This window comes from Streptomyces sp. NBC_00457 (assembly GCF_036014015.1).
Lineage (GTDB): Bacteria > Actinomycetota > Actinomycetes > Streptomycetales > Streptomycetaceae > Streptomyces.
The window spans coordinates 7,323,863-7,438,311 of record NZ_CP107905.1 but is presented as its reverse complement, the minus strand read 5'-3'; the positions used below and the strand labels follow the sequence as shown (position 1 = coordinate 7,438,311).

Sequence of the window (114,449 nt, the reverse complement as noted above, 5' to 3'; positions counted from 1 at the left end):
AAGCATGGGCATCCGAGCATTCTGAACCAGCCCCGAGCGCTCCTGATCACCGAAGCGCGTAATGAACACGGCCGCGCCTTGTCACCGCCGGCGAAGTCGGGTGCCATGTGATCGAACCGTTGACATGCTCGTACGTCCGTATGGGTTATCGTGCCTCGTCGACCCCGACTGTTCACGAACGGGAAGCGGAGAAGGTGACGATCTCGGTGTCCGATCTTGGGCGACTCGTCGCCGGCCGTTACCTGTTGGTGGAGCGGGTGGGCAGTGGCGGTATGGGCACCGTGTGGCGGGCCGAGGACAGGCTGCTCGGCCGTCATGTCGCCGTGAAGAAGCTGCACATCCCGCCGCACCTGCACGACGACGAGGTCCGCACGCTCCATGAGCGCACCCGTCGCGAGGCCCGGAGCGCGGCCCGGATCGCGCACCCCAATGTGATCGTGGTGCATGACGTCGTCGACGACGAGGGCCTGCCGTGCATCGTCATGGAGTACATACCGTCGGCGACGCTCAGTGACGTGCTGAAGCAGCGGGGTGCGCTGCCTCCCGAGGAAGCGGCCCGGATCGGGCTGGCCATGGCCGCCGCCCTGCGCGCCGCCCACGACGCCGGGGTCCTGCACCGGGACGTCAAGCCCGCCAACGTTCTGCTCGGGGACGGCGGCCGGATCGTCCTCACCGACTTCGGGATCGCCATGGAGTCGGGAACGTCCTCCCTCACCAAGCCCGGTGAGCTGATCGGCTCCATCCGCTATCTGTCGCCCGAACGCCTCCGGGGCGCCGAGCCCGGTCCCGCCAGTGACCTGTGGGCCCTGGGGGCGACGCTGTACCAGGCGGTCGAGGGGCAGCACCCGTTCGCCCGCGACACCCCGATCGAGACCGCGTACGCCATCGCAACGGATCCGTACGAGCCCTTGCGCAACGCCGGGGACCTGGCGCCGGTCATCGAGGGTCTGCTCGTCAAGGAACCCGGGCAGCGCATGGACGTGCACGAGGTCGAACGCCGCCTGGTCGATGTGACCGCCACACGGACCGCTCGCCTCGATCCGCCCACGCGGTCGGAACGGACCGACGCCCCCTCGCCTCCCGCGAGGAAGAGCAGCGGCAACCGCCGCCGTACGGTGGTGCGGTCGATCGTGGCAGTGGCGCTTGCCGCCGCTGTGGCGGGCGGCGGTGCACTGTGGTGGCTCAAGGGCCCTGGCGATGAGCCGAGTTCACACGCGTCCGGGTCCGGTGCCTCCGCCTCTCCCAGTCCCAGTCCCAGCGCCACCCTGCCGCCGCCGGTGCCCGACGGATATCAGCTCCAGAAGGCGGGCAGCGGCTTCTCCGTACCCGTACCGGACGGCTGGACCCGTAAGACGCTGGACGGCGGCGAAGTCGCCTTCATCGACCCGTCCGGTCTGGTCGGGCTCAGGGTCAACGCCATCGAGTTCGCGGGCACCGATCCGCTACGGCACTGGCGCGAGACGGAAGAGGAACAGACCGCCCGCGACAACCCCGGCTATGAACGCGTGCGGATGGCCGAGACGACCTTCCGCGGACGACCCGCCGGGTACTGGGAGTTCACCTTCGACGGCAGGGCACGGCAGTACCGGGCGGCGGAGCTGGCGTTCTCCAGCACCGACGGCACCCAGTACGTGGTCTATCTCTCCGCGCCGAACGCGCAATGGCACACGTACCGGAAGGTCTTCGACACCGCCGCCAACGGAGTCCGCGTGAGCGAGACCGGCTGAGGAAATCGTCCCGCCGTCAACTTCCTCACTTCCGCGCTGAACTCGACCGCGAACTGCGCCGCCCGGTCACCGGTCGGCGAAGCGGCGTGCTCGCCGTCGTCCAGGTCGCCGAAATGGCCACGCTGGAGGAGCGGTTCGGGCCGCGCATCCGGCGGGAGGTCGCCGAGCGGCTCGCGCAGGTCGTCGAGCGGCTCGGCGGCGGCTGCGACCGGCTGGGCCGGGACGAGGACGGGCGGCTGCTCGTGCTGATGCCGGGCCTCGACGAGGAGACGGCCCGGCGTCGGCTGCACCAGTTCGCGACCACGAACCCCGTGCCGCGTAGCGGCACAGCAACGATCGAGAAGGCCAGAATCCTCGGGCTTCAGCCCGAGGTGCAAGTCAAAGCCTCTACATCTGGCACGAGCCGGTCATGCTCCTCCTCTACGACACCGGCCTGCTCCCCTCCGAGGGATCCAGGTCTGGCTTCGCCCTGGCCGTCGCGATCGTCACGGCGACGGCGGTTCTCGCCGCGACGGTGAGCTACTGGGCGGTGGAGTACCCGGGCAGCCTGCTCGCCCGGGCGAGGGACCGGCGCGGACGCCCCCGGGACTTCTACTCGCCCTGAACCGCCGTCCACTCCCCGGCCCGGACGACGTCGGCGACCACACAGCTGACGTTGTCCGGGCCGCCGGCGTCGTTGGCGGCGTCGACCAGGGCTCGTACCGCGGTGTCCGGGTCCGGGACGGAGAGGAGGAGGTGCCGGATGCGGTCTTCGGGGACGACGCCGTACAGCCCGTCCGAGCACAGGAGATACCGATCACCGGCACGGGTCTCGTGCAGACGCAGGTCAGGGGCAGCGGGTGGGCCGCTCCCCAGGGACTTGAGCAGGAGCATCCGCTGCGGATGGGACCCGGCCTCCTCCGGCGTCAACCGGCCCTCGTCGATCATCGACTGGACGACGGTGTGATCGTGGGTGATCCGGAAGAGGCCGCCGTCCCGCAGCAGATACGCGCGGCTGTCGCCGATGTGGACGAGGGCCAGCTGGGAGCCCGTCCACAGTACGGCGGTGAGGGTGGTACCAGCCTCCTCGCCGTCGGCTGCGACATCCCGAACAGCCTCGGTCGCCCCCTGCACGGCATCCTCCAGCAGCCCGAGGACGCCACCGGCCGGCACCTCCTCCCCGTCCAGGAACTTCAGCGCCTGCACGGCGGCGCTGCTCGCGGGCGCACCCGCCGGCCCGTACCCGTCGGCCACGGCGAGCAGCCGCGCGCCCGCGTACGCGGTGTCCTGGTTGGCGGGGCGTACCCGTCCGATGTCCGAGTGGGCGGAGTAACGCAGTTCCAGCATGTTGGTGCCCCTTCCCGATATGCCCGGTCCATCCGCTACGGCGGACAGCTGATCGACGAGGAACGCGGCGAGGTCACGCCGGGCCGCCGTCTCGGCCTCGACGCCGGCCCAGTAGGCACGGATCTCCCGAGCGGCGGCAGCGCGCTCAAGACCGCACACCGCACGGATCCGCGCCAACGGCATCCCCAGCCGCCGCAGCCACGCCACCAGCCGGGCCCGCTCCAACTGGCCGGGCGCGTAGTAGCGGTAGCCGGTGTCGGGGTCGACGTGGGCGGGCCGCAGCAGGTCCAGTTCGTCGTACAGCCGCAGTGCTTTGGGCGTGAGCCGGGACACGTTCGAGAAGGCGCCGATCGTGAGCAGATCCACTCGCAGATCCATCCGTAGATCCATCCGTGAGCTCCCCCCTGTTCCGCCACCGATGCTGGGGCTTCACCAAGGGTGAAGGTCAAATGGGTTGTCGCGGTTGCGGGCGCGACGGTTAGCCTGCGGGGACGCCGTACGAGAATGGAGTCCCGCAGTGCCCCGAGTCGCCCTCGTCACCTACGACCCCCGACCGGAGCCCAGCAAGGACGCCGACCTCCCCGTGCTCCTGCGGGCGCTGCGCGAGGCCGGGGCCGAGGCGGAGGCGGTGCATTGGGACGACCCCGACGCCGACTGGGCCGCGTACGACCTGGCCGTCATCCGCTCCACCTGGGACTACAGCTGGCGGGCGGACGAATTTCTGGCGTGGACGCAGAAGTGCGCGAGCCTGACGCGCTTGGCGAATCCGGCCGAGGTCGTGCGGTGGAACACCGACAAGCGGTACCTCGGGGATCTTGCGAGGGCGGGAGTGCCGGTCGTGTCGACCAGCTACATAGCGCCCGGGGAGTCGGTCAGCCTCCCCGACACCCACGAGTACGTCGTCAAGCCCACCTCCGGAGCCGGCTCCCGGTACGCGGCCCGCTACACGCCTGACGACCACGACACGGCCGTACGGCATCTTGCGCGGATGCACGACGAGGGGCTGACCGCGATGGTCCAGCCGTACATGCGCGGCATCGACGTCTCCGGCGAGCGCGCGTTGCAGTTCTTCGGCGGAGGGTTGCTGCACGCCAGCCGCAAGCGGGCGGTGCTGACCCCCGGCACGGCATACGACGCGCCCAAGGTGGCCCACCCGGACCTTGAGCCCTGGACCCCCAGTCCGTCCGAACTCGCCGTCGCCGAACAGGCGTTGGCCGCTGTGCCGGACGCGACGGACCTGCTCTACGCCCGCGTGGACCTCGTGGACGGCCCCGACGGCGAACCACGCGTGATGGAACTGGAACTGGTCGAGCCGAACCTGTTCCTGTTCCTGCATCCGGTTTCGGTGTCGGCGGTCAGTGACGCGATCCTGGCGGTGGCTGCGCGGTAGCCCCTAGGGTCGTGTCCCCGACCTCATTCCGGGATGTTCCCGATGTAGGGGGATGGGGTACCTTGGTCAACTTTTCTCATGAGCCGTCAACAGTCCTCTCGTGGACTCCCCATCGCCCTTGCCGTCGCAGCCGTCGCCGTGGGAACGCTCGCCGCTGCCACCGCCGCACCGGCCGGGCCACCCCACCATGATCCGCCCCGATTACACGCGAAGACCCAGGCCGTACTGAACGAGATCGTCGCGCAAGGCACCCCCGGCGTCATCGCCCGGGTACGGGACGCGCGCGGTGTGTGGGACGGCCGGGCCGGTGTCGGTGACCTGGTCGCCGAGCGGCCGAGGAGCACCAGCGAGAAGTTCCGTATCGCCAGCGTGACCAAGACCTTCACCGCCACGGTGCTGCTCCGGCTCGAAGCCGAGGGCAGGCTTTCGCTGGACGACAGCGTGGAGGAATGGCTGCCCGGGGTGGTGCGCGGCAAGGGCTACCGGCCCGGGGACATCACCGTGCGGCACCTGCTCAACCACACGAGCGGCATCTTCGACTACAACATGGACGACGGCTTCCGCGCCCTGTACGCGGGGGACGAGTTCGACCGGAACCGCCACACCAGGTGGTCCCCGGAAGAGCTGGTGGACATCGCGCTCGCCCACCCGGCCAACTTCCAGCCGGAACAGGGCAGCAGGCCCGGCAGGCCAGGCAGGTGGGACTATTCCGACACCAACTACATCGTCGCCGGCATGGTCATCGAGAAGGCCACCGGCGGCACCTACGCGCAGGCGGTCGAGCGTCTTGTCATCCGGCCGCTCGGCCTGCGCGGCACGAGCGTGCCGGGCACCTCGCCCCGACTGCCCGCACCCCACGCGCGGCACTACTCCACGCTGTTCGAGGACGGGCCGGAGGCGAAAGTGCGCGACGTCACCGAGTTCAGCCCCACCGTCGCCTTCTCCGCCGGGCAGATGATCTCGACCGTCGCAGACGTGAACACCTTCCTGTCCAAGCTCCTGGCCGGTGTGCTGCTGCCGCCCGCCCAGCAGCGGCAGCTGCTCGACGCGGTCCACGTCGACGGGGACAAGGGACACGGTGGTCCACAGGACCGCTACGGCCTCGGCATACGGCACTTCAAGCTCAAGCAGGGCTGCTGGGCATGGGGCCACGGCGGCATGATCCCCGGCTCCGCGACCCGAACGCTCGCCTCGGCGGACGGCCGGCACGTCATGACCATGAACCGCAACGGCGACTGGGGCGAACAGCAACTGGAGGACGCGGCCGTCGAGACCGAGTTCTGCGAGCCCTGACGAGTTCCCGTAGCCGCGCCTCGAAGGTCGGGGCTACTGTCCCGACACTTCGGGCCGGGACAGAAGCCGCACGGCTACGGCTCGAGGCCGCTGGCCTTGGCGATCGCCTCTACCTCGCGGCGGAGTCGTTCACGATCGGTGGCGCTCTGATCGGGATCCGGGCCCGCGGCGCCGAAGTCGACGAAGGTCTGCGCGCCGAGTGGGCCCAGGAGGGTCAGGAGTTGGTGGAGCTGCTTGCCGAACTCCGGGGTGAACAGTTCCTGTTCGCGTGGGGACAGGGCGATGTCGATGTCGGTGTTGCGGTGGATCAGGGCGTCGTTGGTGCCCTTGAGGATGCGTAGCAGCAGGTCGTACGACTCGGAGTCGAGGCTGTTCTGTAGCTCGGACAGATAGAGGGCGAACTGCTTGGTGCTCTCCAGGAATCCGTGTTCGTTCATTGGGGCATCGTGGCGGATCACTGGCTGCGATATGGGCTGTTTCTGGGGATTGACTGTCTTTCCGCTGCCTGGCTTGACAAGACAAGGATGCAGGGCAGGGAGTTCGGGGGGTTCGGACAGGATGGGTCCCATGACTTCCTCGTCCTCGCTGTCCGCCACGGTGATCACCTCGGACCGACTCCGGCTGCGCAAGGCCCACGACGCCGACCGCGACGAAATCATCGAGCTTCAGACCGATCCACGGGTCCGGATGTACCTCGGCGGACCGAGGCCCCGGGGTGCTGTCGAGCAGTATCTCGATGCGGCCGGTATCGCCGACGTGGCCAACAAGCCCGGCACGTACGTCATCGCCGACAAGACGACCGACCGGCTCATCGGAACGCACGTACTCGACCGACGCTCCCCCGGCCTCCCCGGGCATGTCACCGAGGACGGTGGGGAGCTGGAACTGACCTACCTGCTACGACGCGACGCTTGGGGCGCGGGCCTGGCGTTCGAGGCCGCCACGGCCGCGTTGCGCGCCGCCGCCGACGAACTGCCCGACCAGCCGGTCCTGGTCGTGACCCAGACAGCCAACGAGCGTTCACTCAAACTCGCCACCCGCCTCGGCTTCCAGCGCATCAGCACGTTCGAGGCGTACGACGCGGAGCAAACCCTCGCCGCAGCCAACCTGCATTCATTCAAGGCCTGACCGGCACCCATGTGCCGGTGCGGTTTTCCGCAGGGTCGGTCATGCGGAAACCCGCACCGGACCGGACGGCAACCCTCATACCGGCGTTGAGCTGCGGTTTCTAAGTTGGAGGGCGGTCGAGGGCGTTGCCCCGACGACCCTGAACCTGACCCTCCGCGGGGAGATCGTATGCAGCTCACGTCCTTGGCTCTGACCGATCAGCCGGCCGGCGGTATCGCCGGCTGGGCTGCCGATCTTGTGGAGACGTTGGGGGGTCCGGGGGCCGGTCTGGCCATTGCGTTGGAGAATCTTTTTCCGCCGCTGCCGAGTGAGGTGATTCTGCCGTTGACCGGGTTCGCGGCGGGGCAGGGCGCGATGAGTCTCGCCTCGGCGTTGTTCTGGACCACCCTCGGGTCGGTTGTGGGGGCCGTGGTGCTGTATTGGATCGGCATGCTTTTCGGGCGTGAACGGATGCACGCGATCTGGGCGAAGCTGCCGCTGGTGAAGGCTTCCGATCTGGAGCGTACGGAGCGGTGGTTCGTGAAGCACGGCACGAAGGCGGTGTTCCTCGGCCGTATGGTGCCGATCTTCCGGAGTCTGGTCTCCGTGCCCGCCGGGGTGGAGCGTATGCCGTTGCCCGTGTTCGTCATGCTGACGACGTTGGGCAGCCTGATCTGGAACTCGGTTCTGGTGCTGGCCGGTTACTGGCTGGGCGACCAGTGGTCGTCCGTGGAGAGGTATGTCGGGGTCCTCTCCAAGGGTGTGCTGATCCTGGTGTTCGTCGCCCTCGCGGCCTACGTCGGCGTACGGCTGCGCGGCCCCAACCGGGCCCAGCACCGCCGTACTTCATGACCCACCGGATAGGCTCGGCGCCCATGCAGGGGGATTCCGCAGGTGTCAGCGGCCAGGACTCCGCAATCGTCACCGGCCAGAACCTGTCGGCCTCCTGGCCGCGTCGTTGTGCCGGTACGCTCCTCGGCTGCGTCACGGCACTGTTCGACTTCCTTCTCTTCCTCGTCGTAGGCACCGCCCTCGGCCCCTTCCTGCTGTGGCCGCTCACCCGCCCCAATGCCCTCGGCATCCTCGTGGCCGGGGCTCGTCGGCTGATGGCCCTGGAGCGGAGGCGGCGGGCCGTCTTCTTCGGTGATGCCTTTCCCGGGCGCTATCAGGCGTCCGATGAGAAGGTTCTGCGCTATGTGGCGATGCGCAGTTACGCCGGCCTGCTGTGCGGTGTCGTGATCGCGCTGCTGGGGATCGGCATCGTCCTGGCGGGGCTGCTCGTCGCGGGAGTGGTGCAAGGGAGCGTCCGCTGGGACGAGTTGCTGATGCAGGTGCTCTTGGGCGGTGTGCTGCTCTTCCTCGATCTCCAGGGGCTCCACTCGCTCGCCGCCCTGGACGCGCGTCTCGCCCGCGAGTACTTCGGCCCCTCCGAGCGGGAACTGCTGGAGCGCCGCATCCATGAACTCGCCGCCAGCCGGGCTGCGGTCGTGCGGGCTGTCGACGCCGAACGCCGCCGTATCGAGCGGGATATGCACGACGGGATCCAGCAACGCATGGTGGCGCTGGCCATGCTGCTGGGCCGGGCACGTCGGGGGCGCAGTCCCGACCAGGCGGACGCCATGCTGCGCCAGGCGCACCAGGAGTCCCAGGAAATGCTGGCGGAGCTGCGCGACGTGACCTGGCGGGTCTATCCCTCGGCGCTGGACAGTCTGGGGCTCGAAGAGGCGCTGAGCGGGGTGTCCGAGCGGTGCGGCATTCCCGTACGGACGGAGTTCGACGTCGGGGGGCCACTGCCTCAACCCGTGGCTACCGCCGCGTACTTCGTGGTGTCGGAGTCCGTGACCAACGCGGCCAAGCACTCGCGCGCCACGGCCGTCTCCGTGCGGGTCGGGCTCCGCAGCGGAATGCTCGCCGTGCAGGTCCAGGACGACGGCAAGGGCGGCGCGAATCCGGCGGGCGGCGGGCTGAGCGGGCTGCGCAGCCGGGTGGCCGCGCTCGACGGCGTCCTGCGTGTCGACAGCCCCGAAGGGGGACCCACCACCATCACCGCGGAGCTGCCATGCGCCTGATGATCGCCGAGGACTCGACCCTGCTGCGCGAAGGGCTGGTCCGGCTCCTGGTGGAGGAGGGGCACGAGGTCCTGGGCGCGTACGGCGACGCCGGTCCGTTGCTGGAGGAGATCGCCGTACGGCGGCCCGACGTCGTCGTTCTCGACATCCGGATGCCGCCTACGCACACCGACGAGGGGCTGCGTGCCGCGCTGGAGATCCGCGAACGGTGGCCGGAGACCGGCGTCATGGTGCTGTCCCAGCACATCGAACGCAACTACGCCGTCCAGCTCCTGGCCTCCAGCGCGGAACGAGTCGGCTACCTCCTCAAGGACCGCGTCGCACAAGTAGAGGAGTTCCTGGACGCGTTGGAGCGCATTCAGGCCGGGGGTGCTGCGATCGACCCGGAGGTGGTACGGCAGTTGGTGGTCCGGACGACGCACGCCGATCTCCTGATCCGCCTCACCCCTCGCGAGCGCAGCGTCCTTGAGACCCTGGCCCAGGGGCACACCAACACGGCGATCGCTCAGCAGCTGCATATCTCGCTGAGCGCGGTGGAGAAGAACCTCAACGCGATCTTCGACAAGCTGGAGCTGTCGCGCACCACCGGTTACAACCGGCGGATCCTGGCGGTGCTGAGGTATCTGGAGGCGTAGCGCACGCCCGTCACGCGCCTCGCGGCTACGCCCCCTCCCCCGGGTCCCAGTCCAGCAGCCGTACCTTCGCGACCGTCCGGACATGGCGGCGCATCGCCGCGGCGGCCGCTGCGGGGCGGCGGTGGGTGATCGCGTCGAGGATGGCCTCGTGCTGGGCGTAGGAACGGGTGGGGCGGCCGGGCTGGCGGAGGGACTCGGTGCGGCTCTCGGCGATCTGCTCGGAGATGGAGCGCATGAACTCGGCGAGGATGCTGCTGTGCGCGGCAGCCGTGACCGCCGCGTGGAACAGGCGGTCGCCGTCGACGCCGGGCCGGCCGTGCTCGATCTCCTCGGCCATGTGCGCGAGCGCCTGGCGCATCGCGGTCAGGTCGTCCTCCGTACGGCGCTCGGCGGCCAGTTCGGCGAGTTTCGTCTCCAGGGCCTCGCGGGCGTCGAGGACGTCGGGGAGGCGTCGGCGGCGCTCGACCAGCTTCTCCACGGGCTCCACGTCGAGGCTGTCCCGGACGAGGTAGGTGCCGCCGCCGTGCCGCGCCTCCACCAGGCCCTGGACCTCCAGCACCACGATGGCCTGTTTCACCGAGGCCCGGCTGACGCCGAGGCGCTGGGCGAGGTCGCGCTCGGGCGGGAGACGGTCGCCGGCCTTGAGGTCACCCTCGGCGACGTACTGGCGCAGCCGGTCCAGCACCTGCTCGTAGAGGCGCTGCTTGCTCATGGGGCGCAGGGCGTCGGTCACAGGGTCCCCCTCTCGTGGGGAGGGTAACACTGGGTGGTCGAGTGGTTCATTGGTGCAGTGGCTGAGCCAATTTTTGCGTGACCCCTTGACGCGCCGAACAGACGGGCCCACGCTAACCAGCCAACCAGGCAAAGTGGCTCAGCCACTCGTCCACTCACCCAGCCGTCCACTCACCCAGCCAGTCATCCCTCACCGCTCCGGGACCCAAAGGCGGGAGCCCGTATGTCATCCGAACTCATCTCGATCCTCGTCCTCGTCGTGGTGTTCGTCATCGCCACCACGCGCTCCATCAACATGGGCGCGCTCGCCTTCGCCGCCGCCTTCGCGGTGGGCGAGCTCGTCGCCGACCTCGACGCGGACGGCATCTTCGCCGGCTTCCCCGGGGACCTCTTCGTCGTCCTCGTCGGCGTCACGTATCTGTTCGCGATCGCGCGGGCCAACGGCACCACCGACTGGCTGGTGCATGCGGCCATCCGGCTCGTACGGGGGCGGGTGGCCCTGATCCCGTGGGTGATGTTCGCGATCACCGGCGCGCTCACGGCGATCGGCGCGGTCAGTCCGGCCGCGGTCGCGATCGTCGCGCCCGTCGCGCTGAGCTTCGCCTCCCGTTACGGGATCAGCCCGCTGCTGATGGGCGCGATGGTGGTGCACGGCGCCCAGGCCGGCGGGTTCTCGCCGATCAGCATCTACGGTTCGATCGTCAACGGGATCGTGGAGCGCGAGAAGCTCCCCGGCAACGAACTCGCCCTCTTCCTCGCCTCGCTCCTCGTCAACCTGGTCATCGCGGGCGTGGTGTTCGTCCTCTTCGGCGGGCTGAAGCTGTGGACGCAGGGCGCGGTGGCGACGGAGACAGGGCCGGGGACAGGGACGGAGACGGAAGGCGGTGACTCCGGCAGCAGCGGCGGTACGGGGAAGCCGCGCCCGGAGCCGAACGGCACCGGCTCCGGTACCGGCACCTCCCCCGCTCCGACCACGATAGCCACAGTCACAGCCACCCAACCCGACACAGTCCCCGACATCCGCCTCACCCCCGCCCGTATCACCACCCTCGTCGCCCTGGTCGCCCTCGTCGTCGCCGTGCTCGCCTTCGATCTCGACGCCGGGCTCACCGCGATCACGCTCGCCGTGGTCCTCAGCGCCGCCTGGCCGGAGGACAGCAAGAAGGCGGTCGGGCAGATCGCGTGGCCGACGGTGCTGGTGATCTGCGGTGTGCTCACGTACGTCGGCGTTCTGGAGGAGATGGGCACGATCACCTGGGCGGGCGAAGGCGTCAGCGACATCGGTGTGCCGCTGCTGTCCGCCGTGCTGCTGTGCTACATCGGCGCGCTCGTCTCGGCGTTCGCGTCGTCCGTGGGAATCATGGGCGCGCTGATTCCGCTGGCGGTGCCGTTCCTCGCGGAGGGGGATGTGGGCGCGGTCGGCATGGTGGCGGCGTTCGCGGTGTCGGCGACGGTGGTGGACGTCAGCCCGTTCTCGACGAACGGCGCGCTGGTCCTGGCCGCCGCGCCGGACGTCGACCGCGAGCGATTCTTCAAGCAGCTGATGGTGTACGGAGGGATCGTGGTGGCGGCGGTACCCGCGGTGGTGTGGCTGGTGCTGGTGGTGCCCGGCTGGGGGTAGATCCCCGGTCTCCGGCCCCCGGTCGCCCCTCCCCGGTCCCCGGTCGCCTTCGCAGCAGCGAGACAACAGTTAAGGAGTACGACGCGTGTCCTCTCTCTTTCCCGCCCTGACCGAGGGCCCGACCGACCGGCCCGCGCTGCGGTTCGGCGACCGCTCCCTGACCTACGGGCAGCTCGCCGCCGCGGCCGGCGCGACGGCCGGGAGAATCCGGGGCGCGGGGCGGGTGGCCGTCTGGGCGACCCCGGCACTGGAGACGGCCGTCGCCGTGGTGGCGGCGCTGGAGGCCGGGGTGGCCGTCGTACCGCTGAACCCGAAGTCGGGCGAGAAGGAGCTGGGGCACATCCTGGCCGACAGCGCCCCGTCGGCCGTACTGACCGCACCCGGCACCGAACTCCCCTCCCCCCTGTGCGACTTGCGGCGCATCGACGTAGACCCGCAGGCACCCGGCGCCGCCACCCACGAAGCCTCCGTGTCCTCCGAAGATCCCGCCCTCGTCGTCTACACCTCCGGCACCACCGGCCCGCCCAAGGGCGCCGTCCTCCCGCGCCGCGCGATCGCCACCACCCTCGACGCGCTCGCCGACGCCTGGCAGTGGACCGGCGACGACATCCTCGTCCACGGCCTCCCCCTGTTCCATGTGCACGGTCTCGTCCTGGGCGTCCTCGGCCCGCTGCGGCGCGGTGGGGCCGTCCGCCACCTCGGCCGGTTCAGCACGGAGGGCGTGACACGCGAGCTGAACGACGGCGCGACCATGCTGTTCGGCGTGCCGACGATGTACCACCGCATCGCCCAAGCCCTGCCCGAGGAGCCGCAGTTGGCGAAGGCTCTCGCCCATGCCCGGCTGCTCGTCTCCGGGTCGGCCGCGTTGCCCGTGCACGACCACGAGCGGATCGCGGCGGCGACCGGGCGGCGGGTGATCGAGCGGTACGGCATGACGGAGACGCTGATGAACACCAGCGTGCGGGCCGACGGGGAGCCGCGGGCGGGGACGGTGGGCGTACCGCTGCCGGGCGTGGAGCTGCGGCTCGTCGAGGAGGACGGGGCGGCCATCACGTCGTACGACGGCGAGACCGTGGGCGAGATCCAGGTGCGCGGGCCGAACCTGTTCACCGAGTACCTGAACCGGCCGGACGCGACGGCCGCCGCGTTCACCGCCGACGGCTGGTTCCGTACCGGTGACATGGCGGTGCGGGACCCCGACGGCTATGTCCGGATCGTCGGTCGCAAGGCCACCGATCTGATCAAGAGCGGGGGGTACAAGATCGGGGCGGGCGAGATCGAGAACGCGCTGCTGGAGCACCCGGGTGTGCGGGAGGCCGCGGTCACCGGTGAGCCCGACCCGGATCTGGGTGAGCGGATCGTCGCCTGGATCGTTCCCGCGGATCCGCAGTCCCCGCCCGCCGACGACGAGTTGGCCGATCATGTGGCCCGTCGCCTCGCCCCGCACAAGCGGCCCCGCGTCGTCCGTCACCTCGACGCGCTGCCCCGCAACGACATGGGGAAGATCATGAAGCGGGCTCTGAGCACCGATGGCTGACCGTCTCACCGCCCGCGAGACGATCGCCCTCGTCGCCGACGACTTCTCCGAACTCCCGCCCCCGCCGGGGCAGTACGCCCCCGACGGCCCTCTCGGCTGGCAGGGTTACGACGCCTCGCGCGCCCGCGCCGCCGAACGCACCGGCGAGCAGGAGTCCGTCGTCTGCGGCACGGCTCGTATCGAGGGCACGGGCGCGCTGCTGATCGCCTTCGAATTCGGCTTCCTGGGCGGCTCGTTGGGCGAACGGACCGGCGACCGCATAGAGGCCGCCTACGCTCACGCCCGCGTCCACCGTCTCCCCGTCGTCCCGCTCGTCGCCACCGGCGGCAGCCGCATGCAGGAGGGCATGTTCGCGCTCACCCAACTCCAGCGCGTGGCCCGCCAGTCCGCCCTCACCCGCGAGGCGGGCCTGCCTCAGATCGCCGTACTCCGCGACCCGACGACCGGCGGCGGCTGGGCCACGCTCGGCGCGGGCGCGGATGTCGTCCTCGCCCTCCCCGGCGCCCAGGTCGGCTTCGCGGGCTCCCGGGTCCGCCCCCTGGACGCGGACCCTGCCGCGTACACGGCGGAGGCGCAGGTGGCGGCGGGCGCGGCGGACGCGATCGTACGGCCGGAGGAACTGCGGGAGACGCTGGGACTGTGGCTGAGGCTCCTGACTGGCCCGTCGGCACAGGAGGCACCGGTCCCCCGGGCGCTGAGCACCGCGGCGGAGGTCCCCGCAGCGGGAGCCGACACCACGACGGAACCCGCCGTCACAGGCAACGCGCCCGAAACCGGAACCGACCGCTCACCGGCACCCCCCGTCCACGGCACCGCGGCGGAGCCCCCCGCAGCCGCAGCCGACACCACGACCCAGCCCGCCGTCACAGGCAACGCCCCTGACACCGGCCCCGGCCGCACACCGCCACCCCCCGTCCACGCCGGCGCCCCGAGCCTCCCGCCGACAGGCTGGGACGCCGTCCAGCGTGCCCGCTCGCCTCAACGTCCGCGTGCCGAGGCCTACTTGGATGCCTACTTCAGGCACCGGGTCGCCCTCAGCGGCGACCGTTGCGGTGGCACCGACGCGGGGATGCTCTGTGGGTTCGGCGAGCACGGCGGTCGTACGGTCGCGTACGCGGCGCAGGCCGGGACGGCGACGCGGCCCGCGGGTTACCGTACGGCCGCCCGGCTGATCCGGCTGGCGGACCGGCTCGGGATTCCCGTGCTGACGTTGGTGGACACGCCGGGTGCGGCCAATGACGCCGAGGCGGAGCGGCAGGGGGTGGGCGCGGCGATCGCGGACGTGTTCGCCGCGGTGGCCGCCGCCCGTACGCCGATCACCACGCTCCTGATCGGCGAGGGCGGCTCGGGCGGCGCGCTGGCGCTCGCCGCTCCCGGCAACACCTGGGCCACACCGGACAGTTACTTCTCGGTGATCGCACCGGAGTTGGCGGCGGCGATCCTGAAGCGGCCGGCGGAGGAGGTCGAGGCGACGGCGGATCAGCTCCGTATCCGGCCGCAGGACCTGGCGGAGCTGGGGGTGATCCGGGGCGTGGCCGCCCACTGACTCCCGGCGGAATCCGGTGACATCTCCAAGCACGGTCCGTAACAATGGAGTTCGTACAGGTCACATTCATCACGGGGGAGCGGGCGACGCCATGGACGGGTTGATGGAGTTCCGGACCGAGGGCGGCGCCATGGTGGTCGTGGAGGGTGTCGAGGACGAGTCGGGCGCCCGGCTGGTCTCGCGCAGCGACGGGCCCGCGCGGGCGGCGCGCACGTTCGAGGGCGCGCTGGACGGGGTCCGGGCGGCGGCCGAGTCCGCGTTGCGGGTCTTCCGGGACGGCTCGCTGCGGCCGGAGTCGGTGGAGCTGGAGTTCGGCGTGAAGCTGACCGCCGAGTCCGGGGCGGTCATCGCCAAGGGGTCGGCGGAGGGCCATCTGGTGGTGAAGCTCAGCTGGTCCCCGGGACAGACCCCGGCGGCACCGGAGGCCGCCGACCGGTCATGAGCGGCGCTGCCTGGCACGCCCGGATCTCCTGCGGGAACGAGATCGGCGCGGGCTTCCTGGTCTCTCCCCGCCGTGTCCTCACCTGCGCCCACGTCGTGCGCCGGCGCGACACGTCGGCGGTGACGGTGACCTTCCCCGGCGCCAGGGACCTCGGTCCGCTGCCCGCCACGGTGATCGTGCACGGCGGCTGGTCGAGCGGCGCGTCCGACCACGGTGATCTGGCCGTCCTCGAACTGGACCGCGAAGTCCCGCTGACGCCGGCCGAGTTCGCACCGCCGGGCGCCGAACTGGGCGACCCCGCACCGACACTCGTCGCATACGGCTTTCCCAAGGGGTACGACGAGGGCATGCTCGCCCAGTACCAGGCCGTGCGCGGCGCACTGGTCGCGGACGAGTGGCGCCAGCTGGAGGCCGTGACGGCCCATGGGCAGCCCTTGGCGGCCGGCTTCAGCGGCGCGGCGATGACACTCCCGGACGGCAGGGTCGTCGGCATGGTGGCGTCGATCGCGGGTTCGCGAGAGGTCCGGGTCGGGCGGATGCTGCCCACCCAGGTCATGGCCCGCTACTGGCCCGAGCTGGGCGAGCGGGTCCCCACTCCCGACCACCACCCCGAGTTGGGCGAACGGGTCCCCACTCCCGACCACCACCCGGATGCCGTACGGCGGTTGTACACGCTGGCGCGAAGGGCGGTGGCGCACGACGTCGACTGCGATCCGAACCGGCTGTACGTCGATGCGGTGGGCCTGTTCGGACCGCCGTTGCCGGAGGGCGGGTTCGCGTCGCTCGGGGCGGCTGCCGAGTATGTGCAGCGGGAGGTGCCGGGCGCGGAGGCGGTGGGCCGGTTCGCCGACCGGCTGCAGGAGCTGCTGGACGCGCCGCCCGCCCGGCCCACCGCCGCGCACGCGTGGTCGCCGATCCTGGTCGAGATCGAGCACAGCGGTGCAGGCGTCGACCAGGTCACCGTCGAGGTGTCCGCCTACCGCGACGGGCACCGGCGGCGCATCGGGTCGCGCAGGCTGCCGCGCACCGCCGTACGGGCGTACGTCCAGGAGCGCATCGACGAGGCGTTCAGCCAGCTCGCTCCGGACGCGGACGAGCTGATCACGTTCGTGCTGCCCCGCGAGTGGCTGAACGAGCCGGTGGCGCACTGGGAGTGCGGTGAGGACGACTCCACCCCGCTGGGCTGTGCCTATCCGCTGGTCGTGGTGGACCGGTCCCGGCACCGCAGCGGGCGGCTGCGGCACCGGCTGGCCAAGCGGTGGCAGCAGCTGGACGCCTGTCCCGGCGCGCGGCTGCACCGCGTGGAGTGCGGTGCCCCGGAGCGGCCGCCGAGCCTGCGCAAGCGGCTGCGCGACCACTCGGCCGACCTGGCGGGCTTCGCCTTCCCGCCGTCCACCGCACAGCCGCACTTCGAGGTCGGCCTCAACACTCCGGTGCCGGTGCTGCTGTGGTCGCGCACGGGCTGTGCCGATCTGCGGCACGACGGTCCCTGTTCCGGGGCCGCGTTCCTCGACGAGCTCGCCGCCTCCGTCGCCGATGTCCCGCCCATCGAACTCCCGCGTCACGTCATGGAGTTGAGAGAGGCGGCGGACGCGGACGACGATCCGGAGAGCCACTGGGCGAAGGACGTCCAGCTGCTCTGGGACGACCCGCGCTGCTTCCCCGAGCCCGCCGCCTGCATGCACTCACCCGTCGTCTGAGCTGCCCACCGACCACGACACGAACCACCCATGGAGAGAAGATCCATGCCCCTGTGGCCCGTCTACACCGGTACGACCGAGCCGCACGACGGCATCGACCGGCTGCCGCCGCCCCCGCCCTGGCGGGCCTTCGACGGTGGCCCGGTGCTCGACGCCCCGGACGGGGCCGCCGACGCGTCGGCCGTCTCCCCGGACCGCACTCATCGCGCCGCGACCTACCGGGCCACCCCGCAGACGGTCCAACTGGTCAACGCCGCCCTGTACTTGCGGCGCCCGCTCCTGGTGACCGGTCCGCCCGGCACCGGCAAGTCCTCCCTGGTGTACGCGGTCGCGCGCGAGCTGCGCCTCGGCCCGGTCCTGCGCTGGAACATCACCAGCCGCAGCACCCTGCACGACGGCCTCTACCAGTACGACCCGCTGTCCCGCCTGTACGCGGCCCGGCACACCCCGGCGGCGGGGACCGACGGCGCGGGCGGCATCGAGGACCACCTCCGGCTGGGCCCGCTGGGCACCGCCCTCCTCCCCTACGCCCGCCCGCGCGCCCTGCTCATCGACGAGATCGACAAGAGCGACCTCGACCTGCCCAACGACCTGCTGAACGTGCTGGAGGAGGGCCAGTACGAGATCCCCGAACTGATCCGGGGCTCCCGCACGGCCGAGGTGATGATCGACGGCGCCGACCAGCGGGTGCCGGTGCGGCGCGGCCGGGTGCGCTGCCGGGCCTTCCCCTTCGTCGTCCTCACCAGCAACGGCGAGCGCGAGTTCCCGCCAGCCTTTCTGCGCCGCTGTGTGACCTTGCGCCTGCGGCAACCCGACGACGGCCAGCTCGCCGACATCGTCCGCGCCCACTTCGACGAGGATCCCGACGCCTACGCGCAGACCCTGATCGACCGTTTCCTGTCCCGGGTGGGCGGCGGCGACCTCGCCACCGACCAGCTCCTGAACGCCATCTACCTGGCCCGCTCCTCCGACCTGGCCGCCGAGTCCCTCGACGAGCTGGCCGAGCAGCTGATGCCGTATCTGAGCGAGGCACCGCAGACCGATGCCTTCTGAGCGCCCCGGACCGCGCACGCCGCTGCTCCGCCTGGCCGACATGCTGGCCGAGGCGTCCGGCGGCCCGCACCCGACCCCGCTCGAACTGGCCGAACTCCTATGGCTGGCCCGCCACATGGAGCCCCCGGCCGAACCCCCGGCCGCCCCTGCCGCGCAGGCCCCCGCCGATGCCGTACGACCTCCCGAAGCCGCGACGCAGACACCTCCGCCACCCCCAGCCGGGCAACAGAACATCAGCGAACAGTCCCCGCCGCCAGCCCCTCGCGCCCCGCTGCACCTGCCCGCGCCTGAACCCGCGCCGGCGCCCACCACCGAACTCCACACCACCCTCCTGGCCCCCGCGCCCCCGATGCTGCGCCACCCTCTGGCCCTGCAACGCTCCCTGCGCCCGCTCAAGCGCCGCAGCGACGCCCCCGACCGGCTCGAACTGGACGAGCGGGCCACGGCCGACCGCATCGCCCGCCTCGGGGCCGCCCCCGAATGGTGGCTGCCGGTGCTGCGGCCCGCGCGGGAGCGCTGGCTGCGGCTGAATCTGGTGTACGACACGGGCCCGACCATGCCGGTCTGGCGCCCCCTGATCCGCGAACTGCACACCGCGCTCGTCCAGTCCGGGATCTTCCGCACGGTCACCCTGCACCGCGCCCACCCGGACGGCACCGTGCGTTCCCTCCCCCTCCCCGGCGACGGCCGCACGGTCACCCTGCTGGTCAGCGACTGCATGGGCCCGCAATGGCGGCAGGGTCCGGCCGGCGCCCGCTGGTTCGGCACGCTGGCCCGCTGGGCGCACCGGATGCCGCTGGCCGTCGTACAGCCCCTCCCGGAACACCTGTGGCGGGACACGGCTCTGCCGTCGGCGCCGGGCCGCCTGTCGGCACCACATCCGGCGGCACCGGCGGCCTCGCTCGCGTTCACGCCGTACGACGACGCCCTCGACGCGCCGGACGGCAACGGCACCGTCCCGCTGCCCGTGCTGGAGCCGGGGCCGCGCTGGCTGGCGAACTGGGCGGCGCTGGTCGCGGCGCCGGGAGGGCAGGAGTTTCCCGGTTCGGCGGCCCGGCTGGGCGGACCGCTGCCGGCCGCCTCCGACAACCGTACGGACATCACCGGCCTGTCCGCCGAGGAGCTGGTCCTCCGCTTCCGCGCGACGGCCTCGACGGAGGCGTTCCGGCTGGCCGGCCATCTCGCGCTCGGCCGCCCTGACCTGCCGGTCATGCGCCTCGTCCAGGCCGCCGTCGAGCCACGCCCGCGCCCCCAGCATCTCGCCGAGGTGATCCTCAGCGGCATGCTCACCACGGTCCCCGGCCCGGCCGGGTCGTACGCCTTCCGGCCCGGCGTGGGCGAACTGCTGCTGCGCAGCCTGCCGCGGACCGCGCGGGGGCGTACGGCCGAACTGCTCACCCGGGTGGGCGGGTTGATCGACGAGCGGGCGGGAGCGGCGCCGGGTGAGTTCCGGGCGTCCACACCGGCGGCGGGCGGTACGCCGACCGTTGTGGAAGGGGAGGCCTTCGCGACGGTCACCACGGAGAGCGTGCGGCAGTTGACGGGCAGCCGGGGCGCGGGGACGTCGGGGTCCGTGCCGCCGGTTCTCGCGGGCCGCTACCGGATGCTGGGCCTGCTCAGGCCGGACGGCACGCTGCGGTGGGCCCATGACACCGAGGCGGACCGGACCGTCGTGATCCGGCGGCAGCGGCCGGTCACCGATCCGGAGAGGCGGGAGGCCTTCCTGCGGGAGGCGCGGATGCTCCAGGGCATCGAGGAGCCGGGTGTGGTGACCGTCCACGACTTCGGCATCGAGGACGACATCCCGTACGTGGTGATGGAGCATCTGGACGGCATTCCGCTCAACGCGATGGCCGAGGTGGGCGGTTACGAGCTTCCGTATCCGCTGCTGGTGTCGATCGGGACGCAGCTCGCGGGGGCCCTGCGGGCCTGCCACCTGTCCGGCATCTTCCACAAAGGGCTCGAAGCAGGGCAGGTCGTCCTCCTGCCGGACGGCACGGTGAAGATCACCCTCTTCACACCGGGCCGCACCGCCGGCCCTGATCTGCGGGCCCTGGCCGAGGTGCTGCTCGAACTGGCGGCGGTGACCGCGTGGCTGCGGGGGCCGGTGCACCCGGACCAGCTGATCCATCTGCCGAGCAGCTTGCGACCGCGGTTCGCGGAGGCCATAAACCGGCTGCTGTCCCCGGTCCCGGACACGCAGATGGAGGGCCTGGAACAGCTCACCGACCCGGATCTCCTGCGGGCGGCCAGGGAGGCCTACGAGCGGCGCTCCTACTACGTCCTGGGTCCCCTGCGTGTAGAAGGCCCGACCGGCGACATCCCCATCCCCCCGGACCTGCGGCCCATGCTCGCCATGCTGCTGCTCAGACACGGCCGCAAGGTGACCCACGACGAGCTGGCCGCCGGCGTGTGGGGCCCGGGCGAGGCGCCCCAGGACACCGTGGCCGCGCTGCGCCGGCAGGCTTCCGCACTGCGCACCCTGCTGGGTCCCGGCACCCTCGCCGTCCAGCCCGACGGCTACGCCCTGCACACGAGCGCCGACTTCGTCGACCTGATCGCGTGCGAACGGCTCGTGGCCCGCACGCCCCGCCACGGCTCGCACTACGACCGGGCCCTGGAGCTTTGGCGCGGCGACGAACCCCTCGCCGACGTCCCCGGCCCCGCCGCGCACACCGCCTGCGTCCGGCTCCAGCAGCTCCGCCTCGGCCTCTACCGTTCCCGCGCCGAACTCGGCCTGGAGCGCGGCGAGTTGGAGCGCGCCGAGACCGACCTCGCCGAGCTGCTCCGCGCCCATCCCGACCGTGAGGACTTCCGCCGCCTGTACATCATCGCGCTCCGCCGCCAGGGCCGTAGCGAGGAGGCTCTGGAGGCGTACGAGGAGTACGAGGTGTCCGGCGGGCAGAATCCGGAACTGCGGACCCTGGGACACGAACTGCGTGACGAGCTGGAGAGGTTCGACGACGCTCCGGAGGGTGGGGGCGAGGAGCCCGCCGCCGACAGTACCGTCACCGACTACCTGCTCGGTTACGCCGTGGCGGCCGAGGAGCTGGCGTCGGAGGAGCCGCTTCCCCAGGAGGACGTGCCGGTCGATCCGCGCGACGAGCTTCCGCCGGAGGCGTTCGACAACGAGCCGGACATCGACCAACGCGACTGCGCCCGCTTCGAGTTCGCGGATGGCCGGCCGACCGACGAGGCGCTGGAGAACCTCCGTCGGCTGGTCTCGATCCTGGTCGCGGTGAGTGGTCTCGCTCCCTCCGATTACCAACGGCTCGACGACGAAGACGGCTTCACGGTGCGGATGGCGCCGTACCTGGACGGAGCTCCGCTCTTCCGAGCGACGATGACCGGGCTGCGGGAACTGCTGGAGCGCCTCGACGGCCGCCGTCTCCGCGTGGAGTTCTGGCAGGCGTGGTTCCGGCCGGACGGCAGCGAGGAGGACGGCGACCGTCCGGGCTCCGAGTCGGTCAAGGCCGCCCTGGACGCCTCGGGTGCGCAGGCGGTCATCGCCTTCTCGGACTTCTGGCACCAGGTCGAGGTGGAGGAGAATCCCCACGCCGACCCGGAGCTGTTCGTGCAGTTGGGTGATGCGACGGGGTGGTATGAAGCAGTCCGGCCCGACGGTGCGCGCGAAGCGACTGCGGCGGTCGTGGTCGCCTCCTTCGGCGCGGCCCACGACACGGTCACGTCGTCGCCCGCCACCGCGGTGCGCGGCCCCTTCCCCATGTCCGACGGGGAGCTCGTGCCTGCCGAGGAAGCGTCCGAGGCCCTCGTCGTCTCCCTCCCCGGCGGCGAACTCGTCCCCATGGACTCTTCGTTGACCCGCTGGGCACCCAGCCGCGTCCGTGTGGCCTGGCAGTACTTCAAGGTCGACCTGACGGAGCGCGGTCTCACACCCGACACCGTTCCCGGCGTCGAGGTGAGATGGCGCGTCAACGACCCCGTGAAGGCCGCGAGCAGCCCCGGTCTCGACCTGCCCGGCCTGCTGACCGAAACGCTGCTCGGCGCGCTGGGCCTGTACGGCGACGAACTGAGCGAGACCCTGACCCGGACGAAGGTGCCCGGCTATGTCATCCGCTGGATCCTGCCCGCCGAGCTCCAGACCACGACGCTCGGCACCCGGCCCGACCAGTCACGCCCGACCAATGCCTCGTCTGCCCTCATCGCCGACGCCGACGCGGTCATCCTGGCCTTCGACGACGTGCTGGCCCGCATGTTCCCTGCGAGCGCCGAGCGGGAGGTGCTGCGGGACGTGGCGCGGCTCATCGCGGAGGAACGTGATCCCGAGGACGCGCTGAGCGGGCAGCCGCTACTGCCGGGGGGCGGGCCGGTTCCGCCGCTGGAGGGGCATGCCAACTCCCTCGATCTGCTCAGGGCGTTCGCCGGGCACGGCCTCGCGCAGGAGGTGCGGCGCCGGATGGATTCGCACGAGGCGCGGGCGGCGGCGACCGCGCGGCCCACCCCGCTGTCCGACCAGCTGGTGAGCACCCTGTCCGCGGCGAAGGTCCCCCTGGCCGTGGTGACCGACCGGGCGACCGAGCCGGTCAGGAAACACCTCGACCGACGGGGCCTGACCCGGCACGTGACGGGTGGCGTGCACGGCCGCGGCACCGAACTCGCCCTCCTCATGCCGCACCCGCACGTCCTCCATCGGGCCCTCGACCGGCTCGGCGTGCCCGCCGCCCGCGCCGTATTGATCGGCTCCACCGTCGCCGAGCAGACCGCCGCCCGCGCCATCGGCCTGCCGTTCATCGGCTTCAGCACGGACGACCGGACCCTGCGGCGACTGCGCGCGGCGGACGCCGAGACGCACCTCGTCACGAGTCTCCGTACGCTCATGACCGCCGCCCGATACCGCTGAGCTGACAGGACAGGACGGCGACGCGCCGCGCGAAGATCAGGAATCACCCGTCCAGTCGCACCCCACCCGGCCCCCCAGAACAGGCGGGCCCCGTCACGCCCCCCGCACGATGCGAGGGAGAGGCCCGCCGCCCGGCGGCCCGCGAAACGAGGCCGGCCGGCGCGCGTCCGGCGGCCCGCCACGCTCTGCACTCGGGAGGATCTGCCGTGACCGACAGTCTGAACCAGTTGCGCCGTTGCCATTTCGCCGTCGACCTGGGGGCGGCGCGGACCCGGGTCTATCTGAAGGGGGCCGGGCTCGTCGTCGACCAACCGTCGGCGGCGGCCGTGAACACCAGGACCGGTGCGCTGATCGCGGTCGGGGAGTCCGCGGAGCGGATGACGGGCCGTACGCCGCCGTACATCCGGGTCGTCAGGCCCGTATCGGGGGGCAGTGTCGTCGACATCGACATGGCACAGCGGATGCTGCGGCATCTGCTCGGTGACAAGATCCGCCGCTCGTTGCGCCGCAAACCGTTCCTGCGGGCCGCCGCCTGCACACCGCACGACGCGGACCCGCTGGCCCAGCGGGCGACGATCGAGACGCTCGTCGGGCTGGGTGCGCGCCGGGTCGAGCTCGTCGACACGCTGATCGCCGCCGCCGTCGGCTGCGGGCTGCCCGTCGAGCAGCCGGAGGCCACGATGGTGCTGGTGTGCGGGGCCGCCGCCACGCAGATCGCCGTGCTGTCGCTGGGCGCGATCGTGACCGCCGAGCGCATCTCCGTGGGCGGCGAGGCCGTCGACCGCGCGATCGTGCAGCACCTGCGGCACCAGCACGAACTGATGCTGCCGAGCCAGTCCGTACGACCCCTGCAGCTCGCCCTCTCCGGCAACGGACTCACGCCCCACGGGCCCGCCTCCACCGAGATCCACGGCCGGGACGTCGCCACCGGTCTCGCCCGTTCCGTGCACGTCGACACCGCCGCCGTACGCGACGTCATCCAGACCCCGCTCACCGCCGTCCTCGACGGCATCGGCAAGGTGCTGCGGGACTGCCCGCCCGACCTGGTGGCCGACCTGTCCGACCGGGGGGTCATGATGGTCGGCGGGAGCGCCCTGATCCCCGGCCTCGACCAGATGGTGCGCCAGGCGACCGGCATGCCGGTACACATCGCGGAACGGCCCGACGTGTGTGCCGTACAGGGCCTCGGCTGCATGCTGGAGGGCGAGATCGAGCCGATCGCGCTGGATACGAGCAGCGCCCCGTAGGGGCGCGGGGAACTGCGCGACCAGCCACAACGAACCCGCAGACGACCACGGCCCGTCCCGGCACCGCACCGCACCGCACCACCAGCGGAGCGCCTACGTACGGGTGACCGTCCCGCACTCCTCCTCGCGGTCCGGGTTCGGAGTGCGACTGCGGTCGTACGGGTCCACCGCCGAACCGGAGGGCGAGGGGCCGGAGGGGACGTCCGAGTCGAAACCGGGGTGGAGGAAGCCGTCGTAGACGTCGCAGGCGGAGTTGCCGATCTCCTGGTCGTAGCGCTGGACGGCGATCTTTCCCGGCGTGACCTGGTAGCGGCCGGGATCGTCGAGGCGGAGGTCGAGCACGCGGCGTACGACGGTCCGGGCCACCTCAGTCGCACCGTCGCCCGCCTTCACCAGCGGGTAGACGAAGGTGTAGTCGGCGTGCACGGCGAGCGAGCCGTCCTCGCCGGCCCCGAAGGTCATCCGCCCGCGTGTCTTGACGACGTCACCGGCGAGGCGGACTTCGTCGGGGTCGAAGCGGCTGAACATGGTCAGGGGGTCGTGGTCCTTGTCGGGCTTGCGCAACGACGTGTCGAGCAACTCCACAAGCTCCGTCTGCTCCGGCTCGATCACGTCGAACGCGGTCTCGGGCCGGCCGCCGCGCAGCGTGACCGGGTCGAGGTTCGCGTCGACCAGCAACTCCCGGGTCTGCCGCAGGGCTTGGCCCACCTGCGCCGCGGAGAACGCGCCGACCGCGGTCGCCTTCGGCAGTACGATCCCGGCCGCGCCGTCGGCGTAGTCCTTGGCCGGTGACCCGGCGAACGGGTCGGCGAGGGTGGCGGTGTCCGGGGCCACCGAGGACGGCGGTGCGGTGGGGCGGGCGGTTTCGGCGGGCAGCGGGGAGGCGGCGCCGGCATCGTCCGAGGCGCCGGATCCGAAGGGGTCCCCGGGGAGCAGCGACGGCTTCACCGCCACCAGTGCGACGACGATCGCGACGGGAACGCCGAGGATCGCCCACAGCCGCCGGCGCCGTGCCCCGCGCCGCTCCGTCACCCGCCGGTCGGGCCCGGCACGCCACGCTTCGGGCGCCTGCCCCCGCGCGTCCTGCTCCCGCAATCGTGCGGTGACCATACGGGCCCGCGCGGACGGTTCCTTCGGAGCCGAGGCCGGGGTCTCCCGCTCCGCTTCCTTGAGGAAGCGCTCCCACTCGTCGTCGGAAATGGGCGTCTCGTCGGACGGCTGTCCGGCCATGCTGCTACTCCCCCTCGTCCACGGTCACCCCCGGGGCAGCGTCGCCCCTGCTGGGCGGGGCTGACGCGCCGGCGCAAGTCTAAATGGGCGATGGGCGGGGGCCGGTAGTCGGTCGGCTGCGGCGCCGTCGTGGCTTGTCGCGCAGTTCCCCGCGCCCCTTCGGGGGCGCTGCCGAACCGTCGGCCGACTTCCACTCGACCCGCTTAAGCTGGCTGTATGGGTAGCGGCGTAGTCACGCTGTTCCTGTGCGGCGACGTGATGCTCGGACGAGGTGTCGACCAGATCCTCCCGCACCCGGGCGATCCGGCCCTGCGGGAGACGTGGGTCGCGGACGCCCGTTCCTACGTCGACCTGGCCGAGGCGGCGCACGGGCCCGTCCCCGCACCCGTACCCCCGTCCTGGCCGTGGGGCGAGGCGCTGCGCGTGCTGGACGAGGCCGGGCCGGACGTGCGGATTCTGAACCTGGAGACGTCCGTCACGCGCAGCGACGCGTTCGCGCCCGGCAAGGAGGTGCACTACCGGATGCACCCGGCCAACCTGCCCGCCCTGACCGTGGCCCGCCCCGACGTGTGTGTCCTGGCCAACAACCACGTCCTCGACTTCGGCCGCCCCGGACTCGACGAAACCCTCGGCTCGGTCGCCGGCGCGGGCCTGCGGACGGCGGGAGCGGGACGGAACGCCGACGAGGCGTACGCGCCGGCGGTCGTCCCGCTCGGGCACGGCCACCGGGTCCTGGTGTTCGCCCTGGGGGCGTGGTCCAGCGGCATCCCGCCCGACTGGGCCGCGACGACGGGCCGGTCCGGTGTCGCCTACGTGCCCGAACTCTCCGCCGCCGAGGCCGCCGCGACGGTCGTACGCATACGACAGGTCAGACGCGCGGGCGACCTCGTCGTCGTCTCCGTGCACTGGGGTTCCAACTGGGGCTACCGCGTCCCGCACGACCAGACCGCCTTCGCGCACGCCTTGGTCGACGGCGGCGCCGACGTCGTCCACGGGCATTCCTCGCACCATCCCCGCCCGCTGGAGGTGTACCGCGACCGGCTGATCCTGCACGGCTGCGGCGACTTCATCGACGACTACGAAGGCATCTCCGGCTACGAGCAGTACCGCGACGACCTGCGCCTCGCCCACCTCGTCTCGCTGGACGCGGAGACGGGACGGCTGACCGGGCTGCGCCTGATGCCCTTGCGGGCGCGGCGGATGCGGCTGGAGTCCGCGCCGCCGGATGACCGCGCGTGGCTCGCGGAGACGCTGGGCCGGATCAGCGGCGGGCCGCGGATCGCGGTGGAGCGCGACGGCACGCTTCGGCTGATGCTTGCCGATATGCCGGGGTGACCGTCAGCCAGCCTCGGCTTCGGCCCCGATGAGCACGAACGAAAGAGATCCCGCCGCCGCACGTCCGCACCCCGGACACCACCGACCCCAACTCGCTCACAGGCACCGCCTAATATCAACGCGATGAAGAGCCGGGCGCAGGACGCGACCCGCGGCACGCGGCGGACCGCGCGGATCGCGGCGCTCAGCCCTGCCACCGCCGCACTGCTCTCCGTACTGCTCTCCGCGCTGGTGCTCTGCCTGGGCCTCGTGACGCCCGGTCAGAGCGCCCCGGCCGACGCCGCCGCCACGATCTCCGTGTCCACCGCCGCGACGGTCCCCCCTGCCGAGCAACCCCTCGCGGCGCCCGTCGCGCACGCCTCCGACTGCCCCTACGGCGACATGTGCTGCCACCGGGCCGTCGACGCCGTACGAGCCGTGCTCGCCGCTCCCGTCCATCCCCTCCCGGCGATCCTCCCCCGCTCGCCGGACCTGCCCCGGCCGCCGGACACCGCCCCGCGCATCGCCGGGCCCACGCCGGCCTGTCGCGCTCCCGATCTCCACGTCCTCCAGGTGCAGCGGACGTAGACGAACTCCCAGGGCCCGTTACGCACGTGTGCGCACCGGCCCGGCGGCGTACGTCCAACCACCCCTGCATGCACCGCCGTTCGGCGGGGACGAGGAACACACAGCCATGAGCAGAACCAGCAAGAAGGCCGCCGCCCAGGCACGGCGGGCGCGAATAGAGGAGATGCGCCGCGCCGACCAGGCCCGCGAGCGCCGCAACCGGATCATCACCATCACGCTCAGCACGGTCATCGTCGCCGGACTGGTCGGCTGGGGCGGGTACGCCCTCAACAAGGCCGACGAGAAGGACGAGCAGCAGGCCGCCGCGGCGAAGAAGCCCGTACGCGGCGAGCGGACCTGGGCGAAGAAGGAGCTCAAGCAGAACCACGTCGAGGGCACCGTCGACTACCCGATGGACCCACCCGTCGGCGGCGACCACCACCAGGCCTGGATGACCTGCGACGGAACGGTCTACACCAAGCCCGTCCCGAACGAGAACGCCGTGCACTCCCTGGAGCACGGCGCGGTCTGGGTGACGTACAACGACAAAGCCGCCGACGCCGACATCAAGACGCTCGGCGACAAGGTCTCCCGGACGCCTTACACCCTGATGAGCCCGAACGACGACCAGTCCGGGTCCATCATGCTGTCGGCCTGGGGCCGCCAGCTCAGTGTGGACAAGGCGTCCGACCCGAGGGTGGAGCAGTTCTTCACCAAGTACGTCCAGGGTGCGCAGACTCCTGAGCCGGGCGCCGCCTGCTCCGGGGGCCTGACCGGGGCGTGAGTGGCTGATCGTGGCCCAGTCCGTGCCGGTTCGTAGACGTGCCCCCGTCTACGGACCGGCAGTCGGCCCCGTGCCCCGCAGTTCCCGGACGGTCCCGCCGATCTTGTCCCGGAACCGCTCCAGCATCTCCGGCTTCGCACTGACGACCCAGCGCTCGCCGACCAGGTACTTGCCGCCGTAGACCGCGGCGAAGTCCAGCCAGACCTGGGTGTACTTCTCCTCGGGGAAGGTGGTGATGACGTACTCGGCCTCCTTCGTGCGGCACACCCCCTCGCGCAGCTGCTCCGCCTCGACGCGGATCTTGGGCTTGCACCCGGTCAGGGAGGCGATCACCTCGACCTTCGCCGACGCCTCGACACCGGCCGCCGGAGCGGCCGACATCTCCGACGGCTTGATGTCCGCCGACGCGGCAGCGCGCAACAGGCGGACGGCGGGCGGCCCGTGCCCGGTACGTCCTCGCGCGGGCCGCCGTGACTCCTCGGGTAGCTGGAGCGCACCCAGGAGGCGTGCAGCGCGACCCCGAAGCGGCGCTGAGTTCCGTCAGCGCCGCGGAACCCGACACAACCTGCCTGAACCTGAAAGACCGATCAGCTCCTGCTTGTGCTTGCCGGGGCGCCGTGTTCGTGCAGTGTCTGCATGACCTCCTCGTCGCTGACCTGGTCGAAGTCGTCGTACCACTGCCCGACCGCGTAGAAGTCCGACGGGTGGTGCAGACAGAGGACGTCATCGGCTTCCGCTTCCGAGCGCATCGCCGCGGCGGTGTCGGGAGCGCAGACGGGGACGGCGAGGACCAGCCGAGCCGGGCCCCGGCGGCGCAGGTGGCGCAGGGCGGCGCGTGCGGTGGCGCCGGTGGCGAGCCCGTCGTCGATGAGGATCACAGCCCGGTCCTTGAGCGGGGGCATGGGGCGCTCGCCTCGGTACCGCTGTTCCCGGCGGCGCAGTTCGGTGCGCTCGCGGGCTACGTCCGGGGCGAGCCGGTCCTCGGTCAGGCCGAGCATCTCCAGTGAGCGCCGGTCGAACAGTGGAGGATCGTCACCCGCGATCGCGCCGATGCCGGTCTCCGGGTGACCCGGGACGCCGATCTTCCGCACGACCAGCACATCCAGCGGTGCCTCGAGGGCTCGGGCCACCTCGGCCGCCACCGGAACGCCGCCGCGCGGCAGCGCCAGTACGACGGGGTCGACCAGCTCGACCTCGGCTGCCCACTCCATGAGCCGGACCGCGAGTTCCCGGCCGGCGTGGCGACGATCGCGGAAGCGCATGATCGCGGCCCTCTCAGTGCTTGGTGTGCCTTCGGACTTGGTGTGCCATTGCCTCCGCGGACGGTCCCGGCGATCCGGCGGTCGTGGCCGCTCCGGTGCCGGCGGCCTCGCCGAGGCCCGGGGCGACCGACCCCTGGTCCGAGACTCCGAGGGCCACCTTCGTCCAGCCCGCTTCCCGCCGGTCGAATCGGCGGTACGCCTCGACCGCGTCCTGGGTGTCGCCCCAGCGAGTGACCAGAGGCGTGGGGTCGAGGCGCCCGTCCGCGACGAGTGAGACGAGCGTCGGCACGTAGCGGCGGTGGTTGCAGTTGCCGGACTTGAGGGTGAGGTTCTTCATGAACGCCTCACCGAACGGATAGTGCTGGACCTGCGGCGGATAGACGCCGACCGTGCCGATGGTGCCCGCCTTGGCCACCATCTGCACCGACCACCGGGCCGCCAGCGACGGCGCGTCACCCGGCACCCAGGGGTCCCCGTCCGGATTCTTGTCCGGATTCTTGTCCGGGTTCTTGTCCGGGTTCTGCTGAGGGGCCGCCTCCGCGCGCTCGTGATCGAACTGCTCGGCCTGCTCGCGCAGCGCCTCCGCGGCCGGCCCGCGCCGCGGCCGCTCCGCGTCCACGCCTACGGCCTCGATCACGCGGTCGACACCGATACCGCCGGTCAGCTCCCGCACCGCCTCGACCGGATCCTCGGTGTTGAAGTCGACGGTCTCGGCGTGCTGGCTGCGCGCCACCTCCAGCCGGTCGGCCACGCCGTCGACGAGGATGATCCGCCCGGCGCCCTGGAGGCGGGCACAGGCGATGGCGGCCTGCCCGACGGGACCGGCTCCCATGACGGCCACGGTGTCGCCGTCGCCGATCTCGGCCAGCCGGGCGCCGAACCATGCGGTGGGGTAGATGTCGGAGAGCAGGATCGCCTGGGCGTCGTCGACGGTGTCAGGCAGCGGAACCAGTCCGACATGCGCGAAGGGAACGCGGGCGTATTCGGCCTGCAGCCCGTCCAGGCCGCCTGCGGCCTCCGGTCCGCCGAAGAACGTGGTGCCCGCCAGCCGCCCTTGGGGATTGGCGTTGTCGCACTGCGCGTAATACCCCGCACGGCAGTAACTGCATGTCCCGCACGCCACCGTGGACGGCACCACCACCCGGTCACCGGGGCGGAGGTTGCGCACACCGGAACCGACCTCTTCCACCACACCGACAGCCTCGTGGCCCAGGATCCGGCCCTCCTGCAGGCCCGGCATGGTGCCGCGGACGAAATGCAGGTCGGTGCCGCAGATGGCGGAGGTGGTGATGCGTACGATCGCGTCGTACGGATCCTTGATCGTCGGTTCCGGCACGTCGTCCAGGCGTATGTCGCCGAGTCCGTGCCACACCACGGCCTTCATGCGAATGCTCCCTCCATCCCTCTTCAGATCAGCGTGAACGGGCTGCGCGCGTCTTGGAGCGGTTGGCCTTGCGGATAGCGTCGAGCAGCTCCTCCTTCGACATCCGTGACCGGCCTTCGATGTCCAGGTCTCGAGCGATGTCGTACAGGTGCTGCTTGGAGGCCTTCTCGTCGACGCCCTCGCCGCTGCGGCCTCCCCGTCCGCGGGGCCGGCCGGACTGAGGGTCCGAGGGCCCCTTGCGGCCGCCCTCTTTGCGCTGCCAGTGGTCGCCTACCTTCTCGTACTTGTGCTTCAGCGCGCCGTACGCCACCCGGTGCGCCCGCTCACCCTCGCCGTACTGCTCGACGGCGGAGTCGTGCGCCTTGATCCACGTGCGCTGCGCGTCCTCGGCGGACCGTTCCAGGGTCGACGGCATCTCCTGTCGTCCGGGCATATGGCTCACTCCTTCGGTGTGGCTACCCGGGAAACCGGGTTCCCGCCGCACAGCCGCGATAACGACGGCGACCCGGACGTCCGCCGTGACACCTCGGAAGCCGTCGTCCTTTCGAGAGTGACGGGTGTGTTTGCGCTGGTCAGGTGTAGGGGCGGCGTTTCGGCGGGAGGGACGGGGTGTCGTGTCGTGTCGTCTCTGCGTTGTGCCTACGCACCGGGCGCCGCGGCCTGGACGACAACGCGACCTGGCTGGGATCACGCGCCGGCGGAAAGTCCTCGTCCGAAAGACCGCTCAAGGGCGATGCGCGTGAGCCAGCCGAGGCCGGCGGTGAACAGCGGTGGCCAGACGATCGGCCCGAACGCGTAGCCGATCAGTACCACCAGCGGAATCCACACGCGGTGTACCGCTTGGTGGAGGGGTCCCGGCGGGCGGATCCCAGCCAGCCGAGCCAGGTCGGGCAGAGCGAAGAACACCAGCGCCGCAGCCGTGGTCGGCAACCCGTACTTGACGCTCTCGAAAACCGCGAACGCAGCCAGGAACAGGGTGAACGCCCCCCAGCTGCTCTTCCTGACCCGACCGCCGACACCGTGTCGGCTGCCGACTCCTCTGATGCGCTGCGACGCATCGTCATGAGCACGTTCGCTTGTCACGCCCACAGCGTAGGCCAATTGAGGACTGAGCGACCCAACTACCAGACGCGCACGGTGAGTTGTACCAGGTTCCGCCGCTGCTCGCGGCCCGCGGTCTCGTTCCACCAGGCCTCGACGCCCTTTACGGAGTCAACTCCGGCAGTTCTTCGAGCGCCTTGCCTCCTTGATGTTTTCCCAGGTCAGACGCGCTGATCAGGGTCAGTCCTGTGTGGTGCTTGTCGATGTGTTGCTGTCCTTGTGGCCCCTCAACGGCCCCTGACGCTCCTTGAAAGCCCGCGCAATACGCCGTCGATCGGCTGGGCTTCGACCACGAAGGGGCCAACAGACCGACCTTGTGGAGGCGGTCCTGGTGATCAGGCTCGTACGTCTCGCTGCTGAAGTTCCTTGAGCACTCCGGCGACCGTCGCGAAGTCGTTGTCCACATGGAGGACGGTGTGCCCGTGGTGGACCGCGGTCGCACACACCAACAGGTCGATCGCTCCTGCCGCACGATGCTGACCCTGTTGTGTCAGCTTGTACTGGGCGGTATCGACCCAACGCCAGGCATTCTTCGGAACGGGAGACAGCAGGCAGAGTGCGTCCAGCTCCTCCGCGAGCTCGTCCCGGTGAGTCGGACTGGTTGCCGAGTAGAGAAATTCGGCGCGTGTCGGCTCGCAGAGGTGGAACACCCCGGCGGCGATGTGTCCCTCCCAGGGCGCCAGAGCTCCGGGGGTGCGGAACAGGTGCCACAGGGCGGAGGTGTCGAGCAGGTATCTGATCACTCGAAGGCCTCGCGTCGGGCACGCTTACCTGCGTCATGCGCCGCCGCGGCCTGCTCGAACTCACCACGCGCACCGCGCGCGGCGAGCTTCTCGGCGGCCTCGAGGCGCTTGATCCGTGCCACGTAGTCCCGCAGGGCCGCGTTGACCGTTTCCTTCTTCGTCGTGACGCCCATCAGCCGCATAGCCTCAGCGAGCGCCTCGTCATCGAGATCAATCTGTGTGACGGACATCGAGCACCTCCAGCATCCACGATGTATGTCATCAAGATACATCGCCAACATTGGAGCTGCCACCGCCCAGGAGCAGGCCCATGAAGGCCCGTGCCGAACAGAGCCAGGCTCCCCGACTGTCGGAAGAAGCCCTGGCGAGCTGGGCCGACGGGTGCGGCGGAACCCCCGGAACTCATTCGTCGTCCGCCGGCCACCGTCCCAGGGGCATCGCGGAGGGCCGTACATGCTCCAGTCCGGCTCGGCCCCGCGGCCCGGCCACGGCCGTCAGTCGGACTTCGGTGGCGCGTAGTCCTCCTTCATCAGGCGCAGATGGGTCCAGGACTCCACCGAGCGGATGCCCGGCACCGCGCGAAGTGTCTCCAGGAAGGTCAGTTCGCCCTCGGCGGAGTGGCTCGCGGCGGTGCCGATGGCGTCGCAGCGGCCGATGGTGTGGGCGAGGTATTCCACCTCGGTCAGGTCGCCGATGGTTTTGAGGGCGTCGGCCGCGTGGTTGCCGTCGAGGGTGAGCTGGAAGCCGCTGAGCCTGGTCGCGCCCAGGGCATCGGGGCGGACCCGGGCGCCGATGTGGACGGCGCCGGAGTCGAGCAGACGTAGCACCCGGGTTCGGGCGGCACTGGTGGACAGGGAGACGGCGGCAGCGAGCTCCGCGAAGGGGGTGCGTCCGTCGCGCTGGAGGTTTTCCACCAGGGCGAGGTCGACGGCGTCGAGGGCTGCCACCTTGGACGGACCCGGCGGGAAGTGGGAGTGCTGCACGATCGCGGTGTACACGGCGGTGCGGATGTCGCGCACGCCGGGCAGCGCGGCGATCCGGCGCACCGCGGCTGCCAGGGCCTCCTGGTCGGCGCTGCGCACCTCGGCGACCAAGGGGAAGTGCCCGGCGACGACCGAGACGTACACGGCGTCGTCCATGGCGCACACCTGCTCGGCGACCGGCAGGACCGGGCCGGCGACGTCGACGGTCACGTGGGCGTAGGCCGTGCGGCCGAAGACGGACGGGTGCGCGACGCCGACGACGCGTACCACGCCCGCGTCCAGAAGGCGCCGCAGCCGCGCCCGGGCGGCGGGCCGGGACATGCCGAGTACCAGGGAGAGCGCCTCGTAGGTGACGCGTCCGTCGCGGCGGACCTCGGCGATCAGCGCGTGGTCGGCGGCGTCAAGGGCGATCTGCGGCATGGGCTCCTCTTGCTGGTGCGACGGTGCGACGGTGCGGCGGTGCGGGCCGCGGGCGCTGTCGTGGGCACGGCCTGTGGTCTCCACGATTCCAGGCCCCATGTTTCAGCCACGTAAGAATCTGCGGCTGATTTATTTCTGTGCCACAACTTCGGAAGTACGCGACCTAGTCTACTTCCACTTCGTTCGCCCCCTCTCGGTTTCACGGCCACTTCGCAGGAGGCTCCAATGCCCCACCCTCCCCTCAACTCGGCGTCGCGGCGCCGGTTCCTCACCCGGGCCCTGTGGGCCACCGGCGGCGCCCTCGCCGGGCCCGCGCTGCTCTCCGCCTGCGGCTCCGACAGCGACACCGGCAGCGGGGGTGACAAGGCGGGTTCGGCCACCGCACCGGCCGACGTGGATGCCAAGTGGCCACGGATCAGATCCCGTCAGGTGGTCGTCGCCGGGTTCGGCGGCGAGACGTACGACATACGCCAGGAGCAGTGCTTCGACCCGTACAGCGAGGTCTCCGGGGCCAGGGTCGTGCAGGCCGCGTGGGACTACGGCAAGTTCCTGTCCATGCTGGAGAGTTCGAGCCCGGCCTGGGATCTCATCGACTTCGACGGCTACTCGGTCGCCGGGCTGATCGAGGCCGGCACGGCGCCGGGCAGGCTGGCCGACTGGGTGCGCCGCTGCGACCTCGTACCGAAGGCGTACCAGGACTACTGCGCGGGCGGCTACGCCTGGAGCCAGGTGATGGGCTGGTCCACCGAGCTCGACGCGACGCCCACCGGCTGGGCCGACTTCTTCGACACCAAGAAGTTCCCGGGCAAGCGCGCCTTCCCCAAGTCCCTCTACATGGGGGCGATGGAGCTGGCCCTGCTGGCGGACGGTGTACCCAAGGACAAGATCTATCCGCTCGATTTCGACCGCGCGACCGCCAAGCTCGACGAGCTCAAGTCGCACATGATCTTCTACGACACCTACGCCCAGGGTCAGCAGTACATGGCTCAGGGCAGCGCCTCGATGATCGCCACGTCCAGTGCACGCATGATCCAGCTCAAGAACGACGGCAAGCCGGCCGACTTCACCTTCCAGGACGCGATGCTCTACCCCTGGAGCGCGTTCACGATGCCGCAGAAGCCGCAGAACGCCGATGCGGTGAACGCCCTCCTCGACTACATGTCGACACCCGAGCAACAGGCCCTGATAGCGAAGAAGATCTATCTCGGCCCCACCGTCTCCAAGGCTCTCGACCTGCTGAGCGACAAGGAACTGGCGCTCACGCCCAGCGCGCCCGACAACGTCGCCAAACAACTCTCCGTGGACGTCGACTACCTCGGCACAACGGATGCGACGTACGTGGAGAAGTTCACCTCGTGGGTGGGCGCATGACGGCCACCCTCCTGACCGATCCGGCGAAGGCGCACAGCAAGGTCAGGACGCACGGTTCGCGCAGCGGGGCGCGCTGGCTGTTCCTGCCGCCGCTGGCCCTGCTCCTGTTCGGACTCGCCGGGCCGCTGGTCGCGGTGGTGGTGGCGGGCAGTGCGGACCACGGTCCGGTGGAGATGTTCGCCGAGCCGTTCCGCAGCGAGCTGTTCCTGCGCGCCGCGTGGCGCACGCTGTGGCTCGCGACGCTGGTCACGGCGTGCACGGCCGTGCTCGGCGTGCTCTACGCGCTCGCGCTCGGCATGTCCCGCAAGGCGCTCGGCCGGGTCCTGTTCGGGGTGCTGTTCCTGACCTTCTGGATCTCCCTGCTCGTGCGGACGTACGGCTGGGTCCTGGTGCTGCAGCCGCAGGGCGCGCTGGACGCGCTGGCCGAATCGCTCGGACTTCCCGAGGGCGGACTCGGCCTGTACCAGACGATGCCCGGCCTGGTCCCGGCGATGGTCCACATCATGCTGCCGTACGTGGTGCTGCCGGTGTACGCCTCCCTGCGGTCCCTCGACCCGGCGCAGGTGCGGGCGGCCCGGAGCCTGGGGGCAGGTGAGTGGCTGGTGCTGCGCACGGTGGTCCTTCCGGCGCTGAGGCCGGGGGCGGCGGCCGGGGCGGTGATCGTGTTCGTGATGTCGCTCGGCTTCTACGTCACCCCGGCGTTCCTGGGTGGTCCGGGCAGCCAGGTGACGGCGACCGTGCTCGGCACCGAGTTCGGGCGGATGCAGAACCTGGGCGGGGCTGCGGCCATGGGCGTCGTGCTCCTGGTGGCGACGCTCGGGCTGTATCTGGTCGCCGACCGGTTTCTGCGGATCGGCGAGCAGTGGGAGCGGATCTGATGGACGACGTGAGCGCCGAACTGCGCCTCTCCTTCCGCCGCCTGGGGCCCTGGGCCGCCGCGGCAGGGGTGCTGGTCGCCCTCTTCCTGCTGACACCGCTGCTCGCGATCGTGCCGATCGCGTTCAGTGCGGACCGCTATCTGACCTTCCCCCCGACGGGGTTCTCGCTGCGCTGGCTGACCGAGGTGTTCACCGACCCCGACTGGCAGGCGGCGTTCGGGCAGTCCGTGTACACGGCCACCGTCGCGACCGTGCTCGCCGTCCTGGCCGGCACGGGCGCGGCCCTGGCCTTGCCCCGGACCCGGCGCGCCACCCGGCTGCTGCGCACCGTGCTGCTCGCGCCGATGGTGGTGCCGCCGCTGGTCCTCGCGCTCGGCCTGTACCTGGCGGTCGACGACCTCGGCGGCAGCGCCGGCATCCGCACCCTGATCCTGGGCCAGGCCACGCTCGCCGCGCCGCTGGTGTACGTGTCGGTGGCGGCGGGGCTCAGCAAGGTCGACCCGGCACTGTCGCGGGCCGCGCGCGGTCTCGGGCACGGCTGGGTGTCGGTGCTCCGGCGGGTCGAACTCCCGCTGGTGGCACGGAGTATCGCCGGGTCCGCGATCCTCGCGTTCGGGCTGTGCTTCGACGAGTCCGTCCTGTCGTACTACCTGGCGCCGCCCGGCGAGGAGACCCTGCCGACCCTGCTGTGGCTGGACGCCGGCCAGCAGGCCTCGCCCGCCATCGCGGCGGTCAGCACGCTGGTGATGGGGATGGCGGTGGCGCTGCTCGGGCTCGCCGTTCTCCTCGCCCGCCCTCGCCCCGCCCCCGTATTCGTCACCAGGATCCTGAAGAGGAGGACGTCATGAGTGTGTCCGTCGAGATCGACGCCCTGAATGTGAGCCTGGGCGGCTCCCCCATCCTGCGGGACGTGAGTCTGGCCGTACCCGCCGGTTCGTTCGTCACCCTCCTGGGGCCGAGCGGCAGCGGAAAGACGACCACCCTGAACGTACTGGCCGGATTCACCGAGGCCACCTCGGGCCGGGTCCTGCTCGGCGGGCAGCCGCTGACCGGCGTACCGCCCGAGAAACGCGACATCGGCATGGTGTTCCAGAACTACGCCCTCTTCCCGCACCGCACCGTCGCCCAGAACATCGAATTCCCGCTCCTGGCAAGGAAGTTGCCCGCATCTCAGCGGCGTGCGCGGGTGGACCGGGCGCTGGCGCTCGTCCACCTCCCTCAGGCCGGTGGCCGACGGGTGCAGTCGCTCAGCGGCGGGCAGCAGCAGCGGGTCGCGCTCGCCCGCGCCCTGGTGTACGAGCCGGCGCTGCTGCTGCTCGACGAGCCCCTGGCGGCGCTCGACAAGCAGCTGCGGGAGGCGATGCAGTACGAACTGGGCCGTATCCAGCGGGAGACGGGCACCACCACGGTCGCGGTCACGCACGACCAGACCGAGGCCCTGTCCCTGTCCGACCTCGTCGCCGTCATGAACGGCGGCCGCATCGAGCAGATCGGTACCCCCGAGGAGGTCTACCACCGTCCGGCGACGCCGTTCGTGGCACAGTTCCTCGGCGAGGCCAACCTGCTGCCGGTGCACGCGGGACGTGTCGAGGCCCTCGGGCTGCCCGTCGAGGGCGCGCCGGACGGGTCCACGGTGATCCGGCCGGAGGATCTCGCCCTCGCCCTCGGGGAAGGGGCCGCTGCCACTCCCGGCATGGTCGAGCAGGTGGTGTTCCAGGGGCCGCGCACGCGGGTCACGGTGACCGTGACCGGGTGCCCGAAGCCGCTGGTGGTGTCCGTGCCGGCCGGTGGACCGATACCGGCGGCGGGGGACTCGGTCGGCCTTCGCTACCGGGGCCCGGGCGCGCGCACGCTCAGTGATCCGCCGGCCGACCGGGCATCGAAGATCGCCGCATGAGCCGTCGTACGCTGTCCGTGTTCCAGTCCCTGTGGGCGATGGAGGGCCTGCCCTGGCGCGGCGCCCGCGCCTGGTCCCTGGACGAGCGCGTCACGCGGATCGCCGAGGCCGGATTCTCCGGAGTGGGGCTCGACCTGCACGCCCGCGAGGCGCCGCTCGCCGCCGACGTGGCCCCGCTGCTCCGGACGTTCCGCCTGCGCTCCCTCGTCACGGCCTTCGTCAACGAGCGCACACCGCTCGCCACCAGCCTGGAGTACGCGCAGACGGTCGGCGCCGAACTCGTCGTCGTATGCGGCCAGTTCTTCCCGGACGACCCCGCTGAGGCGGCCGGCCTGGTGCGCGCCTGGCGCGAGGAGACAGAGGCGGCCGGCTTCGCCTTCCATCTGGAGACGCACCGCTACACGCTCACCGACGACCTCGCCTTCACCGACCGGCTGGTACGGGAACTGCCGGACGTACCACTCTCCCTGGACCTGTCCCATTACGTGGTCGGGAATGAGCTGCCGGATCTCCCGGACGACCGGGTGACGGACATGATCGGCCGTCTGCTGGCCCACGGCTCCTCGCTCCAGGGCCGGGTCGCCACCCGTGAACAGGTCCAGGTGCCACTGGAGTTCGCCCAGCACCGGGCGCAGGTGGACCGGTTCCGCGGGTGGTGGGGCGATGCGATGCGCTGCTGGCACCGGAGCCTGCCCGACGACGCCGACGCCGACGCCGACCTGGTCTTCCTGTGCGAGCTTGGGACGACCCCGTACGCCATCACGGGCGCGGACGGCACCGAACTGTCGGACCGGTGGCGGGAGTCGCTGCTGCTCAAGACATGGGCCGAGGAATTGTTCGCGACAGCACAGCAGGAACAGGGACAAGGTCAAGGACAGGAGACCCCATGACCGTCAGGAACCCGACGGGTCCGCTCGACGGACGCCCCGTCGGCCGCAGCATCCTCCCGGCCGATTCCTACACCGGCGGGGAGGTCTTCGACGCCGAACGACGGGTGATCTTCGAGGACAGCTGGGTGTGGGCCGGGTTCGCCCACTGGCTGGCGAAGCCCGGCAGTTCGCGGCCGGTCACCGTCGCGGGCCGACCCCTGCTCCTGGTCCGGGACCGCGAAGGCACCCTGCGGGTGTTCCACAACCTGTGCCGGCACCGCGGGATCGTGCTCAGCGAACAGCCGAGCACCCGGGGCAGGCTGCGGTGCCCGTACCACTTCTGGACGTACAACCTCGACGGCTCACTCTGCGGCACCCCGTACTGGGACCGCACGAAGGGTTCGGGGCCGGACGACGACGTCCGCGCACAGCTGGGGCTGCTGCCCGTCGCGCACAGCGAGTGGGCCGGGATGATCTTCGTGCACCTCGGCGAGCCGACCGGGACCGTCTCCCTGGAGGAAACGCTGGCACCGCTCGCCACGCGCTGGGCGCCGTACGACCTGAGCGCGCTGCATCTCGCCGAGGAGCGCGCGTACGACATCGACGCCAACTGGAAACTGGTCGTGGAGAACTTCCTCGACTTCTACCACCTGCCCTTCGTGCACCCGCAGGTCGGCCCCGCGGCCACCCTCCTGGACATCGAGGACCTGGCATTGTCGCCCGGGATCGTCGGCGGCTACTACCCGCGCGGCGCCGCCGCGAAGGCCTCCGGTCAGACCGCGGCGGGCGGCTCGGGCACGGTCGCGCTGCCGCTGCTCGGGAAACTGCCGGGCGAACTGCGCGACCGGCAGGACATCTTCTGCGTGTTCCCGAACGCGCTGCTGTTCCTGGAGGCCGACTTCTTCCAGGTGATCGCCCTGGAACCGGTCGCGCCGGACCGCACGGCCGAGCACATGGCGGTGTTCGTGGCGCCCGAGGCCGCGGCGGACGTGTACGACACCGCCCGCAAGGGCCTCTGCGAGGTGCTCTTCGAGGTCAACGACCAGGACCTGCCGGTACTGCGCGCACTCCAGCAGGGCCGCCACTCCCCCGCGGCCGACCGCAACCACCTGGTGCCGCACTGGGACCAGGTCACCGCGCGATTCCAGCAGCTCATCGCCACCGCGCTCCACCAGGACGGACACTGACATGACCGAGGCAACCGACATGAGCGAACCGGAACTGCGGCGCCAACTGGCCGCCGTCTACCGCCTGGTGGCGCACTTCCGGATGACCGACCTGATCTTCACCCACATCTCGCTGCGACTGCCGGGACCGGAACACCACTTCCTGATCAACCCGTACGGCCTGCTCTTCGAGGAGATCACCGCATCATCCCTGGTGAAGGTCGGCCTGGACGGGAAGCCCGTCGAGGACACCCCGCACCGGGTCAACCCGGCCGGCTTCGTCATCCACAGCGCGATCCACGCGGCCCGCGACGACGCCCGGTGCGTACTGCACACCCACACCAGGGCCGGGTGCGCGGTCGCCGCCCAGAGCGGCGGCCTGCTGCCCGTCAACCAGATAGCGATGGAGTTCTACGACCGGGTCGCCTACCACGACTACGAAGGCGTCGCCCTCAACCTCGCCGAACAGAAACGCCTCGTCGCCGACCTCGGGAACCGTCCCGTGATGATCCTGCGCAACCACGGCCTGCTCACCGTCGGCACCACCGCCGCCCAGGCCTTCCTGCGCATGTACTACCTGGACAAGGCGTGCGAGATCCAGACCACCGCACAGGCCGGCGGCGGCCCGCTGGCGCTGCCGCCCGCGGACGTGTGTGAGTACACCGCCCGTCAGCTGGCAGGCGAGGACGTCGCTGCCGACTTCACCGACGACGGCGCCTACGACCTGGCATGGGCGGCCCTACTCCGGCTCCTGGACCGCGTCGCTCCCGACTACCGGGACTGAACGGCTTCCCTGGGCCTGCGGCGGACTCCACTCGTCGCCGCCCAGGCGTCTGTGGACGAACCCCGGCGCGGTGCGATAAACGACGCCGCGTTCCGGCTCATCGTCCCGCCGAGGCCTGACTGACGCGCCATTGCGGGGCCTCGGACTGACCGAGAGATACCTGGCGGCGATGGAACGCCGCGGCGGCGGGCACACGGACGCCAGGGGCCGTACAGGGGACTTGGGGGGCCAGGCCCGCGACCGGTGATGCCCGGCTGCCTACAGTGGTCGCCGAGGAGAAGGTGAGTGCGATGTCCCTTGCCCCCGACCCGGAGAACCCTCCGGGGACCAGCCGCAGCACATCGGCGACGATCCAGCCGAACATCCTGCGCTGTCTCGTCACGGTCGCCGACGAGCGCGGCATCGATCTGCGGCCCCTGCTGAAGCAGGTCGGGCTGGACGAGACGGTCATGCGCTCCGCCGCACTTAGGGTGTCGTACCGGCAGGGCAGCGCGGTGATCCGGCGTGCTCTCGAGCTCACCCGGGACGAGCGCCTGGGGCTGAAGGTCGGAGCGGCACAGCACCTGACCGCGTGGGGCCTGCTCGGCTTCGCCCTGATGGCCGATGACACGCTGCGACACGCCATCGAGACGGGAGTGAAGTACCAGAACCTGTCCGGGGCGATGGTCGTGTGGTCGGCCGCCACGAGCGAGCAGGACGACGCCTTCGTGCTGCGTGCCGACCTCCCCGATCCCGCCATGGACCCGGCCGTGGCGTCCTTCCTGAGCGAGGAGGCGTTCGCCTCCGTGGTCGCCCTGTCGCGGCTGGCCGTCGACCCGGCATTCGCGCCACGGGCAGTGGAGTTCTCCTTTCCGCCACCGCGCCAACTCGACCTGTACGGCGTCCTGTTCCGCTGTCCGGTCCGATTCGGCGCCGCCACGAACCGGATGCTCATCGACGCCACGTGGGCTCGTACCCGGATGCCCGGCCGGGATCCGGTGGCCTACGCATCGGCACTGGAGATGCTCGACGCGCAGATGGCTTCCCGCCGCGACCAGCAGGACCTACTGGAGGTTCTGGAGATCTCCGTCGCGCAGAGCCTGCCGGTGATCCCCTCCTTCGCTGAACAGGCACGGCGGCACGCGACGAGCGAACGGACGCTGCGCCGCCGACTGGCCGACTGCGGCACGACGTACGAGGCTCTCGTCGAGGGAGTACGCCGGGAACGCGTCGAACAGCTGCTGCTCCGGCGGGAACTGACGCTGCGTGACATCGCCCGCCGGGCAGGATTCTCCGACGAGCGCGCGCTGCGCCGTGCGGTACGCCGCTGGCACGGTACCTCCCCGGTCCACCTGCGAGAGCGGATGCGTACGGATCGCTCCTAGGACAGGGCCCAGGCCCGAGGTCAGTGTGTGCGGATCCAGACCGTCTTCTCCCGGGTCCACTGGTCGAAGGCGTTGGTGGACTTCTCCACGCCGCCGAATCCGGACTGCTTCCAGCCGCCGAAGGGCGTGGTGATGTCGCCCTCGCTGTAGGCGTTCACGGAGATCACTCCGGCCTCGATGCCGCGTGCCAGCCGCAGCGCGCTGTCGAGGTCGCGGGTCCAGACCGAGGCGGCGAGCCCGTACTCGGTGGCGTTGGCCATCCGCACCGCCTCTTCCTCCGAGGCGAAGGCCTGGACGGTGACGACGGGCCCGAACAGCTCCTTGGTGAGGACGTCGCTGCCGTCGGGGGCGCGGGCGATCACGGTGGGCGGGTAGTAGGCGCCGTGTGGAGGCAGACCGTGGGGCAGTCCCCCGGTGTGGACCTTGGCTCCGCCGGCTCGGGCGGCCTCCACGGCTCCCGCGACCCGGTCGAAGGCGGCACGGTCGATGAGCGGCCCCACCTGCGTGCGCGACTCGGACGGGTCACCGATGACGAGTTCCTTGGCCGCGGCCGTGAACCGCTCCAGGACCTCCTCGGCGATACTGCGGTGGACCAGGACGCGGGAGCCGGCCGTGCAGTTCTGCCCCGTCGTCAGGAACGCGGCCTCGATCATGTTGTCGATCAGCTCGTCCCCGTAGGCGAGCGCGTCGGCCATCAGCACCTGGGGGCTCTTGCCGCCCATCTCCAGCGAGACGCGCTTGAAGTTGCTCTCGGCGGCTGCCGTGAGGACGCGGCGGCCGGTCGCGGTGGACCCGGTGAAGGAGAGCGCCCCCACGAGGGGGTCACGGGCGAGGGCCACCCCGGCTTCGGAACCGTACCCGGGCAGGACGGTGAGCACCCCGTCGGGCAGGCTGGCCTCGGCGGCGAGCGTGGCCAGGTGCAGGGCCGAGCGCGGGGTTGCCTCGGCCGGCTTGACCAGCAGACAGTTGCCCGCGGCCAGGGCGGGTCCGACCTTCCAGGCGGTCATGGCCAGCGGGTAGTTCCACGGCAGGATCGCCGCGACCACCCCGATCGGTTCGCGGCTCATGAGGCCCAGCCCGTGGGGCCCGCTCGGCGCGATCCGGCCGAAGACCTTGTCGGCCGCCTCGGCGAACCAGCGGATCGACTCGATCGCGCCCGGTACGTCGCCCGTACGGCACTCCGTGATCGGCTTGCCCGCGTCCTCGCTGTCCAGCCGGGCGAGGATCTCGGCGTCGCGTTCCATCAGGTCGGCCAGCCGCAGCAGCACCGCGGCGCGCTCCCGGACCGGCAGCCGCGACCACACTCCGGCGGTGAAGACCTGCCGGGCCCGCTCGGCGGCCTTGGCTATGTCGTCGGCACTCGTGGCGGGCAGGGTGGTGATTGGCTCCCCGGTGGCGGGGTTGACGACACGCAGCGTCTCGTACGTGGTCATGCTTCCTCCACCAGCTCCCAGTGGCCGTCGGTCTGGCGGGCCAGTCCGCGTCGGCGAAGTTCTTCCAGATAGCGGGCCATGCCGCGATCCCCGCGCTTGCGGAACAGCGGGAAGATCATGGGCAGCAGGTTCGGTGCGAGCATCGCGAACCGCACCAGACGCGATTCACCGGTCCGGGGATAGGCCTCCAGGCGGGGCTTGTCCAGCAGGCTCACCACGGCCGCAACGACGTCGGCGGGCCGTTGAGGCCGGTCCTGGAACTGCATGGAGTTGCCGCCGTCCACGGCCTCCTGACGCAGCATCCGGGTGTCGGTCGCCGACGGCAGCACCGAGCCGGCCTGGATTCCCTTGCTCCGCAGATCGAGGCCGATCGCGAGCATCGCGCCGCGCAGCCCGAACTTGGAAGCCGTGTAGATCGGGGTCTCCCCCAGGGGGAAGATCCCGCCGAGGGAGACGGTGGTGACCACCCGAGCGTCCCGGGAAGCCAGAAGCAGGGGAATGGCGATCCTGGTGGCAATCAGCGGGGACGTCAGATTGAGAGTGATCTCCCGCTCTATGCTCTCGACGCTCCGCACGTCGAAGCGTTCCGCGCTGGTCATACCGACGTTGTTGACGAGGACGTCGAGGCGGCCGTAGGCATCGGCGACCAGCTCGAAGAGGCGCTCGACCTGGGCGCGGTCCATCAGATCGCAGCCGATGCCCGTGTGCCCGGCACCGGGCAGGTCGGCGGCGACCTTCCCGGCCCGGGCCTGATCGATGTCGACGACGACGCAGCGGGCGCCGCCGGAGGCGAAGCGGTGGCACAGCGCACTACCGATACCGCCCGCGCCGCCGGTCACCAGCATGACCTTGTCGGTGAAGTCGAACCTGCTCATGCCGCGGCCTCCGCGCGTCGCAGGGACCGTACCGGCGGCGGCTGACCCTCGGTGCGCCAGCCCATCTCCCTCGCGACCTTGCCCAGGTACTTCACGAAGGCCGCGCTGTCGACGTAACCGGTGTGGCGGGGCGACTCGACGAACTTCAGCCCGCCGGTCAGGTCCGGGCGGTCGACACGGATCCTCCGGGTGAACCGCTCGGCGTTCGGCAGCCGGTGCCGCGCGTCGTGGATGTACCCGGCGATCAACTGCGCCTGGGTGTCGAAGAGCTGGTACGCGCCGGAGTTGGTCTCGATGAAGCCGATGCCGAACAGGCCCTGGTGCTCGCGCGAGAACGATGACAGGTAGAGGTCGGGATGCTGCTCGTCGCCGAAGTACTGCTGCGCTACCGGCACTTTGTGGACGTAGCCCGTGGCCAGCAGGATGAGATCGAAGTCGTCGCTCGTGCCGTCGGTGAAGTGCACGGTCCTGCCCTCGGTGCGGGCGATCCCGGGCTTGGCGGTGATGTCGCCGTGCTGGAGGTGGTGGATCAGCATCGAGTTGATGGCCGGGTGGGTCTCGAACAGCTTGTGGTCCGGCTTCGGCAGCCCCAGGCGCGTCGGATCGCCGTTGATGACCCGCAGGAGAGCGCCGAAGACCCGCTGGGCCAGCCACATCGGCAGATGCGGCCCGCTGTTGGCGATAGTGTCCACCGGCCGGCCGAACAGGTGCTTGGGGATGAACCAGTACCCGCGCCGCATGCTGATCACCGCGTGGTCCGCCGTCCGGGCCGCGTCGCACGCGATGTCGCACCCGGAGTTCCCCGCCCCCACGACCAGAACCCGCTTTCCGCGCAGCTCCTCCGCGCTGCGGTAACCGACGGTGTGCCGGACCTCTCCGCTGAACTCCCCGGGGAGTTCGGGGGTGTTGGGGTGCCACTGCGAGCCCGTGCACACGATGACCTGTCCGTGCACGCTTGCCCGCCCGTCGGCCCGGGTGACCGTCCAGGTGCCGTCCGCGTTCTTCTCGACATCGGCGACCTCGACGCCGAACTCGATCCGGTCCGTCAGCCCGTAGGCATCGGCGAAGGACCGCAGGTACGACAGGATCTGCCGATGCGGCGGATAGTCCGCGAAGTGGCCAGGCATCGGGAAGCCGCCGAATCCCGACAGGGTCCTGCTGGAGATGAAATGGGCCGACTCGTACATCGGGCTCCCGGGATTCTCGATGTCCCAGATTCCGCCGGGCCCGGTGTGCCGCTCAAGATGTGTGTACGGCAGATTCCGCTCCGCCAGAGCCCGCGCGACCGCCAGTCCGGCGGGTCCCGCCCCGATCACACACGTGTCCAACTGGTTTTCCTTCACGAGCCTGCCTCCTCGTTCATCCGCTTTTCACGGGTGTGGGAGGCAACGTATTCACCCGCCGTTCAGCGCGAACTGACCCACGCGGCCACAGACAGGACCTCAGCGGCCGTGCCACTGCAGCATCCTCCGTCAGCACAGCGCCTGATTTGTTCGATCGACTTGTTCATAGGACTTGGTCGCTACGATGCGGTCATGGCTCACGGTCCCGCGGCCGAGCGCCGTCCTCAGCTGATCAAAGCGGCGATCACCTTCATGACGAGGGAAGAAGTCGCGGCCGGAAGCACTCGTGCCATCGCCGCTGAGCTGGGGGTGGCTCAGGCCACGGTGCGCTACACCTTCGGCACGAAGGAAGGGCTGTACCGCGCTGTCATGGAGCAGCTCACGCAGGACCTGATCGCCCAGGTCGAGGCGGCCGAGCCCACCGGACAGCAGCTGGCCCAGCCCGCGGAAACGATCGCCCGGTTCTTCCTCGCCGGGTTCGACGGGCTCACGATGCAGCGCCTCTCTCATCCCGATGAGAAGGCCGAGCACACCTGCCTCCAGACCTTCGTGTCCGCCGTGGTGGCCATGGCCGGCGGTCGGCTGGAGCTGGTGTCCGTAGCGGCGAGCTGACAGCTGCCGGACGCATGCCCAGCCGGCGCGCTTCTCGGTGTGAACGGCGGCGGAGAACGCACTCCTGAGGCGCCGCGTCGACGCCTGCGTCACGTTCGCCCCGCTCCAGGACGTGACCGGTGTCTTCGAGCTCGCACCCGCGGTTGCGCTCAGCGTGAGGCTCACCCACGGTGGCGACGCACTTGTGGTCGATGGCCTGGACGGCATCGGGGGCCCATGACTGCTCCTTCCTCAGATCCGATCGGCAGGAGCCTCGGTGGCGACATGGTTGCCGCATCCGGACCGAGCCGCCCTGCTCGGCGTCGTCGACGGTGCCGTAGACGCGCTCTCCGACGACCCGGGTGAAGGAGCGCGGCACTACATCGCGTCGCTCGCTCGTCCTGAGGGGCAGCGCCGGCGATCTCTGCCTTGCACAGCGAGGTCTCACAGGTCAGGCCATCCGGTGGGGCCTGTCACAACGGCGTGGCCATCGACGCCTTCGCCGTCCGGATGACGCTCGTACCCGCGGTGCTCGCCCTCGCCGGGCGAGGCGCCTGGTGGCTGCCGGCCTGGCTGGGCCGGATGCTGCCCGACCCTGAGTCCATCCGATGGGCTCGCGGCGCCGACCGCATCGTGAGCCCACCCAGGAGCGGACCGCCACCGCCCGAACCCCCACTCCTCCAGGCGACCCGAAGGACGAACGATGCACCGGGTACTCCTGACGGGCGGGCCTGCTCTCCTACGCGGGGCCCACGCGCGCGTCATCGAGGACTCCACCCTCCTGACCGTTCAGGCGCAGATCCCCGACCTCGCCAGTGCTCTGGCCCAACTGCCTTCCCTGAGGCCGGACATACTCCTCATCGACGCCATGGCCATGGCTTCTTCCCCGCGGACCACGACACTGCCGTCCCTGCGCCGAGCCGCAACCCGGACCACGCTTGCCATCATCGGTGAGACACCCGCCGAGAAGGCCGGTTCGCTCCTGCGCGTCGGCGTCACCGGCATCCTCGGCCAGCAGATGGAAGCCGCTGCCTTCGTGGTGGCTCTCGACCTGATCAGCCGGGGCGGGACGGTCATCTCCTCGCCATCCACGGTCACGAGGATCTCCGCCACCCCTCCCAGTCCTACACTCGATCAACTCTCCGCAGGGAACGGCAGGTACTCGCCCTGGTCGCGACCCAGCCCGACAACAGCACGCTGGCACGCCTGCTGGGCATCAGCCCTCTCACGGTCAAGTCCCACGTGAACCGGATCCTGCGGAAGCTCGGCGCTTCCTCCCGCGCCCACCTCGTCACCACCGCCTACGAGAGCGGACTCGTCAGCCCCGGGCCGCCGATCGACCGCACGTGCGCGTACTGAATCACCGGATCACGTTTCTACGATGCCCTCCGACCGACGAGTGGAGAGACGAGCGAGCCGCTCAGCCCTTCGCAGGGAGCGGTAGGCAGTAGGCGACGACGACCTGCGTGCGGCGCCGACCCCGTAGGGGTCACATCTCCCCCGTTATGAGGGACCGATGGAGGCGATGCCGGTCTTGACCGTGAAGGGGGTGATGAAGAGGTGCTCGGCGATCTCGTCGTTGGTCAGCCCGGTGGCGACCAGGGCCAACACCGCCCGCCGCGTACCGCGACGGCGAGGGCCGACCCCCTGGGAGGCCGGCTCCGCCGTCGAGTACCCCGACGGATTCGCCGTCCGGGTGTGACTACGGCCGCCGTGCTAGTGTCCTGCGCCAGTAGTTGATCGTTAGTTGGTGTGTGACTTCTACTGCTGGTGCGTCAGTTCCTCGTCGGGGCCCGAAGCTGCAGCCGTTGCTGCTGTCTGATGACGAGCGGGCGGTGTTGGAGCGGTGGACGCGTCGGGCAACATCGGCCCAGGCCCTGGCCCTGCGAGCGCGGATCGTGCTGGCGTGCGCGGGGCCGGAAGTACCGCCGATTGTCGCGGTCGCCCGCGAGTTGCGGGTGGCCGCGGACACGGTCCGCAAGTGGCGGCGGCGCTTCCTCACCCAGCGGCTGGACGGACTGGTCGACGAGCCCCGACCGGGCCGGCCGCCCACCATCAGCGTCGATCAGGTGGAAGCCGTCGTGGTCACCACGCTGGAACAACTGCCCAAGAACGCCACCCACTGGTCGCGGAAATCGATGGCGCAACACAGCGGCCTGTCGAAGTCCACGGTCGGCCGGATCTGGCGGCAGTTCCAGCTCAAGCCGCATCTGGCGGACACCTTCAAGTTGTCGACCGACCCGTTGTTCGTGGAGAAGGTCTACGACGTCGTGGGCCTGTACTTCAACCCGCCCGAGGGGGCGGTGGTGCTCTCGGTGGACGAGAAGTCGCAGATCCAGGCCCTGGACCGGTCCCAGCCGGTGCTGCCGATAATGCCGGGCATGCCCGAGCGGCGCACCCATGACTACGTGCGCAACGGGCTGACCACCCTCTTCGCTGCCTTCGACGTCGCCACCGGTGAAGTCATCACCGCCCTGCACCGTCGGCACCGGGCTGCGGAGTTCAAGAAGTTCCTGATCCGGATCGACAAGGAGGTGCCCGCACAGCTGCAGGTCCACCTGATCGTGGACAACTACGGCACCCACAAGACTCCAGCGATCAAGGCCTGGCTGGCGAGACACCCGCGCTTCGAGCTGCACTTCACCCCGACCGGCTCCTCCTGGATCAACCAGGTCGAGCGGTGGTTCGGCTACCTCGCGCACCAGATGATCCGCCGCGGCGCACACAAGAACATCCAAGCCCTCGAGGCCGACATCCGCGCCTGGGTCAAGGACTGGAACGAAGACCCTAAACCGTTCATCTGGACCAAGACCGCCGAAGAGATCCTCGACTCCCTCGCCCGCCTCTGCCGACGGATCTCTGGCGCAGGACACTAGCAGCCCATCGCCTTCACCTGGTCCGCGAAGGAGTCCACCAGCTTTCGCTCGCCGGCCTTGGTGTACTCCTTGTTGTCGAACGGCAGGAACACGTTCCTGCCGAATTCGATGTTGCGGTTCTTCACCTCGAGTACGAGGCTGAACCTGGACGGAACAACTCCGTTGTCGTTCTTCTTGTAGTACGCGGCGACCCCGAGGTTGACGATCTTGTAGCTCGTGTTGCACTGCAGGGTCTTGCGCTCCACGGACTTCAGGATCCTGTCGGCCGACTTGGTGACCGGGACGACGTTGGCGCGGTGGCCCGCACCTCTGACGCCGGCCGGAATCAGCCGCGCGCCGACGTGCCCGGGACCGCCCCACTCACCCACGGTGGTCTCGCACGCACTGGGCTTCGGGTCCCGATCGACACCCCCGACCCGGATACCGGCGTTGGCCGGCCTGCCCAGCTTGTCCGTCCTGTAGGTCTGCAAGGAGGGGCCCGCGGGGTCCGTTCGATAAGTGTGCTTCTTCTGGAGGTACTTGGCGCAGGGGATCTGCGCCGCCGCCTCCGAGTCGGCGTAGGCGGATGAGCCGGCGCCCGCCATCACGGCGAGAGAGGCAGTGGCGGTCAATACCGCCAGGACACGCCCCTTGGGCTGACGATTGCGCATTTCGCGTCCTTTCCTAAAAAGGGAAGAGGGGATCGAAGAGAAGAGGGGAAGCTCGTTACCGCGCAGCGCGGTAGGCGGCACCCACGCGGTTAGCATTCGCACCGTTGTAGAGGCCGGTGCCATGGCCGCGCTGCGTGGAAAGCGTGAACCACGCGTACCGCTTGACGTACGGTAGTTTTTCCAGCATGGCGGTCGATTTCTTCACGAAGGCGGCCTGCCGCGCCTTGGTTGGATACTTCGGCGTACCGGTGGAGAAGTCGATCAGCGCGTATTCGGTCAGCCAGATGGGCTTCTTGTAGCGCTGGTGCACGGCACGGAGGTAGTTCTTCAAGTGGCCGGTCGAGGCTTGGGCGTTGAAGTCCGAGCCGTACCAGTGCAGGGGAATGAAGTCGACACGGTATCCGCGGGCCGCGGCGCCTTTCATGAAGCGGTCGAGCCAGCCGCCGGCCAGGTCACCGCCGGTGGCCACCGCGGGTGCTCCGAGGCGCATTCCGGTCGACTGCAGCCGGGGCCACAGATCGAGCGCCTCCTGCACGGACATCTTCGCCTGGTCCGCCCGGTCGGGTTCATTGAATCCGAGGAGGTTCTTGCCCTGTGCCCTGGCCCGTTTGAGATGAGCGTCGGTCACGAAGTCGCGGCCCCAGATCATGGGCACGAACTCGACGCCCGGCGGGGGCTTGATCTTCTGCTTGTCCGAGGCCCAGGTGTAGAACCAGCCGACCTTCGCGTCGGCCATCGCCCCGGTCACCCCGTTGAATTTCCAGGCGCTGATGCCCTTCTTCTTCACCGCGACGGCGGATGCGCTCGCGTCGGCCTGACTGCTCCCGGTGGAGGTGAGCATGGTCAGGACGGCCAGCAGCACCACGAGTAGGCGCAGCTTCCGCATGGCTTTCACGCTCCCGTGTCAGAACTTGGCGCCGAAGTCCTGCGTCCAGTAGGTCCCGTGCGCGGTACCGGGCTTCTTCACGTAGCCGACGCCCAGGTGCTTGAGCGAGCAGTTGAGAATGTTGGCCCGATGCCCCGGGGACCTCATCCAGCCCTTGACGACCGCAGCGGCGCTCTTGTCACCCGCGGCGACGTTCTCCGCCAGCGCACTGAAGCCCGTGTAGCCCGCCGCCCTGGCCCTGGTCACCATCGTGCTGCCGTTGGAGCCGTCATGGCCGACGAAGTTGTGCCTGGCCATGTCTGCGGAGTGCCGCTGGGCGGCCTTGGCGAGCGCGGGGTTCTTCTTCAGCTTGGGGCAACCGGCCTTGACCCGTTCGGCGTTCGTCAGCTTGAGCACGCCGGCTCGCAATGATTCGGCGGACGGTGTCGCCGATGCCGAGGCGGCGGAGGTGGCCGACAACGCGGTGGTGGCCGCGGTGACCGTCAATACCATGGCGAGGTACCTGGGTATGCGCATTCTTTCCGTTCCCATCTGGTCGGAATTTCGGGTGATGAGCAGCCCAAATGGCGCGAGCCGAGCGCCGATTCGACTCATTTGAGCTTTCCATTCCAGATGGAATGCGGTCAATTTAATCCGGTTCTGCCGGCCTTTAATTCGCGCGCAGGCCGCCCGACATCCTGACCGCCGCACCAAGGCCCTTTCCGACGGAATGCGAAGGAGCCCTGCCGGGCTGCCGCAGGAGTGACGCGGCCCCGAGGGCGGCGGCGTGGTCGCCCAACTCCGCGGGCCGGACGAGCAACGACGGCCGCGAGCCGCACCGCACGACGTTTGCCAGCAATTCGCGCCGCACCGACTCCATCAGGGTCGGACCGGCGGTGACGAGTTCACCGCCCACGACGACCATGCCAGGTTCGAGCGCGTTGACCAGACCGGCCAGCACCCTTCCCACATGGGTGCCTGCCCGCCGTAGCACCGCGTGGGCGGCCGGATCTCCGGAACCCAACGCGGCCACCAGGTCCGTTAAGTCCGCCCCGGGTCGGTACGCGTTCAGCATGGCCGTGGTCGACGCGACGGTCTGCAGACACCCCTGGCCACCGCAGGGGCACTGCGCGCCTCCGGGCTCTGCGGTGATGTGCCCGAACTCCCCGGACCGGCCGTGCGCGCCACGGTGCAGCACGCCACCGCTCACCAGCGCCCCACCGACAGGGTCCGAGAGTTCCAGGTAGAGCACGTCTCGCTGTCCCTGGGCCGCGCCCCAGACCGTCTCGGCCAGGGCCGCGAGCCGCGCGGCGTGGTCGAACCGCACCCGGGTGCCGAAGCTCCGGCCCATCATCACCGCCATCGCGCGCTGGTCGAGCGCGGCGGGCGAGTCGGTTGCCGGGCCCGTCACCGCGACTCCCACACCGTTCAGGGCGTCGAGTCGCAGTGGTCCACCGGTCAGGGTGCCGGCGAGTCGACGTGCGATGGCGATGCGGTACGGCCACGGGGCCGTGGGGGAATGCGCTTCACACGCCGTACTGATGGCGTCGTGCCCCAGGGAGTGGTGCGCCAGGTCACGGCGCTCCAAGTGGTCACGCCGCAAGTCCTCGCGGTCCCCCACCACCGCCACCACGCGAACCGTCCGCCGCCCGAAGTCGATCCCGAGCACTCGGCCGGCCTCCGGGTTCAGAACCAGCTTCTCCGCCGGGCGCCCCCGCCTGCGCGGAGTGCTGTCCGGCACCGCGGCGATCACCTGGCCACTGTCCACGAGCCTGCTGACGACCTCGTACAGCGTGGTGCGCGACAGTCCGGACAGCTCCCCCAGCTCGCTCCGTGTCAGCGGGCCGAACTGGCGCAGCAGGCGCAGCATCTGGTCGCTGTACTGTCCCCGTGCCCATGTGGTGTTGCGTGTTGCGTTCGGCACTTCTGCCCCCCCTTCTTGCGGCAGACCCCCGCCTGTCGCAAGAAGGAAAGTAGGGACCGTTCTTGTGGAATCTTTGTGACCGGGGCCGTTCAGGCCGGGCCGTTGTCCACGCGCAGAACGAATCCGACACCGCGCACGGTGTGCAGGATGCGGGGACGCCCGTCTGTCTCCGTCTTGCGCCTCAGATAGCTGACGAACGTGTCCACGGCGTCCGTACGGACGCGGGCGTCGTAGCCCCAGACGTGTTCGAGCAGCTGGCCGCGGGTCAGGACCAGGCCCGCGTTCCGGGCCAGCATCTCCAGAAGGTGGAACTCGCGGGGCGTCAGGTGCAGAAGCTGTCCGTCCAGCCATGCCTGGCGGGTGGACGGTTCCACGACCAGGCCGCCGACCTGGACCCGGTCCGTCGCGGTGGGAGGGCGGCGGCGCAGGAGGGCGTGCAGACGCAGCGTCAGTTCCTGGAGCGCGAAGGGCTTGACCAGGTAGTCGTCGCCGCCGGCCTGCAACCCGGCGATCCTGTCGGCCACTTCGTCCAGTCCGGAGAGCATGAGCACGGGCACATCGTCCCCGTTCTCGCGCAGTGTCCGGCACACGTCGATGCCGCTCAGGTCAGGCATGCAGACATCGAGGACAACGATGTCCGGACGGAGTCTGTTCATCGACTCCATCGCGGAGCGGCCGTCACCGGCCAGCGTCACCTCGAAGCCCCCCAGCCGGAGTCCGCGTTCCAGCGAACGCCGCGTGCTCACGTCGTCGTCGGCCACGAGAACTCGTCCGGCCCTGCCGGCCATGCGTCGCTCCTCTCAAGGCGTTGCCCGTTGGTCCGAAGCCAGTCGCCACTCAGCCCGCGGACCGGCCGGACCCCGTAGCGCCGCGGCTGTCGTAGGCCGCCCGCGCCTCCATGACGTCACTCATATGACTGATCGACCAGTTCTTCAACGCCACCAGCGGCTCGCGCAGAGTGGCGCCCAGTTCGGTGATCTCGTACTCGACGCGGGGTGGGATCTCCGGGTGGATGGTCCGGCGGACCAGACCGTCCCGCTGCAGCGCGCGGAATGTCCGCGTGAGCATCTTCTCGCTCACGCCTTCCAGCTTCCTGCGCAGAGCGATGTAGCGCTTGGCTCCGGATTCCGCCAGCTCCCCGAGGACGAGCACGGTCCACTTGTCGCCGATGCGGTGCAGGACGTCGCGGGACGGACAGCCGCCGGCGTACGGGTCCCACTCGGTGCGCGATTCCTTCGTCATGCCCTCACCCGGTCATGCCCTCACCCGTCATGCCCTCGTCGCGTGCACGTCCCGCTGCCGCGGTAAGCGTATCCAGGGGGAGGAACTCTCTGGAGCGACGGGCACTCTATGCCGGAGAGCGCCTGGCCGCGGGCGACTCGGACCGCATCGCGCGGTACTGCGACGGTGTGCAGCCCATGACCCGGCGGAAGCTCCGGGAGAAGTGCTCGGAGCCCGAGAAGCCGCAGCGCTGGCCTATGGCCGCGATGGTCTCGGTGCCGTTCTCCAGATGCGTCCGCGCCGACGCGATCCTCAGCTCGGTGAGATACCGGTAGGGCGTGGCACCCGTGGCGTTCTTGAAGCAGCGCAGGAAGTGGAAGCGGCTGAAGGAGACCAGGGCGGCGAGATCGTCCAGCGTGATGGGGAGCGCGAAGTTGGCTCTCATGTACGAGGTGACGGTCTCCAGTTGCTGCGGGGTGAGACCGCCCGCCGGCTCCTTCGGGGCTGCGGCGCGCGACCACGGATTACGAAGGTGGGCGAGGATGAAACGCGCCGCCGAGTCCGCGTACACGTCGTCGGCACCGAGTTCGCCGGCGGCCACCACCGCCTTCACCATTTCGGCGAGCACCGGGTCGGAAGTGACCGCCGGACAGGGGTGCGGGGACTGGCGCTCCTCCATCCGGAATTCCTCTCCGAGGAGCCGGCGCACCATGGCCTCGGGAATTGCCAGGGACGCGATCACGGCGGGCCTGTTCCCTCTCGGGGACACGACCAGCGGCCGGTTCGGTTCCGCGGGGGTGACGCAGACGTCCTCCGGCAGCAGGATCGTCTCCCGCGTGTCCCCGCGGCCCCCGTGGACGGCGAGGATACCGCTGACGTGCACACTCAGTCCGATTCCCGTCGACGGCGGCACCGGAAGCGTGTGCACGCCCTTGCCTAGCGTCCGCTTCCACACGTGCAGCGCACGCCACATCGTGTGGGCCACCGCGGTGGTTCCGTTCAACGTCGGCGTTCCTCTCTTTCTCGGTCCGGCAGCTCTCTCCGGAACCATGACAAGGAGGAGGTGTCGTTCTCAAGGAATCCCAGCAGGAATAATCGACGCCGGGCGGGATTAATTCAGCACAGGAATTCGAGCCAGCAGGAATCAGCCTCGGGCGGGATTTATTCCGGACGCCTCCGCCGCACCGCTCAGCCAGTCGCGGCGCAGCAACGGCAGTGTGTGCTCGAACTCCCGCACACTGGTCAGCGGCAGCCGCACTTCGAAGCGTGTGCCGCGCTGCCCGTCCGGGCGGTCCGAGATCGAGACCTCCCCCTGGTGGAGGGCGACCTGCTGGGCGACAAGGGTGAGGCCCAGCCCGGAGCCGGGGCTGTCCGGACCGTGCCAGAACCGGGTGAAGATCTTCTCCCGCCGTTCGGGCGGGACGCCGGGACCGTCGTCGTCCACGGTGAGTACCGCGATCCGCTCGCCCGGCCGGTCGGACAGCCGCAGGGCCACCGCGATGGTGGCGGCACGTTCGCCGACCCTGCCGTGCACGCGGGCGTTGGTCAGCAGGTTGTCCACCGCCGAGCGCAGGCCCTCCACCCAGCCATGCACGATCAGTCCCGACGCCGCCCGCACGGACACCTCGGTCTCGGGGTGGGCGCGGCGCAGTCCGGCGACGCAGGAGTGCACCAACTCCCCCAGGTCCAGCGGCGCGAACGCCTCCGCCTCGACCAGATCGCCCTGCGCCAGAGTCCGCAGCATCGTGAGCAGACCGACCAGCCTCTCCTGCTCGGCCACCAACTCGGCCAGCACCTCCGCCCGTTCCGCCGGGTCGAGCTCGAACGGCCCTGCCAGGACATCCAGGTTGGCGCGCATGCTCGTCAGTGGCGAACGCAGCTCGTGGGAGGCCGCCGCCGCGAACGACCGGGCCGTGGCCAACGCCTCCCCAGTACGTGCCACCTGCTCGTCGTAGCGGCTGAGCACGGTTTGCAAGGTGAGCGCGAGGTCGTCGACCTCGGCGATGCGGGTGGGGCGGTGCTCCAGCCGGGCGGAGCTGGTGCGCGGGTCGAGTCCGCTGGTACGCCGTTGCAGCCGGCGCAGCGGCAACACCGCCCGGGTCGCGATGGCCCAGGCCGCCGCTCCCGCCACCGGCAGGGCCAGCGCGGCCCCGGCGTACACGCGTTGGCGCACCAGCGCCAGCTCCTCCTCGACCCTGTCCGGTGCGAACAGCCAGAGGTTGGGCCGGTCCCGCTCCCGGTCGATCGCGACGGGCAGCGACAGGACCAGCCAGTCCCGGCCTTGGACGGTCACCTTCAGCGGTTTCGGCGCGCTGTACGGCAGCTCCGCGGGCGGAAGTTGGGGACCGGCTCGAAGTGTGCCCGTGGGTTCGGTGAGCCGTACGCCCATGCCGCTGGTGGACTTGATGAGCCGCTGTCGGCGGACCTCCTCGAGGACCGGCTGGCCGGTCCGGGCCGCGTCCAGGTAGTTCTTGGTGTTCTTGGCCACGACGGTGGCACGGGCCTGCAGTTGGGCGTCCTGCTGCTGGCGAAGGTCACCGGTGATCAGGCTCAGCAGGAGCCATCCGCAGGCCACGATCAGCACGGGTACGCCGCCGCCGACGGTGAGCGCGAGCCGGGTGGAGAGCTTCACCGGCCGCCACCGGTCGTCCGCTCACCGGCATCCGTACGCAGGACGAATCCTCCGTCGACCATCAGCACCCGTCACCCGCACTCCGACGACCCCGGCCCGGCCCGTCCAGTGCATGCGGACGGCCCCCGCCAACACTACGCGGCGGGGGCGTCTGGGGGAAAAGGATCTACGGGTTCCCGGCGCTCCAACAGCCGTCACCGCGGCAGTTCTTGAGTCGGGTCAGCGCGTCGTGCAGGTTGTCCAGTCGGGCTCCGCCGAGCTGCCCCACCGTGTTGTGCAGTTGGTAGGGGTCGTTACGGAGGTCGTAGTACTCCTTCGCTCCGCTGCCGTACTCGACGTAGGTGTAGGAGTTGGTGCGCAGGGCGTGGTAGTTCGGCGGGCTGATGCTCTCCCGGCCGTTGTTGTCGGGGTCGCCCGGCGACTTGGGGGCGCGGCGGTGCTCGATCAGGTTGGTCGTACGCCAGTTGGCGTCAGAGCCGCCGTCCAGGAGCGGAAGCAGGCTGTGCCCGTCCACCCGGGACGACACCGGGGCGCCGCCGATCCGCTGGAAGGTGGGCGCGAGGTCGATGTTGGACACCTGGGCGTTGCTCGTCCTGCCGGCCGCGACACCGGGTCCGGCGATCACCAGCGGCACCCGGACGTCGGTGTCGAAGGCGGTCTGCTTGCCCGCCTTGAGGCGGTACTCGCCCAAGTGGAAGCCGTTGTCGGAGCCGAAGACGATGTAGGTGTTGTCGGCGACGCCGGCCCTGGTCAAGGCGTTGCGCAGCTTCCCGATCATCTCGTCGACCGCCTGGAGTGCCTGGGCGCGCTTGCGGAACTTCCGGTCGATCGTGTTCTTCTCGCGCTGGGTCAGCCGGTCCTGCCGGTCCAGCCACGGCGGGGCGTTGGTCGGCAGTTTGTCGAACGCGGGGCTGCGGGGCGCCTCGAGGCCGGGGAAGGCGTTTTCGTGGCGGGGCGCCGGCGTAGAGGGGCCGTGCGGCGTGAAGAGCGCGATCTCCAGCATGAACGGCTTGTTCGCCGCCGCGGACTTCCTGACGAACGCCGTGCCCTTCTTGCTCAACACGTCGGTCAGATAGTCCTTGGGCCTGTCGCCGTGCGACTCGATCTGGTGGTTGTGGGCGAGCTTGTAGTTGTAGCCCTCGTAGCCGCCGCCGACGACATCCCACTGGTTCCAGCCCGGCGGTACGTAGGGCTTCTGGCCCGCGACGGTGTCGCCCGGGCTGTAGCCGTTCAGGTACTTGCCCATCATGGCGGTGCGGTAGCCCTTGGCCTGAAGGGCCGTGGCGAAGGTGTCCCGCTCCTCTCCGCCGCGGTGGAAGGCGCCGAACCCACCGTTCGGCCCCTCGTTGCTGAGGACTCCGGTGTTGTGCGGGTACCGGCCGGTGAAGATGGACGCGCGGGACGGGCAGCAGAGCGAGTTGCTGACCACGAAGTCGCTGAACGTCATGCCCTGCGACTGAAGTTTCCGAACCTCCGGCATGTACGGCAGGAGGTTCGAGGACATGTCGTCGGTGAGGACGTAGACAATGTTCGGCTTATCCGCCGCGGCCTCGGCCGCGATTGGCTGTGTGGTGACGGCGGGACTGTTCATTGTCCCGCCCATTGCGCTCGGGGCCGCCAGAGCCAGTGCCGCTCCGCCGACTATCAGGGCCAGCAATTGACGAGTACGAATCATATGGAAAGCGTGGCAGCCGGATTCCGGGCCGGTCAACACCCGTAAGTGCTGGGGGATTTATTCCGGGAATTTATCCGGGATTTATTCCGGATCGGCGGCCCATTGATCCGGCAGGCAAAAGGCGAACACCGGGCGCCGGCACGAAAACCCGTGACGGCGCCCGGTGTTCAGGGGAGCCCAGAGGCAGGGAAGCGAGGGGAACGCCACCCCCGGGCGGGGATCAGGCAGGGATCAGGCCCTGCTCGCGGCCTTGTAGAGCTTGCGGGCGCGGTCGCCGAGAGGCGGGTGGTACTCGCTGACGTCCGTGCCGACGGCGATGTTGCCGACCAGCACGCCGACACCCTTGTCGGCCTTGAACTCGGCGAGGAAGGCACCGCCGCTGGATCCGCCGGTCTGCACGCAGTCGATGCCCCACATGGTGGAGCCGGGGCGCCCGAGGTCGCGGTGTTCCTTGCCCTGGCAGTGGTTCAGCCGCTCGCCGTTGCCCTCGGCGCGCGAACCGCCGTAGCCGAAGGAATGGACGTAACGCCCCTTCGGGCCATTGAACTTGATGCCCTGCGCACCACCCACGACCCTGGCCAACGGACGGCCGTCACGCTTGCGCAGGGTGGCGAAGGCGACATCCCAGTTGGCATTGCCCTGGCTGGACACGTACGACTTCAGGTGGAAGAGCTCCTTGGCGGTGAAGGTGCCGTGTGGGCGCTCGCCCTTGTGGTAGCCCGGGATGAAGATCCACTTGCGGAAGACCTCGCCGGTGCGGGCGTCTACCACACAGTGCCCGGCGGTGAGGACGACCGACTTGTTCTCGCTGTTGGCGACGGTCGCCGAGCAGGAGAACAGACCGCCGGCGGCGTTCTCGAAGAACACCTTGCCCGCGGTCCTGCTAATCAGCCCGCCCCGCTTCCAGGCCTTCGGCTTGGAAGCGAGCGTGGACACCGGCGCCTCGTCGGCGGCGGACGTGGTGGTCTCCGCGTCCGGGAAGACCACCGGCGGGACGGACAGCCGAGGCCCGCGGTCATCGGTGACGGACGAGGTGACGGCCGGTGCCTCCGAGGCGGCGGGCGCGGCCACCTCCTTGGCGGCGTTCAGCCGGGCGTCGGTCCAGAACTTCAGGGCGGTGTCCTGCTCCTGGTCGGAGAAGGCGGTGGCGCGGGTCTCGCTGCCGGCGGGTGCGGGCCCCGCCTGCGCCGGCCCGACGGTGGCACCCAGGGCGGCGAGGCTGAGGACGCTGACGAGCAGCGCGGTACGTCTCATGGATTCGGCTCCGAAGAGGGTGGGGGGCGGTGCTACGGCAGGGGTGTGGCATTGGGGTGCCGGACGCCCGGGAGTTCACGGGCGTCCGGCACCGGCTCAGCAGCTGAGGTTCTTGCCCGGCTTGACGTCGAGGATCTTGGTGAACTTCTTGTACGTGTCCACCCGGCTCTGCACCTGGGCCGGGTTGCCGCCGTTGCACTCGATGGCGCCGTTGATGCTGCGGATCGTCTGGCCGAAGCCCTTGCCCTTGACCATGGCGTTGTGCGGGGTCATGGTGCCCGCGCCGGACTGGGTCATCCAGAACCACAGGCCCGTCTTCCACGCCACGACGGGGTTCTTCTGCACCAGCCCCGGCTTGTGGAGCAGGTCGATGCCGAGCGCGTCACCGGCGGCCTTGTAGTTGAAGTTCCAGCTGAGCTGGATCGGCCCGCGACCGTGGTACGCGGACTGCCCCGCCGGGCAGCCGTACGGCTGCGTGGTGTCGCAGTACGACGGCCAGTTGGCCTGGTTCTGCTCGACGATGTAGCGCCCGCCGCCGGTCTCGTGGTGGACGTTGGCGAGGAAGGCCGCCGCCTCACGCTTCTTGGTCTTGGCGTTGCCCTTGTCCGCGAAGGCCGGGTACTTCTTCATCGCCTTGACCAGGGCTTCGTAGTTGTAGAAGGGCTTGTGGTTGGGGAACATCCGGTTGTACTCCGCCTTGCTGACGACGAAGTCACTCTGGGCGGCGGGCGCGGCAACTTCGGCGGGCGCGGCGGAAGCGGTCGCCGCGGTGAGGCCGGCCCCGGTCGTCGCCAGCAGCACGGCGGTCAGAAGGGCATGAGCGGTACGCATCTTCGGCATGGTGGAAACTCCTTGATTACGAAGGAACGGGCTGGTCAACGGACGAACTTCCACTTGACCTTGTGAATGACGCCCTTGGAGGGATCGGCCAGCTTCGCGAATGCCGGCTGGCTGAGGTCGATGTGCTTGGGACCGCATTCCATGCACTTGTCCCTGACCGGGACGGTGATGGTCTTGCCGCGGAAGGTCAGCCGGACCTTGACCTTGCACAGCGGGTCGTTGTTGGGGTTGGCGGCCTTCCAGTACTTCGGTGAGACCGCCACGAGCATCTGGGTCGAGGCGTCGAGCGGCTTTCCGCAGGCGCCGGTGCCGACGTCGTTGTAGTAAGTCGCCTTGCCCTGACGGATCTTGCCGATGGGGACGGCGGAGGCGGGCGACGCCTGGGCGACTCCGAGAACGGCCGCCGCCATGGTCACGGCAAGGACCGACTGCGTACGACGGGAAACGGGCATGACTGATCGCCTTTCGTCGGAGGATCGGAAGAGATCGGAAGAGGAGAGCGGCCGTACCGGCCCGTCAGAACGGCGTCAGCGTCAGGTGCATGGCCTTCGGCTGGGTGTCCTGGATGTACGACGCCCACTCGGCGACGTCGTCGAAGGCGAAGCCATACGCCTTGCCGTTGCCCATCTGGGCGTGGATGGCCCGCGCGTAGTGGTTGGTGATCTCCGGCTTGTAGAAGGCCGCCGCGCGGGTGGTGGGCTGCTTCGGATGGCTGAGCAGCGTGGAGCGGTTGAAGCCGGCGCCCAGGATCGCGGCTACGGGACCGGTGACCCCGTCGTTCGGGGCGGCGAGCGCGCCGTCGCAGAACAGCACGTCGCGGGTGGAGGGCTTGGCGAAGGAGACTGTCGCCGGGCCGTGGAAGGTGAGCCTGCCGTTGTCGACCCGGCCGGTGAACGCGCCCGCGACGGTGCGGACATGGAGCGGCTGCTGCCGGTAGGCCTGCCAGACCTTGTCGATGTACGGGTCGAAGTAGTGCTTGCCGAACCGGCCCGCGTCGAGTCCGTGACTCGGCGCGATGACCCGCCGTTCGCCGACGACCAGCCTGCCGAAGCCGGGGGTGTTCTCCATGGCGCGGAAGATCCGGGCCCGGCCGCCCTGCCGCATCCTGCCGGTGGTCTGGTCCCGGTTCCCGGACAGCCGGATCATCAGCGGCACGCTGAACATGTCGACCATGGTGGTGTTGCAGAACATGCCGGACGCGTTGTGGGTGAACTCCACGAAGTCGTGCAGCACGGGGAAGTTGGGGTCGGACTCCACCCAGCCCGCCGGGTGCTGGAGCGCGGGCCGCCCGGCCCCGTCCCGGACGGCCTTCAGCTTGAGCTTGCCGCCCAGGGAGACATAGATCCGGCCGGACATGTGCGGCAGCCGGATCCGTGTGGTGCCGCGGGCGTCGAGCGGGATGGCGTAGTCGGTGAAGCCGTTGTCCTTGTTGTCGGAGACCTTGACCGGCTCGACCGTGCCGCGGGCTGTGACCCGGACCTGACGGTCGCCCCGGCTGCCGACTATGTACAGGTGGACGTTGCGGTTGGCGAACTCACCGCTGTTGTTGTGGATGACCAGCGGCAGGCCGCCGGCACGCTCCTCCGGCAGGGCCAGGCCCTCCTCGTCCGCGGCCAGGGCCGGACGCGCGCCCGCGGCAAGCGCGGCGCCGGCCACGGCGGCACCGGCCAGCGAGGTGAGCGCCCTGCGGCGGGAGAACACCGGTGAATCAAGCGGCACCATACGGGAATTCCCTTCCTTTACCACGGGGCATGCCCGTGTCCTTTCTCGAACGCTCCTTGCGTGAACGCGGTCAAACCTAGCCAGCAGTGATGCTCGGCGGTCATCAAAAGTTGCTGCGGGACGGACAGTTGTTGCGGGGACCGTGAACGGCAAAAAAGGGCTGTGTCTGCCCGACGTGTTCGACGAACACGTCGGGCAGACACAGCCCCAGGGAAATGCGTGTGAAAAGGGGTGGACCGGGATTCAGCGCAGGGTCGCCTCGATGAACGAGAACGGCGTGGGGGTGGCGACGATTCGGTCCAGGGTGAATCCGGCCGCGTCCAGCAGCGCCTCGTACTCCTCGGCGGTGCGCTCCCGTCCGGTCAGCATGGCCAGCATGGTCAGGTCGACGAACTTGGCGGGGTGCGGAGCGTCGCCGGGCGGGATCACGGACTCGACGAGCACGACGCGGGCACCACGACCGGCCGCCGCCCTGACCATCCGCAGGATCCGCAGACAGGACTCGTCGTCCCAGTCGTGGAGGATGTACGAAAGCACGTATACGTCCGCCTCGGGCACGGACTCGAAGAAGTCCCCGGCGACGACGTCCACCCTGTCCGCGAGCCCGTGTTCGGCCAGCACCTTCCGCGCCGCGGGCACCACCTCGGGCCGGTCGAATACGATACCCCGCCGGTCCGGCTCACCGGCCAGGAACTGGCAGATCATGGCCCCGTCAGCCCCTCCGACATCGGCGACGACACCTCCCTCCGGCAGCGAGTAGCCGTCGAACATCCCGGCCCGCAGGCCCTTGGTGACACCGGCCATGGCCCGGTTCTGCGTCTCGACCTGGGCGGGGAACCTGGAGATCCAGTCGAAGAACGGCTCACCGTAGTAGTGGCTCGCGGCGTTCTCACCGGTCACGGCCGTGTGCAGGAGTGCGCCGAAGGGTGCGTAGTGGGTCTCCATCCAGAACAGCGCCAGGTCACGGACCGAGTCGGGCTGTCCGTCGGCGAGGGTCTTGCCGAGATCGGTGACCTCCACCAGACCGTCATCGGTCCGGAAAACCCCGAGCGGCGCGAGCGCACGGACGATACGCCGGAGCACATCGGCGTTCGTGCCCGTCGCGGCAGCGAGCTGCTCGACCGTGAGCGGGCCGTCCGCGAGGGCGGTGGACAACCCCTGTTTGGCCACGACGTACAGCGCCTGCGATATCTGGAAGCCCACGAGCAACTGGAGCATCTGCACGGGCTTCGGCACTTCTTCGGTGGTCATGAGGATGTGTTCCTTCCACGTGAATACGTGAGTACGTGAATTCCTGGAGCACCCGGCGCGGGCCGCGAGAACGCTACGGAGGGGAAAGCGCTCGCGTGTATCCCCAATTTCTGGGATCTTCACCGCCCGGTAGCATCGCCGGGCCGGAGTGCCGAGGAAGGGGAGCTGCCGGATGAGGCTGTCCACCGCCCAGCGCGAAGCGGTCCGCGATGTCGAGACGATCTGCGCGCAGGAGGCCGATTCGCGTCGGCTGCGCGGCCGGGTCGCCGCTCGGCTCTCGCGCCTCGTGTACTGGGACGCGGCCTGTTTCGGCACGATCGACCCGTGGACGCTGCTCATCACCGACGACGTCTCCTACGGCGTCCCGCCGCACGTCTACGCACTCGCCGCGCACAACGAGTACCTGGTCGACGACGTGCACAAGTTCGTGACTCTGGCCAGGTCCGGGGCGGGCGTAGGTATCCTGGGCCGGGCGCCGCACGAGAAACGGCAGGCCAGTTCCCGTCTGCGAACCGTTCTGCCGGCGTTCGACGCCCGTCACGAAGTCCGCGCGGCCTGCGTCGCCGACGGGCAGTGCTGGGGCGCGATCGCACTGTTCCGCAACGGCGACCAGCCCGACTTCTCGTCCGCCGAGGCAGCCCTGCTGAGCGCGGTGTCCGGACCACTGGCCGCGGGACTGCGACGAACGGCCTACCGCCCGGGCGCCGGTGTCGGCATCACGGCCGACAGGTCGGGGCCGGGCGTCCTGATCCTCGGGCCGCGCAACGAGACCCTGACCATCAATGACACCGCCCGCCGGTGGCTGGACGAGCTGACGCCCACCCCGCCCCGGCACGGTGGCGAACTGCCGTACGTCATCCACCAGGTGGCGGCGAGAGCCCAGGACCGCGGCGTCGAACCGAACCAAACAGACCCGCACCACACCGGCCCAGACAGCACCGACCCGACCGGCCCGCCCGTCCCCCGGATTCCGGAGGCGTACGCCCGGATACGGACCCGGTCCGGGCGGTGGCTGACGGTGCACGGCTCACGGGTCGACGGCGCCCTCACGCCGGACGAGGGCACCGCCGTCGTCATCGAGGCCGCCCCCACGTCCGACATCGCCGAGGTCCTGATGCTCGCTCACGCGCTGACCCGACGCGAGCGGCAGGTGCTCCAGCGGGTGATCGCCGGAACGCCGTCGACTGCCATCGCCACCCAACTGCACATCTCCGTCAACACTGTTCAGGACCACCTGAAGTCGATCTTCTCCAAGGTCGGTGTCCGCAGTCGCGGCCAGCTGGTGGCCCGCCTGCTCGGGGAGCACTACCTGCCGGACCCGGGCTGACGCCGGGTCAGGATTCGAGTGCGCCGGTGAGCACATCGGCGAGACCGGTCGCGGGGCGACCGATCAACCGACGCAGATCCCCGCTGTTGGTGAACAACTCGCCGCGCTTGAGCCCGAGGTCGGAGTCGGCGAGGACTTCGGCGAGTTCGGCGGGCAGCCTGGCGTCGAGAGCGCGGCACGGTACTGCTCGGCGGGAAGGTCACTGTAGACGACATGCCTACCTGAGGCGTCGGACAGCGCGGAGGCCAACTCGGCAAGCGTGAAGGCGTTTTCCCCGCCCAGTTCGTACACGGACCCGGCATGCCCCTCGCCGACGAGAGCGGCCGCCGCGGCCGCCGCGTAGTCACGCCGGGAGGCGGCGCTGACCCGGCCGTCGCCGGCGCTGCCCGGCACTACGCCGGTCTCCAGGTAGAGCGGGAACTGTGAGGCGTAGCACTCCAGGTACCAGCCGTTGCGCAGGACGAGGAAGGGAACGCCGCTCTCGCGCAGATACTGTTCGGTCTTCGCATGAGCGTCGGCGAGCATCATGCCGGCGGTGCGGGCATTGAGCGTGCTCGTGTAGACGATGAGCTCGGCATCGGCGTCCTTGGCGGCGTCGATGGCCCGCACATGGTTGTCGTACCGCTCACCGACAGTCGTCGTCGACACGATCAGCACCTTCCGCACCCCTTGGAAGGCCTGGACGAGACTCCCGGAATCGGCGAAGTCGGCCCGCCGCACGCGAACGCCCCGCTCGGCCAGATCTGCCAGCCGGCCGGTGTTCCGCCCGGTGGCGACGATGTCCTGCGACGCCACTCCGCGCCGCAGCAACTCCTCCACAACCAGCCGGCCAAGCTGCCCGGTCGCTCCGGTAATGGCGATCGACATGCCTCAGTCCTGGTACGTAGGTCTGGGAGGGCTCGAGCGCCCCCGCCAGCAGTACACAGGTGAGCGCCGTGGGCAGCCAGCGGCCGAGACAGGCGCACTTACCAACTGCCAATCGCCCGTGCCCGTCACAACCGACGTACACGAACACCGGGAAGGTCGTCGAAGCGCGCTCGCTTGTCGTAGGTGACCACTGTGCGTGCGGTGGTCAGGGCGGTTGCCGCGATGATCAGATCGTGGGCTCCCCTGGGCTGGCCGGCCCTGCGTACGTGGGCGAGCAGCCGCGCATGAGCCCGCGCTATGTCCACGGTGTGCTCCTCGACCGGAATCGTGGCGAGGATGGCGTCAACGAATGACTGGCGGGCAAGCCGGTTAGTGTCGTCCGCCAGTTCGACGCCCTGGAGCAACTCCGCCGCCGTGATGGCGGCGATCACCGGGTCGTCATCGTCCGCGAGCACATGGTCGAGAAGGACTTTCCGGCGCTCGACCGCGATCAATACTCCGGTGTCCAGGATCAGTCGTTCCACGGATCGTCCAGGGTCAGCAGATCACGGGCGGCCATCACATCACCCTCGAAGGCGTCGTCGAGGGTGTCGACGTAGGGCAGGAGAGCATCCTTCACCGCCCGGCCGGTGGCTTTGGGCGCCGGGCCAAGCACGGCCAGGCGTTTGCCCCCGCGGGTGATCACGATGGTTTCGCCGCGTTCCGCGCTGTCCAGCTCTCAAGCCGAACAGCGGCCGGAGAGCGGTGCCCGGCAGGCGGGGGCGAGGTGGACAGCGACGGCGCCGGCGGTCAGGCCGCCCGGCTTCCTCGTGCCCGCTCCATTTCCTCGCGTCCCCTGCGCGTCCCCTGGATCTTGCTTTTGGACTGCACCGCGTAACCCCCAGCAGCCAAGCTTGTTTCGAATCGCCGCAGGTCAGAGCCTTGACAAGGGTGCCCGGACGCCCGCCGTGACACCTCAGACAGTACTTGTGAGCAGCGGATTCTCTCCGTGGGGACCGAGTAGGTGACTCAGAGGCGCTGAAGAGACGTTTCCGCAGGTCAGGGCACGTTACTGGTGGGGCGGGTGGGACTCGAACCCACGGCCGACGGATTATGAGTCCGCTGCTCTAACCGGCTGAGCTACCGCCCCATAGCGGCGTGTCGCGCACATTTGTGCGCGCCGTCTGCCGCAGCATAGCCGCTCATACGATCTCCTGCCTCGGATGGTCGACTTCGCACGCCCATGAGGACTTAGGCCTGGCCTGGGCGGTTCCACCGGACATGAAAAAGGACCCCAACGGGGTCCTCTTCAGGGGCTCTCCCGACTGGACTCGAACCAGTAACCTGCCGGTTAACAGCCGGCTGCTCTGCCAATTGAGCTACGGAAGATCGAAGCTCCCCCGACTGGACTCGAACCAGTAACCTGCCGGTTAACAGCCGGCTGCTCTGCCAATTGAGCTACGGAGGATCGCCTCGTTGCATCGAACGTACCTCCCTGGGTATTCGCCAGGGGGCGCGCGCTCGCTGCGACACATACATTAGCGCAAGCAGGGGGGTGCTCCGCCAATCGGTTCCCCCCGGCCCGACGCCGACACCAGGGACTCGTCAAGGAAGGGTGGCCACCATGCGCTACCGGCTCACGTTCGTCGCCGGACTCGCTCTTGGTTACGTGCTGGGCACGCGGGCCGGGCGCGAGCGCTACGAGCAGCTGAAGAAGTCCGCCCAGCAGATCTCCCAGAACCCCGCCGTCCGCAACACCGCCGAATCGGCCGCCCAACAGGGCCGCCAGTTCGCCGGCAAGGCCTACCACACGGTCACCGAGAAGGTCCACGTCCCCGACTCGGTAGCCGAACGGGTCCGCGCCCTCCGCGACCGCAACACCAACGGCGTAGTAGAGGACGACTGGGGCACGAGCAACACGTAACAGTGCCTCTTCAATCCCGGGCGCGCCGACGTCCCAAGGGGCGCGGGGAACTGCGCGACCAGCCACAACGCACCCGCACCTAACAGACCACACGCACCCCTACGGTCTCCCCGGCCCAACCACAGCGGCGCGTGCGGCAGAATTTTGTGTCATGGGGATAGTCGCCGGGCTGGACAGTGCGCCCGATTTCACTCGCATCGTCGTCTGCGACGCGGACACCGGAGCCGTGCTCCGGCAGGGGTATGCCCCGCATCCGATCGAAGGTGCCGAAGGCGGATCGCGGCCGTCCGATGTCGATCCGCAGGCCTGGCTGCTGTCCCTCGGTGAGGCGGCGGGGGGCGGTCTCCTCGAAGGCGTGCAGGCCATCGGCGTGTCCGCGCAGCAGAACGCGCTGGTGCCGCTGGACCCGCAGGGCAACACCGTGCGGCCTGCGATGGTCGGCGGTGACAAGCGGGCGCAGGTCGCGGCGGCCGATCTGATCGACGCGCTCGGCGGGCGTGAGGCGTGGGCGCAGGCGGTGGGGTGTGTGCCGCAGGCCGCTCAGCCCGTGACCAAGCTGCGGTGGCTGGCGAAGACCGAGCCGGAGAACGCCGTACGAACCGCTGTGCTGATGCAGGCGCACGACTGGCTGGTGTGGCAGTTGCTGGGGCGGCCGGTGCGCAGGACCACGGATCGCGGTGGGGCTTCCGGGACCGGGTACTGGTCCGCCGCCACCGGCGCCTACCGGGGTGATCTCGTCGAGCTGGCGCTCGGGCATCAGGCGATGCTGCCCGAGGTGATCGGGCCGTCGGACGCGGGCGGTACGACGCCGGAGGGGCTGCTGATCTCCGCCGGGACCGGCGAGACGATGGCCGCCGCCTTCGGGCTCGGGATCGGACTCGGCGACGCGGTCGTGTCGCTGGGCGCGTCCGGGTCGGTGATGGCCGTGCACCCCGAGGCGCTCGTCGACCAGACCGGGATGATCACCTCGCTGGCCGACGCGACCGGCATGCACTTGCCGGTCGTCACCACTCTGAACGCCGTACGGACCCTGCGCGGCACCGCCGAGCTGCTCGGGCTGCCCGACCTGGAGAGCCTGTCCGACCTGGCGATGAAGTCGACACCGGGCGCCCATGGACTCGTACTCCTCCCCTATTTGGAGGGTGAGCGGACGCCGAGTCTCCCGCACACCGCGGGGACGCTCGCGGGGCTCAGGCGGGAGTCGATGAAGGCGGAGCATCTGGCGCGGGCGGCGTTCGAGGGGATGCTGTGCGGGCTGGCGGACGCGCTGGACGTGCTGCGGGGGCGGGGTGTGGAGGTGCGGCGGGTGTTCCTGCTCGGGGCCGCCGCCGAACTGCCCGCCGTACAGGCCGCGGCGCCCGCGCTGTTCGGGGCGCAGGTCGTCGTACCGCAGCCCGCGGACTACGGGGCCATCGGTGCGGCCCGGCAGGCGGCGTGGGCGCTCGGTACGTCGCAGGGCACCCTCGACCCGCGCACCCCGCCGGCCTGGCAGGGGCCGGCCGCGCAGATCCTGGAGCCCGGCGAGGAGCTGGCGGTGGGACAGGCGGTGCGGCAGCAGTTCGTGTCGGTGCGGGAGCAGACCCATCCCGGGGCGTTCCGGATGTGAGTCCGGCCTTGCGGAACGTAAGAGACCGGTAGGAGTCGGGCGCTGTCCGTAGCCATTCCGTACCCATAAGGCCGTACGAAGCACTGCTGACGGCTTAATCGGTTGAGGTAACACGGGTGGAGTGTTCGACGATAGGGGCCAAGGGCAACCACCGCCCCCACCGCCGACTCCGAGAGACGTAGCGTGCTCATACGACTTCTGCGGACCTATCTCAGGCCCTACAGAAAACCCATCGCCGTGCTGGTGCTGCTGCAGTTCCTGCAGACCTGCGCCACCCTCTACCTGCCCACGCTGAACGCCGACATCATCGACAACGGTGTCGTGAACGGAGACACCGGCTACATCCTTTCCTACGGCGCCCTGATGATCGGCATCTCGCTGGTGCAGGTCGTCTGCAACATCGGTGCCGTGTACTACGGCGCCCGTACGGCGGCGGCGCTCGGGCGTGACGTCCGGGGTGCCGTCTTCGACCGGGTGCAGTCCTTCTCCGCCCGTGAGGTCGGTCATTTCGGGGCGCCCACGCTGATCACGCGGACGACCAATGACGTCCAGCAGGTGCAGATGCTGGCGCTGATGACCTTCACGCTGCTCGTGTCGGCGCCGATCATGTGCGTCGGCGGCATCGTGCTGGCGCTCGGGCTCGATGTGCCGCTGTCCGGGGTGCTGGTCGCGGTGGTGCCGGTGCTTGGCATCTGCGTGACGTTGATCGTGCGGCGGCTGCGGCCGCTGTTCCGGACGATGCAGGAACGGCTGGACACCGTGAACCGGGTGCTGCGCGAGCAGATCACCGGCAACCGGGTGATCCGCGCCTTCGTCCGCGACGAGTACGAGCAGCAGCGCTTCCGGCACGCCAACGCCGAGCTCACCGAGATGTCCCTGGCCACCGGCAAGCTGCTGGCGCTGATGTTCCCGATGGTGATGACGGTGGTGAACCTGTCGTCGATCGCGGTGGTGTGGTTCGGCGCGCACCGCATCGACAGCGGTGGGATGGAGATCGGCGATCTGACGGCGTTCCTCGCCTATCTGATGCAGATCGTGATGTCCGTGATGATGGCCACCTTCATGTTCATGATGGTGCCGCGCGCGGAGGTCTGCGCCGAGCGCATCCAGGAGGTGCTGGACACGTCCTCGTCGGTGGTTCCGCCGACCGCGCCCGTGGTCAAGCTGCTTCGGCACGGGCATCTGGAGATGCGCGGGGCCGGGTTCCGCTACCCGGGTGCCGAGGAGCCGGTGCTGAAGGCCGTCGACCTGGTGGCCCAGCCCGGTGAGACGACCGCCGTGATCGGCTCGACCGGCAGCGGCAAGTCCACGCTGCTGGGGCTGGTGCCGCGGCTGTTCGACGCGACCGACGGGGAGGTGCTCGTCGACGGCGTCGCGGTGGCCTCCCTCGAACCGAAGCTGCTGGCGAAGACGGTCGGGCTCGTCCCGCAGAAGCCGTATCTCTTCGCGGGCACCGTGGCGACCAATCTGCGGTACGGCAATCCGGACGCGACGGACGAGGAGCTGTGGCACGCGCTGGAGGTGGCGCAGGCCAAGGAGTTCGTGGAGCGGCTCGAAGGCGGGCTCGACTCGCCGATCGCGCAGGGCGGCACGAACGTCTCCGGTGGTCAGCGGCAGCGGCTCGCGATCGCCCGCACGCTGGTCCAGCGGCCGGAGATCTATCTCTTCGACGACTCCTTCTCCGCGCTCGACTACGCGACCGACGCGGCGTTGCGTGCCGCGCTCGCCCAGGAGACCGCCGAAGCGACCGTCGTGATCGTCGCCCAGCGGGTGGCGACCATCCGGGATGCAGACCGGATCGTCGTACTCGACGAAGGGCGGGTGGTCGGGACGGGCCGGCACCACGAGCTGATGGCGGACAACGAGACCTATCGGGAGATCGTGCTCTCCCAGCTGACGGAAGCGGAGGCTGCCTGATGGCCGGGCCTGCAGGGCGGATGATGGCCGGGACGGGGCCCGAGCACCGCTCGATGGACTTCAAGGGGTCGGGCAAACGGCTCGTCGCCCAGTTCAGACCCGAACGGCTCACGATCTGCGCGCTGCTGCTGTGCGTGGTGGTGAGCGTGGGCCTGTCGGTGGTCGGGCCGAAGATCCTCGGCCACGCGACCGACCTGGTCTTCGCGGGCATCGTCGGGCGCCAGTTCGAGGCCGGGTCCACCAAGGAGCAGGTGCTCCATGCCATGCGGGAGCGGGGTGACGGCTCGGTCGCCGACATGCTCCGCAGCACGGACTTCACGCCGGGTCAGGGCGTCGACTTCGATGCGGTCGGCTCCGTACTGCTGCTCGCGCTGGGCGTGTTCGTGGTGGCGGGGCTGCTGATGCTGGTGGCGACGCGGCTGGTGAACCGTTCCGTGAACCGGACGATGTACCGGATGCGGGAGGACGTACAGACGAAGCTGTCGCGGCTGCCGCTGTCGTACTTCGACAAGCGGCAGCGCGGTGAGGTGCTGTCCCGTGCCACCAACGACATCGACAACATCGGGCAGACGTTGCAGCAGTCGATGGGGCAGCTCATCAACTCCGTGCTCACCATCATCGGTGTGCTCGCGATGATGTTCTGGGTGTCCTGGATCCTGGCGCTGGTGGCGCTGGTGACCGTGCCGCTGTCGTTCGTCGTCGCCACCCGGGTCGGGAAGCGGTCGCAGCCGCACTTCGTGCAGCAGTGGCGCTCCACCGGGAAGCTCAACGCGCACGTCGAGGAGATGTACACCGGGCACGCGCTGGTGAAGGTGTTCGGGCGGCAGGACGAGTCGGCGCGGCAGTTCGCCGAGCAGAACGACGCGTTGTACGAGGCCGGGTTCAAGGCGCAGTTCAACAGCGGGATCATGCAGCCGCTGATGATGTTCGTGTCGAACATCAACTACGTGCTGGTCGCGGTGGTCGGTGGCCTGCGGGTCGCGTCCGGCTCGCTGTCCATCGGTGATGTGCAGGCCTTCATCCAGTACTCCCGGCAGTTCTCCATGCCGCTCACGCAGGTCGCGTCGATGGCGAACCTCGTGCAGTCCGGGGTCGCCTCGTCCGAGCGGATCTTCGAAGTCCTCGACGCCGAGGAGCAGGAGGCCGATCCGATGCCGGGCGAGCGGCCGGAGGAGCTGCGCGGGCGGGTGGCGCTGGAGCATGTGTCCTTCCGGTACGACCCCGAGAAGCCGCTCATCGAGGACCTGTCGCTGAAGGTCGAGCCCGGGCACACGGTCGCGATCGTGGGCCCCACGGGTGCCGGCAAGACCACCCTCGTCAATCTGCTCATGCGGTTCTACGAGGTCTCCGGCGGGCGGATCACCCTCGACGGCGTCGACATCGTCCGGATGTCCCGGGACGAACTGCGCGCCGGGATCGGCATGGTGCTCCAGGACACCTGGTTGTTCGGCGGGACCATCGCCGAGAACATCGCGTACGGGGCGTCCAGGGACGTCACCCGGGGCGAGATCGAGGAGGCGGCGCGGGCTGCGCACGCGGACCGGTTCGTCCGGACGCTGCCGGACGGGTACGACACCGTGATCGACGACGAGGGGACCGGGGTCAGCGCGGGTGAGAAGCAGCTGATCACCATCGCGCGGGCGTTTCTGTCCGATCCGGTGATCCTGGTGCTGGACGAGGCGACGAGTTCTGTGGACACGCGGACCGAGGTGCTGATCCAGAAGGCGATGGCGAAGCTGGCGCACGGGCGTACGTCGTTCGTCATCGCGCATCGGCTGTCGACGATTCGGGATGCCGACACGATTCTGGTGATGGAGAACGGGGCGATCGTGGAACAGGGGGCGCACGGGGAGTTGCTGGCGGCCGACGGGGCTTATGCGCGGCTGTACAAGGCGCAGTTCGCGCAGGCGGTGGCTGAGGTGGACTGAGCGGGTGCGCGGCGTGGGGGCGGGGGCGTGGCGCAGCCCGGCGCGACGGGGTGCCGCCTGCGCCCACCCGTGCCGCCCTAGGCGGCACGAATGCCCGCAGCTACGCGAGGTGCGACGCCCCTGCAACGCCCCAGGGGCGCGGGGAACTGCGCGACCGGCCCCCACCGGCCCGCAGTCGGCATCAGTCCAGATAGCCCCTCAGCTGGTCCGCGAACGCGTGGTCGCGCAGTTTGTTCAATGTCTTCGACTCGATCTGGCGGATTCGTTCCCGCGTCACGCCGAAGATGCGGCCGATCTCCTCCAGCGTGCGGGGGCGGCCGTCTGCCAGGCCGTAGCGGAGTTGGACGACCTTGCGTTCGCGTTCGCCGAGGGTGGAGAGGACGGCCTCGAGGTGCTCTCGGAGGAGGAGGAACGCTGCTGATTCCACCGGGCTTGCGGCGTCGCCGTCCTCTATGAGGTCGCCGAGGGCCACGTCGTCCTCCTCGCCCACGGGGGCGTGCAAGGACACCGGTTCCTGGGCCAGGCGCAGGACCTCGCTGACGCGCTCGGGTGCGAGGTCGAGGTGGGCGGCGACCTCTTCGGGGGTGGGTTCGTAGCCGCGTTCCTGGAGCATGCGGCGCTGGACGCGGACGACCCGGTTGATCAACTCGACCACGTGGACCGGGACTCGGATAGTGCGGGCCTGGTCGGCGAGGGCTCGGGACATGGCCTGGCGGATCCACCAGGTGGCGTACGTGGAGAACTTGTAGCCGCGGGCGTAGTCGAACTTCTCCACCGCGCGGATGAGTCCGAGGTTGCCCTCCTGGACGAGGTCGAGCATGGTCAGCCCGCGGCCGACGTACCGTTTCGCGACGGACACGACGAGCCGCAGGTTCGCCTCGATGAGGCGGCGCTTGGCCATCCGGCCCATGACGACGAGTTTGTCGAGGTCGAGGGCGAGCTGGCTGTCCAGGTCACAGGCGCCGGCGAGTTTCTCCTCGGCGAACAGGCCGGCCTCGACACGGCGGGCGAGTTCGACTTCCTCGGCCGCGGTGAGCAGGGGGATGCGGCCGATCTCGCGGAGGTACTGGCGGAACAGGTCCGAGGACGGGCCGCTGGTGTCGGGGCGGCCGCGCGGAGGCTCCACCGGCTCGGGTTCCGCCTCTTCGACGGGCGGTTCCGCCGCCTCCTGCGGGGCCTCCGGCTCCGCCTCGGGGTGGTGCACGACACGGCCCTGCGGCGGAACAGCGACGAGCACGTCGGTCTCCGCTTCCGGCTCCGTGATGTCGGTCTGGGTCAGGGTCTGGGTCTGCACGGGGGCGACCTCCAGGATGATCGCTGCTGAGGTGTGCGGCAGCGCTGCTTCGGGAGCGGAGTCGGCGGCCACGCCGCTGTCCGTCCCGTACGCGATGAGCGGAACCGCGGGGGTGTGGGATCCGTTGGGGACGGATCGGCCGCGCTCCGAGGACTCAGGCACCGGAACCCAGTGTGGAGTACGACACATCGCCGCCACGAGGGGCGTGCGGTGACTTTTTGAGTCCGGTCCGTGACCGCGTGGTTACCCCTGCGAAAAACCTCTCTTTCCGGGTTCCCCGTCATATGCCGGGGAACCAGCCAGGGGGCAAGAGGAACCGGAAGCGGACTAGAGCGCCGCCACTCCCCGCTCCCGCAGCGCCTGGCCGTACTGCTGGAGCACCCACAACTCGTTCTGTACGGCGGCCAGTTGGGCCGGGTCGCCGCCGTTGGTGAGGCGGGTGAGGGTGCCCTGGATCTCCTGGATGCGGCGGTCCACGGCGCGGCGGCGGACCATGACGAGCTGATCGCCGGCGTAGATCTCGTCGACGGTGCGGCGCATGATCGCCTCCACCGCCAGCTCCGTCACCATCGCGCGGACCTGGTCGTCGGGGGCGGCCTCGCGGACGCGGACCAGGTATTCCTGCGGGTCCTGGATGCCGTACTCCGCGCCGCCCGCGTCCATGACGGCCTGGCGTACGGCGGCGTAGGGCGGGGCGGTGAACTCGTCGATGCCGTATGCGTCGAAGGCCGGGGAGACCAACTCGGGGCGCTGGAGGGCGAGTTTCAGTAGCTCGCGTTCGGTGGCGTACACCGGGTTGCGGAGGTTCAGGGCCGGGCCGGAGGGGGCGCGGACCGTGTCGTACTGCTGCGTGTGGCGCTGCTGGGCGGGGGCCGGGCCCTTGCCGCCGCGGTCCCTGGCCCAGCGCGCCAGCTGGGCGACCCGCTTGACCACGAACTGGGTGTCGAGGATGCCGAGCATGCCCGCGAGCTGGACGGCGACCTCGTGCTGGGCGCCGGTGTTCTTGATGCGGGCGACGATCGGCGCCGACTCGTCCAGCGCCGAGGCGCGGCCCGCGGGGGTGTCGAGGTCGTAGCGGCTGACGATCTGGCGGAGCGCGAACTCGAAGAGGGGCGTGCGGGGTTCGACCAGGTCGGCCACCGCCTCGTCGCCCTTGGCCAGGCGCAGCTCGCAGGGGTCCATGCCGTCGGGCGCGATCGCGATGTACGTCTCGGCGGCGAACTTCTGGTCGTCCTCGAAGGCCCGCAGGGCCGCCTTCTGGCCGGCCGCGTCGCCGTCGAAGGTGAAGATCACGCGGGCCGAGCCGTTGTCCATGAGGAGGCGGCGGAGGATCTTGATGTGGTCGCCGCCGAAGGCCGTACCGCAGGTGGCGATGGCGGTGGTGACGCCGGCGAGGTGGCAGGCCATGACGTCGGTGTAGCCCTCGACGACGACCGCGCGGCTGGCCTTGGCGATGTGCTGCTTCGCGAGGTCGACGCCGTACAGGACCTGGGACTTCTTGTAGATCGCCGTGTCGGGGGTGTTGAGGTACTTGGGGCCGTTGTCGGACTCGTACAGCTTGCGGGCGCCGAAGCCGACCACGTCGCCGGCGATGTCGCGGATCGGCCACATCAGCCGGCCGCGGAAGCGGTCGATGGGGCCGCGGCGGCCCTCCTGGGCGAGGCCGGACAGGAGCAGCTCCTTGTCGGAGAAGCCCTTGCCGCGGAGGTAGCGGGTGAGGTGGTCCCAGCCCTGGGGGCTGTAGCCGACGGAGAAGTGCTCGGCGGCGGACTGGTCGAAGCCGCGCTCGGCGAGGAACTTGCGGCCGGTGTCCGCCTCCGGGCTGGTGGCCAGCTGCTCCGCATACCACTGCGCGGCGATCTTGTGGGCCTCGACCAGGCGGATGCGTTCGCCGCGCTGGTGGGAGGGGTTGTACCCGCCCTCCTCGTACCGCAGGGTGATGCCGGCCTGGCCGGCCAGACGCTCGACCGCCTCGGAGAAGGAGAGGTGGTCGACCTTCATCACGAACGTGATGGTGTCGCCGCCCTCCTGGCAGCCGAAGCAGTGGAAGAACCCCTTGCTCGGGCTGACCTGGAAGGACGGTGACTTCTCGTCGTGGAACGGGCAGAGACCCTTCATGTTGCCGCCGCCCGCGGGGCGCAGCTGGAGGTACTCGGACACGACGGCGTCGATCGGGACCGCGTCCCGAACCGCCTTCACGTCCTCGTCGTTGATCCGTCCTGCCACGCGGTGATTCTACGGGGGCGGACCGACATTCCTGACTGCTGCCGTCGGCTACGGGATGAGGCTGTCGAGTGGTACGTGCGGGTCCGCGAGCGCCTCTGTGTCCACGCGTGCCGCGGAACGAATCAGCTGCTGGATCGGGTCTGTGACGTCCCACACATTCACGTTCATCCCGGCCAGCACGCGGTTCTCCTTCACCCAGAAGGCGATGAACTCACGCTTTCCGGCGTCCCCCCGGATCACCACTTCGTCGTACGTGCCCGGGGGCGCCCAGCCGGAGTACTCCATCCCGAGGTCGTACTGGTCGGAGAAGAAATAGGGCACGCGGTCGTAGGTGCCGTCCCGGCCGAGCATCGCGCGGGCCGCCGCCGGGCCGCCGTTGAGGGCGTTGGCCCAGTGCTCGACGCGTACGCGGGTGCCGAACAGGGCGTGCGGGAACGCGGCGACGTCGCCGGCCGCGTAGATGTCGGGGTCGGAGGTGCGCAGCTGTTCGTCGACCAGCACGCCGCCGCCGTACGCGCGCTCGGCGATGTCCAGCCCGGCCGACTCCGCGAGGGCGATGCGCGGGGCCGCGCCGATCGCCGCGAGGACGTCGTGCGCGGGGTGTTCCTCGCCGTCGTCGGTGCGGGCGGCGAGGACCATGCCGTCCTGGCCGATGATCTCCGTCAGCCGCACGCCGAAGTGGAAGCGGACACCGTGCTCGCGATGCAGCTCGGCGAAGACGTTGCCGAGTTCGGGCCCGAGGACGCCGTGCAGCGGGGTCGGCTCCGGCTCGACGACCGTGACCTCCGCGCCGTACTCCCGGGCCGCCGCCGCGACCTCCAGGCCGATCCAGCCGGCGCCGGCGATGACGAGGTGGCCGTTGTCGCGGCCCAGGGAGGCCAGGACGCCCTTGAGGCGTTCGGCGTGGGCGAGGCGGCGCAGATGGTGGACGCCCGCGAGGTCCGTGCCGGGAACGTCCAGGCGGCGGGGCTCGGCGCCGGTCGCGAGGAGCAGCTTGTCGTAGCGGACAACGGTGCCGTCCTCGCCGAAGCGGACCGTCTTGGCCGTACGGTCGATGGCGTCGACGGTCTGGCCGAGGTGCAGCTCGATGTCGTTACGGGCGTACCAGGCGGGCTCGTGCACGAAGACGCTGTCGCGCTCCTCCTTGCCGAGCAGATAGCCCTTGGAGAGGGGCGGGCGCTCGTACGGGTGATCGCGTTCGTCGCAGATCAGTATCACGCGGCCGGTGAAGCCCTCCGCTCGGAGTGTCTCGGCCGCCTTCGCGCCGGCGAGACCGCCTCCGACGATGACGAATGTCTGATCCGCGTCGACCACTTGATGCCTCCTCGGGGGTCTGGGGGTTTCCCCCAGTTGAACACTGCACGGTGCCGCCACATGCGAGCGTCCCGCACGCAGCGTGATGGGGGAAGAGGGAGTGGCCCGATCAGGCCACGGAGGGTCACATTCGGGCTTGATTCACCTCACTGCCGTCCCGTGAGCCTCTGGTGCAACGACCGCGCCGACGCGTCCGTGAGCGACGCGATCTGGTCGACGATCACACGTTTGCGGGCGCGGTCGTCGGGCGCCCGGTCGAACAGTGCGCGGAACTGGGGGTCGAGTCCGTCGGGCGCGCGGGTGGTGAGCGCGTCGGCGAGTTCCGCGACGACGATGCGCTGGTCGGCGCGGAGACGTTCCTGTTCGGCGCGCTGCATGACGTACCGGTCGGCGACGGCCTTCAGGACGGCACATTCGAGGCGGACCTCGCGCGGTACGACGAGTTCGGCGGCGTATCTCGTCAGGCGGCCGGTGCCGTACGCCGCGCGCGTGGCGGCCTCGGCGCCCAGGCAGAAACGGCCGATGAGCTGGCTGGTGGCGTCCTTGAGGCGGGCCTGGGCCACGGCCGTGCCGTCGTAGCCGTGCGGCCACCAGTCCTCGTCCAGGAGACGGTCGAGGGCCTCGGCGAGTTCGGCGGGGTCGGTGTCCGAGGGGACGTAGCGGCCGATGGCGACCGCGAAGACCGCCTGCCGTTCCGGTTCGGCGTGCAGGCAGTTGGGGTCGATGTGGCCGGCGTGCAGGCCGTCCTCGACGTCGTGCACGGAGTAGGCCACGTCGTCGGACCAGTCCATGACCTGGGCCTCGAAGCAGGTGCGGGTGCCGGGGGCGTCCTTGCGGACCCAGTCGAAGACGGGGCGGTCGTCGTCGTAGACGCCGAACTTCCGGGACTTGGGGTCGGCGGGGTGGGCGCCGCGGGGCCAGGGGTACTTGGTGGCCGCGTCGAGGGCTGCTCGGGTGAGGTTGAGGCCGACGGAGCCTTCGGGGGTGAACCGTTTGGGCTCGATGCGGGTGAGGAGCCTCAGGGACTGGGCGTTGCCCTCGAAGCCGCCGCAGTCTTCCGCGAATTCGTTGAGGGCCTGTTCGCCGTTGTGGCCGAACGGGGGGTGGCCGAGGTCGTGGGAGAGGCAGGCGGCTTCGACCAGGTCGGGGTCGCAGCCGAGGGCTGCGCCCAGTTCTCGGCCGACCTGGGCGCATTCCAGGGAGTGGGTGAGGCGGGTGCGGGGACTGGCGTCCCAGACCGAGGAGCTTCCTGGCGTGACGACCTGGGTTTTTCCCGCGAGCCTTCTGAGCGCGGCGGAGTGCAGGATGCGGGCACGGTCGCGCTGGAAGGCCGTTCGGCCGGGGCGCTTGTCCGGTTCGAGGGCCCAGCGTTCGGTTGACTGCAGGTCGTACGGCATGACTCGACAGTAATCGCCGGTGGTGGCGAACGGTGTGCGCCTTTGCGTCTGCCGAGTGCGGTTAGCTTGCGAGTGCGGGTTGTGGGTGGCTGGTCGCGCAGTTCCCCGCGCCCCTTGCGTACGTCCAGTCAGCCTGCGTTTTCAGTGACTCGTCGTAGCGGTGCAGGACCAAACGGGCCATTGCCGGGTGGGTGCCCAGGGGGGCCGACGCTATCCATGGGGCTGCCTCCGCGCACTGGGTCGCGAAGTGGCCGGGGGCCGTGAAGTAGCTCGCTACAGCCACCCTGCGGCAGCCTCGGGCCGTAAGCGTCTGTACGGCTTCCTCCACCGTCGGCTTCGCTGCCGACGCGTACGCGGGGACCACCGGTACGCCCAGGCGGTCGGCCAGCAGCTGTGCCGTAACGCCCGTGTCTGTTGCCGCGTCGGGGTCGCGGGAACCTGCTGCGGCCAGGACGACTCCGGTCTTTTCCGCGCCCTTGCGCCGCCAGCCCGCCTCGGTCAGGCGGTCGTGGAGGGCGTCCACGAGGAGGGGGTGGGGGCCGAGGGCGGTGGCGACGCGGGTGCGGGCCGGGGCTGCGGCGGCCATGTCGGGGATGTCGCGCTTGACGTGGTAGCCGCGGCTGAGGAGGAGCGGTACGAGGACGGCATCGGAGGTGCCGAGGGCGGCGAGGGTGTCCGGGAGCAGGGGCTCGTTCAGCTCGATGTGGCCGAGACGGACGGGCAGGCCGGGGCGCAGTTCGCGGACGCGGTCGACGAGGGCGGTGACCGTGCGCAGGGTGCGCGGGTCGCGGCTGCCGTGGGCCACGAGGACCAGGGCCGGTGCCGGAGGTGGCGTCGTCCGCCCGGAGGGCGGGCCGGGCGGCGTCTGGTGCGTGCTCTCGGCGTGCCAGGCGGAAGCTCTCGTACTGGATGTACTTGGGCTTTCGCCTGGTGCGGCGAGTGGGGGTCCCCCCGGCCGGAGGCTGGGGGAGCGTGCCAGGCGTCGCCCGGCAGGCGCCACCTCCGGCACCGGCCCAGGTGCGGGCGGCTCGGGGCGTCGCCTGCCGTCGCGGGAGACGAGGCTGAGCTGGTCGGCGAGCTGGCTGGTGATCCGGTTCATGATGTGCGCCGTACTGTCGAGGTGGGCCCCGTGCGGGAGGGTCGTGGACTCGTCGTGCAGTGGTTTCGACGCCGTCATGAACCGATGGTGGCGGCAGGAGGTTGCCGCCCCGTTGCATGGGCGTCACGGGTCTTTTCGCGGGGTTCACGGTGGGGGGCATGGGGTGTGTGAGGTGGCGTGACCTGCGGTTTCGATGCGGGGAGTGAAGGTGGTCACATGGCCGGGACCGAACCGGAGCGGCCGTTCGGGACGTCTGTGACTGTCGAGAACCCACCAGGGAGGGACCGTGAAGGTGCGCAGACCCCGTCTGCCGCGTAGCCCCATTTTTTGGCGTTCGCCTACGGGGCGCTCCAGCCGGTGTCGAGAGGGCGATCGTGCTCAGCCCTTCGGGCCTCCGCGCGTTCGCCCTCTCGACACCGGCGCGCCCCTTCGGCTCACTCGTACCGGGCAGCGGCGGCTGGTGCAGGCCGTGATGCTCGGGTGTGTGCTGGCGCTGCTTCCCGCGACGTGGATGTACGTGGTGGCCGGCGACCGGCTGCGGACCACGGCGGACGTGCCCCGCACCGAGGTCGCGGTCGTGTTCGGCGCGGGTCTGTGGGACGGCGAGCCGTCGCCGTATCTCGCGCACCGGCTCGACGCGGCGGCCGAGCTGTACCGCGAGGGCCGTATCGAGGTCGTCCTCGTCACCGGCGACAACAGCCGCGAGGACTATGACGAGCCCGACGCGATGCGCACCTATCTGACCCGGCGGGGCGTGCCGGACGCGCGCATAGTGAGTGACTACGCGGGGTTCGACACCTGGGACTCCTGTGTCCGCGCGAAGAAGATCTTCGGGGTGGACCGGGCCGTGCTGATCAGTCAGGGCTTCCATATCCGGCGCGCGGTCGCGCTGTGCGATGAGGCGGGGGTGTCGTCGTACGGCGTCGGGGTGGACGACGTGCACGACGCGACCTGGTACTACGGCGGCGTCCGGGAGCTGATCGCCGCGGGGAAGGCCGCCGTGGACGCCGTGTTCGAGCCGGACCCCCGGTTCCTCGGACCGCGGGAACCGGGGGTGGCTCGGGCGCTCGCTAGCGCCCGGTGAAGTGCGGGGCGCGTTTCTCCAGGAACGCGCTCATGCCCTCCTTCTGGTCCACGGTCGCGAACAGGGCGTGGAACACCCGGCGTTCGAAGCGGATGCCGTCGCGCAGGCCGGTTTCCATGGCCTGGTTCACGCATTCGCGGGCCGCGGTGACCGCCGCGCGGCCGTACGAGGCGATGGCCGCTGCCGCTTCGAGGGCCTCCGGCAGGACCTGGTCGTCGGAAACGACGCGGGAGACGAGACCGCAGCGTCCAGCCTCCCGTGCGTCCATGGTGCGACCGGTGAGGATCAGGTCCATCGCCGTGGCCTTGCCGACCAGCCGGGTCAGCCGCTGGGTGCCGCCGATGCCCGGGATCACCCCGAGCTTGATCTCCGGCTGGCCGAACACCGCCGACTCGCCCGCGATGACGACGTCGCACATCATCGCCAGCTCACAACCACCGCCCAGGGCATGCCCGTTGACGGCGGCGATCTTCGGCGTACGGAGGTCGGCGAACTCCTCCCACGCCGCGAAGTAGTCCTCCGCCGCCATCTCCGCGGCCGACTTCCCCGCCATCTCCTTGATGTCGGCGCCGGCGGCGAACACGCTCTCCGAGCCGGTGACCACGAAGCAGCCGACCTCGGGGTCCGCGTCCAAGGGGCGCAGGGTGTCGAGGAGTTCGGTCAGCAGCTCGGTGTTCAGTGCGTTGAGCACGCGCGGCCGGTGCAGTCGGACGGTCACCACTCGGCCGTGCCGTTCGACTTTCAGGTTTCTCATGCGGAATCCCTTCGACGGTTACGAGTCCCAGATCGCGCCGTACGCCGGAATCCCGCGCCGCTCAAGCCCGTGTACGACCTGCCAGGTGAGCTTCTTGTTGGAGATGCAGATCACCGCCTCGGCGCCGAAGTCGCGGTACGCGGCGTACGCGAGGCGCACCATGTCGGGCTTGCCGTGCCGGGAGGTGTCCCAGATGACGGCCTCGGGCTGGACGGCGAGGATCTCGTCGGCGAGCGCGTCGCCGTAGGTCGTGCGGGGGTCGCGGGTCGCCCAGACCAGGCGGGAGGGCACCTCGGCGGCGAGGAGATGGGGCAGGCAGGGGCCGATGCCGCTGCCGGTCGCGACGTAGATCACCTTCTTGAACAGGACCTCGATGTTGGCGACCCCGGCCGTGGTGATGCCCTTCACCCACACCTTGGGCGGCAGGTCGTCGATGAACGAGCCCGTCCAGTCGCCGGCCCGCGAGATGGTGAGCCGGAAGCCGGGCTCACCGGGGGCCGGGACGTTGGCGAAGGAGTGCCATTCCCGTAGCGGGCTGCGGCTGATCGCGGTCGAGGAGCCCGCGAAGGGGGTCTCGCCGTGGTCGAAGCGGGCCAGTACGACGTGGCGGGAGGGGCGTTCGAGACGGACGGCGACCTTGCGGAGCCGTAGCCAGGGCAGGGCGACGCTGAAGGTGACGACCGTGAGGACGGTGACGGGTATCGGCCCCGGCGTGGACATGAGCGTGTGCGTCCAGAAGAGGGCCAGGGCCGTCCATCCGCCGAAGCGGTGGATCTTCTCGAAGTGGTCGTGATGGCGGGAGCGGAAGGGCGGCAGGGCGGCGGCGACGATGACCGTGAGGAGGGCGATCAGGGTCCAGCTCACGGTCCTGAGCGGCGTACTGGCCGGCCCCTGGGTCGTGCTGATCGTGAGCGCCAGGAACCAGCCGGTCCCCGCCAGCGCCCCGCCCGCGTGCAGTCCGCCGAAGTGGTACACCTTCCCCAGCGTCCAGCGGATCTTCAGTGGCCAGTGCGTCGGCGCCCAGGTCGCCAGCCGGAAGAAGAGGTTGATGACGTACTGCTGTCGTACGACGACGGCGAGCGCGAGGTTGGCGAGGGCCGCGTGGCCGAAAGTCTCGCTCGACAGGGGCCAACGGGCGTACAGGAAGACGAGGTTGGCCAGGATCACCAGGGCCGCGAGCCTGTTGTAGTGCATCAGGCGTGGGTGCTTGAGCAGGCGGCGAGGGCCCGACAGAAGCGGGGGCAGCTCGGTGGTGTCCTGCCGGGTCCGCGGAGGTGAGGTGGTCATCGGGCCACCGCCATCCGCTCTTCGGCCATCCGCAGCAGCGCCGTTTTGTCGATCTTGCCGCGGTCGGTCTCGGGGAGGACGGGCAGGGGCAGGACCTCGTCAGGCACGCAGTAGTACGGCAGGGCGTCGGCGACAGCGCCGCGGGCGGTGCCCGGGTCGACGTCGGCGGGGCAGACGAAGGAGACCAGCGTGCGGGCGTCCCGCTTCAGGGTCACCGCGCGCCGGCAGCCCGGCACCGACTCCAGCACCGAGGACACCGAGTCGAGCTCGACGCGGAAGCCGCGCACCTTGACCTGGTCGTCGGTGCGGCCGAGGTGTTCCAGTTCGCCGTCCGAGGTCCAGCGGCCGAGGTCGCGGGTGCGGAACATACGGCGACCACCGCCGAGGAAGGGGTCGGGGGCGTATCTCTCGGCGTTGAGCCGGTCGTCGCCGAGGTATCCCGCTGAGACGCAGTCACCGCCCGCCCACATCTCGCCGATCTCGCCGATGGGCAGCGGACGGCGGGCGGCGTCGAGGACGTAGACCGTGTTGTTGGGGGTGGGCCGGCCGATGGTGAGGAGTGGGTCGGCCGGGTCGTGGCGGCGCATCGTGTTGACGATGGTCGTCTCGGTGGGGCCGCAGCAGTTGTGGAAGGCGGCGCGGGCGGCCCAGGCGTCGGCGAGCGGACGCGGGCAGGGTTCGCCCGCCACCGCGACCGTGCGGACGCGAGGGCAGGCTGCCGGGTCGATGCCGGACAGGACGGTCGGCGTGGCGATCAGGACGTCGGCCGTACGGGCCGCCGCCGCGATGTCCTTGCCGCGGATCACGAGGGTGCCGCCGTGGGCGAGGCAGCCGAGGATCTCCCAGGCGGCCATGTCGAAGGCGATGTTGAGGAGTTGGGCTACCCGGTCGCCGGGGCGGATGCCCAGGTCGCCGGGGGCGGTGAGGAGGATGTTGGCGACGTTGCGGTGGGTGACCTTCACGCCGTTGGGGCGGCCGGTGGTACCGGAGGTGAACAGGACGTAGCAGCCGTCGTCGGGGCTGGTGTGCGGGCGGGGGAAGGCCGCAGGGGGCAGGGGTGTGTCCAGGGCGATCACGCGCGGGCCCCGCGGAATGCGGGCCGCGTGTTCCGCGACGGTGAGGACGACGCGGGTGCTGGCGGTGCGGACGACGTGGGCGAGCTGGGCGGGGGGCGCGAGAGCGATGTCCTGGGGGACGTAGGCGGCGCCCGCCTTCAGGATGCCGAGCAGGCCGACGAGCATCGGGAGGGAGCGGCGTACGAAGAGGCCGACGCGGTCGCCGGGCCGTACGCCCTCGCGGGCCAGGCGGGCGGCGAGCGCGTCGGCCTGGCGGTCCAGCTCGCCGTAGGTGATCAGCGCGCCCTGATGTTCGGCGGCGACGGCGTGCGGGGTGGCCGCGGCATGCCGTTCGACGGCGCGGTGGACGAGGGGGTCCGGGACGGGAACTGTGGGACCACGACCGTATTGCCGGAAAAGGTGCTGGTCACGAGGGGTCAAATGGCGCAGGGGCATGACTCGGAGACCTCCTGGCTGTTTCGCTTGACGGGCTGTTTCGATGGCGGTTACTGCCTTGCCGGATCCGGGATGAGCGGCGGGCATGCCCGGTATGTCGAACGCCGTGCGGAGTCGCGCGAAGGCCCGACTGTAGGGGCCTTTACTCCAACACTCAACAACCTGCGACCGGCCAACTACAGTACGGAACGAGCCACATGTGGCGCCTTTCACACCAAGGGCACCTTGCGCACCGCCCGGCGGCGTCTCAGAGGCGGGCTGCCGTGCGCCTCACGTCGGTCCGGCGGCGGCGGGGAGGTCGCCGTCCCGGCCGTGTAACAAAGAGCCGACCCGACCCGTAACAAGGACGAAGCATGCTGAATGACATGCAGAACTCCGCGACGCCCACGCACTGCCCGTACTGCGCCCTGCAGTGCGGCATGAATCTGACGCCGGCCCCTGACGGGACCGTCGAGGTGACCGAGCGCGCGGACTTCCCGGTGAACCGGGGTGCGCTGTGCGGCAAGGGCCGTACGGCGCCGGCGGTGCTCTCGTCCCGGGTGCGTCTGACCTCCCCGTTGGTGCGCTCCGAGGGCAAGCTCGTGCCCGCCTCCTGGGACGAGGCACTGGACCGGATCGCCGAGGGGCTGTCCCGCACGCGCACGGAGCATGGCCCGGACGCGTGCGGGGTCTTCGGCGGCGGCGGACTGACGAACGAGAAGGCGTACACGCTCGGCAAGTTCGCGCGGGTGGTGCTGGGCACCTCGCAGATCGACTACAACGGGCGCTTCTGCATGTCCTCGGCGGCGGCAGCCGGGATGAAGGCGTTCGGCCTCGACCGCGGCCTCCCCTTCCCGCTGGAGGACATCCCGAAGACGGGCTGCGTGATCCTCGTCGGCTCGAACCTCGCGGAGACGATGCCGCCGGCGCTGCGGTTCTTCAGCGAGCTGCGCGAGAACGGCGGCACGCTGATCGTCATCGACCCGCGCCGCACGAAGACCGCCGAGCAGGCGGACCTGCACCTGGCGCCCCGCCCCGGCACCGACCTCGCGCTCGCCCTGGGCCTGCTGCACCTGGTCGTCGCCGAGGGCCGGGTGGACGAGGAGTACGTGCGTGAGCGCACCGTCGGCTGGGAGGAGGCGCGGGCTGCCGCGATGGCGCACTGGCCGGAGTACGTGGAGCGGATCACCGGCGTCGATGTACCCCAACTCCGCGAGGCCGTAAGGATGTTCTGCGAGCCCGAGGCCGCGATGGTGCTGACCGCGCGCGGGCCCGAGCAGCAGTCCAAGGGCACCGACACGGTGGGCGCGTGGATCAACCTGTGCCTGGCGACCGGCCGGGCGGGCCGCCCGCTCTCCGGCTACGGCTGTCTGACCGGGCAGGGCAACGGACAGGGCGGGCGCGAACACGGCCAGAAGGCCGACCAGTTGCCCGGCTACCGCAAGCTGACCGACCCGGCGGCGCGGCAGCACGTGGCGGAGGTGTGGGGCGTGGACCCGGACTCGCTGCCGGGTCCGGGGCGGAGCGCGTACGAGCTGCTGGACGCGCTGGGCACGGATATCCGGGCGTTGCTGCTGATGGCCTCCAACCCGGTGGTGTCGGCGCCGCGGGCCGCGCACATCGAGGAGCGGATCAAGTCCCTTGATTTCCTGGCCGTGTGCGATGTCGTGCTGTCGGAGACGGCGGCCCTCGCGGACGTAGTCCTCCCCGTCACCCAGTGGGCGGAGGAGACGGGCACGACCACCAACCTCGAGGGCAGGGTGTTGTTGCGCCGGCAGGCGATCACCCCGCCCGACGGCATCCGCAGCGACCTCGACGTCATGCACGAACTGGCCGACCGGCTCGGCGTGGAGAAGGGCTTCCCGACCGACCCCGAGGAGGTCTTCGAGGAGCTGCGCCGGGCGAGCGCGGGCGGCCCCGCGGACTACTCCGGCATCACCTACCGCAGGCTGATCGAGGAGAACGGGGTGTTCTGGCCGTGCCCGACCCCGGCGGAAAGTTCTGACGCCGGCGACCATCCCGGCACCCCCCGCCTCTTCCTCGACCGCTTCGCCACTGACGACGGCCGCGCCCGCTTCGTCCCCGTCTCGCACCGGGCGATCGCGGAGGAGCCGGACGACGAGTACCCGGTGCTTCTGACGACCGGCCGGGTCGTGGCCCAGTACCAGTCCGGCGCCCAGACGCGGCGCGTGGACGAGCTGAACGCCGCGGCGCCGGGGCCGTTCGTGGAGCTGCATCCGCGGCTGGCCGAGCGGCTCGGAGCGAAAGAGGGCGACCGGTTGGCGGTCGTGTCCCGGCGGGGCAGGGCGGTGGCCCCCGCGCGCATCACGACCACGATCCGCCCGGACACGGTCTTCATGCCCTTCCACTGGCCGGGCGAGGGCCGCGCCAACACGCTGACGAACCCGGCGCTGGACCCGACGTCGCGGATGCCGGAGTTCAAGGCGTGTGCAGTTCGTCTGGAGACGGTGAAGCCGTAGTAGCCCGGTTCAGCGCCGGGCGGCCCGCCAGTCCCCGCCCTCGATGAGCTTCCCCCGCGCCCGCAGTCGTACGGCGACTGCGGGCGCCGCGACGTACACCCAGGCGCGTACGGCCGTCCCGTCCGCCTCCCGCGTGACGTCACGCGCGACGCGCTCGTAGAGGTTGCGCGGGTCGCCGGGGGTGTACTCCTCCAACTGGTCGAGGGCGGCGAGGAGTTCGCCGTACCGGTCCGGGAGGGCGGTGACGAGTTCCCCGCACACGACACCGGCTCCCGCGTCCTCCACGGCGTACGGATATCCGGGCCCGGCGTAGAGCAGCGCGCCCGTGAGCCGTGCCGGCTCCTCGGCCTCGGTGCGGCCGCGCAGGAAGAGGTCGTGGTTGGGCTCGCCGGGGCGGAGGGTGCCGTAGACGAAGAACGGAAGTCTCGCGGATCTCACAGAAACGATTCTCTCTCCTCACACATCTCCTCATCAGCGCCATGGACATGGCAGGTCAGCGGCCCTTGAATCGCAGGACCGCAGAAACGATCACGCCCCCGTCCCCACGCGCCCGCCCCAGGCGCCTGCGCCTCCCTGAGGAGACCCATGAGCCGTATACGCATACGGACACGGACCGGAACCCGGACCCGGACCATCCGAGGTCCCCGTCTCGCCGCGGCCGGCACGGCGGCCACCGCAGCCGCTCTGCTGGCCGCCGTCCTCTCCCCCACGGCGGACGCCACCGACAGGCCGACCCGTGCAACCGCTGTCGAGAACGCGGCAGCGGCGCTCGCCGAGCACGCGACGTCGCTGGGTGTCACGTCGGCGACGGACACGAAGGTGCGGGACGTGATCGTCGATTCGGACGGCACGCAGCACGTCCGCTACGACCGGACGTACCGTCATCTCCCGGTGCTGGGCGGCGACTTCGTCGTCCACCTAGCCCCGGACGGCACGTATCGGAGTGTCTCGCGCGCGACCCGGCAGGCGGTGGCCCTGCCGAGTGTGACACCCAAGTTGTCGGGCCCCCGGGCCGCGGACCTGGCGGCGAACGCGCTGCGGGCGGCCAACTTGGGCGAGACGCTTCGCAAGTTGACGTCGAGGCCGCAGCTGGTCGTCGACGCCCTGCACGGCGCCCCGAAACTGGCCTGGCGGACGGACGCGACGGCTCAGGACTCGCTCGGCAACCCGGTCGCCCGCACGGTGCTGACCGATGCCGTCACGGGTGAGCAGATCGACGCGTGGGATGTCTTGGAGACGGCGACGGGAGACGGGGAGTCGCTGTATTCGGGGACGGTGCCGCTGGAGACGACGGCGTCCGGATCGACGTACGCGCTCAAGGACCCGACGCGCGGAAGCACGTACACCGGCGACGCGGCGAACAAGACCGACCTGTGCCTGCTGACGACGATCTGCCTCAGCCGCGCCCCCTCCACGGTGTTCACGGACACCGACAACCACTGGGGCACGGGCACGACGACCGACCGCGCGTCGGCGGCGGTGGACGCGCAGTACGGCACCGACGTCACCTGGGATTACTACGAGAACATGCACGGGCGTTCCGGCATCCGCGGCGACGGCGTGGGCTCGTACAACCGCGTGCACTACGGGACGCGGTACAACAACGCCTTCTGGGACGACAGTTGCTTCTGCATGACGTACGGGGACGGCGACGGGACGCAGCTCGGTCCGTTGGTGTCCTTGGATGTGGCCGGGCACGAGATGTCGCACGGGGTGACATCGGCGACGGCGGCGCTGACGTACTCGGGCGAGTCGGGCGGGCTGAACGAGGCGACGTCGGACATCTTCGGGACGCTCGTGGAGTTCTACGCGGGGAACGCCAAGGACCCCGGTGACTGGCTGATCGGCGAGAAGATCGTCCGCTCGGGGCTGGGGCGGGACGCACTGAGGTACATGGACCGGCCGTCCAAGGACGGCAACTCGGTGGACTGCTGGAGCGCAGGGACCGGAAAGCTCGACGTCCACTACTCGTCGGGCGTCGGCAACCACTTCGCGTATCTGCTGGCGGAGGGGAGCGGGGCCAAGACGATCGGCGGGGTTGCTCATAACTCGCCTACGTGTGACGGGACTTCGGTCACCGGGATCGGGCGGGAGAAGCTGGGGGCGATCTGGTACCGGGCGCTGACGGTGTATATGACGTCGTCGACGGATTATGCGGGGGCTCGGGGGGCTACGTTGCGGGCGGCTGCTGATCTTTATGGGGATGGGAGTTCGGAGTACGACGCGGTGGGGGCGGCTTGGAGTGCGGTGAATGTGGGCTGAGTTGTGACGCACGCTTCTGGCGTACGGCCCCGCAGCCGGTGGCGCCGATCATCTCCGGCTGCGGGCACCTCCCGTAGCAGCCCGTCCACTTCATGAAAGGACGTCAGAAGACCGCCGGCAGCCCGTCGAGCTCCTTGCTCACCTCGGCTGCGAACTCCGCCCCGTTCCAAGGCTGTTCAGTCGCCCACCAGACGCGCCCGTCGGGACGGATCAGTGCCGCCGTGACGCCGGACCACGCGGGTCCGCCGGTCTCGGACAACCGGCTGGGGTGTACGGAGATGCCGGCCGCCGCCGCCCGTTCGGCCACCTCGCTGTCCACCGGTTCGGTGCCCATGGTCAGGAGCACCGCGCGGCCGTCGTACAGCAGCGGAAACACCCCCTCGCCCTCAGGGTCATGGGCGCGGCCGCCGGTCAGGGGGTGCGCGTCCGGGTCGGCGGGCCGGTAGACGGTGTCGAGCCCGGAAAGCTTTCCGGCCAGCATCCGTGCGAACGCGGGCTCGGAGGCGATGGCCTCGTTCAGCAGGCCGCGCAGTGCGGTGACGTCCGGGGTCAGCCCGCTGATCAGGGCACCCTGGGCCTTGGTGTGCTCGGCCAGCTCAACACCGACCAGGTGGCGTTCGGTGTGGTAGGTGTCCAACAGCTCCGCGTCGGCCCGCCCCTGGACCACGGCGGCCAGTTTCCAGCCGAGGTTCATGGCGTCCTGCAGCCCGATGTTGAGTCCGACGCCGCCGGCCGGCCAGTGGATGTGGGCCGCGTCCCCGGCCAGCAGCACCGAGCCCTTCCGGTAAGCGGCGGCCAGCCGGGTCGCGTTGCCGAACCGGGACAGCCAGGAGGGATCGCGCATGCCGAAATCGGTGCCTGCGATCCGCAGCGAGGCGTCGCGCAGTTCGTCCAGCGTCATGGGGACGTCGCGCTGCTGGTTGGCCGGGTCGTATCCGGTGACGCGGAATCTGCCGCCCGGCAAGGGGACGACCAGGAGGCGGCCGGCCTCGGAGAGGGCTGCGAAGCCGGGGGTCTGCGGCGGGTTGTCGAGAACCACCTCGCCGAGGAAGCCGTAGGCCGAGGTCTCGGAACCGGGGAAGTCGATGCCGGCTTCCCGGCGCACGGTGCTGCGGGCGCCGTCCGCGCCGACGACGTACGGTGCGCTCACCTCGTAGGCGCCATCGGGACCGCTCACCCGGACGGTGACCGACGAGTCGTCCTGGACCAGTGACGTGACCTCGTGTCCGCGCCGGACGACCGCGCCCAGTCCGGTGGCGTAGCGCTCCAGCAGTTCCTCAGTGACGGTCTGCGGCTGGGCAAGCAGGAAAGGGAAGGGGGTCGGCAGCGAACTGAAGTCGACACGGGACTCCAGCATGCCGAAGTGCCAGTTCGGGAGGGGCCGGCCGGCGGCGAGGGCGTCGTGGTGCCGGTTCCGCATGGCCAGCACCTCGATGGTGCGTGGCTGAATGCCGAGGGCCTTGGAGTGCGGACTGCGGCCCTCCTCCCTCTCCAGCACGAGGACGGAGACGCCCGCGAGGGCGAGTTCGTGGGCCAGCCAGAGACCGACCGGGCCGGCTCCCGCGATCACGACCTGGTGGTCCGAGGACCTCTCGGGTGGTGCCTGACGCGTTAATGACATGACGGTTCAACTCCTGGTGGAGAGATTCACGAGGGTTCATCACAACCACTAATGACCATTGGTCATTATGCATGTCCCGGCCGTCGAACGAGCGGCATGTCCCGTGATCAAGCGGCTCGCCGGTGGGCACATGGCCGGAACGGCTAGGGTCAGCGCATGCCCACCGCCGACACTCCCGATCGGCCGCGCCGTGTCCGCAACCCGGAGCTGCACCGCCGGGCCATCCTCGACGCGGCGGCCCGCGCCTTCGCCGAGCGCGGCTACAGCCGGGCCACCGTGCGGGAGATCGCCCGCCGTGCGGGGGTGACACACGGGCTGGTGCTGCGCCACTTCGGCAGCAAGGAGAAACTGTTCCTCGCCGCGGTTCCCGGCACCCGGTCCATCGACAAGCTCACCGAGGACTCCCCCGAGCCCCTGCCCGCGCGCATCGCCCAGGAGTACGTGCGCCGCCTGGAGGCACCCGAGGGCACCGACACGTTCGTCGCGCTCGTACGCGGTGCCGCGGAGGACAAACGCGCCGCCGGCGAGCTGTACATGGCCATGCAGGAACGGACCAATGCGACGTACCGCCGACTCCTGGGCGAGCACGCGCTGGAGCACCGGGTGCCGTTCCTCGCCGCCCTGCTCGTCGGAGTCACCTTCAGCCGGTACGTCATCCGAGCCGGCGCCCTGGCGGAGATGAGCGCGGAACGCTTCACCGTGGACCTCACCGCCTCCATCCATGCGCTGCTCTACGGAGACCCGGAGGCCGGGCAGTCGACAGCGGCGGCGCATACGGAGGTTGGACCGGGCTAGGTCCGGGCCTCTCCGGCGGATCATGCCGGCGTGGCGGGGCCGACTCTCAGCGGCCCGTCAGTAACCCCAGCCCCAACGTCACCGCTGCTCGGGTACGCCGTCGGGCTCGGATTCTGCCCGTACGGATCCTTGCCCGATGGTCCGTGCATCGCGTCCCGGAAGGCCTCGGCGTTGCACATCTTGGCGAGGTGTCGTCGGCAGACCGTGCGTCCGTGATTGCGCCAGCTCAAGCCGCGCCCCGCCGTTCGGCCTCGTCCGCCGCCGGCCGCGCCAGGATCACGTCAGCTTCGGGGGCGGGTACGGCCTGCAGCATCCAGTGCCGCATCACGGCGTGGATGTCATGCACGCCGGCCTCGTTGATGGCTCGGTCGAACTCCTCGCGCCGCTCCTCCGGGAGGGCCGCGCGGATGTCCGGGAGTCTGCTGGGGACCTCGACCTCTACGCCATTGACGAAGGTCGCGAGCGGTTCGGACATCGTCGCCTTCCTTGGAGACCGTAGTTCGCTGGGCTCACGGTAATCCGCCGAGGCTGCTTCCCGTACGACGTCCAGCTCGCACCACACCGATTTGCCGACGGCCCTTTCGCACACGCCCCACCGGTCGGCGACCTCCCGCACGATGAGCAGGCCTCGCCCGAACATGTCGTCGTCCGAGGCGTGGCGCGGGGTTGGGAGTAACTCACCCTTGGGGTCGGAGACGACAATGCGTAGGGCGCGCTCGGTGAGGGCGAGTTCGACTCGGAAGAGGCGGTCGCGCAGGCATCCATGGAGGACTGCGTTGCCGCCGAGTTCGGAGACCAAGAGGGCGGCGTCGGCGGCGAGTTCGGGGTGGCCCCATTCGGTGAGGAGGCGGTGGGCTCGGCGGCGGGCGAGGGTGACGCTTCTGGGGAACGGGGTGTAGTCGAGGCGGTCGTAGTGGAGGGCGCCTTCGGCTTGTTGAGGCTCTTTGGAGACGGCCATGCCAATCACCTCCGGGCAGGGGCAAGCAGCGCCACAGGACAACTGGCGCCACTCTGCGAGCAGTTCGTCACCGAAGGTAAGCGTGGGTGACGATGAAGCGCAAGCTACTCCCGGAGTAATTACTCCGAAGCGTGATTGCAAGGTCCGGGCCAGCACGCCAGACTGACCGCGCAACAACGTCCGGAGGAGCGCCAACGTGACCGCAGGCAAGTCGACACAGGGCTACAGCACATCCACCGTCTTGGGGCGCCGATTGGGCGGCGAACTCACCAAGCTGCGCACAGCTGCCGGTCTCAATCAGACGCAAGCAGGCAAAGCGCTGACCGCGTCCACGACCAAGGTCGCAAAGATGGAAGGCGGCTGGGTTCCCATGCGCGATCCGGACATCCGGGCCTTGTGCGACCTGTACGGCGTCCACGACCCGGGAACGGTCGGCGGACTTCTCGAACTGGCCAAGGTCGACCGTGAGCGTCGTAAGGCCAAGGGATGGTGGGACGACTACACCATCCATGGCGTCATGCAGGAGTACGTCTCACTGGAGAGCGCGGCGACAACCATCAAGGTCTGGCAGCCGGCATTCGTCCCCGGGTTGCTTCAAACGCCCGAGTACGTAAGGGAGTTGAGGCAGGGACCTACAGCAGAGGTAGCCAAGAGCGCGGATCCTGACGAGGAGTTCATCACGGCACGGCTCACGCGGCAGCGGCGCCTCTCCGAAGACCCACCCCTCTCACTGCATGTCGTGATCTACGAAGCAGTCCTCCGAAACTTCCCCGACGGGGCGGCGACAGCCAGAGGGCAACTCGAACACCTTGTACGAATGGCAGAACTGCCGAGCGTCACCCTCCAGATCTTTCCCCTCGGAGGCGGTACGCACCCCGGCCTGAACGGCTCTTTCAACATCATCTCGTTCGCAGCGCCTGGGGCCATGGACGTCGTCTACGTTGAGGCCCCCTTCGTCCAACGCTGGGTGGAAGGCGGAGAGGCCGCAGCCGCCTACGATGAGTTGTTCGAGAAGATCGCCGAACGCTCTCTCAGCGAGCGGGAGTCGGTCTCGTTCCTCCACAAGCTACTCAAGGAACCGTGAGCCGTGCCTGACTTCGATTACCGCAAGTCCAGCTACAGCGACCAGGCGGCCGAGTGCGTCGAAATAGCCACCAACGTCCCCACCACTATCGCGATACGCGACTCCAAGAACCCTGATGACATATCGCTCCAACTCCGGCCACCCACTTGGGCGTTCTTTCAAACGGCCCTTCTCGAGGGGAAGCTATAGCAGAATCGACGCAACCGCACTTTGGCGAGAAGCGGATCGCAAGCCCTACACCAAGAGCAGGCGTAGCTCGTTGCAGCGTGACGCGAAAGTTGAACAGCAGCGAAGCACTGGACGTGAAGATGAGTATGGAACCCCAAACCCCGGCCTCTCCGCCACTAGAGCGATCACCCTCCGTGCTGCCGAGATCACCCGCATCCGGTCCATCGCGGTTGGGCTGGTTGGACGCGTTGCGCGGCATCGCGGCGCTTGTCGTAGTGTTCGATCACTCGTCGTACGCCTTCATGGCGGAGTTCCGGCGGGAGCTGATGCCGGAATTCAACACCAGCCGGTACGGCATCATGGTGTTCTTCCTTGTGAGCGGCTACATCATCCCAGCCTCGCTTGAGCGGCGAGGATGCATCCGGGCTTTCTGGATCGGACGCATATCCCGCATCTACCCGCTGTGGGTGGCTGTCGTCACCGCAGTCCTTGCCGCCAACTTGTTGGGCTTTGCGGAGATTCGCGACTTCGGTGGGCAGAGCGTTGCTACGGCGGCCGTCGCCCATGTCACCTTGCTCCAAGAGCTGCTGGGGACGCCCAATCTCCTTCTTGTCTTATGGACGCTCTCCTATGAGATGGCCTTCTACCTGCTGGTCGTTGCTCTTTTCTCGGTCCAGCTTCACCAGCGGTCAGCAACCGTCGCCGTCACCCTGGCGGTGCTCGCCACTGCAAGCGTGACGGTAGGGAGTGCACTGCCCGTTTCCGCCCTTTCTGGCACGGTCGGCACGGGCCCGTTGGTAGCCGTCGCCGCGATCGCCATGGTGGTCGCCATCTGCTGTGCGAGCACCGGATCACCCGCACTCCGTGTGTTCGGAGCAGTGTTGGGCGGGGTACTGGCGCTCGTACTCGTCACGTGCAACGGCACTGTCCCCATGTGGGAGGGTCTGGTTATCCTTGCCGTGATGTTCCTCGGCACCGCCGTCTACCGGGCCGAGAGCGGTCAGAGCACTTGGCGGTACGCGGCCTGCACCGCCGTCGTTGTGGTGGCTTGCGCTGTGGGGAGCGCGTATCGATACGGTGACGGGTCCCACTTCACACGGCGCAGCTGGATCGTGGCGTTCCTTCTGGCCACGCTCACCTTCGGTGTCGGACTGGCATTGCGCCGACGGCGGATACCGCGCTGGCTGACCAGGCTCGGAACGATCAGCTACTCGGTCTACCTGGTGCATCCGGTACTGCTGGCAGTGACTGACGGCACAATTGGCCGGTGGCGGCAGGACAATCCCATTCTCGAAATGGCGTTCTATGCCGTGCTGCTGCCCCTGTGCATGCTGACCTACCGTTACATCGAAGCGCCGGGCCAGGCATGGGGCCGGAAGCTGGCACGCCGCGTTCAGCCGCCGTGACAAGGATCCTTGCCCCAAGCGTGCCGAATCCCTGCACGGAGCACAGGACGCCCCGGACCGATGAGGTCCGCGGCGTCCTGACGGCAGATTCTGACGGGGGAATTTTTCAGTCCAGTGACCCGCGCCCCCTATCGCGTGCGGTCCGGATTCTCGGATGTCTTGTGTTCCAGCGTCGCCACTGTTCTCGCCGTCCGTTTGCGAGCACAGACCGAAAGCACCTACTGGGCAGCATGCTTTTGGTGGGTGTGCCGAACTCCTAGACGAACTGATCTGCTGGTGCAGCCCGGACGGCGGAGAGAGCGCCGAGCGCCTGTTGAAACGAGCCGGCATCGCGCCCGGCCAGGGGGCAGGAACGAGCCCTCGACGGTTCAATCGTGCATTAATCAGCCGTTATCCAGGCCTGGTTTTCGGCCTGTCTGTCGCACTGGAACTGTGCGGCCTGTGCGCCGTTAGCGGTACTGGCTCCCGAAATACCCAGACACTTGCCACTCTTGCGATTGATCAGTGCGAAGGAGTTGGTGTCCCCGTCGAAGAAGCCGAAATCCCTATGCCAGTCCTGGTTGAGGTCGCTGGACCCATTCGCAATGATGGCAGCCGCGCCGGACGCGGTGCTGGCACCGTCAATGCCGAGGTTTCTCCCTGCTTCGAAGTTCTCGAAGGTGTAGAAGCCGTCGTATATAACGGTGGACCACAACTGAAGGTGGTTCTCGGCATCCCTGGACTGCTGGACAACCCGGGCGCCGTTGGCAGTACTTACCGGCTGCAGATACTTTCCGGATTTGCGGTTCTTGAGCCGACTAGTGGCGGCGATCTGACTGGACTGCGTAGGGTCACTGCTCTGCGGCGACTGGGCGTGAGCGATTACTGGACTGGATAGAGCCAGCAGCACTCCAGCCAACATGGTCGCGACGACATTCCTGGTACGTGCTGTGCGCATGACATTTCCCCTTACGTTGAGTTGTGTTGATGTTGCCGGGAGTACTCAATCAGTCCGACCACAGGATTCGCTAGGCCGTTCGAGCACTTAGGCCGAAAGCGCTTGCTTGACAAGGGCTCCCTACTCTGCACGCCGAGCCTTCGATGCCGGGTCGATCATCACGCATCGAGCTGACTCGGTTTCAGGAGCAGGCTGTCAAGGGTCGTTTTCATCAACGAGTCGTACCTGGACCTGTCGTCCGCGCGGCCGAGTGTGTGGGCGGCGGGCTGGTCAGCGATCATGCGCTGTCCGTGCGGCAGCCGCTCGGCAAAGAGGCCGACGAGATAGCCGAGTTCGACCGGCAGCTGCTCGTGTCAGGGGTCGTGGTCGTGGCACTGGCCGCGTTCGGCAGGGCTCTGCTGGCGAGCCGGCTCAGCCGTGAGCTGCGTACTGCTGCAGCGACCGCGCGGCGGATGAGCCCGGGGAGAACCGGACACCCGTATCGACCATCGGCGACCGCCCCAAACGAAGGAGGAGTTCGCCGAACTCGCCGCCGTCGACACAATGCGGCCTCGCTACAACAAGGGACAAGGCGGAGAGCCCTTCACCGCCGACGTGACGCATGAACTGCAAACCCCGCCCACCAGATTGCACACCGGGGCCGACTCCTCCCGCCGGGGCGCCCGGCCGAGCTGATTCAGGGCCGGGTGTAAGCCCTGCGGACGCTGACCGAGGACCTGTTGGTGGTCGCACGGCCGGACGCAGAGGTGAAACAACCGGGCCTGGAAGTACGACTATTGGGGGAGCTGGTCGCCGGGATCGTCCAACGGGTCGGTCATCCAGTGGAGTTCGACTGGGGCAACGACGCCACGCTCGTGCGGACCGATGCACGACGCTTGGAGCGGATGCCGACGAACCTCGTCGTGAACGCGGGGCGGCACGGGAACGGGCCGGTGGAGGTGGGGGTCAAGGAGCGCCGCGTGATGGCAGGCGATCACGGCGGCAGGATTCCGGAACGGTTGCTGCGGGAGGGGCCGATGCGGTTTCTCACGGGGCGGCCGAGCAGAGAGAGGCGACAGGGCTGAGGCTGACCAATGAGGTGGAGCAGGCGCAGGTGATCGGGGCGGAGGTGCTGTTGCCCAATGCGGAGGGGAGTGGGGCCGTGGCGACGGTCGTACTGCCCGACGGCACCTACCCCGGGTACGGCCACCGCCCCTTGGCCTCCCGCAACGCCCTCCCCCACCACACCAACTGATCCAGCATCGCCTTCGCCGCCGCGTCCGCCGCGGACGGGTCCTTCAGGCGGCCGTTGTCGTCGAAGGACGCACCCGCGTTGTGGAAGGACACTGTGTCCCGGATGGTCACGGCGTGGAGTTCGGCGAAGACCTGGCGGAGGTGTTCCACCGCGCGCAGGCCGCCTGCCAGGCCGCCGTACGAGACAAGGGCCACCGGCTTGGCGCGCCATTCCGTGTAGTGCCAGTCGATGAGGTTCTTGAGGCCGGCCGGGTAGGAGTGGTTGTACTCGGGGGTCAGGACTACGAACGCGTCGGCGGCCGCCAGTTTCGGCGTCACCGTGGACAGTTCGGCGGTGGCCTGCGGGGTCGGGGCGAGGGATGTCGGGAGGGAGATCTCGGCTACGTCCACGACCTGGGGGATCAGGTCGTCCCGGTCCCGGAGGCGGGCGAGCAGCCAGTCGGCGACGACGGGGCCGAAGCGGCCGTGGCGGTTGCTGCCGATGACGAGGGTCAGGTTCAGGGGAGTGTCCTCACCGGACTCGAGAGCGGGATCAGGAGTGGTTTTCGTCTGCATGCCGCCCACCCTCGTATCTCAACCTAACTTGAGGTCAAGGACCGGGGCCGTTGTCTCCCGTCGGCTCTCGTCCTCTCCCGTCATCTTCCGTGTCACCCGTTCACAGCCCCGCCCCACCTCCTTCGGGTTCTTTACCGAAGGCCGCCTCCCACACGCCGGTGACCTGCCGAAATGTCGGCCCAGGACGCCCCCGGACGCCCGTCCCCACACCCATTCACCCCCCTCCCCCCGCCCGCTCAGGAAGCGCGCTCGGCGTCCTGCCTTTTTCCTCGGAAGGGGAACCACCGCTGATCTCGAGGGAGCACCGAATGCGACGTACCGCCCGCCTGCTGTCCGGTGCCGTACTCGCCGTGGCCGCCGCAGGCCTCGGCAGTGTGCCGGCGTACGCCGCGGACGCCGGGAGTCTGGAGGTGTTTCCGTCCTCCGTCGTGCCGGGCGGCCAGGTCTCGGTGAATACGACGGCATGCGGCGACACGGGCACGGCGGCGGGCGACGCCAGTGCGGTCGGCGCCGGTTCGTTCACGCTCGCGCCGAGCACCCACAAGGACAACGCCATCGGGCAGTTCAAGGTGCCGCCGAGCGCGCAGCCGGGGACGTACGAGATCGTCGCGACCTGCGCCGAGGACGGGAAGCGGGTGACCGGCGACCTGGTGGTGACGCTGACGGCGCCCCGTGAGCAGGTGTACCCCAGAGGAAGCGTGAAGACGGGGGTCGGTGGCGCCCTGGGCCCCGATCCCGTGCAGACCGCGGCCGGCATCGCGGCTCTTGCCGTCGCCGCCGCGGGCGGTACCTGGCTCCTGCATCGCCGGGCGAGAGGCGACGGGATCTGACGGACACCCTCCGCTGTCCGTCCGCCGGTACCGCACGTCCCCTCCCCCTCCGGGTCCGACGCCCCTCGCGGCCCGGAGGGGGATCGGGGCGGGCCGGCTTCAAGGGTCGCTTTACGGGGTCGCTTCGGGGGGCGCTTTACGGGGTCGCTTCAGGGGTGCTTTTACGGGGTCGCTTCAGGAGGTCGTATGCGCAGGTCGGGCAAAGCCGTCATAGCCAACGCCGCGATAGCGACCGTGACCCTCACCGCCTTGTGCACCGGCGCCTGGCTGCTCAGCAGCGGCGCCCAGCCGCACAACACCCCTCCGCAGCCCTCCGCCCGCCAAGCACACGCGGATGCACACGCCGAAGCGGCCGTACGGCAGTCCGCCGCGCCCGCGCTGCCCCCCTCCCCGCCCGACCGCATCCGCATCCCCTCGCTCCGCGTGGACGCCCCCCTGATGGGCCTCGGGCTGACCAAGACCGGCAGTCTCGACGTCCCGCCGGCCGGGCAGCGGAACCTCGCCGGCTGGTACGAGGCCGGCACCACCCCGGGCGAGACGGGCACCGCCATCGTCGCCGGCCACGTCGACAACGCCGACGGACCCGCCGTCTTCTACGGCCTCGGCGCCCTGAAGCGGGGCAGCACGGTGGAGGTGGACCGGCGCGACGGCGGGGTCGCCGTGTTCACCGTGGACGCCGTCGAGGTGTACGACGCGAAGGACTTCCCCGACGAGAAGGTGTACGGGGCGGCGGACCGGCCCGAGCTGCGGGTGATCACCTGCGGCGGGGGCTACTCACGGGCGACCGGTTATCAGGGGAACGTGGTCGTCTTCGCGCATCTGACGGGCAGCCGCTGAAGCGCTCCGCTGGAAGCGCGGTGATGCACCCGCGGGCCGGTGGGGGCTGGTCGCGCCCCGCGGCGGAGCCGCTGATGTCACAGCCCCGCGCCCCTTCGGGGCGTGATCTATCGCGCAGAGCAAAAGCCCGCCTTCCCTCACATGGACCCCACACGCCCCTGCAAACCCACACAGATATGACGAAAAGGAGATCTTGACCAGAAGCGTGAGCTCGGCGGACCGTGGCCAGCAGGGCGGGGAGGTGGACATGGCTGCCACGGCACGTACGGCGACGACGACCACAGGCACGGCCACGGGCACGGCCGGAGTCGAGGCGGTGGTGCGGCAGGACGCCGCGCTGCTGGAGGACGACCTGCGCGAGTTCATCGGGTCGCTTCCCACCGAGACGGGGTCGCTTCCCGCCGACGGGGACCTGTACGGCGCGGCCCTGAACCGTTCCCTCTACGCACCGGTCGCCGATGCCCTCGGATCCAAGGTGGGGCAGGCCGCCCTGCCTCCGGCTCCGCAGGCATCCGGTCACAGCGGACCCCCTTTACGGCCCTCGATCGTCTACTGGGCCTACCGCAATTACCGCGGCTTCCAGCGCGCGACCAGCGACGACGCCCCCGACCTCGCCCTCATCCGCCGCACCGCCGTAGCCATACGCATCCTCCTCAAAGCCGCAGTCGTGCTCGACGACATCCAGGACGGCAGCGACGTACGGTACGGCGAGCCCGCACTGCACGTCACCCATGGCGTGCCGCTCGCTCTCAACACCGCTTCGTGGCTGATCATGGCGGCGTTGCGGCACGCGGACGATCCGGCGGTGGTGGCAGGCCTCGTCCGCGCGGTGGGCAACGGCTTCACCGGCCAGGCGGGCGACATGTCGACACGGGCCGCCGACACCCGCGCCGAGCTGCTCGCCGCGCCGCACGGGGAGCGCGTGCGGTTCTGGGAGTCGGTGGCGGCGCTGAAGACCGGGACGCTGTTCCGGATGCCGCTGGACGCGGCGGTCGCCGGGCTCGGTGTGGGCGAGGACGAGCGGCGCACGCTGGACGACGCGATGCGCCGGCTCGGGCTGGCGAGCCAGCTGTTCAACGACCTCACCGACGTCGTGCCGGAGCTCGGCGGCGCCAACACGCACGAGGACTTCGACGGCCTGAGCAACCGGGTCTTCCTGGAGCTGATCGATTCCAGTCGGACTCGAACTCGGACTCGGACTCGGCCGCCCGCGCAGGGTGAGCAGCTCAAGGCGTTCGTCCTCGGTCATCCGGGGCTTCAGCAGAGCCTCCTCGAACTCTCCGCCGAGGCCGTCGAGTTGAAGCGATCCGCGAAGGAGGCCGTGCATCGCGTGTGCCGTTCGACACGCAGTGCGGCGTACTTCGATGTGACGATCGAGCGCAAGGGCCACCTCATCGACCGGCTCCACGAGACGGTCCGGCAACGGGCCGGCGTGTGACGGCAACCCCCGAGGAACGCCTGCGACGCGGGCAAGGCGCTGTCCATCGCCCGCCTCCCCAGGCGTGAGCTGCTGAAAGCCCACCCCTCCAGCCCGGCACACCCCCGCTTCGTAGACGATGGCGGCAACACGGAAACCGGTGTGGTTCGGGCACCCGTACCGCCCCCGCCTCACAGTCCGCGACCCGCGCACCGTCCGAACCCTCACACACACCCCCGGCCTCCGCTGAGGGCAGCGTTCCTCACGGGAAACAGACGTGATGCGGCCGGGTAACACCGGCACCGCACGCTCAAGGGCATGACCTCGAATACGCGTGTGGTGGTGATCGGCGCCGGCCTCGCGGGCGTACGTCTCGCCCGGCGGCTCGGTGAGCTCGGCACGCCCGTGACGCTGATCGGCGAGGAGGAGCACCGGCCGTACAACCGGGTGCTGCTCGCCGAGGTGCTGGCCGGCCGGTACGCCCCCGAGGTGATCGCGCTGCCCTCCCCCGCCGGTCTTGTTCGCGCCCGGGTCACCGGGGTCGACCGCGCCGGGCGGCAGGTGGAGTGCGAGGACGGCTCGAAGATCCCCTACGACACGCTGGTCCTGGCCACCGGCTCCAACCCCGTGCTCCCACCGCTGCGCGGCCTGTTCACGCCCGATCATGTGCTGCCCGAGGGCGTGCACGCGTTCCGGACCATGGACGACTGCCTCGGGCTGTCCAAGGCGGTTCGGCCGGGTGTACGCGCGGTCGTCATCGGCGGCGGGCTCCTCGGGGTCTCCGCGGCCCGCGCGCTCGCCATGCGCGGCGCCCAGGTCATGCTCGCCCAGCAGTCCGAGCGGCTCATGGAGCGCCAGCTCGACCCGAACGCCTCGAAGCTGGTGCTGCGGCACCTGAAGGACCTCGGTGTCGAGGTCCACACCGAGTGCCGGGTGCGTGACGTGCGCTGTGTCGGCGGCGCGGTCCGCTCGGTGGAGATGGCCGACGGATACGCCCTCGACGCCGACCTCGTCGTCCTGGCCTGCGGGGTCCACCCGCGTGTGGGCCTCGCCCAGATCGCCGGACTCGCCGTGCGCAAGGGCGTCATCGTCGACGACGAACTGCGGACGTCCGATCCGCACATCCGGGCGATCGGCGACTGCGCCCAGCACGACGGCGTCCTGTACGGGCTCGCCACTCCGGCTCTCGAACAGGCCGACGTACTGGCCGAGATGCTGGCGGGGAACGCGGGCTCCCGCTACACCGGCACCCGTTCGCTGACCCGGCTCACCCTGAGCGGGACGGACGCGTTCGACCTCGCCGCGTTCGGCGAGACCGTGCCGCTGCCGGGCGACGACGTCGTCCAGCTCGCCGACGCCACCCGCGGCACCTACCGCAAGGTCGTCGTCCGCGACGACCGCGTGGTCGGCGGCGTACTGGTCGGCGAACTCGGCACCGTGGGCGCCCTCGCCCGCGCCTGGGAGGGAGCAGAGCCGCTTCCCGCCGACGGCGCCCCCCTGCTCCACCTGCTCACCAACGATGGAGGCTCCTGATGACCGCCACCCTGGGGGCCACCCCCACGATCGTGCTCGTCGGCCATGGCATGGTCGGCCAGCGCTTCCTCGAAGCGCTGGCCGAGCGCGGCCTGACCGCCACGCACCGCGTGGTCGTGCTGTGCGAGGAGCCGCGCCCCGCGTACGACCGCGTCGGCCTCACCTCGTACTTCTCGGGGAAGACGCCCGAGGATCTGTCGATGACCGACATGGAGTTCATCGAGAAGCACTCGATGGAGCTGCGCGTCGGCGACCCGGCCGTCTCCGTGGACCGCGAGGCGAAGAAGGTCACGGCCCGGTCCGGTGAGGTCTTCGAGTACGACACCCTCGTCCTCGCCACCGGCTCCTTCCCCTTCGTGCCGCCCGTCCCCAACAAGGACGCCACCGGCTGCTTCGTCTACCGCACGATCGAGGATCTGCTCGCGATCGAGGAGTACGCGAAGACGGCCACGACCGGCGCGGTCGTCGGCGGCGGTCTGCTCGGCCTGGAGGCGGCGGGCGCGCTGCAGGGTCTCGGACTCACCTCCCACATCGTGGAGTTCGCGCCCCGGCTGATGCCCGTCCAGGTGGACGACGGCGGCGGCGCGGCGCTGCTGCGCACGATCGAGGACATGGGCCTGAGCGTCCACACGGGCGTCGGCACGCAGGAGATCGTGGTCGACGCGGACGGCGCCGTGACCGGCATGAAGCTGTCCGACGGCTCCGAACTCGCCACCGACCTGGTCGTGTTCAGCGCCGGTGTCCGCCCCCGCGACCAGCTGGCCCGCGACTGCGGTCTGACGGTCGGCGAGCGCGGCGGCATCACGGTCGACGAGCAGTGCCGTACGGTCTCCGACCCGCATGTGTTCGCGATCGGCGAGTGCGCGCTGGCGTCGGACGGCCGGGTGTACGGCCTGGTGGCGCCGGGCTACGAGCAGGCGGAGACGGCCGCCGCGACCATCGCGCGGGACGAGGCGGAGTTCACCGGCGCCGACCTCTCCACCAAGCTGAAGCTGCTCGGCGTGGACGTGGCGTCCTTCGGTGACGCGCACGGCTCCACCGAGGACTGCCTCGACGTCGTCTACTCCGACTCCCGCGCGGGCCTGTACAAGAAGCTGGTCATCGGCCGCGACGGCACGCTGCTCGGCGGCATCCTGGTCGGCGACGCGGACGCGTACGGCACCCTGCGCGCGCTGACCGGCTCGGTCCCGCCGATCGCACCCGAGTCGCTGGTCCTGCCGGCCGGCGCGAGTGGCGGCGCCCAGCTCGGCCCGTCCGCGCTGCCGGACGACGCGGTCATCTGCTCCTGCCACAACGTCAACAAGGGCACGATCCGCGGCGCGGTCACCGACCACCAGTGCACGACCGTGCCCGAGGTGAAGAAGTGCACCAAGGCCGGTACGGGCTGCGGCAGTTGCGTCAAGGTGCTCGGCCAGCTGGTCACCGCGGAGCTGGAGGCCAGCGGTGTCGAGGTCGACAAGGGCCTGTGCGGCTGCTTCTCGCAGACCCGCGAGGAGCTGTACGAGATCGTCCTCGCCCTGCGCATCAACACCTACCAGGATCTGCTGGACCGCTACGGCCGCGAGGACGCCCGGGGCGGCGACGGCTGCGAGATCTGCAAGCCGGCGGTGGCGTCGATCATCGCCTCCCTCGCCCCCACGATCGGCGCGAGCGGCTACGTCCTCGACGGCGAGCAGGCGGCCCTCCAGGACAGCAACGACCACTTCCTCGCCAACCTCCAGAAGAACGGCTCGTACTCGGTCGTCCCCCGTATCCCCGGCGGTGAGATCACCCCCGAGGGCCTGATCGTCATCGGCGAGATCGCCCGCGACTTCGGCCTCTACACGAAGATCACCGGCGGCCAGCGCATCGACATGTTCGGCGCGCGGGTCGAGCAACTCCCGCTGATCTGGACGAGGTTGGTGGACGCCGGCTTCGAGTCCGGCCACGCCTACGGCAAGTCCCTGCGCACGGTGAAGTCCTGCGTCGGCCAGACCTGGTGCCGCTACGGCGTCCAGGACTCCGTCCGCATGGCGATCGACCTGGAGCTGCGCTACCGGGGGCTCAGGTCCCCGCACAAGCTGAAGTCCGCGGTCTCCGGGTGCGCCCGCGAGTGCGCGGAGGCCCAGTCGAAGGACTTCGGCGTGATCGCCACGTCCAACGGCTGGAACCTGTACGTCGCCGGCAACGGCGGCGCGACCCCGCGCCACGCGGACCTGCTCGCGCAGGACCTGACCGACGCCGAGCTGATCAAGCTGATCGACCGCTTCCTGATGTTCTACATCCGCACCGCCGACCGCCTGGAGCGCACGTCGACGTGGCTGGAGCGGATCCCGGGCGGCCTGGACCACGTACGCGATGTGGTCGTCGAGGACTCCCTCGGTATCTGCGAGGAGCTGGAGACGCTGATGGCCGCGCACGTGGCCAACTACCGCGACGAGTGGTCCGACACCATCAACGACCCGGAGAAGCTCGCCCGGTTCGTGTCCTTCGTGAACGCGCCGGACACCCCCGACCCGGTGGTCGGCTTCGTCCCCGAGCGCGACCAGATCAAGCCCGACCTGCCGCTGCTGTCCATCGGCCTGCGCCCCGCCGATGACGTCCTGGAAGGAAGCGCCCAGCGATGACCCTGGCCCCCGAGACGACCGATCTGTTGGTCCAACTCCGCCTCGACGACAGCTGGTTCACCGTCTGCGACCTGAACGTCCTGCTGCCGGGCCGCGGCGTGGCGGCCCTGCTGCCGGACGGCCGGCAGGCAGCCCTCTTCCGCGACCGGGCGGGCAACCTCTACGCCGTCGACAACCGCGACCCGTTCGGCGGCGCGGCCGTCCTCTCCCGTGGCCTGATCGGCTCCCACCAGGGCCGCCCCTTCGTCGCCTCCCCCCTGCTGAAGCAGCGCTTCGACCTGGAGACCGGGCAGTGCCTGGACGACGACACGGTACGGATCACCGCGTACGAGGTGCGTACCGCTGACGTCGGCGCCCCTACGACCGACGGCTGAGACGAAAGCCGACCGCACCGGCCGGCCTTCCCCGTCTCACTCGCAGCCGACTCCGTCGCCGTCCCGGTCGAGGTGGCGCCCGTAGCCGGGATCGCCGACCCGCACGGGCGCGGCACCGGCGGCGCGGGCCGCGTCGCAGTTGTCGTAGTAGACGCTGCCGGAGCCGCCGCCGTCACCGGATCCGGCGTCCTCGTCGGCGGCGGGCCGGGCCGTGACGGTGACGGTCTCAGTGACCTCGACGGTTTTCGTCGCGGTCACGGTGGGCGCCGCTTCGGGCTCCGCCGTCGCGGTCGCGGTCGCCGTCGCCGTGACGGTGACGGTCGGCTGTGGCTTGGCTGACTTGGGCTGCGCCTGGTCCGTCGTCGTGCCCTGGCCGCTGTTGCCTATCCCGACGCCGATGAACAGCGCCACGGCGAGCACCGGCAGGACGTACCGCTTCCTGGCCCACTTGGGCGTGGGCCTGGAGGCCGGCGGCTGCGGCGGCCAGGGCGGTGTGGTGTACGCGTTGCTCATGCTCATCCCCCCGAAGGTGTTACGTGAGGGGATGACCGTATTGCCGCGCTCACTGTTGTGAAGGTTAAGTGACCATCTTGTGATGCATCAGTGGTCGACCGCTCAGGCCTTCAACCCTTCGTACGCCACCCCGGTCAACCGCTCCGACGCCTCCCAAAGGCGTTCCCCCGCCCGGTCGTTGAGCGTCCAGGGTGCGCGCCAGGCCCGGCCCGGTGCGCCTCGCCAGCCCGCGAGCGACGGGCCGGTGAAGGAGTCGGGGGTCACGTCGGGGGCGGTGGCGGCGTAGAGGGTGGGCAGGGCGCCGGTGGTGGCGGGCTGGGCGAAGACGCGGTTGCCGAGGAGCATGAACCGTTCGCTGAACTTGCTGCCCGTCATTCGGGGGCCGGCGGTCTGGAGGTTGGTGGCGGCGTAACCGGGGTGCGCGGCGGCGGCGAGGAGGTCCGCGCCGGCGGCCGCCGCCTTGCGGGCCAGCTCGTGTGTGAAGAGCAGGTTGGCCGTCTTGGAGCGGGCGTAGGCGATCCAACGGCTGTAGCGGCGCTCGCTGTTGAGGTCGTCGATGTCGATGTTGGACAGGGCGTGCATCGTGCTGGAGACGGTCACCACTCGCGCCCCGGGCGTGGCGAGCAGCACCGGCAGCAGCCGTCCCGTGAGCGCGAAGTGGCCCAGGTGATTGACCCCGAACTGCGTCTCGAAGCCGTCCGCCGTCGTCCCGTACGGCAGCGCCATCACCCCGGCGTTGTTGATCAGCAGATCGAGACGGTCGTACGGGTACCAGGCCGCGAAATCCCGTACGGACCCCAGGTCCGCCAGGTCCAGCCGGCCGCACTCCACGTCCGTGCCCGGCGCTTCGGTGACCAGCCGGTCACCGGCCTCGGTGCCGCGGGCCTCGCTGCGGCAGGCGAGCACCACGCGGGCGCCCTTGCGGGCCAGCTCCCGCGCGGTGACGTATCCGAGGCCGCTGTTGGCGCCGGTGACGACGGCGACGCGGCCGTGCTGATCGGGAATCTCCATCGTGTTCCAGCCGGCCATGGCCGAGCTCCCTCCGCTGACGGCTGGATTCAGCGTACGAGCGGTGGGCGGTCGGCGTAATCGGCCGGAAGGGGGCGCGTGTCCAGGTAGAACCATTCGGCTCCGGGGCCCGGGGCGGGCAGCGCGGCCGTGTCGGCGTCGGCGGGGGCGGGTTCGGAGGGGGTGGGAGCGGGGTCTGCTCCTCTCACCGGGCCCGGCATCAGCAGTTCCACCCGTGTGCCCGTCCCCCGCTGCTGGGCCGTGAACTCCTCGATCTGGTTGCGGCAGGCGTGGTCCAGATGGGTCACGCCGGTCAGATCGAGGCGGATCCTCGGCTTGCCCGACGCGGCGGCGGCCTCCAGCGCCTCGATGACCTGCGGCAGCCGCAGGAAGGTGGCGTTGCCGGCCATGACGACCTTGGCGGTGTCCTCCTCGGTGTGCTGCCGGATCACCGTCTGCGACATACGCAGCGCGGCCAGCACGATCCCGGCGCCGAGTCCGACGATCACGCCTTCGAGCAGCGCGGTCGCCACGATCACCAGCGTGGTCACCGTCATCACCACGAACTCGCCCCGGTCCTGCCGCCACATCTTCGGGAACTCCTCGGGCGCGAACAGCTTCCAGCCGCTGTGCACGAGGACCCCCGCGAGCACCGAGACCGGGATCAGGGCGAGGACCTGCGGCAGCAGCAGCGCGAACGCGAGCAGCCACAGCCCGTGCAGCGTGCGGGAGAGCCGGGTCTTCGCGCCGGCCTGGACGTTCGCCGAGCTGCGGGCGACGACCGCGGTGATCGGGAGCGCGCCCAGGAGACCGGCGAGGGTGTTGCCCGCGCCCTGCGCCAGGAGCTCGGTGTTGTAGCGGGTGCGCGGGCCGCTGTGCATCCGGTCCACGGCCGCCGCGGTGAACAGGCTCTCCGCGGAGGCGATGACCGTGAAGGTGAGGACGGAGGTGATGATCGCCGCGTCGGCGAGGCCCGCGAACTGCTCGGCGCCCGGCGGCTGTATGGAGTCCAGCAGACTGCCGACCTGAAGGGTCTTCACGTCCACGCCGGGCAGTGCGGCGACCGCGATGCCGATGCCTACGGCGATCAGAGCGGCCGGGATCTTCCGCAGCGGCCCCGGCACCTTCTTCCACACGAAGCTGAGCACGATGGTGACGACCCCGAGCAGGGCGGCGATCATCGCCTGCCGGTCCGTCAGGATGTCGCCGAGCAGCGCCGGGATGCCGGCCATGTTCTCGATCGGGGTGCCTGGGGCCTTGGCGTCGGCCATCGGATAGGCCTGGCTGAACATCAGCGGCAGTCCGATGCCGGCCAGCATGCCCTGGATGACGGCGAGGGAGATCGCCTGGAACAACCGGCCGAGGCGTATCAGGCCCAGGATGATCTGCAGCAGCCCCGAGCACAGGACGATCACACCGAGCATGACCACGCCGTGCTCCGCCACGGTCTCCGCGACCAGTGCGGCGAGGCCTGCGGCGGGCCCGCTGACCTGGAGCGTACTGCCCCGGAACGCGCCCACCACGAGGCCTCCGATGACGCCGGAGATGATGCCCAGCTCGGGCGGGACGCCGGATGCGACGGCGACGCCGATGCAGAGCGGTAGCGCGACCAGGAAGACGACCAGGGATGCGGTGATCTCGGTGCCCAAGCGCTCCGCTGGATGTGACGTGATGTGCCGTCGTTCGACTGCGGCGCCGTCGTGGCTGGTCGCGCAGTTCCCCGCGCCCCTTTGGGGCGCTGCCGAACCGTCGGACCGGGGGCCCTTCGCGCTCACCGTCCGCCGGGGTGTCCGGCCCCGCGCATGTGCCCCGCTCATACGGCGTGCACCCGGAAGTGGCCGTCGTCGTCCAGTTCGGCCACCCGGCCGGTGTGGACCTCGTAGTACCAGCCGTGCAGCCGCAGCCGGCCCGCGTCGAGGCGCTGCCGCACCACCGGGTAACTCCGCAGCGCGGCCAGCTGGTTGACGACGTTGCGCTGTACCACCTCCGGCAGCGACGGATCGTCGGACGGGCCGGCCAGCACCGATGCCAGCTCGGGGCGGGCCGTACGGAGCCAGGCGTCCACCCCGGGCAGTGCGGTCAGGTCCTCGCCGGACATGAGCGCGCCCATGGCTCCGCAGTGTGAGTGACCGCACACCACGATGTCCTGAACTCCGAGCACCTCCAGCGCGTATTCGACGGTGGCGGCCTCGCCACCGGCGCCGTGCTGCCCGTACGACGGCACGATATTTCCCGCGTTGCGCAACTCGAATATCTCTCCGGGGCGGGCTCCGGTGATGAGCGCCGGTATGACCCGGGAGTCCGAGCAGGTAATGAAGAGGACCTCGGGATTTTGCCCCTCGGCCAGTTTCCGGTATTCGCCGCTCTCGAAATCCACGTGCCGTTTGAACGAGCGGGCGCGGTCCAGCAACGCCTTCAACGGTGCCTCCTCGACTGGGAGTTCGGTCAGTGCACGACACCGTAGAGGGGCGATGGCCAGAGGAAGGTTAAGCCAACACCAGAGCGCGGCCAGCAGCCGGACATTCTTTGTCCCGGGGCCGGTCACACACGCGGAAATAGCAGCGGACAAACGCTTTCTGAGCGGCTGGTCACACTGTGCCGCATTCGCTCGACGCACGGTTGGCATCCCTCGTAACGTGTCAACTCCACGACACGTCATACACATTGTCGTGTTGTTGATACGCATTGTCGTGTTGTTGTCCGGATTCACGGAGAGACGGGACCTATGGGCCTACGCGTGTTGCTCATCGAGGACGACGAGACGATCGCCGAGCCGCTCGCCGAGGGGCTCGGGCACTTCGGGCTGACGGTCGATCGCGTCGCCACCGGCACCGAGGGTCTGAGAGGTCCGTACGGCGATGTGGTCCTGCTCGATCTGGGGCTGCCGGACATGGACGGCATCGACGTCTGCCGGGGCATCCGGCAGACCTCCGACGTCCCCATCGTCATCCTCAGCGCGCGCGGCGAGGAGGCCGACCGCGTGCTGGGCCTGGAGCTGGGTGCCGACGACTATCTCGCGAAGCCGTTCAGCGTACGGGAGTTGGTGGCGCGGGTGCGGGCGGTGACCCGGCGGACGCAGCGCACGCAGGAGCCCGTGGAGCCCGCGCCGGAACCGGCGTACGAGCCCGGACCGCTCGTGGTGGACCGCCGTACCCGCCAGGTCTGGGTCGGTGAGGTGCAGATCCCCCTGACTCCCAAGGAGTTCGAGCTGCTGGCGCTGCTCACCGAGGACCCGGGGGCGGTCTACTCCCGGCAGCAGATCCTCGACCGGGTGTGGGACCCGCACTACGAGGGCCCGACCAAGACCCTGGACGTCCATGTCGCAGCGCTGCGGCGGAAGTTGGGCCATCCGGCGTGGATCCAGACCCTGCGCGGGATCGGCTTCCGGCTGGCGGTGCAGACCGGGCCGAACGAGCCGACATGACACGTCGGCTGCTGTTCAGCTATCTCAGCCTGGCCGCCCTGGTGCTGCTCTGCCTGGAGGTCCCGCTGGGCTTCGTCTACTCGCGGGGCGAGCGGGAACGGGTGGTGGGCCTGGCGAGGGACGAGGCCGAGTCGGTGTCCGCGTACGCCGCGCTGTCCCTGGCGGCCGGCCGGGCCGAGCGGGACCTGCCCGGCCGGGCGGCGCACTGCGCCGCGCGCATCGGCGGGAAGGTGGTGATCGTGGACGCCTCGGGCACCCTGCTCGCCACCTCGCATCCGCTGACCGGGCAGGCGGTGCGCGCACTGCCGACCCGCCCGGGGATCGCGGCGGCGCTCCGGGGCACGTCCACGGTGGATGTCCGTACGTCGACCATCGGCGGGGTGGAATACCTCTCCGTCGCCGCGCCCGTCGGGGAGGGGGCGCGGGGTGCCGTATGGCTCACGGTGCCCACGCGGACCGTGCATGAACGCGTCCACGATGTGTGGCTGCTGCTCGCTCTCGGCGGGCTCGGGGTTCTCGCCGCGGTCACCCTGGTCGGCTTCGGCATCGCCCGCTGGACCGGCCGCCCCATCCGTGAACTGGAGCGGGCCACGCATGCGTTGGCGGACGGCGGCTGCGCCGAGCCGGTGACGATCACCAAGGGCCCGCCCGAAGTACGCAGGCTGGCCGCCGCGTTCAACCGTACGGCGGCCCGGCTCGCCCATCTCCTCGACTCCCAGCATGCCTTCGCGGGCGAGGCCTCGCACCAGCTCAAGACGCCGCTCGCGGCACTGCGGCTGCGGCTGGAGAACCTGGAGCCGAACGTCTCCGCGCGCGGCCGGGGCAGCCTCGCCGCCGCCGTCACCGAGACGGACCGGCTGTCCCGGATGGTCGAGGGCCTGCTGGCGATGGCCCGGCTGGAGGAGGACGCGGTCACTCCCGGGCCGGTCGACGTGGGCGCGGTCTGCGCGGAACGGCACCGGACCTGGGGGGCGCTGTTCGAGCAGCAGGGGGTCGCGCTGGTCCTGTTCGCCGGCAGCGTGGGCCCGGTGCTCGCGCTGCCCGGGGCCGTCGAGCAGATCCTGGACAACCTGCTGTCCAACGCCCTGCGGGCCTCCCCGTCCGACAGCACGGTGACCATCGAGCTACGGCTCCTCGTCCCCGCCCGCCGGGCGCTGCGCGACAGCCGCCCCTGCTGGGTCGACCTGCACGTCACCGACGAGGGCCCCGGCATGACCGCGGACCAGCGCCACCGCGCCTTCGACCGGTTCTGGCGCGCGCCCGGCGCCCCGAAGGGCGGTACGGGCCTGGGGCTCTCGCTGGTCCAACGGCTCGCGCACGCGAGCGGCGGCGAGGCGAGGCTGCAGGCCGCGGCGACGGGAGGGCTCGACGCGGTGGTCCGCCTGCCCTCCGCGGACCCGTCCGCCGGCGGCCACCCCATCACCAGACCGGGCCCACCACGCCGCCGCGAGGCACCGGCGCTTCCGGCATGAGTGGCCGGATTGACCTGAGCGGTCCGATCTGCCTGACCGCAACGGCACCCAAGCCCGCCACAGCCGTCGCACAGCCCCGTCACAACCTGTCCATGACACGTCAACCCAGGGTCCCCGAGGGCGGTAACCCGCGCCCATAGGTTCCGTGACCGCACGACCCCGTCGCCGATCGGTGACGGGGCGGTCATGCCACCCTTGGAGCGAGAGTGGAACGTCGTACTGTCCTGCGTGCGGCCGTCCTCGGCGGGTCCTCCGCCGTCTTCGGCGGAACCCTGTGGCGCGGCGCCGCGTACGCCGCACCCGCGCAGCCCGGCACCGGCCCGTACGGAGCGCTCGGCTCGCCGAACGCCAACGGCATCAGACTCCCCAGCGGCTTCACCAGCCGAGTGATAGCCCGCTCCGGCCAGACGGTCCCCGGCACGTCGTACACCTGGCACAACGCCCCGGACGGCGGCGCCTGTTACACCGACGGCAGCGGCTGGATCTACGTCTCCAACTCGGAGATCAACCCGTCCGGCGGCGCGAGCGCGGTGAAGTTCTCGTCGACCGGCGCGATCACGGGCGCGTACCGCATCCTGTCCGGCACCCGCCAGAACTGCGCGGGCGGCAAGACCCCGTGGAACACCTGGCTGTCCTGCGAGGAGGTGTCCCTCGGCTACGTCTACGAGACGGACCCGTGGGGCGTGAACGCCGCCGTGCGCCGCGACGCCATGGGCCGCTTCAAGCACGAGGCCGCCGCCGCCGACCCCGTGCGCAAGGTCATCTACCTGACCGAGGACGAGTCGAACGGCCGCTTCTACCGCTTCGTACCGACCACTTGGGGCAACCTCTCCTCCGGCACCCTCCAGGTCATGGTCGCCGGGTCGGGTACGTCCGGCTCCTTCAGCTGGGCGAACGTGCCGGACCCGGACGGCTCCCCGACGTCCACCCGCACGCAGGTCTCCGGCTCGAAGTCCTTCAACGGCGGCGAGGGCTGCCACTACGCCGACGACACGGTCTGGTTCACCACCAAGGGCGACAACCGCGTCTGGCAGCTCAACCTCACCAACAACACCTACGAGTTGGCGTACGACGACTCCCTGGTGACCTCGGGCACGGCCCCCCTCACCGGCGTCGACAACATCACCGGCTCCTCCTCCGGCGACCTCTTCGTCGCCGAGGACGGCGGCTCCATGGACATCTGCGTCATCACCCCGGACGACGTCATCGCACCGTTCCTGCGCATCGACGGCCAGTCCGGCTCGGAGATCACCGGCCCGGCCTTCTCCCCCGACGGAACCCGGCTGTACTTCTCCAGCCAGCGGGGGACGAGCGGGAGTTCGTCCGGTGGGATCACATACGAGGTGACGGGACCCTTCCGCTTGTAGCGGCCCGTCCGGCGGGGGCGTCCGTGCCGTGCGGGACGCCCCACGGCCTGCTTAGGCTTCCGTCATGACCGTGACCTTCTTCGCCGTGACCGTTCCTAAAGACTGAGCGGGAGTGAGTCCTGTTGCCAGGACTCATGCTCAGCCGAACGCCCCGTACGGTGTTGGGCGTTCTGGTCGACCGCGTTCGCTCCACGTCCGGCGCGCACGGATCGTGTCCGTGGTCCGGGGATGCGGGGGCGGTTTCCCTCACGCCCCGGGGTGCCCGGTCGGGCCTGGACGGTCCGATGCCCCTGCTCATCACTCCGGTGAGCAGGGGGCGGTGCCGTCCGTCGCCGGATCGGGTGCCCCAGGGCGCGCCTTCCGATCGCCACGGCCGCTGCGCCGTGGCGGGTCGTCTTACGGGTCTTGCTGGTGAGGGGCTTTTGCCAGTGTTGGGCGCCCCAGCGAGAGGTGTAGGCCGGGTCCACGGCGACGATGGTGACGCCGAGTTCGGCAGCCATCGACACCAGCCGGGCCCGCAG

Annotated in this window: 105 protein-coding genes, 3 tRNA genes and 1 pseudogene (2 of these 109 running past the window's edge); 53 read left to right on the top strand and 56 right to left on the bottom strand. The window is 70.1% G+C overall.

Features of this window, described 5'->3' with window-relative positions:
• Positions 1-6 carry the 5' portion of a GNAT family N-acetyltransferase gene (locus tag OG828_RS33895; protein ID WP_328372409.1) on the bottom strand. It extends 516 nt beyond the left edge of the window, so only the first 6 of its 522 coding nucleotides appear in the window; the start codon lies at positions 4-6; the stop codon falls past the left edge of the window.
• A gap of 200 nt (positions 7-206) precedes the next feature.
• Here OG828_RS33895 and OG828_RS33890 point away from each other — a divergent pair, with 200 nt between their 5' ends.
• Complete coding sequence (locus OG828_RS33890; RefSeq protein ID WP_328503302.1) at positions 207-1,727, top strand: serine/threonine-protein kinase; 1,521 nt, start codon at positions 207-209, stop codon at positions 1,725-1,727.
• On the opposite strand, the gene OG828_RS33885 is transcribed toward OG828_RS33890, so the two are convergent.
• The gene (locus OG828_RS33885; RefSeq protein ID WP_328503301.1) at positions 1,637-2,017 is read right to left on the bottom strand and encodes a hypothetical protein; all 381 of its coding nucleotides are present in this window, start codon (positions 2,015-2,017) and stop codon (positions 1,637-1,639) included. The two genes, OG828_RS33890 and OG828_RS33885, sit on opposite strands and share 91 nt — an antisense overlap.
• Positions 2,018-2,136: 119 nt before the next feature.
• Here OG828_RS33885 and OG828_RS33880 point away from each other — a divergent pair, with 119 nt between their 5' ends.
• Positions 2,137-2,331, top strand: a complete 195-nt coding sequence (locus tag OG828_RS33880) for a hypothetical protein (protein WP_328365122.1) — start codon at positions 2,137-2,139, stop codon at positions 2,329-2,331.
• Here OG828_RS33880 and OG828_RS33875 read toward each other — a convergent pair.
• The gene (locus tag OG828_RS33875; RefSeq protein WP_328503300.1) at positions 2,319-3,431 is read right to left on the bottom strand and encodes a MerR family transcriptional regulator; all 1,113 of its coding nucleotides are present in this window, start codon (positions 3,429-3,431) and stop codon (positions 2,319-2,321) included. The two genes, OG828_RS33880 and OG828_RS33875, sit on opposite strands and share 13 nt — an antisense overlap.
• 139 nt (positions 3,432-3,570) lie before the next feature.
• Here OG828_RS33875 and OG828_RS33870 point away from each other — a divergent pair, with 139 nt between their 5' ends.
• Entirely contained in the window at positions 3,571-4,443 is an 873-nt protein-coding gene (locus OG828_RS33870) for an ATP-grasp domain-containing protein (RefSeq protein WP_328503299.1), read from the top strand.
• Positions 4,444-4,521: 78 nt separating this feature from the next.
• Positions 4,522-5,736 (top strand): serine hydrolase domain-containing protein, encoded by a 1,215-nt coding sequence (locus OG828_RS33865; RefSeq protein WP_328503298.1) that lies wholly within the window; start codon positions 4,522-4,524, stop codon positions 5,734-5,736.
• A gap of 74 nt (positions 5,737-5,810) precedes the next feature.
• On the opposite strand, the gene OG828_RS33860 is transcribed toward OG828_RS33865, so the two are convergent.
• Positions 5,811-6,173, bottom strand: coding sequence for a hypothetical protein (locus OG828_RS33860; protein ID WP_328503297.1), 363 nt, complete (start codon positions 6,171-6,173; stop codon positions 5,811-5,813).
• A gap of 130 nt (positions 6,174-6,303) precedes the next feature.
• Between OG828_RS33860 and OG828_RS33855 the strand changes: the two genes are divergently transcribed.
• From OG828_RS33855 to OG828_RS33840, 4 genes are all read left to right on the top strand, one after another.
• A complete protein-coding gene (locus OG828_RS33855; protein WP_328503296.1) occupies positions 6,304-6,864 on the top strand; it encodes a GNAT family N-acetyltransferase in 561 nt (186 codons plus the stop codon).
• 168 nt (positions 6,865-7,032) lie between these two features.
• Positions 7,033-7,695: a DedA family protein gene (locus tag OG828_RS33850; RefSeq protein WP_328503295.1), complete on the top strand. Its 663-nt coding sequence runs from the start codon at positions 7,033-7,035 to the stop codon at positions 7,693-7,695.
• A 23-nt stretch (positions 7,696-7,718) separates the two neighbouring features.
• A complete protein-coding gene (locus OG828_RS33845) occupies positions 7,719-8,912 on the top strand; it encodes a sensor histidine kinase (RefSeq protein WP_328503294.1) in 1,194 nt (397 codons plus the stop codon).
• Positions 8,903-9,547: a response regulator transcription factor gene (locus tag OG828_RS33840; RefSeq protein ID WP_328440830.1), complete on the top strand. Its 645-nt coding sequence runs from the start codon at positions 8,903-8,905 to the stop codon at positions 9,545-9,547. Before OG828_RS33845 ends, OG828_RS33840 begins: the two co-directional genes overlap by 10 nt.
• Before the next feature lie 25 nt (positions 9,548-9,572).
• On the opposite strand, the gene OG828_RS33835 is transcribed toward OG828_RS33840, so the two are convergent.
• Entirely contained in the window at positions 9,573-10,280 is a 708-nt protein-coding gene (locus tag OG828_RS33835) for a FadR/GntR family transcriptional regulator (RefSeq protein WP_328503293.1), read from the bottom strand.
• A gap of 222 nt (positions 10,281-10,502) precedes the next feature.
• On the opposite strand from OG828_RS33835, the gene OG828_RS33830 reads away from it, so the two are divergent.
• From OG828_RS33830 to OG828_RS33795, 8 genes are all read left to right on the top strand, one after another.
• Positions 10,503-11,900, top strand: coding sequence for an SLC13 family permease (locus OG828_RS33830; RefSeq protein WP_328503292.1), 1,398 nt, complete (start codon positions 10,503-10,505; stop codon positions 11,898-11,900).
• 85 nt (positions 11,901-11,985) lie between these two features.
• Positions 11,986-13,437, top strand: coding sequence for an acyl-CoA synthetase (locus OG828_RS33825; protein WP_328503291.1), 1,452 nt, complete (start codon positions 11,986-11,988; stop codon positions 13,435-13,437).
• The gene (locus OG828_RS33820; RefSeq protein WP_328503290.1) at positions 13,430-14,983 is read left to right on the top strand and encodes a carboxyl transferase domain-containing protein; all 1,554 of its coding nucleotides are present in this window, start codon (positions 13,430-13,432) and stop codon (positions 14,981-14,983) included. The genes OG828_RS33825 and OG828_RS33820 overlap by 8 nt, the downstream gene beginning before the upstream one ends.
• A gap of 91 nt (positions 14,984-15,074) precedes the next feature.
• On the top strand, positions 15,075-15,425 hold the full coding sequence (locus OG828_RS33815) for a CU044_2847 family protein (RefSeq protein WP_328503289.1): 351 nt from the start codon (positions 15,075-15,077) through the stop codon (positions 15,423-15,425).
• Complete coding sequence (locus OG828_RS33810) at positions 15,422-17,125, top strand: VMAP-C domain-containing protein (RefSeq protein ID WP_328440825.1); 1,704 nt, start codon at positions 15,422-15,424, stop codon at positions 17,123-17,125. Before OG828_RS33815 ends, OG828_RS33810 begins: the two co-directional genes overlap by 4 nt.
• Positions 17,126-17,170: 45 nt before the next feature.
• Positions 17,171-18,178: an AAA family ATPase gene (locus tag OG828_RS33805; protein ID WP_328365059.1), complete on the top strand. Its 1,008-nt coding sequence runs from the start codon at positions 17,171-17,173 to the stop codon at positions 18,176-18,178.
• Positions 18,168-23,039, top strand: a complete 4,872-nt coding sequence (locus OG828_RS33800; RefSeq protein ID WP_328503288.1) for an SAV_2336 N-terminal domain-related protein — start codon at positions 18,168-18,170, stop codon at positions 23,037-23,039. The genes OG828_RS33805 and OG828_RS33800 overlap by 11 nt, the downstream gene beginning before the upstream one ends.
• Before the next feature lie 206 nt (positions 23,040-23,245).
• Positions 23,246-24,286, top strand: a complete 1,041-nt coding sequence (locus OG828_RS33795) for a rod shape-determining protein (RefSeq protein WP_328365052.1) — start codon at positions 23,246-23,248, stop codon at positions 24,284-24,286.
• A 93-nt stretch (positions 24,287-24,379) separates the two neighbouring features.
• On the opposite strand, the gene OG828_RS33790 is transcribed toward OG828_RS33795, so the two are convergent.
• Positions 24,380-25,516, bottom strand: a complete 1,137-nt coding sequence (locus OG828_RS33790) for a hypothetical protein (protein WP_328365050.1) — start codon at positions 25,514-25,516, stop codon at positions 24,380-24,382.
• A gap of 216 nt (positions 25,517-25,732) precedes the next feature.
• Between OG828_RS33790 and OG828_RS33785 the strand changes: the two genes are divergently transcribed.
• The 3 genes from OG828_RS33785 (at position 25,733) to OG828_RS33775 (ending at position 28,181) form a co-directional block, all read left to right on the top strand.
• The gene (locus tag OG828_RS33785) at positions 25,733-26,851 is read left to right on the top strand and encodes a CapA family protein (protein WP_328503287.1); all 1,119 of its coding nucleotides are present in this window, start codon (positions 25,733-25,735) and stop codon (positions 26,849-26,851) included.
• A 123-nt stretch (positions 26,852-26,974) separates the two neighbouring features.
• The gene (locus OG828_RS33780; RefSeq protein ID WP_328503286.1) at positions 26,975-27,418 is read left to right on the top strand and encodes a hypothetical protein; all 444 of its coding nucleotides are present in this window, start codon (positions 26,975-26,977) and stop codon (positions 27,416-27,418) included.
• A 106-nt stretch (positions 27,419-27,524) separates the two neighbouring features.
• On the top strand, positions 27,525-28,181 hold the full coding sequence (locus OG828_RS33775) for a DUF3105 domain-containing protein (protein ID WP_328440819.1): 657 nt from the start codon (positions 27,525-27,527) through the stop codon (positions 28,179-28,181).
• Between the two features lie 48 nt (positions 28,182-28,229).
• Here OG828_RS33775 and OG828_RS33770 read toward each other — a convergent pair whose 3' ends face one another.
• The 8 genes from OG828_RS33770 to OG828_RS33735 all read right to left on the bottom strand — a co-directional run bounded on the left by OG828_RS33770 (position 28,230) and on the right by OG828_RS33735 (position 34,158).
• Positions 28,230-28,604, bottom strand: a complete 375-nt coding sequence (locus tag OG828_RS33770) for a hypothetical protein (protein ID WP_328504986.1) — start codon at positions 28,602-28,604, stop codon at positions 28,230-28,232.
• Positions 28,605-28,768: 164 nt separating this feature from the next.
• On the bottom strand, positions 28,769-29,443 hold the full coding sequence (locus OG828_RS33765; RefSeq protein ID WP_328440818.1) for a phosphoribosyltransferase: 675 nt from the start codon (positions 29,441-29,443) through the stop codon (positions 28,769-28,771).
• Positions 29,444-29,456: 13 nt separating this feature from the next.
• Positions 29,457-30,827, bottom strand: a complete 1,371-nt coding sequence (locus OG828_RS33760; protein WP_328503285.1) for a zinc-dependent alcohol dehydrogenase — start codon at positions 30,825-30,827, stop codon at positions 29,457-29,459.
• A gap of 28 nt (positions 30,828-30,855) precedes the next feature.
• Positions 30,856-31,260 carry a ChaB family protein gene (locus OG828_RS33755; RefSeq protein WP_328365033.1) on the bottom strand — a complete coding sequence of 135 codons (405 nt, stop codon included), beginning with the start codon at positions 31,258-31,260 and terminating at the stop codon, positions 30,856-30,858.
• Positions 31,261-31,514: 254 nt separating this feature from the next.
• Entirely contained in the window at positions 31,515-31,910 is a 396-nt protein-coding gene (locus tag OG828_RS33750; RefSeq protein WP_328503284.1) for a DUF4260 domain-containing protein, read from the bottom strand.
• A gap of 353 nt (positions 31,911-32,263) precedes the next feature.
• The gene (locus tag OG828_RS33745) at positions 32,264-32,671 is read right to left on the bottom strand and encodes a PIN domain nuclease (protein WP_328503283.1); all 408 of its coding nucleotides are present in this window, start codon (positions 32,669-32,671) and stop codon (positions 32,264-32,266) included.
• A complete protein-coding gene (locus tag OG828_RS33740; protein ID WP_328365024.1) occupies positions 32,668-32,901 on the bottom strand; it encodes a type II toxin-antitoxin system VapB family antitoxin in 234 nt (77 codons plus the stop codon). Before OG828_RS33740 ends, OG828_RS33745 begins: the two co-directional genes overlap by 4 nt.
• 264 nt (positions 32,902-33,165) lie before the next feature.
• Complete coding sequence (locus tag OG828_RS33735; protein WP_328503282.1) at positions 33,166-34,158, bottom strand: Lrp/AsnC family transcriptional regulator; 993 nt, start codon at positions 34,156-34,158, stop codon at positions 33,166-33,168.
• Positions 34,159-34,299: 141 nt separating this feature from the next.
• Here OG828_RS33735 and OG828_RS33730 point away from each other — a divergent pair, with 141 nt between their 5' ends.
• The 8 genes from OG828_RS33730 (at position 34,300) to OG828_RS33695 (ending at position 42,403) form a co-directional block, all read left to right on the top strand.
• The gene (locus OG828_RS33730; protein WP_328503281.1) at positions 34,300-35,445 is read left to right on the top strand and encodes an extracellular solute-binding protein; all 1,146 of its coding nucleotides are present in this window, start codon (positions 34,300-34,302) and stop codon (positions 35,443-35,445) included.
• Positions 35,442-36,323: an ABC transporter permease gene (locus OG828_RS33725; RefSeq protein ID WP_328503280.1), complete on the top strand. Its 882-nt coding sequence runs from the start codon at positions 35,442-35,444 to the stop codon at positions 36,321-36,323. The genes OG828_RS33730 and OG828_RS33725 overlap by 4 nt, the downstream gene beginning before the upstream one ends.
• A complete protein-coding gene (locus tag OG828_RS33720) occupies positions 36,323-37,171 on the top strand; it encodes an ABC transporter permease (protein WP_328503279.1) in 849 nt (282 codons plus the stop codon). Before OG828_RS33725 ends, OG828_RS33720 begins: the two co-directional genes overlap by 1 nt.
• Positions 37,168-38,220 (top strand): ABC transporter ATP-binding protein, encoded by a 1,053-nt coding sequence (locus OG828_RS33715; RefSeq protein ID WP_328440811.1) that lies wholly within the window; start codon positions 37,168-37,170, stop codon positions 38,218-38,220. The genes OG828_RS33720 and OG828_RS33715 overlap by 4 nt, the downstream gene beginning before the upstream one ends.
• Complete coding sequence (locus OG828_RS33710; RefSeq protein WP_328503278.1) at positions 38,217-39,110, top strand: sugar phosphate isomerase/epimerase family protein; 894 nt, start codon at positions 38,217-38,219, stop codon at positions 39,108-39,110. Before OG828_RS33715 ends, OG828_RS33710 begins: the two co-directional genes overlap by 4 nt.
• Positions 39,107-40,276: an aromatic ring-hydroxylating oxygenase subunit alpha gene (locus OG828_RS33705; RefSeq protein ID WP_328503277.1), complete on the top strand. Its 1,170-nt coding sequence runs from the start codon at positions 39,107-39,109 to the stop codon at positions 40,274-40,276. Before OG828_RS33710 ends, OG828_RS33705 begins: the two co-directional genes overlap by 4 nt.
• Before the next feature lies 1 nt (position 40,277).
• Positions 40,278-41,039: a class II aldolase/adducin family protein gene (locus OG828_RS33700; RefSeq protein ID WP_328503276.1), complete on the top strand. Its 762-nt coding sequence runs from the start codon at positions 40,278-40,280 to the stop codon at positions 41,037-41,039.
• Positions 41,040-41,329: 290 nt separating this feature from the next.
• Entirely contained in the window at positions 41,330-42,403 is a 1,074-nt protein-coding gene (locus tag OG828_RS33695; protein WP_328440808.1) for an AraC family transcriptional regulator, read from the top strand.
• Between the two features lie 20 nt (positions 42,404-42,423).
• Here OG828_RS33695 and OG828_RS33690 read toward each other — a convergent pair whose 3' ends face one another.
• The 3 genes from OG828_RS33690 to OG828_RS33680 are packed head-to-tail and all read right to left on the bottom strand — an operon-like array spanning position 42,424 to position 46,054.
• Positions 42,424-43,836 carry an aldehyde dehydrogenase family protein gene (locus tag OG828_RS33690; protein ID WP_328364992.1) on the bottom strand — a complete coding sequence of 471 codons (1,413 nt, stop codon included), beginning with the start codon at positions 43,834-43,836 and terminating at the stop codon, positions 42,424-42,426.
• Positions 43,833-44,711: an SDR family NAD(P)-dependent oxidoreductase gene (locus OG828_RS33685; RefSeq protein WP_328440806.1), complete on the bottom strand. Its 879-nt coding sequence runs from the start codon at positions 44,709-44,711 to the stop codon at positions 43,833-43,835. The genes OG828_RS33690 and OG828_RS33685 overlap by 4 nt, the downstream gene beginning before the upstream one ends.
• Entirely contained in the window at positions 44,708-46,054 is a 1,347-nt protein-coding gene (locus OG828_RS33680) for a flavin-containing monooxygenase (RefSeq protein WP_328503275.1), read from the bottom strand. The genes OG828_RS33685 and OG828_RS33680 overlap by 4 nt, the downstream gene beginning before the upstream one ends.
• Before the next feature lie 192 nt (positions 46,055-46,246).
• On the opposite strand from OG828_RS33680, the gene OG828_RS33675 reads away from it, so the two are divergent.
• From OG828_RS33675 to OG828_RS33660, 3 genes are all read left to right on the top strand, one after another.
• Entirely contained in the window at positions 46,247-46,666 is a 420-nt protein-coding gene (locus OG828_RS33675; protein WP_328503274.1) for a TetR family transcriptional regulator, read from the top strand.
• 682 nt (positions 46,667-47,348) lie between these two features.
• Complete coding sequence (locus tag OG828_RS33665) at positions 47,349-47,891, top strand: hypothetical protein (RefSeq protein ID WP_328505070.1); 543 nt, start codon at positions 47,349-47,351, stop codon at positions 47,889-47,891.
• Positions 47,813-48,004, top strand: coding sequence for a response regulator transcription factor (locus OG828_RS33660; RefSeq protein ID WP_328372404.1), 192 nt, complete (start codon positions 47,813-47,815; stop codon positions 48,002-48,004). Before OG828_RS33665 ends, OG828_RS33660 begins: the two co-directional genes overlap by 79 nt.
• 144 nt (positions 48,005-48,148) lie before the next feature.
• Here the strand turns inward: OG828_RS33660 and OG828_RS33655 are convergent, their stop codons facing one another.
• Positions 48,149-48,256 (bottom strand): LuxR C-terminal-related transcriptional regulator, encoded by a 108-nt coding sequence (locus tag OG828_RS33655; protein WP_443060216.1) that lies wholly within the window; start codon positions 48,254-48,256, stop codon positions 48,149-48,151.
• Between the two features lie 143 nt (positions 48,257-48,399).
• On the opposite strand from OG828_RS33655, the gene OG828_RS33650 reads away from it, so the two are divergent.
• Positions 48,400-49,521: an IS630 family transposase gene (locus OG828_RS33650; RefSeq protein ID WP_328499797.1), complete on the top strand. Its 1,122-nt coding sequence runs from the start codon at positions 48,400-48,402 to the stop codon at positions 49,519-49,521.
• Here OG828_RS33650 and OG828_RS33645 read toward each other — a convergent pair.
• From OG828_RS33645 to OG828_RS33580, 14 genes are all read right to left on the bottom strand, one after another.
• Positions 49,518-50,171 carry a hypothetical protein gene (locus OG828_RS33645; protein ID WP_328503273.1) on the bottom strand — a complete coding sequence of 218 codons (654 nt, stop codon included), beginning with the start codon at positions 50,169-50,171 and terminating at the stop codon, positions 49,518-49,520. The two genes, OG828_RS33650 and OG828_RS33645, sit on opposite strands and share 4 nt — an antisense overlap.
• A gap of 55 nt (positions 50,172-50,226) precedes the next feature.
• Entirely contained in the window at positions 50,227-51,036 is an 810-nt protein-coding gene (locus OG828_RS33640) for a glycoside hydrolase family protein (RefSeq protein ID WP_328440801.1), read from the bottom strand.
• Between the two features lie 39 nt (positions 51,037-51,075).
• Entirely contained in the window at positions 51,076-51,573 is a 498-nt protein-coding gene (locus tag OG828_RS33635; RefSeq protein ID WP_328503272.1) for a CAP domain-containing protein, read from the bottom strand.
• A 133-nt stretch (positions 51,574-51,706) separates the two neighbouring features.
• Complete coding sequence (locus OG828_RS33630; RefSeq protein WP_328503271.1) at positions 51,707-52,960, bottom strand: ROK family transcriptional regulator; 1,254 nt, start codon at positions 52,958-52,960, stop codon at positions 51,707-51,709.
• 89 nt (positions 52,961-53,049) lie between these two features.
• Positions 53,050-53,748, bottom strand: a complete 699-nt coding sequence (locus OG828_RS33625; RefSeq protein WP_328364971.1) for a response regulator transcription factor — start codon at positions 53,746-53,748, stop codon at positions 53,050-53,052.
• A 49-nt stretch (positions 53,749-53,797) separates the two neighbouring features.
• Entirely contained in the window at positions 53,798-54,202 is a 405-nt protein-coding gene (locus OG828_RS33620) for a winged helix-turn-helix transcriptional regulator (RefSeq protein ID WP_328503270.1), read from the bottom strand.
• Between the two features lie 106 nt (positions 54,203-54,308).
• Positions 54,309-55,184 carry an AraC family transcriptional regulator gene (locus tag OG828_RS33615; protein WP_328503269.1) on the bottom strand — a complete coding sequence of 292 codons (876 nt, stop codon included), beginning with the start codon at positions 55,182-55,184 and terminating at the stop codon, positions 54,309-54,311.
• A 141-nt stretch (positions 55,185-55,325) separates the two neighbouring features.
• On the bottom strand, positions 55,326-56,813 hold the full coding sequence (locus tag OG828_RS33610) for a sensor histidine kinase (protein ID WP_328503268.1): 1,488 nt from the start codon (positions 56,811-56,813) through the stop codon (positions 55,326-55,328).
• 166 nt (positions 56,814-56,979) lie between these two features.
• Positions 56,980-58,404 (bottom strand): sulfatase family protein, encoded by a 1,425-nt coding sequence (locus OG828_RS33605; protein ID WP_328364959.1) that lies wholly within the window; start codon positions 58,402-58,404, stop codon positions 56,980-56,982.
• Between the two features lie 315 nt (positions 58,405-58,719).
• Positions 58,720-59,742, bottom strand: coding sequence for a trypsin-like serine peptidase (locus OG828_RS33600; RefSeq protein ID WP_328503267.1), 1,023 nt, complete (start codon positions 59,740-59,742; stop codon positions 58,720-58,722).
• A gap of 96 nt (positions 59,743-59,838) precedes the next feature.
• Positions 59,839-60,573 carry a chitinase gene (locus tag OG828_RS33595; protein ID WP_443060300.1) on the bottom strand — a complete coding sequence of 245 codons (735 nt, stop codon included), beginning with the start codon at positions 60,571-60,573 and terminating at the stop codon, positions 59,839-59,841.
• A 44-nt stretch (positions 60,574-60,617) separates the two neighbouring features.
• Positions 60,618-61,034, bottom strand: a complete 417-nt coding sequence (locus tag OG828_RS33590; RefSeq protein WP_328503266.1) for a cysteine/serine endopeptidase inhibitor — start codon at positions 61,032-61,034, stop codon at positions 60,618-60,620.
• 64 nt (positions 61,035-61,098) lie between these two features.
• A complete protein-coding gene (locus tag OG828_RS33585) occupies positions 61,099-62,304 on the bottom strand; it encodes a beta-1,3-glucanase family protein (protein ID WP_328440794.1) in 1,206 nt (401 codons plus the stop codon).
• Between the two features lie 243 nt (positions 62,305-62,547).
• On the bottom strand, positions 62,548-63,555 hold the full coding sequence (locus OG828_RS33580) for a methyltransferase (protein ID WP_328503265.1): 1,008 nt from the start codon (positions 63,553-63,555) through the stop codon (positions 62,548-62,550).
• Between the two features lie 172 nt (positions 63,556-63,727).
• Here OG828_RS33580 and OG828_RS33575 point away from each other — a divergent pair, with 172 nt between their 5' ends.
• Positions 63,728-64,882, top strand: a complete 1,155-nt coding sequence (locus tag OG828_RS33575) for a LuxR C-terminal-related transcriptional regulator (RefSeq protein WP_328503264.1) — start codon at positions 63,728-63,730, stop codon at positions 64,880-64,882.
• Positions 64,883-64,945: 63 nt separating this feature from the next.
• On the opposite strand, the gene OG828_RS33570 is transcribed toward OG828_RS33575, so the two are convergent.
• From OG828_RS33570 to OG828_RS33550, 5 genes are all read right to left on the bottom strand, one after another.
• On the bottom strand, positions 64,946-65,749 hold the full coding sequence (locus OG828_RS33570; RefSeq protein WP_328503263.1) for an NmrA family NAD(P)-binding protein: 804 nt from the start codon (positions 65,747-65,749) through the stop codon (positions 64,946-64,948).
• Positions 65,750-65,874: 125 nt separating this feature from the next.
• Entirely contained in the window at positions 65,875-66,273 is a 399-nt protein-coding gene (locus OG828_RS33565) for a PIN domain-containing protein (protein ID WP_328364932.1), read from the bottom strand.
• Positions 66,274-66,801: 528 nt separating this feature from the next.
• Positions 66,802-66,878, bottom strand: a tRNA-Ile gene (locus tag OG828_RS33560).
• Positions 66,879-67,044: 166 nt separating this feature from the next.
• A tRNA-Asn gene (locus tag OG828_RS33555) sits at positions 67,045-67,117 on the bottom strand.
• A 6-nt stretch (positions 67,118-67,123) separates the two neighbouring features.
• Positions 67,124-67,196 (bottom strand) — tRNA-Asn (locus OG828_RS33550).
• Positions 67,197-67,352: 156 nt separating this feature from the next.
• Here OG828_RS33550 and OG828_RS33545 point away from each other — a divergent pair.
• The 4 genes from OG828_RS33545 to OG828_RS33530 all read left to right on the top strand — a co-directional run bounded on the left by OG828_RS33545 (position 67,353) and on the right by OG828_RS33530 (position 73,103).
• Complete coding sequence (locus OG828_RS33545) at positions 67,353-67,652, top strand: YtxH domain-containing protein (RefSeq protein ID WP_328503262.1); 300 nt, start codon at positions 67,353-67,355, stop codon at positions 67,650-67,652.
• Between the two features lie 151 nt (positions 67,653-67,803).
• On the top strand, positions 67,804-69,258 hold the full coding sequence (locus OG828_RS33540) for an FGGY family carbohydrate kinase (RefSeq protein ID WP_328364895.1): 1,455 nt from the start codon (positions 67,804-67,806) through the stop codon (positions 69,256-69,258).
• Positions 69,259-69,441: 183 nt separating this feature from the next.
• The gene (locus OG828_RS33535) at positions 69,442-71,175 is read left to right on the top strand and encodes an ABC transporter ATP-binding protein (protein ID WP_328503261.1); all 1,734 of its coding nucleotides are present in this window, start codon (positions 69,442-69,444) and stop codon (positions 71,173-71,175) included.
• The gene (locus OG828_RS33530; RefSeq protein WP_328503260.1) at positions 71,175-73,103 is read left to right on the top strand and encodes an ABC transporter ATP-binding protein; all 1,929 of its coding nucleotides are present in this window, start codon (positions 71,175-71,177) and stop codon (positions 73,101-73,103) included. Before OG828_RS33535 ends, OG828_RS33530 begins: the two co-directional genes overlap by 1 nt.
• A 181-nt stretch (positions 73,104-73,284) precedes the next feature.
• Here OG828_RS33530 and OG828_RS33525 read toward each other — a convergent pair whose 3' ends face one another.
• From OG828_RS33525 to OG828_RS33505, 5 genes are all read right to left on the bottom strand, one after another.
• Positions 73,285-74,559, bottom strand: a complete 1,275-nt coding sequence (locus OG828_RS33525) for an RNA polymerase sigma factor (RefSeq protein ID WP_328364886.1) — start codon at positions 74,557-74,559, stop codon at positions 73,285-73,287.
• Between the two features lie 165 nt (positions 74,560-74,724).
• The gene (gene dnaG, locus OG828_RS33520) at positions 74,725-76,623 is read right to left on the bottom strand and encodes a DNA primase (RefSeq protein WP_328503259.1); all 1,899 of its coding nucleotides are present in this window, start codon (positions 76,621-76,623) and stop codon (positions 74,725-74,727) included.
• A gap of 48 nt (positions 76,624-76,671) precedes the next feature.
• Positions 76,672-77,937, bottom strand: a complete 1,266-nt coding sequence (locus OG828_RS33515; RefSeq protein ID WP_328364881.1) for an NAD(P)/FAD-dependent oxidoreductase — start codon at positions 77,935-77,937, stop codon at positions 76,672-76,674.
• A 146-nt stretch (positions 77,938-78,083) separates the two neighbouring features.
• Positions 78,084-79,334, bottom strand: coding sequence for a deoxyguanosinetriphosphate triphosphohydrolase (locus OG828_RS33510; protein ID WP_328364878.1), 1,251 nt, complete (start codon positions 79,332-79,334; stop codon positions 78,084-78,086).
• 61 nt (positions 79,335-79,395) lie between these two features.
• Positions 79,396-80,148 carry a sirohydrochlorin chelatase gene (locus OG828_RS33505; RefSeq protein ID WP_328504985.1) on the bottom strand — a complete coding sequence of 251 codons (753 nt, stop codon included), beginning with the start codon at positions 80,146-80,148 and terminating at the stop codon, positions 79,396-79,398.
• A gap of 757 nt (positions 80,149-80,905) precedes the next feature.
• Between OG828_RS33505 and OG828_RS33500 the strand changes: the two genes are divergently transcribed.
• Positions 80,906-81,517 (top strand): SanA/YdcF family protein, encoded by a 612-nt coding sequence (locus OG828_RS33500; RefSeq protein WP_328372398.1) that lies wholly within the window; start codon positions 80,906-80,908, stop codon positions 81,515-81,517.
• Here OG828_RS33500 and OG828_RS33495 read toward each other — a convergent pair.
• Genes OG828_RS33495 through OG828_RS33485 form a run of 3 tightly spaced genes read right to left on the bottom strand, consistent with a single transcriptional unit; the run spans position 81,504 to position 85,069 of the window.
• Positions 81,504-82,271, bottom strand: a complete 768-nt coding sequence (locus tag OG828_RS33495) for an enoyl-CoA hydratase-related protein (RefSeq protein ID WP_328503258.1) — start codon at positions 82,269-82,271, stop codon at positions 81,504-81,506. The genes OG828_RS33500 and OG828_RS33495 overlap by 14 nt on opposite strands.
• Before the next feature lie 18 nt (positions 82,272-82,289).
• Positions 82,290-83,558, bottom strand: coding sequence for a hypothetical protein (locus OG828_RS33490; RefSeq protein ID WP_328364872.1), 1,269 nt, complete (start codon positions 83,556-83,558; stop codon positions 82,290-82,292).
• On the bottom strand, positions 83,555-85,069 hold the full coding sequence (locus OG828_RS33485; RefSeq protein ID WP_328503257.1) for an amino acid adenylation domain-containing protein: 1,515 nt from the start codon (positions 85,067-85,069) through the stop codon (positions 83,555-83,557). Before OG828_RS33485 ends, OG828_RS33490 begins: the two co-directional genes overlap by 4 nt.
• Before the next feature lie 365 nt (positions 85,070-85,434).
• Between OG828_RS33485 and OG828_RS33480 the strand changes: the two genes are divergently transcribed.
• Positions 85,435-87,528, top strand: a complete 2,094-nt coding sequence (locus OG828_RS33480; protein WP_328504984.1) for a molybdopterin oxidoreductase family protein — start codon at positions 85,435-85,437, stop codon at positions 87,526-87,528.
• Positions 87,529-87,537: 9 nt separating this feature from the next.
• Here OG828_RS33480 and OG828_RS33475 read toward each other — a convergent pair whose 3' ends face one another.
• The gene (locus OG828_RS33475) at positions 87,538-87,966 is read right to left on the bottom strand and encodes a gamma-glutamylcyclotransferase family protein (protein ID WP_328503256.1); all 429 of its coding nucleotides are present in this window, start codon (positions 87,964-87,966) and stop codon (positions 87,538-87,540) included.
• Positions 87,967-88,113: 147 nt separating this feature from the next.
• Here OG828_RS33475 and OG828_RS33470 point away from each other — a divergent pair, with 147 nt between their 5' ends.
• The gene (locus OG828_RS33470; RefSeq protein WP_328503255.1) at positions 88,114-89,790 is read left to right on the top strand and encodes a M4 family metallopeptidase; all 1,677 of its coding nucleotides are present in this window, start codon (positions 88,114-88,116) and stop codon (positions 89,788-89,790) included.
• Between the two features lie 103 nt (positions 89,791-89,893).
• Here the strand turns inward: OG828_RS33470 and OG828_RS33465 are convergent, their stop codons facing one another.
• The gene (locus OG828_RS33465) at positions 89,894-91,411 is read right to left on the bottom strand and encodes an FAD-dependent monooxygenase (RefSeq protein ID WP_328503254.1); all 1,518 of its coding nucleotides are present in this window, start codon (positions 91,409-91,411) and stop codon (positions 89,894-89,896) included.
• Positions 91,412-91,567: 156 nt separating this feature from the next.
• Here OG828_RS33465 and OG828_RS33460 point away from each other — a divergent pair, with 156 nt between their 5' ends.
• A complete protein-coding gene (locus OG828_RS33460; RefSeq protein WP_328503253.1) occupies positions 91,568-92,206 on the top strand; it encodes a TetR/AcrR family transcriptional regulator in 639 nt (212 codons plus the stop codon).
• A 226-nt stretch (positions 92,207-92,432) separates the two neighbouring features.
• Here OG828_RS33460 and OG828_RS33455 read toward each other — a convergent pair whose 3' ends face one another.
• Both OG828_RS33455 and OG828_RS33450 read right to left on the bottom strand, forming a co-directional pair.
• Positions 92,433-92,681, bottom strand: coding sequence for a hypothetical protein (locus OG828_RS33455; RefSeq protein WP_328504983.1), 249 nt, complete (start codon positions 92,679-92,681; stop codon positions 92,433-92,435).
• Positions 92,682-92,777: 96 nt separating this feature from the next.
• Positions 92,778-93,164, bottom strand: a pseudogene (locus OG828_RS33450) (ATP-binding protein); the annotation flags it as partial.
• A 196-nt stretch (positions 93,165-93,360) separates the two neighbouring features.
• Here OG828_RS33450 and OG828_RS33445 point away from each other — a divergent pair.
• From OG828_RS33445 to OG828_RS33435, 3 genes are all read left to right on the top strand, one after another.
• Positions 93,361-94,248, top strand: coding sequence for a helix-turn-helix domain-containing protein (locus OG828_RS33445; protein WP_328503252.1), 888 nt, complete (start codon positions 93,361-93,363; stop codon positions 94,246-94,248).
• Between the two features lie 3 nt (positions 94,249-94,251).
• Positions 94,252-94,437, top strand: coding sequence for a DUF397 domain-containing protein (locus tag OG828_RS33440; protein WP_328503251.1), 186 nt, complete (start codon positions 94,252-94,254; stop codon positions 94,435-94,437).
• A gap of 209 nt (positions 94,438-94,646) precedes the next feature.
• Positions 94,647-95,822 carry an acyltransferase family protein gene (locus tag OG828_RS33435; RefSeq protein ID WP_328503250.1) on the top strand — a complete coding sequence of 392 codons (1,176 nt, stop codon included), beginning with the start codon at positions 94,647-94,649 and terminating at the stop codon, positions 95,820-95,822.
• A gap of 379 nt (positions 95,823-96,201) precedes the next feature.
• On the opposite strand, the gene OG828_RS33430 is transcribed toward OG828_RS33435, so the two are convergent.
• Positions 96,202-96,759 carry an RICIN domain-containing protein gene (locus OG828_RS33430; RefSeq protein WP_328503249.1) on the bottom strand — a complete coding sequence of 186 codons (558 nt, stop codon included), beginning with the start codon at positions 96,757-96,759 and terminating at the stop codon, positions 96,202-96,204.
• A 722-nt stretch (positions 96,760-97,481) separates the two neighbouring features.
• Between OG828_RS33430 and OG828_RS33425 the strand changes: the two genes are divergently transcribed.
• A complete protein-coding gene (locus tag OG828_RS33425) occupies positions 97,482-97,823 on the top strand; it encodes a hypothetical protein (protein WP_328503248.1) in 342 nt (113 codons plus the stop codon).
• Between the two features lie 106 nt (positions 97,824-97,929).
• On the opposite strand, the gene OG828_RS33420 is transcribed toward OG828_RS33425, so the two are convergent.
• Positions 97,930-98,547 (bottom strand): NADPH-dependent FMN reductase, encoded by a 618-nt coding sequence (locus tag OG828_RS33420; protein WP_328503247.1) that lies wholly within the window; start codon positions 98,545-98,547, stop codon positions 97,930-97,932.
• A gap of 308 nt (positions 98,548-98,855) precedes the next feature.
• On the opposite strand from OG828_RS33420, the gene OG828_RS33415 reads away from it, so the two are divergent.
• From OG828_RS33415 to nirD, 6 genes are all read left to right on the top strand, one after another.
• Positions 98,856-99,377, top strand: coding sequence for a hypothetical protein (locus OG828_RS33415; RefSeq protein ID WP_328503246.1), 522 nt, complete (start codon positions 98,856-98,858; stop codon positions 99,375-99,377).
• Between the two features lie 186 nt (positions 99,378-99,563).
• Positions 99,564-100,214 (top strand): class F sortase, encoded by a 651-nt coding sequence (locus OG828_RS33410; RefSeq protein ID WP_328364828.1) that lies wholly within the window; start codon positions 99,564-99,566, stop codon positions 100,212-100,214.
• A gap of 247 nt (positions 100,215-100,461) precedes the next feature.
• Entirely contained in the window at positions 100,462-101,652 is a 1,191-nt protein-coding gene (locus OG828_RS33405; RefSeq protein WP_328503245.1) for a polyprenyl synthetase family protein, read from the top strand.
• 297 nt (positions 101,653-101,949) lie between these two features.
• Complete coding sequence (locus OG828_RS33400; protein ID WP_328503244.1) at positions 101,950-103,164, top strand: NAD(P)/FAD-dependent oxidoreductase; 1,215 nt, start codon at positions 101,950-101,952, stop codon at positions 103,162-103,164.
• Complete coding sequence (gene nirB / locus OG828_RS33395; RefSeq protein ID WP_328503243.1) at positions 103,164-105,770, top strand: nitrite reductase large subunit NirB; 2,607 nt, start codon at positions 103,164-103,166, stop codon at positions 105,768-105,770. Before OG828_RS33400 ends, nirB begins: the two co-directional genes overlap by 1 nt.
• Entirely contained in the window at positions 105,767-106,144 is a 378-nt protein-coding gene (gene nirD, locus OG828_RS33390) for a nitrite reductase small subunit NirD (protein ID WP_328364819.1), read from the top strand. Before nirB ends, nirD begins: the two co-directional genes overlap by 4 nt.
• Positions 106,145-106,180: 36 nt before the next feature.
• On the opposite strand, the gene OG828_RS33385 is transcribed toward nirD, so the two are convergent.
• The 4 genes from OG828_RS33385 to OG828_RS33370 form a co-directional block, all read right to left on the bottom strand.
• Positions 106,181-106,657, bottom strand: coding sequence for an excalibur calcium-binding domain-containing protein (locus OG828_RS33385; RefSeq protein WP_443062522.1), 477 nt, complete (start codon positions 106,655-106,657; stop codon positions 106,181-106,183).
• 102 nt (positions 106,658-106,759) lie between these two features.
• Entirely contained in the window at positions 106,760-107,686 is a 927-nt protein-coding gene (locus tag OG828_RS33380; RefSeq protein ID WP_328503241.1) for an oxidoreductase, read from the bottom strand.
• Between the two features lie 29 nt (positions 107,687-107,715).
• Positions 107,716-109,482: a SulP family inorganic anion transporter gene (locus OG828_RS33375; RefSeq protein ID WP_328364814.1), complete on the bottom strand. Its 1,767-nt coding sequence runs from the start codon at positions 109,480-109,482 to the stop codon at positions 107,716-107,718.
• Positions 109,479-110,084 (bottom strand): carbonic anhydrase, encoded by a 606-nt coding sequence (locus tag OG828_RS33370; RefSeq protein WP_328364811.1) that lies wholly within the window; start codon positions 110,082-110,084, stop codon positions 109,479-109,481. The genes OG828_RS33375 and OG828_RS33370 overlap by 4 nt, the downstream gene beginning before the upstream one ends.
• Before the next feature lie 306 nt (positions 110,085-110,390).
• Between OG828_RS33370 and OG828_RS33365 the strand changes: the two genes are divergently transcribed.
• The 3 genes from OG828_RS33365 (at position 110,391) to OG828_RS33355 (ending at position 113,928) form a co-directional block, all read left to right on the top strand.
• A complete protein-coding gene (locus tag OG828_RS33365; RefSeq protein WP_328503240.1) occupies positions 110,391-111,089 on the top strand; it encodes a response regulator transcription factor in 699 nt (232 codons plus the stop codon).
• Complete coding sequence (locus OG828_RS33360) at positions 111,086-112,561, top strand: sensor histidine kinase (RefSeq protein ID WP_328503239.1); 1,476 nt, start codon at positions 111,086-111,088, stop codon at positions 112,559-112,561. The genes OG828_RS33365 and OG828_RS33360 overlap by 4 nt, the downstream gene beginning before the upstream one ends.
• Positions 112,562-112,767: 206 nt before the next feature.
• Positions 112,768-113,928, top strand: a complete 1,161-nt coding sequence (locus tag OG828_RS33355) for an alkaline phosphatase PhoX (protein WP_328503238.1) — start codon at positions 112,768-112,770, stop codon at positions 113,926-113,928.
• Positions 113,929-114,023: 95 nt separating this feature from the next.
• On the opposite strand, the gene OG828_RS33350 is transcribed toward OG828_RS33355, so the two are convergent.
• Positions 114,024-114,449 carry the final stretch of a transposase gene (locus tag OG828_RS33350; protein WP_328503237.1) on the bottom strand. 1,203 nt of this gene lie beyond the right edge of the window, so 426 of the gene's 1,629 nt are visible here — the last part of the coding sequence; the start codon falls outside the window, past its right edge; it ends in the stop codon at positions 114,024-114,026.

Coding starts and splice junctions, on each gene's coding strand:
- OG828_RS33590 (WP_328503266.1), bottom strand. CDS start 61,034: ATGCCCGTTTCCCGTCGTACGCAGTCGGTCCTTGCCGTGACCATGGCG.
- OG828_RS33620 (WP_328503270.1), bottom strand. CDS start 54,202: ATGACGAAGGAATCGCGCACCGAGTGGGACCCGTACGCCGGCGGCTGT.
- OG828_RS33495 (WP_328503258.1), bottom strand. CDS start 82,271: ATGAGAAACCTGAAAGTCGAACGGCACGGCCGAGTGGTGACCGTCCGA.
- OG828_RS33485 (WP_328503257.1), bottom strand. CDS start 85,069: ATGCCCCTGCGCCATTTGACCCCTCGTGACCAGCACCTTTTCCGGCAA.
- OG828_RS33755 (WP_328365033.1), bottom strand. CDS start 31,260: ATGCCCGGACGACAGGAGATGCCGTCGACCCTGGAACGGTCCGCCGAG.
- OG828_RS33805 (WP_328365059.1), top strand. CDS start 17,171: ATGCCCCTGTGGCCCGTCTACACCGGTACGACCGAGCCGCACGACGGC.
- OG828_RS33740 (WP_328365024.1), bottom strand. CDS start 32,901: ATGTCCGTCACACAGATTGATCTCGATGACGAGGCGCTCGCTGAGGCT.
- OG828_RS33830 (WP_328503292.1), top strand. CDS start 10,503: ATGTCATCCGAACTCATCTCGATCCTCGTCCTCGTCGTGGTGTTCGTC.
- OG828_RS33455 (WP_328504983.1), bottom strand. CDS start 92,681: ATGTCCGAACCGCTCGCGACCTTCGTCAATGGCGTAGAGGTCGAGGTC.
- OG828_RS33710 (WP_328503278.1), top strand. CDS start 38,217: ATGAGCCGTCGTACGCTGTCCGTGTTCCAGTCCCTGTGGGCGATGGAG.
- OG828_RS33815 (WP_328503289.1), top strand. CDS start 15,075: ATGGACGGGTTGATGGAGTTCCGGACCGAGGGCGGCGCCATGGTGGTC.
- OG828_RS33500 (WP_328372398.1), top strand. CDS start 80,906: ATGCTCGGGTGTGTGCTGGCGCTGCTTCCCGCGACGTGGATGTACGTG.
- OG828_RS33810 (WP_328440825.1), top strand. CDS start 15,422: ATGAGCGGCGCTGCCTGGCACGCCCGGATCTCCTGCGGGAACGAGATC.
- OG828_RS33625 (WP_328364971.1), bottom strand. CDS start 53,748: ATGGCCGGCAGGGCCGGACGAGTTCTCGTGGCCGACGACGACGTGAGC.
- OG828_RS33800 (WP_328503288.1), top strand. CDS start 18,168: ATGCCTTCTGAGCGCCCCGGACCGCGCACGCCGCTGCTCCGCCTGGCC.
- OG828_RS33605 (WP_328364959.1), bottom strand. CDS start 58,404: ATGAACAGTCCCGCCGTCACCACACAGCCAATCGCGGCCGAGGCCGCG.
- OG828_RS33460 (WP_328503253.1), top strand. CDS start 91,568: ATGCCCACCGCCGACACTCCCGATCGGCCGCGCCGTGTCCGCAACCCG.
- OG828_RS33790 (WP_328365050.1), bottom strand. CDS start 25,516: ATGGCCGGACAGCCGTCCGACGAGACGCCCATTTCCGACGACGAGTGG.
- OG828_RS33645 (WP_328503273.1), bottom strand. CDS start 50,171: ATGCGCAATCGTCAGCCCAAGGGGCGTGTCCTGGCGGTATTGACCGCC.
- OG828_RS33875 (WP_328503300.1), bottom strand. CDS start 3,431: ATGGATCTGCGAGTGGATCTGCTCACGATCGGCGCCTTCTCGAACGTG.
- OG828_RS33380 (WP_328503241.1), bottom strand. CDS start 107,686: ATGGCCGGCTGGAACACGATGGAGATTCCCGATCAGCACGGCCGCGTC.
- OG828_RS33700 (WP_328503276.1), top strand. CDS start 40,278: ATGACCGAGGCAACCGACATGAGCGAACCGGAACTGCGGCGCCAACTG.
- OG828_RS33780 (WP_328503286.1), top strand. CDS start 26,975: ATGAAGAGCCGGGCGCAGGACGCGACCCGCGGCACGCGGCGGACCGCG.
- OG828_RS33685 (WP_328440806.1), bottom strand. CDS start 44,711: ATGAGCAGGTTCGACTTCACCGACAAGGTCATGCTGGTGACCGGCGGC.
- OG828_RS33375 (WP_328364814.1), bottom strand. CDS start 109,482: ATGAGCGGGGCACATGCGCGGGGCCGGACACCCCGGCGGACGGTGAGC.
- OG828_RS33585 (WP_328440794.1), bottom strand. CDS start 62,304: ATGGTGCCGCTTGATTCACCGGTGTTCTCCCGCCGCAGGGCGCTCACC.
- OG828_RS33510 (WP_328364878.1), bottom strand. CDS start 79,334: ATGCCGTACGACCTGCAGTCAACCGAACGCTGGGCCCTCGAACCGGAC.
- OG828_RS33490 (WP_328364872.1), bottom strand. CDS start 83,558: ATGACCACCTCACCTCCGCGGACCCGGCAGGACACCACCGAGCTGCCC.
- OG828_RS33855 (WP_328503296.1), top strand. CDS start 6,304: ATGACTTCCTCGTCCTCGCTGTCCGCCACGGTGATCACCTCGGACCGA.
- OG828_RS33705 (WP_328503277.1), top strand. CDS start 39,107: ATGACCGTCAGGAACCCGACGGGTCCGCTCGACGGACGCCCCGTCGGC.
- OG828_RS33405 (WP_328503245.1), top strand. CDS start 100,462: ATGGCTGCCACGGCACGTACGGCGACGACGACCACAGGCACGGCCACG.
- OG828_RS33865 (WP_328503298.1), top strand. CDS start 4,522: ATGAGCCGTCAACAGTCCTCTCGTGGACTCCCCATCGCCCTTGCCGTC.
- OG828_RS33730 (WP_328503281.1), top strand. CDS start 34,300: ATGCCCCACCCTCCCCTCAACTCGGCGTCGCGGCGCCGGTTCCTCACC.
- OG828_RS33820 (WP_328503290.1), top strand. CDS start 13,430: ATGGCTGACCGTCTCACCGCCCGCGAGACGATCGCCCTCGTCGCCGAC.
- OG828_RS33480 (WP_328504984.1), top strand. CDS start 85,435: ATGCAGAACTCCGCGACGCCCACGCACTGCCCGTACTGCGCCCTGCAG.
- OG828_RS33600 (WP_328503267.1), bottom strand. CDS start 59,742: ATGAGACGTACCGCGCTGCTCGTCAGCGTCCTCAGCCTCGCCGCCCTG.
- OG828_RS33570 (WP_328503263.1), bottom strand. CDS start 65,749: ATGTCGATCGCCATTACCGGAGCGACCGGGCAGCTTGGCCGGCTGGTT.
- OG828_RS33725 (WP_328503280.1), top strand. CDS start 35,442: ATGACGGCCACCCTCCTGACCGATCCGGCGAAGGCGCACAGCAAGGTC.
- OG828_RS33785 (WP_328503287.1), top strand. CDS start 25,733: ATGGGTAGCGGCGTAGTCACGCTGTTCCTGTGCGGCGACGTGATGCTC.
- OG828_RS33845 (WP_328503294.1), top strand. CDS start 7,719: ATGCAGGGGGATTCCGCAGGTGTCAGCGGCCAGGACTCCGCAATCGTC.
- OG828_RS33720 (WP_328503279.1), top strand. CDS start 36,323: ATGGACGACGTGAGCGCCGAACTGCGCCTCTCCTTCCGCCGCCTGGGG.
- OG828_RS33695 (WP_328440808.1), top strand. CDS start 41,330: ATGTCCCTTGCCCCCGACCCGGAGAACCCTCCGGGGACCAGCCGCAGC.
- OG828_RS33675 (WP_328503274.1), top strand. CDS start 46,247: ATGGCTCACGGTCCCGCGGCCGAGCGCCGTCCTCAGCTGATCAAAGCG.
- OG828_RS33760 (WP_328503285.1), bottom strand. CDS start 30,827: ATGAAGGCCGTGGTGTGGCACGGACTCGGCGACATACGCCTGGACGAC.
- nirB (WP_328503243.1), top strand. CDS start 103,164: ATGACCGCCACCCTGGGGGCCACCCCCACGATCGTGCTCGTCGGCCAT.
- OG828_RS33365 (WP_328503240.1), top strand. CDS start 110,391: ATGGGCCTACGCGTGTTGCTCATCGAGGACGACGAGACGATCGCCGAG.
- OG828_RS33690 (WP_328364992.1), bottom strand. CDS start 43,836: ATGACCACGTACGAGACGCTGCGTGTCGTCAACCCCGCCACCGGGGAG.
- OG828_RS33540 (WP_328364895.1), top strand. CDS start 67,804: ATGGGGATAGTCGCCGGGCTGGACAGTGCGCCCGATTTCACTCGCATC.
- OG828_RS33850 (WP_328503295.1), top strand. CDS start 7,033: ATGCAGCTCACGTCCTTGGCTCTGACCGATCAGCCGGCCGGCGGTATC.
- OG828_RS33665 (WP_328505070.1), top strand. CDS start 47,349: ATGCACCGGGTACTCCTGACGGGCGGGCCTGCTCTCCTACGCGGGGCC.
- OG828_RS33635 (WP_328503272.1), bottom strand. CDS start 51,573: ATGCGCATACCCAGGTACCTCGCCATGGTATTGACGGTCACCGCGGCC.
- OG828_RS33415 (WP_328503246.1), top strand. CDS start 98,856: ATGCGACGTACCGCCCGCCTGCTGTCCGGTGCCGTACTCGCCGTGGCC.
- OG828_RS33880 (WP_328365122.1), top strand. CDS start 2,137: ATGCTCCTCCTCTACGACACCGGCCTGCTCCCCTCCGAGGGATCCAGG.
- OG828_RS33775 (WP_328440819.1), top strand. CDS start 27,525: ATGAGCAGAACCAGCAAGAAGGCCGCCGCCCAGGCACGGCGGGCGCGA.
- OG828_RS33385 (WP_443062522.1), bottom strand. CDS start 106,657: ATGAGCAACGCGTACACCACACCGCCCTGGCCGCCGCAGCCGCCGGCC.
- OG828_RS33470 (WP_328503255.1), top strand. CDS start 88,114: ATGAGCCGTATACGCATACGGACACGGACCGGAACCCGGACCCGGACC.
- OG828_RS33595 (WP_443060300.1), bottom strand. CDS start 60,573: ATGCGTACCGCTCATGCCCTTCTGACCGCCGTGCTGCTGGCGACGACC.
- OG828_RS33580 (WP_328503265.1), bottom strand. CDS start 63,555: ATGACCACCGAAGAAGTGCCGAAGCCCGTGCAGATGCTCCAGTTGCTC.
- OG828_RS33530 (WP_328503260.1), top strand. CDS start 71,175: ATGGCCGGGCCTGCAGGGCGGATGATGGCCGGGACGGGGCCCGAGCAC.
- OG828_RS33545 (WP_328503262.1), top strand. CDS start 67,353: ATGCGCTACCGGCTCACGTTCGTCGCCGGACTCGCTCTTGGTTACGTG.
- OG828_RS33765 (WP_328440818.1), bottom strand. CDS start 29,443: ATGCGCTTCCGCGATCGTCGCCACGCCGGCCGGGAACTCGCGGTCCGG.
- OG828_RS33360 (WP_328503239.1), top strand. CDS start 111,086: ATGACACGTCGGCTGCTGTTCAGCTATCTCAGCCTGGCCGCCCTGGTG.
- OG828_RS33840 (WP_328440830.1), top strand. CDS start 8,903: ATGCGCCTGATGATCGCCGAGGACTCGACCCTGCTGCGCGAAGGGCTG.
- OG828_RS33420 (WP_328503247.1), bottom strand. CDS start 98,547: ATGCAGACGAAAACCACTCCTGATCCCGCTCTCGAGTCCGGTGAGGAC.
- OG828_RS33465 (WP_328503254.1), bottom strand. CDS start 91,411: ATGTCATTAACGCGTCAGGCACCACCCGAGAGGTCCTCGGACCACCAG.
- OG828_RS33400 (WP_328503244.1), top strand. CDS start 101,950: ATGACCTCGAATACGCGTGTGGTGGTGATCGGCGCCGGCCTCGCGGGC.
- OG828_RS33715 (WP_328440811.1), top strand. CDS start 37,168: ATGAGTGTGTCCGTCGAGATCGACGCCCTGAATGTGAGCCTGGGCGGC.
- OG828_RS33430 (WP_328503249.1), bottom strand. CDS start 96,759: ATGCGCACAGCACGTACCAGGAATGTCGTCGCGACCATGTTGGCTGGA.
- OG828_RS33860 (WP_328503297.1), bottom strand. CDS start 6,173: ATGAACGAACACGGATTCCTGGAGAGCACCAAGCAGTTCGCCCTCTAT.
- nirD (WP_328364819.1), top strand. CDS start 105,767: ATGACCCTGGCCCCCGAGACGACCGATCTGTTGGTCCAACTCCGCCTC.
- OG828_RS33410 (WP_328364828.1), top strand. CDS start 99,564: ATGCGCAGGTCGGGCAAAGCCGTCATAGCCAACGCCGCGATAGCGACC.
- OG828_RS33575 (WP_328503264.1), top strand. CDS start 63,728: ATGAGGCTGTCCACCGCCCAGCGCGAAGCGGTCCGCGATGTCGAGACG.